Raw genomic sequence first — 111,236 nt, forward strand, 5'->3', positions numbered from 1 at the left:
TCCTGTGTCTATTTCCATTTTCCCCGCGGCCCCCCCCCCCCCCCCACAAAAAAACCCCCCCGCCCCCCCCCCGGGGGGGGCCCGGCTCCGGCCGGGCCCTCGACGTCTGTCCGGGGGTTCCGCTAGAGGTCGCCGACGAGCAGGCCGCGGCGCAGGCGCGCGTACTCCTCGAAGGAGATGCGGCCGTCGCCGTCGGCGTCGGCCCGCTGGAAGGCGGCCGAGAGCCCGTCGTCGCGGTTCCACAACGTGCGGAACTCCGCGGCGGTGAGCTCGCCGTCGCCGTCGTGGTCGGCGAGGTCGAAGGTGGCGCGGAACATGGGGGTCAGCACGCCGTCGAGCGCGCCCGTGCGCACCAGCGCCTGGAAGGACTCGACGTACTCCTCCCTGCTGATCCGGCCGTCGTGGTCGGCGTCGAGGGCGTGGACGTGGACGTCCCAGGTCTCGAGGAACGCCGCCACGACCTTCTTTCCCTCGGGGGTGTCCGGCCGCCCGCCGGCCCGCCGGATGCGGTGGTGGGCCAGCGCGGTGTAGTCGTCCTTGGTCAGGAAGCCGTCGCCGTCGGTGTCGAGGTCGTCGAAGTTGCGTTCCGCGCTGCCGCGCAGGAGCACCGGATCCATCCAAGCCTCCGTTGTCACGGATCGTCATGGTCTCGTGACTCACGGTAACGTGCGGATCGGTGACGGCCAAGGCCCGGTCCCGTTTCGCGCGACCGGGCCCCGTTCGGGTCCGCTCAGGCCAGTGCCTCCTCCAGCGGCGACCACTCCAGGCCGTGCGCCTCGGCCACCGGCCGGCTGGTCAGGCGTCCCTCGTGGGTGCTCACGCCCGCGGCCAGGGCGGCGTCCGTGCGGACCGCCTCGCGCCACCCCTTGCCCGCGACGGCCAGCGCGTACGGCAGCGTCACGTTGGTCAGCGCGAACGTCGAGGTGTGCGGCACCGCCCCCGGCATGTTGGCCACGCAGTAGAAGACCGACTCGTGCACCCGGTACGTCGGCTCGGCGTGCGTGGTCGGCCGCGAGCCCTCGAAGCAGCCGCCCTGGTCGATCGAGATGTCCACCAGCACCGAGCCCGGCTTCATCCGGCTCACCAGGTCGTCGGTGACCAGCATGGGCGCCTTGGCCCCCGGCACCAGCACCGCGCCGATGACCAGGTCGGCCTCCAGCACGGCCTTCTCGATCTCCAGGGTGTTCGACGCGACCGTCTGGCAGTGACCCTGGTAGATCATGTCCGCCTGGCGGAGCTTGTCGATGTTGCGGTCGAGGAGCAGCACCTCGGCCTGCATGCCGAGCGCGATGGCGGCGGCGTTCATGCCGGACACCCCGGCGCCGATCACCACGACGTTCGCCGCCCGCACGCCGGACACGCCGCCCATGAGCACGCCCCTGCCGCCCTGCGAGCGCATCAGGTGGTACGCGCCGACCTGCGGCGCCAGCCGTCCGGCCACCTCCGACATCGGGGCGAGCAGGGGCAGCGAGCCGTCCCTGTTCTGCACGGTCTCGTAGGCGATGGACGTGACGCCCGAGTCGAGCAGGGCCCTGGTCAGGGGGCCCGAGGCGGCCAGGTGGAGATAGGTGAACAGGATCTGGCCCTTGCGCATCCGGTGGTACTCCTCGGCCACCGGTTCCTTCACCTTCATGATCAGGTCGCACGTGGCCCACACCTCGTCGGCGTGCGGCGCGATGACGGCGCCCGCCGCGGCGTAGTCCTCGTCCGGGATGGCCGAGCCGAGGCCCGCCTGCCGCTCGACGTGGACCTGGTGCCCGTGGCGTACCAGTTCGTGGACGCCCGCGGGGGTGAGTGCGACGCGGTATTCGCTGTTCTTGACCTCGCGGGGAACTCCGACCTTCATGGGGTCATCCCTCGTTCGCGTGGAAAGTTGCCGACAACCTGCGTTCTCATTTCCATTTTTCCTCCGATCTCACGGATAGGTGAGGATTTTTCGGCTGATTACCCCGCTGCTGCCCGTCCTCGATAAGCTCACCGGCAGCCCGAACGTCAGGATGGGGTCGTCAACGATGGACAGACCGGTAGAGGCGCCACCCGCGGAGCCGGAAGAGCCGGAGGAGCCGAAGGCCAGCCGCCTCACCACCATCGTGCTGACCGTCTCGCTGGTGCTCGTCGTCGTCGTGGCGGGCGTGCTCGGCACGGTCGCCGTCCTGATGACCAGGAGCCCCGACAGCCCGCTGCTCGGCGGCGCGCCGCCGCAGCGCCTGGCCACGCCCCTCCACTTCGCGCCGGTCAAGGAGACCAAGACCGCGCCCTGCCCGGGCGACCCGGCCGTGCTCGACGAGCAGCAGACCACCTGTTACCTCCTGGAGGACGGCGTCACGGTCGGCGCCGTGCAGCGGATCGAGGCCGTTCGGGGGACCGACAACTCCTACTCGGTGCGCGTCGCGGTCGCGCCCGTCTTCAAGGACCGGCTGGTGCGGCTCATCGACGAGCTCCAGCCCACGCAGCGGCAGGTCGCGATCGTGCTGGCGCCCGAGGGCGAGCAGACGCCGAAGACGGTCCTGGCCGCGCCGGTCGTCACGCAGAGCATGGACGGCGACAGCCTGAGCATCGCGGGCTTCACCAAGGAGGAGGCCGACGCGCTGGTGGTCCGGATGCTCGGCACGCCGCCGTCCCAGCCCTCCCAGCCGTCCCAGCCGGACCCGTCGCAGCCCGCGCAGCCGCAGTCGTCCCAGCCGGGCACCGACCAGCAGCCCACCAACCAGCAGCCCACCAACCAGCAGCCCACCGACCAGCAGCCCGCGGACACCGGCCAGAGCACCGCGACCACCGGCACGACCGCCCCCGCGGGCGTCGCCCGGGTCCCCGACAAGCGGTACGCCAGCTGCAAGGAGGCCCAGGCCGCCGGCGACGGCCCCTACACGCGCGGACGGCATGAGGAGTACTCCTGGTATCCCGACCTCGACCAGAACGGCGTGGCCTGCAACAGCGCTGACATCCGCTAACCGAACAGGGCCCGGAGGGCGTCGATGCCGAAGTAGGCCAGGAAGACCAGCGAGACGGCCCACAACAACCACGGGATCTCCGCGAACCGGCCCCGGGCCGCCTTGATCAGCGTGTAGGAGATCACCCCGGCCCCCACCCCGTTCGTGATCGAGTACGTGAACGGCATCAGCGCGATCGTCAGGAACGCCGGCACGGCCAGCTCGATGTCGGTCCAGGGCACGTTCTTGGACTGCGTCATCATCAGCGCCCCGACCAGCACCAGCGCGGGCGCCGCCGCGGCCGCCGGCACCACCGCGGCGATCGGCGTGAACAGCAGCGTCAGCCCGAGCAGCGCCCCGGTCACGACGCTGGCCAGACCGGTGCGCGCCCCCTCGCCCACACCGGCGGCCGACTCGACGAAGACGGTGTTGGCCGAGGCGCTGACCGAACCGCCGATCATGCCCGCGACGCCGTCGACGGTCAGGATGCGGCCCAGCCGCGGCACCCGTCCCAGCCGGTCCACGAGCCCGGCCTCGTCGCTGACGCCGATGATCGTGCCCATCGCGTCGAAGAAGCCCGACAGCACCAGCGTGAACAGCACCACGGTCGCGGTCAGCGCGCCCGCCCTGGCGAACCCGCCGAACAGGTCGAACTGCCACACCAGCCCGAAACTGGGCGCCGCGACCAGGGACTCGGGCATGTGCGGCACCACCACGCCCCACTCCTTGGGCGGGACCGGCACCAGCGAGTTGACCAGGACGGCCAGGACCGCGGTGACCGCGATGCTGATGAGGATGGCGGCCGGGGTCCTGCGCACGTACAGGACGATCATCAGCAGCAGGCCGAAGCAGAAGAGCGTGACCGGCCAGCCCGTGAGGTGGCCGGTCGCGCCGAGCTGCACGGGGGTGCCGGTGCCCCGGGCGACGAAACCCGCGTCCACCAGGCCGATCAGGGCGATGAACAGGCCGATCCCGACGCTGATCGCGTGCTTGAGCGCCAGCGGGATCGCGTTCATGATCAGGGTGCGCAGGCCGGTGACGGCCAGGACGATGATGACCGCGCCCTCCAGCACGACCAGCCCCATCGCCTGCGGCCACGTCATGTGCGGCGCGGCCTGGTAGGCGACCACCGCGTTCAGCCCGAGCCCGGCGGCCAGCGCGAACGGCGCGTTGCCGACGAACGCCATGAGCAGGGTGGAGAGCGCGGCCGCCAGCGCGGTCGAGGTGGTCAGCTCGGCGATGGACAGCCGGGCCCCGGTGACGTCCTGCGCGCCGGCCAGGATGATCGGGTTGAGCAGGATGATGTAGGCCATCGCCATGAACGTGGTCAGGCCGCCGCGGACCTCGCGTCCGACGGTCGTCCCCCGCCCGGTCAGCTCGAAGAGTCTGTCGAGCACCACACGTCCCCCTCGTCATGACCGAGGGGAGTGCGGGTCACCTACCCGGCGGGGGACATGATCACGCCTTCTCGTGCCGCCCGTGGCCGACCAGGCCGACGAACTCCTCCAGGCCGATCCGGCCGTCGCCGTCGGTGTCGGCGGCCTTGATGAACGCCTCGATCTCCTCCTCGGAGGCGCCGTGGACCCCCAGCGCCTCGTTGGCCTGCCTGATCTCGGCCGCGGTCAGCAGACCGTCGCCGTCGGTGTCGAAGCGACTGAACTCCGCCTCGGCGGCTTCACGACCGCTCGCCATCGGATACCTCCCCGTGATTGGACAAGGCGATATCTTCCGGCCTGATCGGAACGCGAGTCAACCGCAGCCCGGTCGCGGCGCGTACGGCGGCGGCGACGGCCGGGGTGGCGGAGAGCGTGGGCGGCTCACCTGCGCCGCGGAGGCCGTACGGCGCGGACGGGTCCGGATTTTCCAGGATCTTCAGCTGCATGGGCGGCATGTCGAGCATGGTGGGGATCAGGTAATCGGTGAACGACGGGTTCAGCACGCGGCCGTCGCGTACCTGGATCTCCTCCATGAGCGCCAGGCCGAGGCCCTGGGCCGTGCCGCCGTGGATCTGGCCCTCCAGCGCCTGCGGGTTCATGATCTTGCCCACGTCCTGCACCGCGGCCAGCTCCACCACCTTGACCAGCCCCAGCTCGACGTCCACGTCCACCACCGCACGATGCACGCACAGCGCGAGCTGCGTGTGCGAGTCGCCCTGCCCGGTCACCGGGTCCATCGGCTTCGTGGGCCGGTGCCGGTACTCGCGGGTCTCCTCGATCGGCCCGAACCTGGCCAGCGCCTCCCGCGGCGGCAGCCCCCCGAACCGCTCGCGCACCGCCTCGCAGGCCGCCTTGACCGCGCCGCCCGTCACGTAGGACTGCCGCGAGGCCGACGACGAGCCCGCCGAGCCCACGGCGGTGTCGGCGGTCGCCACGGTCACCTCCTCGATGCCCAGCTCGGTGCGCGCGATCTGGGCCTGGACCGTGACCAGGCCCTGCCCCACCTCGGCGGCGGCGGTGTGCACGGTGACCCGCGGCTCGCCGCCGACCAGCTCGGCCCGCACCCGGGCCGTGGAGTAGTCGTCGAAGCCCTCGGAGAAACAGATGTTCTTGATGCCGACGCCGTAGCCGATCCCGCGCCGCACCGACTCGCCGTGCGTGGTCTGGGAGACGCCGCCCGGCAGCACGCGCAGGTCCGCCCCCGTCCGCGGGGCGGGCAGCGGCATGGCCTCCAGCTCGCGCAACATGCCGGCCAGCGGCGCGGGGGAGTCGATCACCTGGCCGGTCGCCAGCGCCGAGCCCTGGGAGACGGCGTTGCGCGCCCTGATCTCGACCGGCGACAGGCCGCACGCCTCGGCCAGCCGGTCCATCTGCGACTCGTAGGCGTAACACGCCTGCACCGCGCCGAACCCGCGCATCGCCCCGCACGGCGGGTTGTTGGTGTAGACGCCCGCGGCGTCGATCCACACGTTCGGCACCTCGTACGGCCCGGCCCCCAGCGAGGCGGCGTTGCCGACGACGGCGGGGGAGGAGGAGCAGTACGCGCCGCCGTCCAGCAGGATGTCGGCCTTGACGTAGACGAGCCGGCCGTCGCGCGTCGCGCCGTGCTCGTAGCGCATCCGGGCCGGATGGCGGTGCACGTGGCCGAAGAACGACTCCTCGCGACCGTAGACGATCTTGACGGGGCGGTTCAGGCGCAGGGCCAGCATGCACGCGTGCACCTGCATCGACAGGTCTTCGCGGGCGCCGAACGCGCCGCCGACGCCCGACAGCGTCAGCCGCACCTTCTCCGGCGGCAGGCCCAGGCAGGGGGCGAGCTGGTCGCGGTCCACGTGCAGCCATTGGGTGGCGATGTACAGGTCCACGCCGCCGTCCTCGGCCGGGACCGCGAGACCCGACTCCGGGCCGAGGAACGCCTGGTCCTGCATGCCGACCTCGTACTCGCCGGTGACGACGACCTCCGCCTCGAACGTGTCGCCCTTGCGCACCGGCTGGCGCCTGACGTACTCCCGCGACTCGCGCGGATCGGTCACCGCCTGGCGCGGCTCGTAGCCGACCACGATGGCCCGCGCGGCCCTGCGCGCGGTCTCCGGATGGTCGGCGGCCACCAGCGCCACCGGCTCGCCCTGGTGGCGGACCTGGTCGATGGCCAGCACGGGCTGGTCCTTGTGGTCGAGGCCGTAGAACTTCTCGCCGGGCACGTCCTCGTGCGTCAGGACGGCCAGCACGCCCGGCATCCGCAGCGCCGGGCCCACGTCGATCGACCGGATCCAGGCCGACGGGTGCGGGCTGCGCAGCGTGACGCCCCACACCATGCCGTCCAGCCACAGGTCGGAGGCGTAGGCGAACTCGCCGGTCACCTTCAGCCTCGCGTCCGGCCGCCGCGCGCTCGTGCCGACCCCCGCGGACCCGCCGACGCCTTCGGACCTGGTGGAGTGGACCGTCTCCGTCATCCTCCGAGTAGAGCACCGGCCCGGCCCGGCCTCCTATGCCCGCGACGTGAAATCCCGGTCATCGCTTGACAGAGCGGGCTTGTATATTCCTCCAAGTGCGCATCAGTGACCTGCTGGCGATCGACGAGCTGGGTCTCAGGCTGCTGGCCGGCGACCCGGAGCGCGAGTTCGGCACGGTCCACATCACCGACCTGCCCGAGCCGGGGCGCTACCTGTCCGGCGGCGAGCTGGTGCTGACCGGGCTGATGTGGCGCCACACCGCCGCCGACTCCGCCCGTTTCGTCACCGCCCTGGTCGAGGGCGGGGTGTCCGCCCTCGGCGCGGGTGCGGCCCGCCTCGGGCACGTGCCCGCCGACCTGGTCTCAGCCTGCGAGCAGGCCGGGCTGCCGCTGGTCGAGGTGCCGGTCGAGGTCTCCTTCCGCACGCTGGCCGAGCTGGTCGCGCCCCGGCTGTCCGGCGACGTGCGCGACGCGCTCGGGCGTCATCGCAGGCTCGTGGCGGCCCTGGCCGAGGGCGCCGACCTGCGCGGGCTGTTCGAGCTGACCGCCGCCGAGCTGGGCGTCACGGGCGCCGTCCTGTCCGCGTCCGGTGAGGTGATCGTCGGTACCGCCGCCGATCCGGCGGAGCTGGCCAGGGCGTACCTGACCGCGCCCCGGCTGCCCGCCCTGGCCGGCGGCGCGACGCTCTTCGCCGTCGGACGCGGCCACCGGGCGGCCGGCTGGGTCCTGGCCTGCGACGGCGACCTGCTGGGCCGCGCCGACCTCGGCTACGAGCTGGCCGCCTGCGTGGCACTCGAACGCGGCCGCCTGGAGGAGGGCCGCCGGGTCGAGCGCCGCCTGGCCGGGCAGCTCGTGGCGGCCGCCCTGGCCGAGTCCGACGTGGCCGAGCTCAACGCCCGGCTGCGCACGTGCGGCATCGACGCGGACGAGCCGTACGCCGTGGCCAGCGCCACCGCGTCACGCCCCGGCGCCGCCGGCGGAGCCGATCCGGGCTCGACGCCCCTTCCCGGCCCGGCCCCCGCCGCCCCTGCCGGCCCCGCCGTCCTCGGTGGCCGGATCCTGGAGGAACTGCTCACCCGCGAGGTCGTCGCCGCCCCCGTCTCCGCCGAACCACCTCAGGGAAGCGGTGGCGGTGGGGCGGTGGCGGTGGTCGCGTTGCGGGGGAGGAGCGCCGGGGAGCTGGCCGCCCGGTTGCGGGCCGGGGCCGCCGTGCTGGCCGCGCTGCCCGGCGTCCGCCTGAGCGTCGGCCTGAGCGGCGAGCTGACCGGCGCCGCCGCGCTCAAGGGCGGCGTGGAGGAGGCCGGGCACGCCAGGCGGCTGGCCGAGGCCCGCGGCGGCGGCGTGGTCACCAGCGACGAGATCTACACCCACGCGCTGCTGCTGGCCACCGTGCCGGGCGACGTGCGCCGCTCCTTCGCCGACCGGCTGCTGTCCCCGCTGCTCGCCTACGACCGCCGCCACCAGTCCGGGCTGGTGCGCACGCTCGGCGTCTTCCTCGACTGCTCGGGCTCGTGGCACGCCTGCGCCGAACGGCTCCACGTGCACGTCAACACGGTCCGCTACCGCATCCGCAGGATCGAGGAGCTGACCGGCAGAGACCTGTCGGCGATGTCCGACCGCGTCGACTTCTTCCTGGCACTCCGCGACACCACCCCGCCCGCCTGACCAGCGGCTCAGCGGCCCTCCTCCGCCTCGAGGGCCTGCCGCTCCGCGGCGGCGCGCTCCAGCCAGGACGCGCTGTCCAGGGCGTGCCCGAGCGACTCGGCCTCACCCAGGCGTTCCCGCGCCGTCGCCCGACGGCCCATCAGCCGGTTGGCACGGGCGAGCAGGATCAGACATTGCAGCTCCAGGAGTCTGGTGCCGGCGGTGACGGCGAGGTCGAGCGCCAGTCCGAGCTGGGCGAGCCCGGCCTCCAGGTCACCGCGGTCGAGCTGGAGGCCGCCGAGTGCGCGACGCATGTGCCCTTCGAGCGCGGCGTCCCCGGCCCGGCCGGCCATGGCCGCCGCCTCCTCCAGAACCGGCGCCGCCTCCTCCAGACGTCCCAGGTGCTGGTAGGCGTTGCCGATCTGCAACAGGGCGTACCGCTCGCCGACCGCCGAGGAGATCTCCCTGGCGATCTCCCGCTGGGCCAGCCCGTGCAGAAGGCTCTGGTCGTACCTCTCGGCCTTCGCGTACGTGGCGGCCAGGCTGCCGTGGGCCCGCTGCTCGTTGAAGCGGTCCCGCAAGCGTCTGGCCAGGGTCAGGTGCCGGTCGAGGTGCTCCAGCGCGGCGGTGAGGTCGCCCTTGAAGTACTCGCCGGCTCCGGCCTGGCTGTGGGCGTGCATGGCGGTCTCGTCGTCGGCGAGGCGTGCGGCCACCGACAGCGCCTGGTTGCCGACGGAGATCAGATCGGCCACGCGGTAGGCCTTCTGCTGGGGCCACAACATGGCCAGGCCGATGGCGGCACCCGTACGGGCGATGTCGTCGTCCGGATCTGCCATGGCCTGGGCCGCGGCGGCCAGCAAGGTGGACTCCTCCTGCTCGATCCAGGCGTTCGCCTCACCGGCGTCCTGGAAGGTGCGGCCGGGACCGGCCACCGGCAGGTGCACCGAGTGGACCCGGTTGGGGTCCCCGATACGGCAGGCCGACCGCAGGCCGGCGGCGTAGTAGTGGAAGATCCGCAGCAGCGGCGCCTTGCGTCCCTCAGCGGGGGCCAGTTCGCCGGCGAAGACCCGTACGAGGTCGTGCAGGTGGTAGCGGCCGCGCGCGTCCCGTTCGAGCAGGTTCGCGTCGCCGAGGCGGTCCAGCGCCTGCCCGGCCTCGCGCTCTGTGACGCCGGCCAGCCTCGCGGCCGCGTCCGCCGGGAGGTCGGGCAGGTGCACGAGCCCGAGCACGGCCAGCATGCGCGCGGCCGCCCGGTCGAGGGCGCGGTCGCTGCGCGTGAGATGGTTCCAGCTCGCCACGAGCCCGGACCGGACCGCGAGATCGCCCGCCTCCAGCTCCTGCAGCCTGGTCCGGGCGTCGGCGAGCCTGCCGGCCAGCTCGCCGACGCTCCAGTCCGGGCAGTCGGAAAGGCGCGCTCCGGCGATGCGCAGCGCCAGCGGCAGCCCGTCGCACAGGCGGATCAGCGACGCGGTACCGGTGGGGTCGGCGCCGACCCGGTCCTCCCCGGCCAGCATGGCCAGCATCGTTCTCGCCTCGGCGGACGAGAGCCGGCCCAGACGGAGCCGGGCGAGATCGTCCTCCGCCTGCAACGTGTCCCTGCTGGTCACGAGGACGGATACGCCGGCCGGCGCCGGCAGCAGCCAGCGGATCTGCTCCAGGTCGGCGGCGTCGTCCAGGAGCACGAGGAGCCTCTTGGACGCGGCCCTGGCCTGCCACAGGGCCGCCGCCTCGTCCAGGCCGGGCGGCACTTCCTCGTTGGGTGTGCCGATCGCGCGCAGGAGCCGGGCGACGATCTCCTGCGGGGTCAGCCGTGGCATGTTCGGAGTCCCGCCGCGGAGGTTGACGAACACCTGCCCGTCCGGGAAGCGGTGCCGTACGCCGTGCGCGACGTGCACGGCCAGCGCGGACTTGCCGGAGCCGGGCGCTCCCGAGATCACGGCCGGCGGCTGCGGCGGATCGACGTCACCGGGCGCGAGCAGGGCCCGCAGCCGGGCGATCTCGTGGGACCTGCCGACGAAGCCGCCGAGGTCGCGCGGCAACTGCCTGGGGACCGGTCCCTCTGCCCCCGTGAGTTCGGCTTCTGCGCCCACCAGCGCGTACGCCTTCCGCAGCTCCTCGCCGGGCCCGACACCCAGCTCGTCGGCCAGGATCCGGCGCGCCTCCTCATAGGCGCGCCGCGCCTCTTGCCGCCGCCCGCACGCGTCGAGCGCCAGCACGAGCAGCTCGTACGGATGCTCGCGCAGCGGATGCCGGGCGACCAGGGCCCTCAGCTCGGGGATGGCCTCGTCTGCGGCGCCGAGCCGGATCCGGGCCGCGGCCCGCCCTTCGACGGCGGTCACGTACAGCTCCTCCAGCCGGGCCCGCTCGGTCTCGGCGAACGGCCCCGGCACGTCGCCGAGCGCCGCCCCCCGCCACAGCCCCAGCGCCCGGTCGTAGCCGCGCAACGCCTCGGCCTGGGCGCCGGCCCCGGCCGATCCGCGGGCCGCCTCCGCCAGCCGGGCGAAGGCGATCGCGTCCACCCGGTCCGGCTCGATGAGTAACCGGTAGCCGCCCGCGGCACCCACGAGCAGGGCCGGCCGCGCGCCGGGGCCCCGGGCCGGTTCGATCGCGCGCCTGAGCCCCGCGATGTAGGTGTAGACGCTCTGCCGGGCGCTCATCGGCGGCTGTCCGCCCCACAGCCCCTCGATGAGCTGGTCCTTGGTGACCACCAGGCCGGGGGAGGCCGCGAGCATCACCAGGACCGCCTGTTGTCGCGGCGGCCCCGGATCGACCTGCTCGCCGTCGAGCACGCACGAGACCGGCCCGAGCAGACGCAGACCGAGCTCCGGCGCGCTCACGAGCCGCCCGCCGCGATCCTCGTCGCCGCCCGCACGGCGGCCTGCTCCTTCTCGGCCCGCTTCTCCCACAGGACGTAACCGAACTCCTTCGTCAGCCGCAGGGCCTGGTCGGCGTAGGACCCGGCGTCGTCGAGCCGGCCGAGGTCGCGGGAGGCCCGTGACATCGAGATGAGGGTGTCCACCTTGAACCGGTGGCCCATCGAGACGAGCACCGACAACGTGGCCCGTAGGTGCTCCAGGGCGAGCTCGGGTTCACCCAGCTCGATCAGGACCTCGCCGAGCACCAGGCGGGCCTGCGCCTGCTGGGTCTCGTCGCCCGCCTCGACGGCCAGATCAAGGGCCTCGCGCAGCGGCTCGTACGCCTCCTGGGGCCGTCCCAGGCCGAGCTGGCCCCTGCCCGTCATGAGGAGGGCGAACCGGATCCCGACCTGGACCCCGGCCTTCCGCGCCACGGCGAGCTGGCGCTCGGCGTAGGCCAGCGCCGGCTCGAACCGCTGTCGGGAGATGCAGAGGTTCGCGAGATTGCCGAGCGCGCGCAGCTCGCCGAAGGAGTCGCCGATCCGCACCGCGATCTCCAGCGCCGCCTCCAGGTGAGGCTCCGCCTGTTCCAGCCGGCCCGTCAGACGCAGGCCGTTGGCGATCTGGTCGTGCGCGGCGAGCGCTGCCCTCTCGTCGCCGAGCCGCTCGCACACTCCGAGTGCCAGGGTGTTGAGGTCGACCATCTCCTGGCCGGCATGCTCCCGCTGCTGTTGCCAGATGAGCGCGAAGGTCAGCGTCACGCCCAGCTCGGCGAGGTCGTCGTCCGGCGATTTCAGGGCCTGGACGGCCGCGGCGTTCAGGACCTGCCGCTCCTCCTCCAGCCAGTCCCGGGCCTGTACGGCGTCGGCGAACCGGCGCGCGGGCCCCTCGACGTGCCGGGCGAGCTGCACCCGGTGCGGGTCGACGGTGACGCTCGCCGACCGCGCCGACGCGGCCAGGTAGGCCAGCGCCCGCGTCAGGGGGCCCTTCGAGTCCGCGGGACGCAGTTCGCCGGCGAAGAGCCTGACGAGGTCGTGCACCTGGTAGCGCCCGCCGTCGGCCGGGTCGAGCAGGTGGGCGTCGGCCAGCCGGTGCAGGGCCCGCTCCGCCTCGTCCGTGGAGGTGCCGAGCAGCATGGCCATCAGGTCGGCCGTCATGTCGGGCACGTGCAGCAGCCCCACGAGCGGCAGGGTCCGCGCGGCCAGCCGGTCGAGCGGGCGCGAGCCGGTGGCCAGGCCGTGGTGGCTGCCCACGAGGCTGGAGCGCACGGCCAGGTCTCCGGCGGCCAGCTCGTGCAGCCGCCCGCGCTCGTCGATGAGCCGGTCGGCGAGCGCACCCACGCTCCACTCGGGATGGTCGGCCAGGCGCGCGCCGGCGATCCGCAGCGCGAGCGGCAGACCCTCGCACAGACTCACCAGGGTGGCGGTGTGCTCGGCGTCGGCCCCCACCCGCTGGGCGCCGGCCAGCCTGGTCAGCATGGCCGCGGCGTCAGAGGAGGACAGGCGGCGGAGCCGGAGCTGCACGCAGTCGTCCCCGGCGCTGAAGGACTCCCTGCTGGTCACGAGCACGGTGACACCCAGCGGCGTGCCCAGGAACGGCCTGATCTGCGCCAGACCGGCCGCGTTGTCCAGGAACACCAGCAGCCTCCTGCCGTGCAGCCTGCTGCGCCACATCGCCGCCGCCTCGTCCAGGTCGGCGGGGATGTCCCTGTTCGACACGCCGATGCCGCGCAGCAGCCGCCCGGCGATCTCGTGGGGCGGCAGCGGGGAGACGCCCGGCGTGCCGCCGCGCAGGCCGACGGCGAGCTGGCCGTCGGCGAACCGCTCCTCGACCCGGTGCGCCACGTGGACGGCCAGCGCCGACTTGCCCACACCGGGTGGCCCCGAGATCACCACGAACGGGTGCGGAGGGCCGTTCTCCGGCGCCAGCAAGGACCTCAGCCAGGCCGCCTCCTCGGATCTGCCGACGAACCCGATGAGATCGCGCGGCAATTGCCGGGGGACGACGGGACGGGCCGGCTCGACCTCGTCCGCGCCGCCGGACAGGACCTGCTTGTGGGCCGCGCTAAGGCCTTCGCCGGGCAGGACGCCGAGCTCCTCGTCCAGGATCCGCCTGGCGTCCTCGAACGCCTGCAGCGCCTCTGCCTGGCGGCCGTCGCCGTGCAGGGCCAGGACGAGCAGTTCGTGCAGGCGCTCGCGCAGCGGGTGGCGGCCGGCCAGCTCCCGCAGCGGGGCCACGGTCTCGCGGGCGCGGCCGAGCCGGACGAGGAGCTCCGCGCGGGCCTCGGAGGCGGTAAGGAACAGCTCGTCCAGGCGGTTGCGCTCGGTCTCGGCGAACGGGCCCGTCAGGCCGCTCAGCGCCACCCCGTGCCACAGGGCCAGCGCCCGGTCGAGCAGGCGCAGGGCGTCGCCGTCGCCTTCGGGCCCGTGGGCGCCGGCCGCCTCCACCAGCTCGGCGAAGACGCAGGAGTCCACCCGGGCCGGATCGACCAGCAGCCGGTACCCGCCCGCCTCGCCGATCAGCACCGTGGACCGCTGGCCGGGTCTGCGGCCGGGGTCGAGCGCGCGCCGCAGCCCGGCAACGTACGTGTAGAGGCTCTGCTCGGCGCTGGGGGGCGGGCCCTCCCCCCACAGCCCCTCCACGAGCTGCCCCATGGTCACGACGCGGTTCGGGGGAGAGGCCAGCATCGCGATGACCGCCCGCTGCCGCGCGGGCCCCAGGTCGATCTCCGCACCGCCGAGCACCCCGGTCACCGGGCCGAGCAGGCGGATGCCGATGCCGTCGATCATGCGAGCCTCGCGCGGGCCTCGTGCACGGCGGCCTGCTCTTCCCTGGCCTCCGTCTCCCACTCCGCCAGCCCGTCCGCGCCGGCCACCGCCTCGGTGACGTGGGCGAGCGCCAGGTCGAGCTTGCCCATGGCCCGGTACGTGCGAGACAGCCCGACCAGGTCGCGCAGCCGTCCCACCCGGTAACCGGCCCGCTCGATCAGCTCCAGGGCGATGAGGTAGTGGGGCAGGGCGTGTTCCGGCTCGCCCAGATCCAGGTGCACCCGGCCGAGCACCGCGCGCAGCTGCGCCTGGTGCGTCTTGTCGCCCACCTGCTCGGCCTCGGTCAGGGCCAGGGCCAGGATCTTGCGGGCCTCCTGCGCCCGGCCGAGGGCCAGGTGGGCCTCGCCGATGATGAGCATGGCGTACCGGGCGCCGACCCGGGCGCCGATCAGGTCGGCGATCGCGAGCTGCTGTTCGGCGAAGACGATCGCCTGCTCGTACTGGTCGCCGTTGAAGTACGCGTTGGCGAGGTTGCCCAACGCGCGCTGCTCGGAGAAGGTGTCGCCGAGCCGCCTGGCGATGGCCAGCTCGGCGCGCAGGTGCTCGACGGCCTCCTCGATACGTCCCCGCATGCGCAGGGCGTTGGCGAGCAGGCCGTGGGCGTGCATGGTGTTCTCCACGTCGCCGAGCCGTTCGCACACCCTCAGGGCCATCGAGCTGAGCTCGGCCATCTCCAGCGTCCGATAGCTGCGCTGGTAGGGCCATTCCAGGGCGAGTGTGAGCGCCACGCCCATCGCCGCGACGTCGTTGTCCCCGGCGGCGAGCGCCTGGCGGGCCGCCGCCGTCAGGACGCCCTCCTCCTCCAGCAGCCAGGCCGTCGCCTCCTCCCGGTCGGTCACCACGTGAGCGGCCGTCCCGGGAGCGGTGCCGCGCTGGACGCGGTGCGGGTCGATGACGCCGCTGGCCAGCCGCGTGGAGGCCGCGTAGTACGCGAGCGCGCGCAGCACCGGCTTCTTGGCGTCGCGCGGCCGCAGCTCGCCCGCGAACAGCCGGACGAGGTCGTGGAGCTGGTAGTGGCCGGTCCGGGAGCGGTCGAGCAGGTGCGCGTCGGTCAGCCGTTCCAGGGCCAGGTCGGCTTCGACGGGGTCGGCGCCGAGCAGCGCCGCGGCGGCCTCGGCGGTGATCTCGGGCACGTGCAGCAGGCCCAGCAGGGACAGCGTGCGGGCGGCCACCCGGTCGAGGGGACGGGGGCTGCGTTCGAGCGCCGTGAAGCTGGCCGCCAGGCTGGAGCGCACGGCCAGGTCCCCGGCCACGAGCTCGTGCAGCCGCCGCCGCTCGTCGCCCAGGCGGCCGGCCATCGCGGCGACGCTCCAGTCGGGGCGGCTGGCCAGGCGGGCCCCTGCGATGCGCAGTGCCAGGGGCAGGCCCTCGCAGAGCCGTACGAGCTCGGCCGTGTCACCGGCGCCGGCCCGCACGCGCTCCTCCCCGGCCAGCCCGGCCAGCATCGCGGCCGACTCGTCGGGGGACATCCGGCCGAGTTCGAGCTGGTAGGAGTCCTCGCCCCAGGGCATGCTCTCGCGGCTGGTGACCAGCAGCGCGGTGCCGAAGGGGGTGGACAGCAGCGGGCGGATCTGCGCCAGGTCAGCGGCGTCGTCCAGCAGGACGAGGACCTTGCGGCCGTGCAGGAGGCTGCGCCACATCGCCGCCGCCTCGTCCGGGTCGGCGGGCACGGCGGCGGCCGCCACGCCCAACCCGCGCAGGAACCGGCCGAGCACGTCGAGCGCGGTCAGCGCGGGCAGCTCCGGTGTCGCGCCGCGGCAGTTCACGAAGAGCTGACCGTCGGGGAAACGGTCCTGGACCAGGTGGGCGACCTGGGCGGCGAGCGTGGACTTCCCGACGCCCGGCGGCCCGGAGACGATCACCAGCGGGGTCGGCGGACGCCCGCCGCCGGGGGACAGCCGCCTTTCCAGCTCGCCCAGCTCGCGCGACCTGCCCACGAACCCCGCCAGGTGGCGCGGGAGCTGGTGCGGCACCTCGGCGCCCCGCCAGGGAGCGGGCCCCCCGCGCAGCACCAGCTCGTGGCACGTGCGCAGCCCCTCGCCCGGCGTCAGGCCGAGCTCCTCCAGGAGCAGCAGCCGGCCCTCCTCGTAGACCTCCAGCGCCTCGGCCTGGCGGCCCGACTGGTAGAGGGCCAGCATGAGCAGCTCGCGGGTGCGTTCGCGCAGCGGGTGGCGGGCGGTCAGGTCGCGCAGGTCCTCGGTGATCTCGTGGTGACGGCCCAGACGCAGCAGGCTCTCCGAGCGCTGCTCCAGGGCCGTCAGCCGTAACAGCTCAAGACGGGAACGTTCCCGCTCGGCGAACGGGCCGGTCAGGCCGCTCAGCGCGGGGCCGCGCCACAGCGCCAGGGCCTCGTCCAGCAGGCGTACGGCCCGGCGGTCGTCGCCGTCGCCCTGGCACGCCCGGGCTTCGTCGAGCCGCGTGGCGAAGCAGAGCGAGTCGACCTGCGCGGGGCCGACGTGTAAGACGTATCCGGCGCCCGTGCCCGATAACAGCCGCGACGGGGCGCGCCGCCCGCGGTCGGGCTCGAAGGCGCGGCGCAGGCCGGCGACGTAGGTGTAGACGCTCTGCTCGGCGTTGCGCGGCGGCTCGTCGCCCCACATGCCGTCGACGAGCTGGCGCACGGAGACGGGCCGGGCGGCGGCCGAGGCGAGGATGGCGAGGGTGGCCCGCTGCCGGGCCGGGCCGGAATCGAGGGGCCGGCTGCCGCGTTCGGCGTGAACGGCGCCGAGAAGGCGAATGTAGATGTCGTCGCTCACGCGTCCTCCCCGGTACGGCCCCGCTTCCCCCTCATCAAGGCAGCGTAGTCAGAATCCGGTGGCGGTGAAGCGGTCCGACGACTGTAGATCGAATGTAGACGGCGGCAGGTACGCTCTGGGCCAGATGTCGGAAGAGGGGGCACATCGACGGGGTTGGGACGCCGTTGTCCCATGCAGTTGGCTTGTGCCTGAAAGGCTTGGGTGCGGTGCAAGTCTCAGAGGCGCGTCATGCACCCCCTCTTGATGAAGTCAGCCGGCTAGCAGCAGTGCGCTTGGTCCTGGCCTGAGTAGATTGCAGACGTTTCGGCACTTGCGGCCGTAACATGGCCTCCAACAGCCACCGCCGCGATGAGCACGGTGGCTAGCGCAGACAGGGCAATACGCATACGCATGGGGGGTTCTCCCTCGCCTATGTGGGGTTGCTCGGACTTCATCATCTCAGGGAGCAACGACTGTGACCACATCTGACCTGGTCGGACTCCGCATCAAGACCGTTCGGCGACAGCGCGGCCTGTCACAGGCACAGCTGGCGCACCCAGAGTTGTCGGACAGCTACGTCTCCTTGATCGAGAGTGGCAAGCGTACCCCTACCCCTGCGGTCTTGGAGCTGCTGGCGCAGAAACTTGACTGTTCGCTGTCCTACCTGATCAACGGCGTGACCGCCGAGCAGATGGAGGACATCGAGCTGGCGCTCGGCTACGCGCGCCTGGCGCTCGAGAACGGTGAAGTCGCCGAGGCCCGCACGCGCTACACCGAGCTGCTGGCGAACAACAACCTGACAGGGTTGACGGCGCTTCGTCAAGACACCGAGTTCGGGCTCGCGCTCGCCACACAGGCCAGCGGCGACCTCGACGGCGCCATCGCCATCCTGCTGCGGCTCCGCGAGGAGGAGCTGTCGACCGAGCGCCGGATCGAGATCGCCATCAACCTGTGCCGCAGCTACCGCGAGAGCGAGCGGCTCACCGAGGCGGTCGAGGTCGCAGAACGGATTCTCAACGCCTCCGTGCGGCCCGTCTGGAACGATCTGCTGGTGGAGCTGGGCGGCAGCCTGCTGGCGGCGTACATGGAGCGCGGCGACCTGCTGCGGGCCCGCCAGTTCGCCGCCGAGCTGCTGAACGCCGCCGACGCCCTCGGCACGCCGCGCTCGATCGTGGCCGCCAACTGGATGGCCTCCAACACCGCGGCGGCCACCGGCCACACCGAGGAGGCGCTGTCCTTCTCCGAGCGGGCCATGGCCGTGCAGCTCGAGCACGGGCAGCCGCGCAGCATCGCGATCATGCGCCTCGCGCTCACGCAGAAGCGGCTCAAGGCCCGCCCGCACGAGGCGGCCGCCGCGCGTGACGTGCTGCGCCAGGCCGTCGTCGAGCACGAGCAGACCTCGACCAGCCCCATCGAGCGCGCCCGCGTCCGGATCGAGCTCGGCGTCGCCGAGGCCATGACCGGCAACCTCGACGAGGCCGTCGAGCAGGCCAAGGCGGGCAAGGACCTGCTGCCGTACGCGGGGTCGGCGCTCGGCGCCGAGGCCGACCTGCTGCTCAGCAGGGTCTACGGCGGGGTCGGCCGGACGGAGGAGGCCCGTGCTCACGTGGTCCCCGTGCGCGACTGGCTGACGCCGCTGCCCGACTCGCGGCGCTCGGCGTCCACCTGGTACGCCACCGCCGAGACGATGGAGCAGCTGGGCGACTCCGAGGGCGCCGTGGACGCCTACCAGCGGGCTCTCGCCTGCGCGGGGCTGTAGCGAGGTCAGGACCGGGCGGTGGCGTCGGTAGCCTTGGTGATGCCATGAAGAGTTCCCCGCTCGCGGCACTCACCGCGATTCTCGCCGCCCTGTTCGTGCTCGGCTCCGCCACGCCGGCGCTGGCCCACGACTCACTCAAGAGCAGCGACCCGGCCAAGGGCGCCGAGGTCGAGGCCCTCGACGAGGTCAGGCTGGAGTTCACCGCCAAGGTGCGCATGCCGTTCGTCATCGTCCGGGGCGCGGGCGAGGCCGTCTTCCAGGAGGGCAAGCCCGAGGTCGACGGCGCGGTGGTGCGGCAGGCGGTCAAGGGGCCGTTGCCGGGCGGGAAGTACACCCTCGCCTACCGGGTCGTCTCCTCCGACGGCCATCCGATCGAGGGCGAGATCCCCTTCACGGTCAAGGCCGCGCCGGCGCCCTCCCCGAGCGCGACGGCCACCGACGCGGCGACGGCCGCGCCCTCCACCGCCGCCCCCGCTCCCTCCACCGCTCCGGCCGCTCCCGCGGCCGAGCAGGTCGCGGCCGAGCAGGGGACCGGCTTCCCGACCTGGCTGGTCATCGTGATCGGCGCGCTGGTCGGCATCGGCATCGGGTTCCTGTTCAGCGCGCGGAAGAAGAAGCCATGAGCAGAACGGCGCGTCTCGCGCTCGCGGGTGCGGTGGCGGCGGTCGCCGCCCTGGTGATCGGCATGATCGCTGGTGGCAGGGCCTTCCCCAGGATCATCCCCGGGCTGCCCGACGCCGGGGCGGTGGTCAGGTGGGGCCTGCCGGTGTCCAAGCTGCTGATGGACGTCACCGGCGTGCTCACCGTCGGCCTGCTGCTCACGGCGGCCCTGCTGCTGCCCAACGACAAGGGCATGCTCGGCAAGCCGGGCCTGCTCTACGTGCGGGCCTCGTCCTGGACGGCGCTCGGGTGGGCCGGCTCGGCGTTCCTGGCCATCGTGTTCACCACGGCCGACTCCTGGGGCCGTACGGTCCCGCAGATCCTCAACAGGGAATACCTGACCAGCACCGCCACCCAGACCACCCAGGGCGTGGCGCTCACGCTGGTGGTGCTGTTCGGGGTGGCCATCGCGCTGTTCTCGCGCGGCGCGATCACCGCCGGAGCCGCGGCCGGCCTGCTGGTGTTCGCGCTGGTGACGATGTTGCCGCCGCCGCTGACCGGCCACACCTCCTCCTCGCCCAACCACGACCTGGCCACCTCGGCGGTCTCGCTGCACCTGCTCGCGCTCGCCCTGTGGGTGGGCGGCCTGGTCGTGCTGGCCGCGCACGCGATGCGCGGGCAGCCGCAGCTCACCGTGGCCGCCGCCCGGTTCTCCGCGATGGCGCTGTGGTGCTTCGTCGCGGTCGGCCTGTCCGGCGTGTTCAGCCTGGTCGCCCGGCTCGGCGCGCTGTCCGACCTGTGGACCACCCAGTACGGCCTGCTGGCCCTTGCCAAGATCGTCGCCTTCGTGCTGCTCGGCTACGTCGGCTACTGGCACCGGCAGCGCACGCTCGTCGACCTGGAGGCGGGCCGGCCCAGGGCGTTCACCCGGCTGGCCGGCGGCGAGACGCTGCTCATGCTGGCCACCGTCGGGCTGGCCGTCGCGCTGTCGCGCACGCCGCCCCCCGAGTTCAGCGTGCCCGCCGACCGGGCCTTCGAGCTGCTCGGCTTCCCCGTCCCGCCGGAGATCACGCTTGCGAACGTGTTCTCGCTGTGGTGGTTCGACCTGTTCTTCGCCGCGGTGGCCGCCGTGCTCGCCGGGCTCTACGGCGCCGGCGTCCACCGGCTGATGCGGCGCGGCGACTCCTGGCCGTGGGGACGCACCGCCGCCTGGTTCATCGGCATCGCGCTGCTGGTGTTCGCCACCCAGAGCGGCCTGGCCCGCTACGCCAAGGTCCTGTTCGACGTGCACATGATCGAGCACATGACGCTGTCCATGATCGTGCCGATCTTCCTGGTCCTCGGCGGCCCGGTCACGCTGGCGCTGCGGGCGCTCAAGCCGGCGGCCAGGCGGGGCGACAGGGGCCCCCGGGAGTGGATCACCACGATCCTGCACAGCCGGGTGGTCAAGGTCATGTCCCATCCGGTCGTGGCGACGGCCATCTTCATCGGCTCCACGTACGCCCTCTACTTCACGCCGCTGTTCGAGTCGGCCATGCAGGAGCATCTGGGGCACATCTGGATGACGCTCCACTTCCTGCTCAGCGGCTCGCTGTTCTTCTGGGTGATCATCGGCGTCGACCCGGGCCCGAGCCGGCTGCCGTACGTCGGCAGGCTGCTGATGCTCTTCGTCACCATGCCCTTCCACGCCTTCTTCGGCATCGCGCTGATGATGACCGGCTCGGTGATCGCCGCCGGCTGGTACGAGCCGCTCGGCCGTACGTGGGGCGACAACCTCCTGCAGACCCAGCAGGACGGCGGGGCCATCGCGTGGGGCTTCGGCGAGATCCCGACGCTGCTCGTGCTGCTGGCCATCGCGGCCCAGTGGTACCGCGACGACGAACGGCAGGCCCGCCGCGCCGACCGCAAGGCCGACCGAGGCGGCGCACGCGACACCGAACTCGACTCCTACAACGACTACCTCGCCCGTCTCAACCGTGCTGACAAGGGCGAGTAGCGGTTCGGCCATGGCACCCTATCCTCCGCTCACAGGTCTCAGGAGCGCCGGGTAGCCTGTCTCACAGGGGAGAAGGGCATAACCTCATCAGCTAGCGTGCGCAGACCTTGAGGGGGGATTGCGCGACGCGTGCGGGGCGTCGGAGTGGGGACCGGCGCGAGCCCGGGGTGCCGAGGAAGGCGAGACCATTGGCGGAAGAGACACGCATGCGCGGGGGGCAGAGCCTGGCCGAGGCGCTCGAAGGCCTCCTGGCGCAATGGTCCGAGCGGACGGGGATCGCCGTCGAGACCTGGGCGCTGCCCGGCACCGACGTGCCCTCGCGGGTGTCGGGCGGTGTCATGGAGACGATGCGCGAGGCGCTGTCCAACGTCGAGCGCCACAGCCGGGCCCGTACGGTCGCGGTGGCGGTGACCACGGGCCCGAGCGGCCTGCGCCTGACGGTCAGCGACGACGGTCACGGTTTCCCCGATGGTGAGACCGGCGGCGGGATCGCGCGGATGCGGGCCGCGTTCGCCGAGCTCGGCGGCAGCCTGTCGGTCAACAGCGTGCCAGGCGAGGGCACGACGGTGAGCGGGGCGATCCCCAGGCGGCGGTGACGGCCGGGGCCGGTCAGGGGAGGGTCAGGATCTCGCTGCCCGTCTCGGTGACCACGATGGTGTGCTCGAACTGGGCCGTGCGCTTGCGGTCCTTGGTCACCGCGGTCCACTTGTCGGGCCAGATGTCGTAGTCGATCGTGCCCAGCGTGAGCATCGGCTCGATGGTGAACGTCATGCCCGGCACCAGCTCCACCCGCAGCGACGGGTCGTCGTAGTGGGGGACCATGAGGCCGGAGTGGAAGCTCGTGCCGATGCCGTGGCCGGTGAAGTCGCGCACGACGCCGTAGCCGAAGCGCTTGGCGTACGCCTCGATGACGCGGCCGACCACGTTGAGCTGGCGGCCGGGGGCGACCGCCCTGATGCCCCGCATCATGGCCTCGCGGGTGCGCTCGACCAGCAGGCGCGACTCCTCGTCGACCTCGCCCACCAGGTAGGTGGCGTCGGTGTCGCCGTGGACGCCGCCGATGTAGGCGGTGATGTCGATGTTGACGATGTCGCCGTCGCGCAGCACGGTGTCGTCGGGGATGCCGTGGCAGATGACCTCGTTGATCGAGGTGCACAGCGACTTGGGATAGCCCTTGTAGCCCAGCGTGCTGGGGTAGGCGCCGTGGTCGATGAGGAACTCGTGGCCGATGCGGTCGAGCTCGTCGGTGGTGACGCCCGGGGCGATGTGCCGGCCGACCTCCTCAAGGGCCTGCGCGGCGATGCGGCCGGCCACGCGCATGCGCTCGATGATCTCGGGGGTCTTCACGTCGGACTCGCCGGTCGTGGGGCGCTTCTTGCCGACGTACTCCGGCCGCTCGATGTGGGCGGGGACCTTCCGGACGGGCGAGACTCGCCCGGGCTGGAGCAGTGTCGTCATGAAACACGAGTCTACGGGGCAGAATTGACCATGTGAGCGAAGGCCAGTGGTGGTTCTGTCTCAAGCACATGCGGGTCGAGCCCGAACAAGGCTGCCCCAACAAGGACCGGATGGGTCCCTACGCCTCGGAGCAGGAGGCGGCGGGCGCGTTGCAGCGCGCCGCCGACCGCAACAAGGCGTGGGACGAGGCCGAGCAGGAGGACGAGTAGCGCCCGCCTACGGCACCACGGCGTAGGCCCGTACGGGAAAGGTGCCCATGCCCGCGATCATCGGGGGCGCGGCATGGAACCTGAACCCCTCCCCGGGCAGCGCCGACAACCCCGTCAGGTGCTCGACGATCGGGATCCCCGCCCTCAGCAGGATCGTGTGGGCGGGGCGTTCGCCGTGCGGCGGGGTGTCGTCGATGTTGAGCGAGTCGATGCCGACCAGCGCCGCGCCCTGCTCGGCCAGCCACGCCGCCGACTCCGGCGCCAGGTACGGGTGGTCGCGGAAGTAGGCGTCGGTGCCGAAGTGGCGGTCGAAGCCCGTGTGGATCAGCACGGCCCGGCCGCGTACGTCGAGCGCGGTGTCGAGCACCACCTCGCGGCCGTCCGCCGAGGCCGGCACGACCAGGCCGGGCAGGTCGGCCAGCCTGCTCAGCGGCACCTGCGCCAGGTCCTGGCCGCCGGCGTAGCGGTGGTGCGGGGTGTCCAGGTAGGTGCCGGTGTTGGCGGCCAGCGTGATCACGCCGATCTCGAACTCGGTGCCCGGGGCGTAGACCTCGCGTGAGTCCGCCCTGCTCAGGTGGGTGCCCAGCGTCGGCCCCGGGACGCCCGGAAAGGTGGTCATGCCCTCGGTGATGCGGTGGCTGAGTTCGACGATCATTTGGCTGCTCCCACCCGGACGAGTCTGACGAGGGCCACCGTGCCGATGGCGGCCCACACGAGGTTCAGCCCGGTCGAGGGCCAGGCGGCGTTGTAGGCGCTGTTGACCATGAGTCCGAGCGCGCCGAACAGGTTGACGAGCTGGTACGCCGCGCCGTCGCCGGACAGCCGCGCGGACGAGACCAGGGCGTACCCGGCCAGCAGCAGGGCGGCTCCGGCCCAGCCGACGGCGTCGAGGAGGAGATCCATGGCCGATATTCTCTGGATTTTTGGCCTTAAAGCACAAATAAAGAAAGCTAAAGGTAGACGTAAGCTGACCTGCATGGATATTGATCCTCGACGCCTGCGTGTCCTGCACGAGGTCGCCCGCCGCGGCGGCGTGATGCGCGCGGCCGAGGCGCTGTTCCTCACCCCCTCCGCGGTCTCCCAGCAGCTCGCCCAGCTCGAACGAGAGGTCGGGCTGGCGCTCATCGACCGTTCGCAGCGCCGCGTCTCGCTCACCCCGGCGGGACGCGTGCTCGCCGGGTACGCCGAGCGGGTCGAGGAGGAGCTGAGCGAGGCCAGGAAGGAGCTGACCAGGTTCACCGAACGCCTGGCCGGGCCGGTGCGGATCGCCGCCTTCCCCACGGCCATCAAGCACATGCTGGTGCCCGCGATGCGCGCACTGGCCGAGCGCCACCCCCGCATCACCCCGGTCATCCACGAGGTCTACGGCCAGCCCGCCCTCCAGGAGCTGCGCCTGGGCGCCGTCGACCTGCTCATCACCGAGCAGGACATGAGCCTGCCGGTCCCGGCGCAGCCGTCGCTGACCGTCCGGCCGCTGCACGTGGACGAGTTCCGGGTCGTGCTGCCGCCGGACTGGCCCGAGCCGGCGTCGACGGCCGACCTGATGCGCCTGCCCTGGGTGGCCGCCGAGCCGGACCAGGCGTGCGGGCAGGCGCTCGACCGGCTCGCCGGGATCCACGGCGTCGAGCCGCGCAGGACGCACGTCGTCACCGACTTCTCGCCGGTGCTCGCGCTGGTGGCCGCCGGGCACGGGGTGGCGATCGTGCCCGCGCTGGCCCTGCTCGACGTGCCGGAGGGCGAGGTGCGGGTGAGCGAGGTGCGGGAGGTGGGGGCGCGCCGGCTGGACGCGGTCACCCGGGTGAGCAGGACGCGGTCGGGCGAGCCGGACCCGGTGCAGGCGGTGGTGATCGGCGCCATCGAGGAGGCCACCGAGAGCCTGCGGGCCGCACTCGGCCCCCGCCTCGCCGCCCAGCCCTGACCCGCGGCCGCACTCGGCTCCCGCCTCGCCGCCCAGCCCTGACCCGCGGCCGCGCCCTACTCCGACAGGCGGGGGCCGCTGACCTTCTCCAGCAGGCGGGCCAGGCGCTCGCGCAGCCCCGCCCGCCGCTCGACCTCGCCGGCCGCCGCGCTGACCAGGTGCTGGGCGCCGTCGAAGGTGATCAGCCCGGTGGCCGGCACGGCGATGGCGTCGTGGGCCAGCCCGCTCAGCTCGGAGTCGGCGCCCTCGATCGCCAGGATGGTCGCCCCGGTGCGGCGGGCGTCGTCGACGCGTTCCAGCAGCGGGACGGGCGCCGCCTGCTCCGACAGCACGAACAGGGTCTCGCCGCGGCCCGCCCTTTGCAGGCGGTCGAGCCCGACGCGCAGGTGGGCGGGGGCGTCGGCGGGCGGCGACCAGCGGATCAGGGTGGGGGCGAGCTGCGGCAGGCCGGAGAACTTCGCCTCGTCGCTGAGGTGGGCGGTGACGTGCCAGGGTTCGTCGTCGGGAGGGCCGACGAGCAGCAGGCCGCCGGGCGAGCGGGTGGTCCGCAGGGCCAGGCCCAGCTCGCGGGTGCGTTCGAGCCAGCCGGTCGTGGCCAGGAGCTCGCGCAGGAATGCCACCGAACCTGAGTCCATGCCTCCATGGTGCACGAGGAGCGTGGCGGAGGTGGCCCGTTCGGGGCCGGGTGCCCGCCCCCGGCCTGCGTCCCGGGCGGCCGGGGCTGGCATGATCGGAGCCATGACAGATGTGAACGGGCTTTCCATCGCGATCCTCGGCGGCACCGGCGACCAGGGGAAGGGGCTGGCGCGGCGGTTCGCGCTGGCCGGGCACACGGTGCTGATCGGCTCGCGCAGCGCCGAGCGGGCCCAGGAGGCGGCCGGGTCGATCGGCTCGGGCGCGCGGGGCGGGGCCAACGCCGACGTGGCGGCCGAGGCCGACGTCGTGATCGTGGCGGTGCCGTACGAGGGGCACAAGGCGCTGCTGGAGTCGTTGCGCGCCGAGCTGGCCGGGAAGATCGTGGTCGACTGCGTCAACCCGCTCGGCTTCGACAAGCAGGGCGCCTACGCGCTGCCGGTGGCGGAGGGCAGCGCCGCCCAGCAGGCCGCCGCGGTGCTCACCGAGAGCCGGGTCGTGGCGGCCTTCCACCACGTGTCGGCCGTGCTGCTGATGGACCCGGCCGTGGAGAAGGTCGACCTCGACGTGCTGGTGCTCGGCGACGACCGCGAGGCCACCGACACCGTGCAGGCGCTGGCCGAGCTGATCCCGGGGGTGCGCGGCGTCTACGGCGGCCGGCTGCGCAACGCCCACCAGGTCGAGGCGCTGACCGCCAACCTCATCTCGATCAACCGGCGCTACAAGGCCCACGCCGGGCTGCGCGTCACCGACGTCTAGAGCCAGCCCGCGTCCTCGGCGACGCGGACGGCGTCGATCTTGTTGCGGGCGCCCGTCTTGGTGATCGCGGCCGTGAGGTAGTTGCGCACCGTGCCCGGCGACAGGTGCAGGCGGGCGGCGATCTCCTCGGCGGTCGCGCCCCTGGCGGCCTGCCGGAGCACGGTCGTCTCGCGGGGGGTGAGCGGGCTCTCGCCGTACTCCATGGCCGAGGAGACCAGCTCGCTCTCCAGCACGCGCAGGCCGGCCGCGGTGCGCCTGATGGCCTCGGCCAGGCGGTCGCCCGGCGCGTCCTTGACCAGGAACGCCTCGATGCCCGCGGCCAGCGCCCGGCGCAGGTGGCCGGGCTGCCCCATGGCCGTGAGCACCAGGATCCGGCAGGACGGGAGCCGTTCGCGCAGCTCGGCGGCGGCGGTGATGCCGTCGGTCACCGGCAGGTCGATGTCCACGACCGCCACGTCGGGCCGGACGTCGAGGGCCACCGGCACGATCTCGTCGCCGCGGACGACCTCCGCCACCACCTCGATGTCCGGCTCCAGCCGGAGCAGGGCGGTGAGCGCGGCGCGGATCATGTGCATGTCCTCGGCCAGCAGCACCCGGATCACGCCGGGACCTCCATGGTCAGCAGGAAGCCGCCGCCGTCCGTGGGGGCGGCGGCGCACGTGCCGCCCGCCTGGGAGGCCCGTTCGGCGAGCCCCGTCAGGCCGCCGCCGTGCTCACCGCTGTGCTCGCCGCCGTGCTCACCGCCGGCCGCGCCGTCGTTGGCCACCTCCAGGCGGACCCGGCCGTCCCGCAGCGACGTGGTGATCGTGCAGGTGGTGGCCCTGCTGTGGCGCAGGACGTTGGTGACCGCCTCGCGCACCCCCCACGCCAGCGCCTCCTCGGCCCGCCTGGGCAGCGGCACGTCGGCCAGGTGCGCCTGGCAGCTCACCCCCGACGACTCCAGCAGCGCGGCCGCGCGGTCGGTCTCGCCGCTCAGCGACATCGCGCGGTAGCCGCGGGCCACGTGGCGGACGTCCTGGGCGGCCTCGCGGGCGACGCGTACCAGCTCGCCCACCTCGCCGCGGGCCGAGGCGGGGTCGCGGTCCATCAGGCGGGCGGCCAGGTCGCCCTTGAGCGCGATGGCGGTGAGGCTGCGGCCCAGGCCGTCGTGCAGGTCGCGGGAGATGCGCAGGCGTTCCCTGAGCACGGCCGCGTCGGCCAGCTCGGCCCTGGCCTCCTCCAGCTCGGCGGCGACGCGGACGAGCCGGACCAGGACGTAGATCATCGAGCCGGTGATGGGGATGGCGATCACGTAGAACAGGGTGACCACGGCGTACTGGGCGCCGATCCACATGGTGGCGCCCTCGTACAGCATCATGAGGACGACCAGCGGCACGGCCCAGCGCAGCGCCAGGAACACCAGCAGGGTCCCGGCCAGCAGCGGGGCGGCGATCGACGACCAGCCGCTCGGCAGCATGTAGTCGCCCGCGTAGGTGACGACGGCCTGCAGCGGCAGCGTGGCCGGGAACAGCGGCGGGCGCCCGCCGCGCAGGGCGGCCCGCATGTTGACGTAGTGGGTGGAGACGACGGCGACCGTCACGGCCGCCGCCAGCAGCCCGATCGCCGGGCCGCCCATGAAGTAGAGCAGCCCGATGAGCGAATAGACGACCGAGACGCCCGTGATGAGCACGCGCGCGAGCCTCTGCGCCGAGGACGAGACCATCACAGCAGCGATTATGTCCGACTCAGGACCGGCGCGGCTCCCAGCGGAACCACAACCCGATCGCCACCACGCCCACCACCGCCCAACCGGCCAGGACGAGCGCCGGCACGAGCGCCTCCCCGGTCTTCACCGCGTGCACCACGGCCGACGTGGGCAGCAGGTCCAGCACCGGACGCAGCCACGAAGGCAGCGGGATCGGCCCCATCGCGCCCGCCGACACCGCGGCGACCAGGAACACCGGCATGGCGAACGCCCCGGCCAGCTCGCTGCGCGGGATCACCGCCGTGTACGCGGCCCCCAGCAGCGCCATGACGGCCGAGCCCGCGGCCGTCATGGCGGCGAACAGCAGCGGGTCGTCCGGCAGCGGCACCCCGGCGGCGAACCGCACGGCCACCGCGCACAGCACGATCACCAGGAAGGTCTGCGTGGCCGTGCCGGCGACCTGGCCGGCCAGGATCTGCGCGTCGGTCAGCAGCCCGGCCCGCAGCCGCTTGAGCACGAGCTGGTCGCGCCGGTTGGTCAGGGCGACCGCGATGTTCATGAACGCGGTCAGCGCCAGCACGATCGCCAGCGAGCTCTGGAACGCCGCGGTGGCGAGGGGCACCCCGCCCGAGGTGACCTGGCGCGTCAGCGCGGGCATGCCCACGGTCAGCCCGACCGGGGTGATCACCGAGGCGGCCAGCATGGCCCTGTCGCGCCAGAACAGGCGGGTGCCGAGACGGTAGGTGGCGGTCAGGCTCATCGGGCGCTCCTGGGCAGGTCGAGGAAGAGGTCTTCGAGGGTGGCCGCGCGGACCTCCAGGCCGGTCAGCCGCAGCCCGCGGCCGGCCGCCCAGGTCAGCAGCGTCTGCGCGGCCAGGTCGGGGTCCTCGGCCCGGCAGACGGCGGTGCCGCCGTCCACGGTGACCGGCAGCGGCAGGTCGTCCGCGGCGACCCCGGCGGGCAGCCGGAACGTCACCCGTCCGCCCCACGCGGCCAGCGTCTCGGCCATCCCGCCCGCCGCGACGATCTCGCCCCTGTCCATGATCACCATGGACGAGGCCAGGCGCTGGGCCTCCTCCAGGTAGTGGGTGGTGAGCAGGATCGTGGTGCCGCGCGCGGCCAGGCCGGCGACGACCTCCCACGTGTTCGCGCGGGCCTCGGGGTCCATGCCGGTCGTGGGCTCGTCCAGGAACAGCACGTCGGGGCGGCCGAGCAGGGCGAGCGCCAGGTCGAGCCGGCGCTTCTCGCCGCCGGACAGCTGGCGCACCCTGGTCCCGGCCTTGTCCGTCAGGCCGGCCAGGTCGAGCGCCTCCCCGGCCGGACGCGGCGCGGGGGTGAAGTCGCGCCAGACCGCGACCGTCTGGGCGACCGTCAGGTCGGGGAAGAACCCGGCCTCCTGGAGCATGATGCCGACGCGCTGCCGTACGGCCGCGCGGTCGGACCAGGGGTCGAGTCCGGCGACCCGTACGGTGCCGCCGTCCGGCCGCTGGAAGCCGGCCAGCACCTCGACCGTGGTGGTCTTGCCCGCGCCGTTGCGGCCGAGGAGGGCGAAGATCTCGCCCTCGCCCACCCGGAACGTCACGCCTCTCACCGCCGCGAATGTCCCGTGGTTCTTCCTGAGCTCGTTCACCTCGATCATGTGTCCGACTATGGCCGGACGGGTCAGGGGGCCGACAGTGAAGAATTCACGACTTCCTGGACAGCTTCAGCAGCGCGTCCGTGACCCCTTCCGGATCGATCACCTGGTGCAGGTGGAGGCCGGGCAGCCGGGTCACCGGCCAGCCGCGCCCGGCCGCGTCGCGGGCCACCTCCTCGTACGGCGGCCCGAACCACAGGCACGAGCACCTGACCGCGTCCCAGCCCGCGGGCACGGGGACGGGCTGCGTGTAGTAGTCGAGGGGCAGCCGCGGCTGCTCGCCCGTCACCAGCACCCGCTGGGCGGGGTCGGGGAGCATGGCCACGATGTCCTCCTCGTCCCACCAGTCGGTCCAGCGCGGCAGCACGCCGTCGGGGCCCGCCAGGCCGCGCAGGAACGGCAGGAAGCCCTCCTCGGCGGTCCTGACCAGCCCCTGGGACGGCGGCACGTGCGCGTCGGCGAACACGCAGGCCACCACCCGGTCGCCCAGCCCCTCCTTGATCACCGGCACGAAGAACCCGGCGTTGCTGTGCGCCACCAGCACGAGCGGCCCGTCGGAGGGGACGGCCGCGCGCACCGCCGCGACCACGCGCGGCCAGTACGGCGCCCCGCCGGCGGACACGCCGGTCAGGTCGGGGACGACGGCCGCCCGGCCGCGCCGCCCCAGCGACTCGGCCACCGGAGCCCACGTCGAGGGCCCGACGGAAGGGCTGTGCACCAGCACGAAGGTCGTTTCCATGGCCCCCACCCTGTCAGACGACGAGGGCGTGCCGGGAGACGGGTTTCCCGGCGCCGTCGTAGGCCGCCCAGGCGGCCGCGAGATCGGACACCGCCCGCGACAGCTCCTCCTCGGGAAACAGGAAGTGCAGGCGCAGATGGCCGGCGTGGCCGCCCAGCGGGTCGAAGGAGCCGCCCGGCGGCACCGCGACGCCGTGCCGGAGCGCCACCTGGGCGAAGGAGCCGGCGTCGCCGCGCGGCAGGCGCACCCAGACGGTCTGGCCGCCCTGGGCCGGCTCGAACGTCCAGGACGGCAGGCGTGCCCGCAGCTCGGCGCACAGGTGGTCGTGCCGCCGGCGCAGGGCGCGTACGCGGGCCTCGCGCACCTCGTCCAGGCGGCGCAGCAGCGCGACGGCGGCGAGCTGGCTGAAGACCTCGCCGCCGAGGTCGTGCACGGCCCGCAGCCTGGACAGCCGCGAGACCAGCGGCGCCGCCGCGCGGATCCAGCCCACCCGCAGCCCGCCCCACACCAGCTTGCTCAGCGAGCCGACGGTGACGACCCGCTCGCCGCCGCCGAAGGCCGCCACCGGCGCCGGCGTCCCGCCCGAGAAGCACAGCTCGGCGCAGACCTCGTCGTCGACCAGCGGCACGTCGTGCCCCGCGGCCAGGGCGGCCAGCCGCCTGCGGCCCGCGTCGTCCATGACCGCGCCGTCGGGGTTGCGCGCGGTGGGCACGCTGTAGACCAGCGCCGGCCGCTCGCGCACCGCCCGCCGCGCCTGGTCGTCGCCCAGGTCGCCGCTGAGATCCACGGGCTTGACGACGGCCGCCGCGTGCCGGAACACCTCCAGCGCCCCCGGGTACGTCGGCGACTCGGTCAGCACGGTGTCGCCCGGCGCCACCAGCAGCCCGGCCAGCAGCGTGAGCGCCTGCTGCGCGCCCGTCGTCACCATGATCTGGTCCGCCGTGGTGGGCAGGCCGCGCGCGCCGTAGTAGCCCGCCAGCGCCTCCCGGAGGGCGGGGTCGCCCGCCGGGTGGTAGCCCAGGTCGCGCAGGCCGGCCAGCCGCGCCCCCGCCTCCTGGTACGCCTCGAACAGCGCCGGCGGCGGGTCGTCCGGTGCCGCGCAGGTCAGCAGCCGCACGCCGTCGGGGTTGTGCAGGAGGTTCAGCATCAGCGGGTTGGCCGCCACGCCGTCGGCCGTCCTGGTGGCCGGCGGGTCGCCCGGCGCGACGCGGGTGCCGCTGCCCTGGCGGCGGGTCACCCGGCCCTCCTGCTGGAGCAGCTCGTAGGCGGCGACCACCGTGCCGCGGCCGACCGCGAGCCGGCCGGCCAGCACCCGGTCGGGCGGCAGTCGTTCGCCGGGCGGCAGCACGCCGTCGTCGACGAGCGCCCGCAGCCGGGCGGCGAGCAGCAGGTAGAGCGGCCCGCGGCCGGAGGCCCACCGGCCCAGCAGGTGGACGAGGTCATCGGGATTGGCCCTATTCATGGACCAATTCTCCGGTATTGGCTCTGCACTCGGGCCCTAATGCGGGGGATATTCGATGACATGAGTGATTTTCGCCCTGAGACGCGTGCCGTACACCTGCCGCAGCCCCCGGTCGAGGGCAGCCGGCCGATCGGCATGCCCATCTACCAGAGCGCCGGGTTCGCCTTCGACGACCCCGAGCTGATGGGCGTGGCGATGACCCGCCCCGACGACGCCTTCGTCTACGGCCGTGACACCAACCCCACCGTGCGCGCCCTGGAGCTGGCGGTGTCCGGCCTGGAGGGCGGCGCCGCCGCGCTGGCCGCCGCCTCCGGCATGGGCGCGATCAACACCGTGCTGCTCACCCTGCTCAAGCCCGGCGACCACCTGATCGCCCAGCGCTCCCTGTACGGCGGCACCGCCACGATGCTCAACGACCTGGCCGGCAGGTTCGGCATCGCCGTCACCCACGTCCCCGAGAACGACCCCGCCGCGCTGCGCGCCGCCGTCCGGCCCGAGACGCGGCTGGTCTACCTGGAGACCATCAGCAACCCGATGGGGCTGGTCGCCGACCTGCCCGCGATGTGCGCCACGGCCCGCGAGCTGGGCGTCCTGTCGGTGGTGGACAACACCTTCGCCACGCCCGTGCTCTGCCGCCCCCTTGAGCACGGCGCCGACGTCGTCGTGCACTCCGCCACCAAGTACCTGTCCGGCCACGGTGACGTGATCGGCGGCATCGCCGTCTTCGCCGACCCCGACCTGTACGGCAGGGTCTGGCACTTCGCCACCGAGCTGGGGGCCGCGGCCGCGCCCTTCACGGCCTGGCTGACGCTGCGCGGGATCCAGACGCTGCCGCTGCGCATGGAACGCCACTGCGCCAACGCCGACCTGCTGGCCCGCCGGATCGCCGAGCACCCAGCCGTGTCGGCCGTCCACTGGCCGGGGCTGCCCGCGCATCCGTCGTACGAGCTGGCTGCCAAGCTGCTGCCCGCCTTCGGCGGCGTCTTCTCCTTCGAGCTGGCCGGCGGCCGGGCGGCGGGGGAGGCGTTCATGCGGTCCGTACGGCTGGCGCGCATCGCCCCCTCGCTCGGCGGCGTCGAGACCCGCGTCATGCAGCCCGCCACCACCTCCCACCGCTTCCTCGGCCCCGAGGACCTGGCCAGGCACGGCGTGAGCGAGGGCATGGTGCGCGTGGCCGTGGGCATCGAGCATCCCGAGGACCTGTGGGCAGACGTGGCGCAGGCGCTCGGATAGCGTCGTCCCATGCCCGCCGATCGCGGGCGCACGACCGAAGGAGAGCCGTGACCACCGTCACTCACCAGGACGTCCTCGACGCGGCCGGCCGGATCGAAGGGCACGTGCTGCGCACGCCCGTCCTGGAGATCTCGCCGGGCCTGTTACTGAAGCTGGAGTTGCTGCAGCACTCGGGCTCCTTCAAGGTGCGGGGGGCGTTCAACCGCATCCTGTCGGCCGGCCCGTTGCCCGCCTCCGGGGTCATCGCGGCCAGCGGCGGCAACCACGGGCTGGCCGTCGCCTACGCCGCCAGGGCGCTCGGCGTGCAGGCCGAGATCTTCGTGCCGGAGGTGACGAGCCCGGTGAAGGTGGCCGGGCTCAAGGCACTCGGCGCGCACACCACCCAGACCGGGGCGATCTACTCCGAGGCCGCGGAAGCCGCCGCCAAGCGCGCCGCCGAGACGGGCGCGCTGGCCGTGCACGCCTACGACCAGGCCGAGGTGCTGGCCGGGCAGGGGACGGCCGGGCTGGAGATCATGGAGCAGACCGGGGGCGTGGACACGGTGGTGGTGGCCGTGGGCGGCGGCGGGCTCGCCGGCGGGATCACCCTGGGGGCCCGTGCCGGAGGCGAGGCGCCGCGGATCGTGGCGGTGGAGCCGTACGCCATCCCCACGCTGCACGAGGCGCTGCGCGCGGGCCGTCCGGTGCCGGTGCCGGTGGGCGGCGTGGCGGCCGACGCGCTCGGCGCCACGCAGCTCGGCCGGCTGGCGTTCGAGGTGTTGTCGGGGGCCGGGGTGGACAGCGTCCTGGTGGACGACGACGCGATCGTCGCGGCCCGGCGGACGTTGTGGGAGCGGCACCGGCTGGTGGCCGAGCCCGCGGGCGCGGCGGCGTACGCGGCCCTGCTGTCGGGGGCCTACCGGCCCGTGGAGGGGGAGCGGGTGGCCGTCGTGGTCTGCGGCTCCAACACCGACCCCGCCACGCTCTCCGGCGCGGCGGGGTGAGCGCGCCCCGGATGTGCGGGGCGCGCGGTCAGCTGTAGGTGTGCTCGGGGGCCGGGAAGGCCCCCGACGTCACCTCGTCGGCGAAGGCCCGCACCGCGCGGTCCATCTCCGAGGCGAGGTCGAAGTAGCGCTTGACGAACTTGGCCGGGCGCGGCGTCAGCCCCATCATGTCCTGCCACACCAGGACCTGCGCGTCCGTCGACGGCCCTGCCCCGATGCCGACCGTGGGGATCGACAGCGACGTGGTCACCCGGTGGGCCAGATCGGCCGGCACGCACTCCAGCACCACCGCGAACGCCCCGGCCCGCTCCAGGTCCTTGGCGTCGGCCATCAGCTCGTCGCCCGACTGGCCGCGCCCCTGCACCCGGTAGCCGCCGAGCGCGTTGACCGACTGCGGCGTGAGCCCGAGGTGGGCCATGACCGGCACGCCCGCCGAGACCAGCGCCTCGACCTGCGGCAGCACCCGCCGGCCGCCCTCCAGCTTGACCGCGTGCGCCCCCGCCTCCTTCATGAACCTGGCCGCCGACTCCAGCGCCTGCTGCGGCGACCCCTGGTACGACCCGAACGGCAGGTCGGCCACCACGAGCGCCCGCGAGGACCCCCGCACCACGGCAGCGGTGAGCGGGACGAGGTGGTCGAGCGTGACCGGAAGAGTGGAGTCGAAGCCGTAGACGACCATGGCCGCGGAGTCGCCGACCAGCAGCACGGGCACGCCCGCCTGGTCGAACACCCTGGCCGTCATCGCGTCGTAGGCGGTGACCATGGGCCACCGCTCCCCGCGCTCCTTGGCCGCCGCGAGGTCGCGGACGGTGACCCGGCGCCCGGACGCGCCGCCGTACAGCGTGGTGGAAGACATGGATACCTCCAGAAACGTCTCGAGGCGTCCCAGTGACGTCCCCGGACTCCTTCGATGATGTCATGACGGGAAAACCGGTGGCGAAACTGTCGGTGCCTCTTGACACAATCGACGCGGAGGTAAACGACACACCATGGCTCTCGACCAATACCGCAGGCTCTTCCGGCTTCCCGGCGTCCGCACTCTGCTCCTGGTGGGGATGCTCGCGCGCGTCCCGGCCACCGCCATGGGAATGGCGCTCACCCTCCACGTGGTCTTCGGGCTGCGCCTCGGCTACGTCGAGGCCGGCGTGGTGACGATGGCCAGCACGGTCGGCATGGCCGTCGGCTCGCCGCTGTCGGGCCGGTTCGTCGACCGCCACGGGGTGCGTCCCGTGCTCGTCGTCACCACCCTGGCCCAGGCGGTGTTCTGGTCGTGCGCGTGGGCGCTGCCGCTGCCCGTCCTCGCCGTCGCGGCGGCCCTTGCGGGCCTGCTCAACCTGCCGGTGTTCAGCGTGACCAGGCAGTCGCTGGCCGCGCTGGTGCCGCCGGAGCAGCGGCGCACCGGGTTCACGCTCGACTCGATGCTGGTCGAGCTGTCGTACATGACCGGTCCCGCGCTCGCCGCGGCCGGCATCACCACGCTGGGCAGCACCACGACGCTGGTCCTCATCGGCGTCGGCATCACGGCCGCGGGCCTCGGCCTGATCGTGTTCAACCCGCCCACCCGGTCGGCCGTCGAGCTGGAGGAGCCGGTGGTGAAGGTGCCGCGGCGGCAGTGGCTCACGCCGGGCTTCGTCGCGCTGCTCGGCACGACGGCGGCGGCCACGTTCATCCTCACCGCGACCGAGCTCGGGCTGGTGGCCACCATCAACACCGCGGGCGAGACGGGGTGGGTGGGCGTCGCCGTGGCCATCTGGTGCCTCTACTCGCTGGTCGGGGGCTTCGTCTACGGCGGGTTGTCGCGCGGCTTCTCGCCCCTGGTGCTCATCGCGGGCATGGGCCTGCTGACCATCCCCGTGGGCCTGGCCGGCGGCGACTGGCGGTGGCTGATCCTGGCGATGCTGCCCGCCGGTCTGCTGTGCGCCCCGGCCCTGTCCTCCACCGTCGACGTGCTCAGCCGCTGGGTGCCCGCCGCGGCCAGGGGCGAGGCGATGGGCCTGCACGGCACGGCCCTGCTCATCGGCGGGGCCGCGTCCTCGCCCATCGCCGGGGCGATCATCGACGGCAGCGGGCCGACGTGGGCGTTCGTGGTGGCCGGGCTGGTCGGGGTGGTCATGGTGGCGGTCGCGCTGCCGCTGTGGCGGCGGCGTCCACCGGTCGCCGGCCCGCCGGTCGAGGTCAAGGAGCACGTGCTGCCTCCGGCGGCGGCCAAGAGCTGATCCGGGGGCGGTTCCAGCCTGCCGGCCGTTCGGGCCGGGGGCCTGTCAGCGGTGTCCGCAGGGCTTTGTGACGGCCTGTGCGGGGGTGAACGGGGTTTCCCGTTTGTTGCCCCGTGCGCACTCCGTCCGTCAGGCGAAAGTTACGAAACGGGACCGTTGCGTATCGGAATGTCTTGCGATACGGTGACGTTGCGAAACTGGGCCGTATCGAAATTAAGGGACGTTCTCATGGATCAGAACACGGGGCATCCACGCAGGTGGGGCATCCTGGGAGTGCTGGTGTTCAGCCTCCTCGCGGTCGTGCTGGACAACACGATCCTCAACGTGGCGATGAAGACCATCGCCGACCCCCATGCCGGATTGGGCGCCACGCAGGGCCAGCTGGAGTGGGCGATCAACTCCTACACGCTGGTGTTCGCCGGGCTGCTGTTCACCTTCGGCGTGATCGGCGACCGCACCGGCCGCAAGCGCATGTTGTTCATCGGCATGGCGCTGTTCGGCCTGGCCTCGCTGGCCAGCGCCTACTCCCAGGATCCGATGCAGCTGATCCTCGCCAGGGCGGCGATGGGCATCGGCGGCGCGGCGATCATGCCGGCCACGCTGGCGATCATCTCCAACGTGTTCCCGCCCGGCGAGCGTGGCAAGGCGATCGGCATCTGGGCCGGCGGCGTGGGGCTCGCGGTGGCGATCGGCCCGATCACCGGCGGCCTGCTCATCGAGCACTTCTGGTGGGGCTCGGTCTTCCTGATCAACGTGCCGATCGTGGTGATCAGCATGTTCCTCATCGGCGCGTTCGTGCCCGAGTCGCGTGACCCGAAGCCGTCCAGGCTCGACCCGGTGGGCGTGCTGCTGTCGATCATCGGTCTGGTCGCGCTGGTCTACGGCATCATCCGCGGCGGCGACATGGGCACCCTGGCGAGCGCCGAGGTGATCGTCCCGACGGTGTTCGGCCTGCTCGTGCTGGGCGTGTTCGTGTGGTGGGAGCGTCGCATCGACAACCCGGTGTTCGACGTGCGCAACTTCAGCAACGTACGGTTCAGCTCGGCCATCGGCATGATGGGCCTCGTCTTCTTCGCGATGATGGGCGGGATGTTCTTCCTGACCTTCTACCTGCAGATCGTGCTGGGCTTCAGCCCGATCCAGGCGGGAGCCCTGATGATCCCGTTCGCCGCCGCGCAGCTCATCTTCGCGCCGCTCAGCCAGCGGGTGAACCAGCTCTTCGGCGCCAAGCTGTCGGCCACGGTCAGCATGCTCGTGGTGACCGCGGCGCTGGGCAGCTACGCGCTGATGGACGTGGACACGCCCGTGGTGCTGATCGAGATCATCTTCTTCGTCCAGGGCGCGGCGATGGCGAACATCATGCCGCCCGCGACCACCGCCATCATGGAGGCGCTGCCCAGGGAGAAGGCCGGTGTGGGCTCGGCCATGAGCAACACCGTCCGCCAGGTCGCCGGTGCGCTCGGCGTGGCCGTGCTCGGCTCGGTCCTGTCCAGCAGCTACCGCGGCGAGATCGCCTCGGCGCTCCCGGCCGGCGCCCCGCACGCCGCCGGTGAGTCGATCATGGCGACGATGGAGTTCGCCGGGACGCTCGGCGAGCGCGGCCAGGCGCTGATCAAGCCCGCCTTCACCGCCTTCGTCGACGGCATGCACGTCACGGCGATGGTGTCGGCCGTGATCGGCCTGGTGGGCGTCGCGGTGGTGGCCAAGTGGATGCCGGGCAAGGCGCGCCCGGTCCAGCAGGCGGAACAGAAGGAACCAGCGGTAGTGTGAGGCCGCGATGACGATCCAGGATTCAGGGACTGCCCGCCCGGCGGGCCGTCCGCGCAGCGAGAAGGCCGAGAAGGCGATCATCGAGGCGACCCTCGACCTGATCGGCGAGGGCATGGGGGTGTCGGAGCTGTCGATCGAGGCCATCGCGTCGCGGGCGGGTGTCGGCAAGACCACGATCTACCGGCGCTGGTCCAACAAGGAGGACCTGGTCGTCGACGCCCTCTCCACGCTGAAGGCGCCGCTCCCGCCGCTGTCCGGCACCTCCGTGCGCGACGACCTGATCTCCCTGCTCGACGCGATGCGCCGGGAGGCGGGCCAGGCCCGCACCCGGTGCGTGATGAACATCGCGATGGGCGAGGCCGATCGTTATCCGCGGCTGATGGAGCGCTTCGTGAAGCGGGCCGTCGAGCCGCGCAGGGAGGCGCTGCGCTCGGTGGTCGAGCGCGGCGTCGCCACCGGCGAGCTCCGCGCCGACCTCGACGTCGACCTGGCGATGGCCCTGTTCTCCGGCACGATGATGTGGCATTCCAAGTGGGGGCCGGCCGGCGACCTCCCGGCCGATCTGGCCGAACGGGTGGTCGACATGGTCCTGCTCGGGCTGGCCGGAGACCGCGCCGAGCCCTGAGCCCGCCCTCACCCGCTGCGGAGGCGCCTCCGGGGGCCTCCGTGCGTCGTTCCGGGGTGGCCTGTTCAGAAGGTGAGCGCTGTTCTACTGTCGCGCCATGCCCCCCATGCGAAGAATCGCGATCCTCGGCGTGCTCACGCTCGGCCTGCTGTTACCCGCCGGCGCCGCGCGGGCCCACGAGGAACGTCCGGTGACGCTGCCGGACGGCACCGGTTCGGTCCCGGTGCTGCGGGCGGGCGAACCCGACCTGCTGGTCTGCAAGACCGACAAAGCCGACTTCGAGCGTCGAATCGCGAAATTTCCGGCGGAGCTGCGACAGCGCAATCTCGACCTTTTCGCGAAATGTCAGCAACAAGGGGTAAGAAACCTGCAAGAGGCGGTCGATCGGGTTCAGCGACCGGGGATGACGATCGCCCTCCTGCCCGGCCTCTACCGCGAGGAGCCCAGCCAGGCCGCCCCCACCGGCGCCTGCGCGAAACTGCCCGCCCGCTGGTCGACCTGGGGCTACCAGATCCTCACCTTCGAGCAGCAACAGCAGTGCCCGCACAACCAGAACCTGGTCGCCATCCTCGGCAAGAAGGACCTGCAGATCGAGGGCACCGGCGCCGGCCCCCTGGACGTCGTCATCGACGCCGAGTACCGCAAGCTCAACGCCGTCCGCGCCGACCGCACCGACCGCACCGACGGCGTCTACTTCAGGAACTTCACGGCCCAGCGCACCACCTTCAACTCCCTGTACGTGCTGGAGACCGACGGCTTCGTCATCGACCGCGTCCTCACCCGCTGGAACGACGAGTACGGCTTCCTCACCTTCGCCGGTGACCACGGCCTCTACACCGACTGCGAGGCGTACGGGAACGGCGACGGCGGCCTGTACCCCGGCAGCGCCTCCAACCTCAACGACGGCCGCGGCCACGACGTGCCGCGCTACGCCATCGAGATCCGCCGCTGCCGGAGCCACGACAACGCGCTCGGCTACTCGGGCACCGCGGGCGACTCGATGTGGGTGCACGACAACGAGTTCTACGACAACATGGTCGGCGCCACGATGGACAGCCTCTGGCCCGGCCACCCCGGCCTGCCGCAGAACCACGCCAGGTTCGAGAACAACCAGATCCACGACAACAACCGCGACTACTACCGCTACACCCGGGACGGCACCTGCGCCCGCCCGCCCGCCGAGCGCGGTTACGAGCGTGGCGTGGTCTGCTCCCAGGTCGGCGTGCCGCCGGGCACCGGGGTCCTGGTCGCGGGCGGCAACTACAACGTCTTCAGGAACAACCGCGTCTGGGGGCACCGGCGGGCGGCGTTCCAGCTGTTCGGCGTGCCGGCGTTCATCAGGGGCGAGAACGACCTGGCCAAGCAGGCCGACACCGCGAACCACAACCGCTACGAGGGCAACGTCTTCGGCGTCGGCCCGGCGGGGGAGCGGCGGCCCAACGGCCTGGACGTGTGGTGGGACGGCCAGGGCACCGGCAACTGCTGGCAGGGCGACGCGGGCCGGTCCACGCCCGCCGCGCTGCCCGTCTGCGCCGCCCGCGCGCCGGAGTTGTCCGGCGGGACGAGCCGCGTCCTGGCCGAGCCCGTCAAGCTCGCCAAGCTGTACCTGTGCGCCGACTTCAGCGCGGCCCAGGCGCGGCTGCCCGCCGGCTGCGACTGGTTCGGCGCGTCCGGGCTCGGCAAGGTCGAGGCCCAGCTCGCCCTGGGCGGGTCGGTGGTGCTCGCGCTGTTCGCGGTGCTGTTCTGGCGGCGCTCGGGCGCCGGCGCCCGGCTGCACAGGGGACGGCGGGGGGCCGGCCCCTCGGCCAACGGGGTGGCCCCCGCGGTGGCCGCGATCAGCACCCGCAGGCACGCGCTCATCGTGGCCGGGACCCTCGGCGGGCTCGCCGGCCTGACCCTGGACGTGGTGGGCGCGGCCGTGGACAGCACCCTGCTGGCCGCCGTCGCGCTGCTGCTCATGGCGGACTGGTGGTTGTGCCTGGGCGTGGCGCTGCGGCCGAGGCGGCCGGCGTTCGGCGGGCTCACGATCGTGCTCGGGGTGCTGGCCTGCGTGGACGCCTTCGACCGGGTGATCCATCCGGTGCCGTTCGTGCCGCTGGGGCCGGGGTGGGTGCGGGGGCTGCTCACCGGGGTGTGGGTGTTGTGCGCGGTGGTCGTGCTGGCGCCGCGGCGCGGCCGTACCGAGGACAGGGCGGTGGCCGGGACGGAGGTGCGCGCGTGAGCAGGGGTGCGGCGCTCCTGACGGTTCTCACGGTCGCGCTCACGGCGGGCTGCGGGCCGCTGTCGGCGACCCACCACGTGCCGGGCAACAGCCACCAGGTGGCCACGGGCGCGCCGGACGGGCGGGCCGACGCCGTGATCACCATCGCGGGCGGCCGGGTGAGCCCGCCGTCCGGCTGGCTGGAGGTCGCGAAGGGGCGGCAGGTCGGCATCACGGTCACCGGCGACGTCGCCGACGAGCTGCACGTGCACGGCTACGACATCGAGGCCGAGCTGCGCCCGGGCGTGCCGGTGACCGTGCGGTTCACGGCGGACCTGACGGGCGTGTTCGAGGTGGAGACCCACCGCGGGCACCTCGTGCTGACCCAGCTGGCGGTGAGATGAAGCACCTGCTCGCCCACGGGGTCGGCGGCCGGGGTGACCTGCCGATCCCGCTGTTCTACGCCTACGCGGGGGCGTTCGCGGCGCTCGTGGTGTCGTTCCTGGCGCTCGGCCTGCTCTGGGCGGACTCGCGCTTCCGCGGGGACCGGGCCGGGGTGGTGATCGCGCTGCGCCTGCCCGCGCGGCCCCCGCGGGTGCTCGCGCTGCTGGGCGCGGCGTACACGGTGGGCCGGCTCGCGGTCGGCCCGGAGGAGGGGAACGCCGGGCCGTACCTGGTCTACGTGCTGTTCTGGGTGGGGCTGGTGCCCGCCTCGCTGCTGTTCGGGCCGGTGTGGCGGGGGCTGAACCCGTTCCGGCTGCTGCCCGACCGGCCGCGCCGCCCGCTCCCGGTGCGGCTCGGCTACCGGCCCGCCGCGGCGGGCCTGCTCGCCTTCACCTGGATGGAGCTGGTCGCCCCCGAGCCCGCCGCCCCCGCCACCCTGCTGGTCTTCCTCGGCCTGTACGCCGCCGTCCAGCTCGCGGGCACCGCCGTGTACGGCCACGCCTGGCTGGAACGCGGCGACCCGTTCGAGGTGTACTCGACCCTGATCGGCCACCTGTCGCCGCTCGGCCGGCGCGCCGACGGCACCCGCGTGCTGCGCAACCCCTTCGACGGCCTGGACGCGGTGGCCCCCGCCCCCGGCCTGGTCGCGACCGTGTGCGTGTTGCTGGGCAGCACCGGCTACGACGGCTTCTCCTCGGCGCCCGCCTGGGTGGAGGCCCTCCAGTCGGGCCCGCTGGGCCGCACCGGCCTGGGCACGATCGGCCTGCTGGCCGCCGTCGCCGGGGTGGCGCTGCTGTACGCCGCCTGCCTCGGCGCCGCCGGGCTGATCGGCGGCGCCCGCGGGCTGGCCCCCCGCTTCGCCCACTCGCTGGTGCCGATCGCGATCGGCTACCTGGTCGCCCACTACTTCTCGCTGCTGGTGGTCGAGGGGCAGCGCACGTTCGTCCTGGCGCTGGGCCTGGACGCGCGGGTGGACCAGAACGCCGTCTCACCGGCGGCCGTCGCCGCCGTGCAGGTGCTGGCCATCGTGATCGGGCACGTCGGCGGGGTGGTGGCCGCCCACGACCGCTCGGTACGGCTGCTACCGCCCGCGCGGGCGGTGGCCGGCCAGCTCCCGCTCTTCGTGCTGATGATCTGCTACACGATCGGCGGGCTGACGCTGCTGTTCGCCGCCTGACCCGCCTGACCTGCCGGGCCGGGGGCGCCGATCAGGGTGAAGGGCACGGTGGCCGCCACGCGGCCGTTGACGATGACGTCGAGCTCGCGCGGGCCGGGCGGCTCGTTGCGGGTGGTGACCGGGCGGAAGGAATGGCTCTTGCGCAGCGTGAACGCCGCCCCCTCGGCGGTGGCCGAGCGTTCGCCCAGGTGGAAGACGCGGCGCGAGCCCGCCCGGCGGACGGCGTACTTGACCACCAGCGGGCCGGGCGCGCCCGCGGTGACCGTGACGGTGAAGGTCAGGCTGCCGCCGACGGCGACCGTGCCGGACTCCAGGGTGAGCGCCCGCGCCGAGCCGCTGCCGGGCGTGGCGCCCAGCAGCGCGAGCGCCTCGGGATGCCCGGAACGCAGCAGCCCGCGCACCGCGTGCCGGACGACCCGCTCGACGTGCGAGCCGCCGCCCGCCCGCCAGCGGGCCAGCACGGCGAGCGCCGCGTCGGGGTGGTCCTTGGCCAGGTCGTTGACGTGGTTGGCGACCGAGCGGCGGACGTATTCGCTCGGGTCGTCGTGCAGCAGGTCGAGCAGGGGCAGGGTGGGGCCGGGCGCCATCAGCCAGCCGACCCGCGGCGCCCACGGCAGGCGCGGCCGGGAGCCTTCGGAGGCCAGGCGGCGCAGGTGCTCGTCGGGGGACTCGGCCCAGCCGTACATGATTTTGAGGGCGTCGTCGCGGTGGCGGTCGAGGTAGGGGCGCACGGCGAACTCGCCCGTCGAGTACGGCGTGAGCGCCGCCAGCGTGGCCATCGCCGCCTCCAGGTGGCCGAGCCCGTGGACGGCGGTGTGGTCGGTGAGCGGCCAGCCGCTCCACAGGTCGAGCTCCCCGCGCGCGGCGCAGGCCCGCACCAGCTCGGCGGCCCGCGGGTAGGGCAGCGGGAGGGCGTCGTGGAGGGCGGCCGAGACGTGCCGGACGCGGCCCTTCAGCTCCAGCGGGCCGAGCCCGGCCAGGGCCTGCTCGGTGAACCGGGCGCGCGGGAACGACGGCCACACGGCGGCCATGCCGCCGGCCAGCACCGAGACGGACCGGGCGTTGATCAGGTCTTTGAGTGGTTGTGCCACGGGCCCACCCTGCCAGCCGCCACCGACAATCCGGCTCCATCCTGATGGCCGCCCCCTCGTGAAGAGGGCGACCGGCCGCGTCAGCCCGTCGTCTCGCGCCACCGGTTGGTGATGGGCAGACGGCGGTCGCGCCCGAAGTTCTTCGGCGTGATCTTGGGGCCCGGCGGGTACTGGCGGCGTTTGTACTCCGCCAGGTCCACCAGCCTGATCACCCGCGTGACCAGCGCCGGGTCGTGCCCGGCCGCGATGAGCTCCTGCGAGCCCATGTCCTTCTCCACGTAGTCGTCCAGCAGCCGGTCCAGCACCTCGTACGGCGGCAGCGAGTCGGTGTCGCGCTGGTCGGGACGGAGTTCGGCGCTGGGCTCCTTGGTGATCGAGTTCTCCGGGATCGGCTGCTCGACGGCCATGAGGAAGCCCTCGCAGGTGTGCGCGTTGCGCCACTTGGCCAGCTCCCACACCATCGTCTTCGGCACGTCCTTGATCGGGGCGAAGCCGCCGGCCGAGTCGCCGTAGAGGGTGGAGTAGCCGGTCGCCAGCTCGCTCTTGTTGCCGGTGGTGAGCACCAGGTGGCCGTGCTGGTTCGACAGGCCCATGAGGATCATGCCGCGCACCCTGGCCTGGAGGTTCTCCGCGGCCAGGCCGGACAGCTCGACCTCCTTCTCGAAGGCCGTGACGATCTCGGCGATCGGCGCGATCCTGGAGTTGATGCCCTGCCTGGCCACCAGGTCCTCGGCGTCGGCCAGCGAGTGGTCGGAGGAGTAGCGCGAGGGCATGAGCACGACGTTCACCCGGGACGGGCCGATCGCGTCGGAGGCGATGGCCGCCGTCAGGGCCGAGTCGATGCCGCCCGACAGGCCCAGGATGACCGACTGGAAGCCGTTCTTGGCCACGTAGTCGCGTACCGCGAGCACCAGGGCCGCGTACACCTCGGCGTGCAGGTCGAGCCGTTCGGCGACGCGGGCGGGCGCCGCCGGGTAGGGCGCCACGGGGTCCTGGGAGAGCACCCGGCGCTCCACGGTGATCGTGGTGCCGTCGAGGGCGTCGTAGGGGAACGTGCCGGGCTCGGCGTCGGCGACCGGCAGGTCGAGGTCCACGACCAGCAGCTCCTCGCGGAACTGGCCGGCCCGCGCGACCAGCTCGCCCGAGCCGTCCACGACGATCGAGTCGCCGTCGAAGACCAGCTCGTCCTGCCCGCCGACCTGGTTGACGTAGGCGAGCGCGCAGCCGGCCTCGCGCGCCCTGCGGGCGCACAGCTCCAGCCGTACGTCGTCCTTCTCCTTCTCGTACGGCGAGGCGTTCGGCACCACCAGCAGCCCGGCGCCCGCCTGGCCGACGACGGACACCGGCCCGCCCTCCTGCCAGAGGTCCTCGCAGACCGCGATCGCCACGTCCACGCCGTGCAGCCGGAAGATCGGCAGCCGGTCGCCGCGCACGAAGTAGCGGTACTCGTCGAACACGCCGTAGTTGGGCAGGTGGTGCTTGGCCGTGCGGGTGACGACCTCGCCCTTGTGCAGCAGCGCGGCCGCGTCCAGCGGCGCGCCCTTGGGCTGGCCCACGCGGGGCGCCAGGCCGGCGCGGTCGACGTAGCCGACGACCACGGGGAGGTCGCCCAGTCCCTCGCGGTCGAGCCTGCGCGCCACCTCCTCCAGGGTCCTGACGCTGGCGTCCACGAAGGACGTGCGCAGCACCAGGTCCTCGACGGGATAGCCGGTGAGGAACATCTCGGTGAAGACGACGAGGTGAGCGCCTCGCTCGGCGGCGTCACGGGTCCACGCGACCAGCCGCTCGCTGTTGGCGGCCAGGTCGCCGACGGTCGGGTTCGTCTGTGCCAGGGCTATGCGCAGTTGTGCCACGTCATTAGCCTAGTACTACCCGATTTTTATCGTCAAAGCGACGAAAAGTGTCCCATGTCGCCAGGGGTGACCAATCCGGACTCGTAGGCCGCCATCACCAGCTGCGCCCGGTCGAACAGCCCGAGGTGGTCCAGCAGCGACTTCACCAGCACCGACACCTCCTCCTCGGGCAGCGCGAGCGTCTGGCCGATCTGCCGGTTCGTCAGCCCGCGCGCGACGAGTTTGAGCACGTCGAGCCGGGCGTCGGAGAGCCCGGCCAGCGCCGGCGGCGAGGCCGGGTCGGTGCGGCCGGCGAACGCCGAGATCAGCCGGGTGGTGACCGCCGGGTCGATGAGCGCGTCCCCGGCGGCGGCCGCCCTGATGGCGGCCAGGAACTGCTCGGGAGCCGAGGTCTTCAGCACGAAGCCGCTCACGCCCGCGCGCAGCGCCGCGTACAGGTTCTCGTCGCTGCCGAACGTCGTCATCATGACGACCTTGGGCGGGCGTTCCCCGGCCAGGATCCGGCGGGCGGCGGCCAGGCCGTCCAGGTGCGGCATCTGGATGTCGAGCAGCACGACGTCGGGCCGGTGCGCGCGCACGCCCGCGATGGCCTCCTCGCCGTTGGCGGCCTCGCCGGCCAGCGCGACGCCGTCCTCGCTGTCGAGCATGGCGCGCAGCCCCGCCCGGACGAGCGCCTGGTCGTCGGCCACCAGCACGCGCAGCACCCGCTCATCGGCGGCGGCCGGAGCCGGCGCGGCGGACGGCGCGGCGGACGGCAGTGGGGGCGGCTCCTCCAGCCGCTGGGCCAGCATGTCGGCCTCCAGCCGGCGCAGCCCGGCCGACAGGTCGAGCCCCAGCTCGTCCCGCCACACCGCGCGGGCCCGGCGCAGCGCGGCCAGCGCGTCACCCTGGCGGCCCATCCGGTACAGCGCGAGGGCCAGCAGCCGCCACGCCTCCTCGCGCAGCGGATGGGCCGAGGCGTGCGCCTCCAGGTCCGCCACCAGGGAGGTGGCCCGGCCGAGCGCGAGACCGGCGTCGGCGCGCCGCTCGACCGCGATCAGCCGCAGCTCCTCCAGCCTGCCCGCCTCGGTCGCCGCCCAGGTCAGCTCGGCGAACTCGGCCAGCGCCGGCCCGCGCCACAACCCGAGCGCGCTCTCCATGGCCGCCCACACCTGCGGCGGTGGCCCCTCGGTCTTCACCAGGCTCTCGAACCGCCACGAGTCCACCTGGTCGGGCGCGGCGCGCAGCGCGTAGCCGGGCGCGGCCGAGACCAGCACCTCGGCCTCCTCGCGCGGCGCGCGGCCGGGTTCGAGCGCGCGCCGCAACCGGGAGACGTAGCCCTGGATGGTGGACAGGGCCTGCGCGGGCGGATCGCCCGGCCACAACTCGTCGATGAGGGTGTGCACGGGCACGGCCCGGCCGCCCGCCACGAGCAGACGGGCGAGCACCGCCCGCTGCCGCTGGCCGCCGAGGTCGAGGGGGACGCCGTCGCTCCAGGCGTGGAACGGTCCCAGTGCGGTGAATGTCAGCATGTCAGGGGTAAGCGTAGAGGGAGAACACGTCCGGGGATATGGCGAATTGTCACAGGGGGAGTTCGGCGTGGACAACCGTGCCGCCTCCCGGTCCCGCTCGTACGGCGCAGGTGCCCCCGAGCTCGGCGGCCCGTTCGCGCATCGAGCCCAGCCCGACGCCGGGCCGCGCGTCCGGCGGCAGGCCGATCCCGTCGTCGCCGACCGTGACGCGCAGCCGGTCGTCGCGGCGCAGCGCCACCGTGATCCGCGAGGCGCAGGCGTGCTTGCGGGCGTTGGTGAGCGCCTCCTGGACGATGCGGTAGGCCGCGACCTCGACCGCGGCGGGCAGGCCGGTCAGCTCGCCCGACGTCTCGATCGGCGTCCCGGCCAGCTCCTCGATCGCGCCGGCCAGGCCCAGCTCGTCCAGGGCGGGCGGGCGCAGGCCGTAGACGAGCTGCCGGATGTCGCCGGTCACGGCGTCCATGCCGGCGCGCAGCCCGGCCAGCAGCCGGTCGGCCTGCTCGGGGGCGCTGTGCATGGTGAGCCGGGCGGCGTTGATCGACATGGCCATGCCGGTGAGCGACTGGCCGAGCCCGTCGTGCAGGTCGCGGCGCAGCCGCCGCCGTTCCTCCTCCCGCGCGGTCAGGATGCGCTCGCGCGAGCGCTGCAACGCCGCCGTCAGCCGTACGGCGTGCGCCGCGTCGGCGATGTACGGCGTGATCGTGGCGATCACCCGCTCGTCGTGGGCCGCGGGGAACCTGCGACGGTCCGTCGGCCCGATCAGCAGCAGCCCGACCGGCTCCCCGTGCCACACCAGCGGGACCGTCCTGGCCGCCGCGCCCACCACGCCGGACGTGGTCACCGCGCCGTCGGCCTCGACCGCCACGCCGGTCACCGACAGGCCCTCGCGCAGCACGTCGAGCGTGGCCAGCAGGCCGTGCACCGGGTCGGTGTGCTGGAGCCGGTGCCGCAGCCGCCGGGCCAGCGTGCCGGGGACGCCGGTGCTGCCGTACAGCAGGCGGTCCACGCCGCGTTGCAGGCCGCGGCGCATCGGCTGGAAGAACGCCCCGGCGAACAGGGCCGCCGGGATCCCGGCGATCCGGTCCACCTCGGACAGGAACAGGCTGAGCGCCGCGCTGACCGCCACGTACACGAGCGTGATCACGATGGCCAGGCCGGTGCCCACCAGCGCCCTGCTGATCAGCGTGTCGATGCCGAACAGCCGGTAGCGCAGCACCGCCACGGCGATGGCCGCCGGGATCAGCGGAATGGCCAGCGAGGCCACCCACCAGACGTCCGCGCCGAGCATCCAGGGCACCAGCAGGCCGGGCAGGGCCACCAGCAGCCACAGGAGCTGCCGCCGCTCGACCGCGTCGCCGCGCCGGAAGCGCACGACCAGCGAGGCGAAGGCCAGCACCATGCTCGCCGAGAGCGTGCCGTGCCCGGCCTCGCGCAGCTCCGGCCGGCCGGTCAGCAGCCCGGCCCAGTCCAGCGCCTGCCCGGCCACGGCCAGCGCGACCACCGGCCGCCAGCGCCGCGACAGCAGCCTGCCCACCGGGTACAGCAGCGGCAGCAGGACGCCGAGGGTCAGCTCGCAGACGTTCCAGGTCAGGTTGACGACCGGCCAGCGCGGCCCCGGCCGGCCGTCGAGCAACTGGTAGAGGTTGGCCGACAGGATGTTGGCCGCCGCGCTCGCCCCGCCCAGACACAGCAGCCAGCCGATGACCAGCCGCGGCCTGCTGTGCACGAGGATCGCGCCGAAGACCGGGAAGGCCGTGCCCGCCATGTCCTCCGGCGCGAACGGCAGCGGCGTGTACGGCGACGGCGGCAACTGGGCGGTCACCCAGATGTCGGCCAGCTCCAGCACGACGGCGAACGTGGCGATCCCGATCGCGACGCGGGGAGTGGCCAGCCTCGTCACCGCCCGGCGCGCCCAGACTGCGTGGCGCATCCCACCATTTCCTTCCGTGATCGGCAGGAAATTATCGGGAAGAAGCCAACATCCGATCAAAATTCTCTCAACGGCGGCGGATTCCGTGGAGCGCCGCCCATGACCTCAGGCCGGGTCAGCGCAGCCGGATCGCCGGGCCGAGGGCCAGCATGCCCGCCGCCGACACCAGCGCGACGCCGCCCACGGCGAACCACAGCGCCTTCGGCCCGGCCGCGAGCAGCGGGCCGCCCATCAGCGGTGCCAGCACCGAGGCCAGCGACCAGGCGAAGCCGAACAGCCCCGAGTACCGCCCCCGCAGGTGCTCGGGGGCCAGCGCGGCCACGATCGTCCCGGAGATGCCCGCGGTGATGATCTCGCCCACGGTCCACACCGCGATCGTGACGGCCAGCCAGAACGTCGTGGTGACGAAGGCCGTCAGCGCGAACCCGGCCCCCATGACGGCCAGCCCGAGCGCGAACGTGCGGGAGGGGTCCCTGCGCCCGAGCCAGCCGGAGACCAGCGGCTGCACGACGACGATCAGCACCCCGTTCAGCGCCATGGCCAGGCCGAACTGCCCCGTGGTCAGCTTCACCACCGACGTCATCGCGACCGGCAGCATGGTCACGGTCTGCAGGTAGACCAGCGCGTTGCCGAGCACGACCAGCGTGAAGGCCACCATCAGCCGGTCGCGCAGCACGACGCCGAACCCGCCGCCCGACCCGCGCGCCGGCGGCCGGGTCTCGGGCACCGCCCGCCACACCAGCGCGGCGAAGAGCAGGCACGAGGCCGCGTCGATCCAGAACAACCAGGCGAACCCGACGCTCGCCAGCCAGCCGCCGGCCGTCATGCCGACCGCGTAACCCAGGTTGATCGCCCAGAACAGCAGCCCGTACGCGCGGGCCCGCTCCGACGGCGACACCAGGTCGGCCACCAGGGCGCTGGACGCCGGCCGGTAGATGTCGATCACCAGCCCGAGCACGAACATGGAGGCGACGATCGCCGGCAGCGAGGTGCTGTAACCGAGCGCCAGCATGGTGGCGGCGGTGGCCAGCATGCCGCCCGACAACGTGACCCGGCGCCCGATCCGGTCGGTGAGCACGCCGGCGAGGATCTGCGACAGCAGCGAGCCCGCGCCGTAGACGCCCATGACCAGGCCCACGGCGGTCACCGACATGCCGCGCGAGTGGGTCAGGTACACGCCGGTGAACGGCATGACCAGGGTGCCCAGGCGGTTGACGAGGGTGCCGCTCCACAGGGCCCAGAAGGGCCGCGGCAGTCCGCCGATCTGGGAGCGGAGGAAGGAAGGCTTTTCGACAGCGGTGCTAGACACGGATAAAGGGTCAGGTCTGGGTGGCCGAGGTGCCATCGATTTAGTGCACACTAAAACCATGGCCGTCACCTGGGACCTCAAGCCGGAGGACGTCGCGCGCATCCGGTTCGCGTTCTCGCCCATGTGGGAGCTGGTCGCGAGCCTGCGCACCCTCCAGGACCCCTCCAGGCAGTCGATCCACCTGCCCTGGATCAAGGCCGTGCGCCCCCGGCTGGCCGGGCTCGACCTCGACGAGCTGTTCGCGCTGGTCCCGCCGTCCGGCTACCTGGCCGACTTCATCACCCCGCCCCCGCAGACGCCGCTGCCCGACTTCGCCGCCGAGCTGGCGCAGGTCCGCGGCACGCCGCCGGAACGCGCCCGCACGGAGGCCGCGACCATCGCGGGCAGCGACCGGGCGCGGCTCGACCGGTTCATGGCGGACCCGGCGGCCGGCGTCGCCCGGGTGGCCGGGGCACTGGAGACGTACTGGCGGGCCTGCTTCGAGGAGTTCTGGCCGCGCGTCTACGGGCTGCTCGAACGCGACGTGCTGCGCCGCTCCCGCCAGCTCACCCAGGGCGGGGCCAGGGAGCTGTTCGCCGGGCTCGGCCCCGCCGTGGAGTGGACGGGGGAGCAGCTGCTCATCGACCGGCCCTGGTGCCACGCGGGCGGCCTGCACGGCGACGGGCTGCTGCTGGTGCCGAGCGCGTTCTACTGGCCGTCGGTGGCCGTGATGTCGGCTCCGTACCAGTCGATGCTCGTCTATCCGGTGCTCGGCGTCGGCACGCTGTGGGAGCAGGGCCCGCCGCCCGCCCCCGGCGCGCTGGCCGCGCTCATCGGCCGCAGCCGGGCGCAGATCCTGCTCGCGCTGGCCGAGCCGAGCACCACCTCGGCGCTGGCCGCCCGGATGTCGCTCACCCCGGGCGCGGTCAGCCAGCACCTCGGGGTGCTCAGCGACGGCGGGCTGGCGGTGGGCCTGCGCCTCGGCAAGCAGGTCGTCTACCGCCGGACGGCGGCCGGCGACATGCTCGCCGGCGCCTCCCTCTGACCGGCTCCCGCTGACCGGCCTCAGGCGTACCGGGACGACTCCAGCAGCCAGTCCAGGTGGGCGCGCGGCGCGGCCAGGTAGGCGCAGGCGACCTTGCTGACGTCCCTGGCCGCCTTGGGCGGCAGGTCGTCGAGCGGCAGCCGCCTGGCCGCCCGGTTCATGTCCTGGCAGCGCCCGGCGATCCGGTCGAGCACCCACGCCACGGCCTCGCGCTCGCCCAGCCCGAGCTGCCGGACCGCCAGCACGACCAGGTTGTGCACGTCGCCGCGCTCCTTGGGCCGCGAGGCGACGTCGTTGCACCAGGCCGTGACGTCGCTGCAGGCGTCCACCAGCTCCCGCCAGGGCTCGCACTGGACCATCCAGGCCGGCACCTCGACCCGCAGGCACGGCTCCACCAGGTCGTACAGGTAGGGGCCCACGGTGCCCCTGCGCAGGGCCGGGTACTCCTCCAGCGTCGGCATGCGCCCGGCGGCCCGGTTGTCGGCCTCGGTGCGGCACGCGTCGGCCTGGCGGCGCAGGTTGACCGCGAAGCGGGCCCGCCACTGGTCGCTCATCCGCGCGCTGGTCACCCGCCACAGGTCGGCGAAGGCCGCCTCCAGCGGATGCCGGGCCGCGCCCTTGAGCATGCCGCCGAAGATGTCCAGCGGGCACGACCCCTCGTCCAGCTCGTCGTCGAGGTGGAACAGCCAGGTCAGCCACTGGGCGAACAGCGCCGCCGCGGCCGCGTCGAACTCGGCGAACGCGCGCCCGGCCATCCGGTGGAAGCCCACCCCGGCGTCGGCGCGCAGGCCCGTCCGCCTGGCCCAGTCGATGACCGCGGCCTCGATGGCGTACACGGCCGGGTGCATCCGGCAGGGCGCCCCCATCGCCGGTACCCGCTCGACGAGCGGCAGCAGCGCCAGCGCGGGCGAGCCGCCCTTGCGCGGCAGCGGCAACATCGGCTTCCAGTGCAGGACCGAGCGGAGCGCGGTGCGCACCGTGGCGAACACGGTGGTGCTCACGGCCGTGTTCACAGCGGACCGTAAAGCCAGTTGCCCGCGGCGTTCGGGTCTGAGCTGCGGTAGTAGTCCTCGGCCGCGCGGATCAGCTCCTCTACGGTGAGCGCGCCTCTGCCCTCGCGGTCGAGCCGGTCGAACGCCTCGTCCACGTCGTCGTAGGCGGTGCCGAACGCGCTCAGCATCGTACGGAACTCGCCCGGCCGGATCAGGCCGTCGCCGTCGCCGTCGCAGAGCTGGGCCACCGCCACCGTCGCCGGCCGGAAGACCGGCCCGTACCGGTCGCCGGTGACGAACGCCGCCGTCATCCCGCCGCGGAAGTCCGTACGCGCGATGCCGGATTCGCCGTCGCGGTCGAGCGCCCGCGACAACGTCGACCAGATGCCGTCGAAGCTGCCGACGAGCCGGTTGCCGGTGACCGAGGTGGGGGACTCCCCGAAACCCACCAGCAGGCGCGCGCCCAGCCCCAGCAGGTCCTCCCGCTCGACGACGCCGTTGCCGTTCGCGTCGATGTGGTCGAACGCCCGATCGAGCTTGTGATTGAGCAGGTCGATAGCCACCAATGCCTCCCCCGAGACTAACTGCGTGATCACAGTAGATCTGGGCGGCCCCTTTGTCAGTGAGGCTCGCACCGGCGCCCCCCGTAACGTGTGCGAAACACGGGCACGGCATGCTGATACAAGACCCGCACTGTCTTCAACGAGGGGACGCCTTGGACCGCCAGCAGGAGTTCGTGCTCCGCACGCTAGAGGAACGCGACATCCGGTTCATCCGGCTCTGGTTCACCGACGTCCTCGGCTTCCTCAAGTCCGTCGCGATCGCGCCCGCCGAGCTGGAAGGCGCCTTCTCCGAGGGCATCGGCTTCGACGGCTCGGCGATCGAGGGCTTCGCCCGCGTCTACGAGTCCGACATGCTGGCCAAGCCCGACCCCTCGACGTTCCAGATCCTGCCCTGGCGCAGCGAGACGCCGGGCGCGGCGCGCATCTTCTGCGACATCCTGATGCCCGACGGCACCCCGTCGCACGCCGACCCGCGCTGGGTGCTCAAGCGCACGCTCGCCAAGTGCGCCGACATGGGGTTCACCTTCTACACCCACCCCGAGATCGAGTTCTTCCTGCTGAAGAACCGTCCCGAGGCCGGGCAGCGGCCCGAGCCGATCGACTCCGGCGGCTACTTCGACCACACGCCCCACAGCTCCGGCCACGACTTCCGGCGCCAGGCGATCATGATGCTGGAGTCGATGGGCATCTCCGTCGAGTTCAGCCACCACGAGGGCGCCCCCGGCCAGCAGGAGATCGACCTGCGCTACGCCGACGCGCTCACCACGGCCGACAACATCATGACGTTCCGGCTGATCATGAAGGAGGTCGCCCTGGAGCAGGGCATCTGGGCCTCGTTCATGCCCAAGCCGTTCACCGAGCACCCGGGCTCGGGCATGCACACGCACATGTCGCTGTTCGAGGGCGACCGCAACGCCTTCCACGAGGCGGGCACCGACTACCGGCTGTCGAAGATCGGGCGCTCGTTCATCGCGGGCCTGCTGCGGCACGCCGCCGAGATCACCGCCATCACCAACCAGTGGGTCAACTCCTACAAGCGGCTGTGGGGCGGCGCCGAGGCCATCGCGGGGCAGGGCGGCGAGGCCCCCTCCTACGTGTGCTGGGGGCACAACAACCGCTCGGCGCTGGTCCGGGTGCCCATGTACAAGCCGCACAAGGGCGGCTCGACCCGCATCGAGTTCCGCTCACTCGACTCGGCGTGCAACCCGTACCTGGCCTTCGCGCTGGTGCTGGCCGCCGGGCTCAAGGGCATCGAGGAGGGCTACGAGCTGCCGCCGGCCGCCGAGGACAACGTCTGGACCCTGACCAGCGCCGAGCGCCGGGCCTTGGGCATCCAGCCGCTGCCCGGCTCGCTCGACGAGGCCATCGCCGTCATGGAGCGCAGCGAGCTGGTGGCCGAGACGCTGGGCGAGCACGTCTTCGACTTCTTCCTGCGCAACAAGCGGGCCGAGTGGCGCGAGTACCGCCGTACGGTCACCGAGTTCGAGCTGGGCCGCTACCTGCCGGTGTTGTGAGGCCGGGCGGGGAGACCCGCCCGGTTCAGCCCTTGAACTCGCGCACCTCGACCGGCAGCACGCCCACGGCGCGCGCGAGCCGGCGCCCCCACTCCAGCGCGCCGTCCAGGTCGGGGGCCCGGATGACGGTGAACCCGCCGACGTGCTCCTTGCCCTCGGTGTAGGGGCCGTCGGTGGTGAACGTCTCGTCCGCGCGCATCCGGATCACCGACGCCTGCTCGGCCGGGGCCAGGCCGCCGGAGAAGACCCACACGCCGGCCGCGCGCATCTCCGCCTCGACCGCGCCGATGTCACGCATGATCGGCTCCAGGACCGCGGGCTCGGGCGGCGGGCCGTCGGGCTCGAACAGGGTGAGCAGGTACTGCTTCATGGCGGGGTCCTTCCTCGTGCGTCCATGTTCCCCTCGGGACGCCGTCAGTCGGCGGGGGCGCGGTCGGCGCTGTCGAAGACGATGTGCGTCAGCAGGTCGGCCTCGGCGCGGGTGAGCACGTGCGCGCTGACGGCCGGGGCCGGGTCGCCGCCGGTCACCCGTGCCAGCAGGCTCTCCCAGCGGCGGCGGTGGCGGGCGAACGTGCGGGGCGCGACCACCCGGCCCCTGGCGTGCTGCCCGGCGACCGCCGCCTCCGGCGGCGCGTCGAGCAGCAGCAGGTGGAAGCTCGCCCGCTGCCTGCGGGCCAGCCAGGCGAACCCCTTCAGCACGTACGTGGCGCAGCCCCGGTTGTGAGCGAGGACCGCCCGCCCGCCGGCCAGCGCCCGGCTGATGCGGCTCAGGTGGGTGGCGAACACCACGGCGCGGCGCACCGGACGGGGGGCCCAGGGAATGCGGCCGTCCCAGCGCAGGCGGGACTGCCCCGAGTCGATCACCACGACCGCGTCGGCGGCGACGGGCGCGCTCTCGGCGCCGTGGAGGCCGTAGAGGCGGCGCAGCAGCGTGGTCTTGCCGGCGCCGGGCAGCCCGGTCAGGATGACCAGCGACCCGGGCGGAAAGCGTAACGTCGCCCGCTGCACAGACCCACCCCGCCCGATCGGATTCGCTTCGACCCCTGTGCGCGCCAGCATAGGGCGCGGCGGCACACGGCGGGCGGGCCCGGCCGCCGGAACGGTCCGACGGGATTCACCGGGAATGGGCCCGGGGCGGGGAAATCACGGGATAAGGTACTGCCGACGCCTTGATCGGTCTCACCCCGGATACAGATACGGCTCCGGGTTGGGGCCGATTTTCGTTGTTCCTCACCCCCGAGTCACATCCGTGCCATGGACGGCGCCGACCCTGGGAGGGGACGGCAGGGGGCGGCCGGGGAAGTTTCGGCCACGCCTGTGGCGTTATGGCATGAGTCGGCCGTCGTTCAGGGACCCCCAGCATCGTGGTAATCCGGGAGTCCAGTAAAATCGGCCTACTCTTTACGATATTTCCGGACTTCTCGCCTTGTGGGGCGATATTGGAGGGTGTGGCATGACGACGGCTGCCCTGCAGACCGTGTTGACCGTTCCCGAGCGTTTCCGGGGCCCGGTGGGAGTCGCCAACGGCGGCTGGATCGCGGGCACCATGGCAGAGGCGCTGAACGGCGGCCGATCAGCGGTCGAGGTCACGCTGCACGCGCCCACGCCCCTGGAGACCGAGCTGCGCCTGGAGCACGTCGCCAACAGCGTCTCGCTGTCCGACGGCGACAAGGTCCTGGTCGAGGCCATCCCCGTCGCCGAGACCCTGGCCGGGCCCGGGTTCGTGCCGTTCACCGACGCCGCCCGCGCCGAGGCCGGGTTCGTCGGCCTGCAGGCTCACCCGTTCGCCGAGTGCTTCGCCTGCGGCCTGCGCGAGCCGGGCGACGGCCTGCGCATCTTCCCCGGCCCGGTGGAGGGCTCCGACCTGGTCGCCGCCGGGTGGCGGGTGCCGTTCACGGTGAGCGGTGAGGACGGCGTGCCCGCCTCGATCGTGGGCGCGGTGCTCGACTGCATCACCGGCTGGGCGCACTTCGGCCCCGGTGAGTCGGCCCTGCTCGGCCGCCTGGTCGTGCAGATCAACGGCCCGGTGCTGCCGGGTGGCCGCTACTCCGTGGTGGCCCGTCCGACCGGCCGCGACGGCCGCAAGATGTACGGCGAGAGCGGCATCTACGAGGACGACGGGACCCTGGTGGCCGCCGCCCGCGCCACGTGGATCGCTCCACGCTGACCTGCTCAGAACAACGGCCCCCGAGCTCGGCTCGGGGGCCGTTGTCATGTCCAGGGTCAGGGCCCGGTGATCCGTTCCAGGACGGTCGTCACCGGCTGCTCGTCGAACAGGATCGTGTAGTGGTTGCAGTCGGGCACGACCTCGTCGCGCAGGCCGGGCACGCGGGCCGTCCAGGTCCGGGCGACCTCGTCGGGGAGCATGCCGGTGTCCTGGTTCAGCAGGCCGCGCGGGGCCCGGAGCAGGTAGGTCGGCGCCTTGATCTCGGCCAGCGCGGCGCCGATCCCGGCGGTCTCGGTACGCATCCAGCGCCCGTCCGCCATCACGGCCTCACCGACCGCTCGTGAGCGCATCGCGCCCTCGGGACCGGCCAGGTCGTAACGCACGTACGCCTCCACGTCGGGGCTCCAGTGGCCGACGAAGGCCGGATGGGCCTTGAAGAAGTCCACGTACTCCTCCGGGGAGGCGAACGTCTGACGCAACCGGGCGAGCGCGGGGCCGAGCGTGGCCGCCAGCGCGGCGTCGGGGTCCTCGCCCTCGGGCAGGGGGAGCGGGAGGCCGCCGTCCACCAGGACGACCCGTTCGAAGGCGCGCTCGGCCCCGGCCAGCACGGCCACGTACGCGCCCATCGAATGGCCGGTCAGCACCGCGTCCGGGCCCGCGCCGACGTGCTCGGCGACGCGCAGGACGTCCTCGGCGTGCCGGGGCAGCCCGTACGGGCCGGGCAGGGAGGCGCTGTGACCGCGGCCGCGCAGGTCCATCGCGATCAGCGACCACTCCTCGGGCAGCCGCCGCCCGACCGCGCCCCAGGCCATCAGCGAGGCGCTGATGCCGTGGACCGCGATGACCTTGCGGGGGCCGGTGCCGAACGTGGCGACGCGGAGCCCGCCCACTTCGTCGAATCTCATAGCCGGATCCTAGGGATGCCGTCCGGGGCCGGGCGTCACCGCCCGTGCGCGGGCACTTCGCATGACGGACGTAAGGGCGCTTTCACCAAAAAATGCGGATAAATTACCCGCTATGCGCATCACCGTGATCGAGCACGAGGCCGGCGCCGGGCTCGGCTACCTGGCGGACTGGCTGGGCCTGACCTGCGACGTCGTCCGGCCGTACCGGGGCGAGCCGGTGCCGGGACGGGCCGCCGACGGCCTGATCGTACTCGGCGGCGCCGCGGCCGCCTGGGAGGACGAGCGCAGCCCCTGGCAGCCCGCCACCCGAGCCCTGCTGCGCCGTGCCGTGGAGGAGGGCACGCCCACGCTCGGCATCTGCCTGGGCGCCCAGCTTCTCACCCTGGCACTCGGCGGCACGGTCGAGCGCGGCGGGAACGGCCTGGAGGTGGGGGCGTGCGAGGTGGTCGCGCTGCCCGCCGCCGCCTCCGACCGGCTGCTGTCCGGCGTCCCGGCCAGGGCCACCGCCGTCCAGTACCACCAGGACGCCATGACGCGGCTGCCGGCGGGCGCGGTGCCGCTGATGACCGGCGTCCAGTACCCGAACCAGGCCTACCGGGTCGGCGAGCGCGCCTGGGCGGTGCAGTTCCACCCCGAGGCCACCCCGGAGATCTTCACCTCCTGGACGGAGGAGTCGGACCTGGAGTCGGCCGAAGACCTGAACGCCGCCGTCAGGGCCGCCGCGCCCGCCCTGGTCGCGACCTGGCGCCCGGTCGCCGAGGCGTTCGCCCAGGTGGTCGAAGCCTCCCACCCGGCCTGACGCCCGCCCACGAACCTCCCGCCCGGCCTGACCGCTCAGCTCGGCTCGGGGGCCGGGGGGGAGATGTCGGTGCGGGTCAGAACCAGCGGTCGCGGCCGAGGCCGTCCGTGGCCGAGGACTCGGCGGCCCGCTCGTGGCGGCGGGTGAGCAGGTGGGCGGCCGCGTGCACGCCCCCCACCGTCAGCGGCAGCGCCGCGAGCCCGAACGCGGTCGACCGCCCCGGCGCCGCCACCACCCCCGCCCGCCGCAACCGCCGCCACGCCCACGCCGAGAACGGGATCACCACCAGCGGCGCCGTCACCACCCCCGGCGTGTACCCCCGCGTGGCGACCGCCTGCGCCAGGTGGACGACCCCGTGCAGCCCGAACCCGGCCAACACCGCTTGGAACACCGGGCTGCGCCCGCCGCTGCGCGCCCCCAGCGCCGCGGCGCCCGCCACCACGCCGCCCATCAGCCCGATCGCCACGTTCACCCGCGCCTGCGACACCTCCAGCCGCTCCCACGGCACCCCCGGGTACATCCGCTCCAGCCGGGGACGGGCCCGCCGCGCCCATCCCGCCATGGTCGCCAGCTCCTCGGCGTCGTGCACGGCCCAGGCCGCCAGCAATCCCCAGGTCACCGCCGCGGGCATCCGGCTCATGTCGTCCCCTCCTCAGCAAAACGCAACGCTACGTTGCGTTGTACTCTACGGCTTTCCGGACGTCACCTGTCAAGATGAGCAGGTGCCCAGGATCGAATCGACCGCCGCACGCCTCGCCAAGCTCGGCTTCGCCGACGGTGCCAGAGCCGCGCAGCTGCTCGACCGCACCCCGGCCGATCTCGACGACCTCCTGGAGTTCCTGGTCGCCGTGGCCGATCCCGACCTGGCCCTGGTCTCGCTGATCCGCCTGGCCGAGCGCGAGCCGGCCGTCCTGGCCGCGGTGCGCGCGGACGAGCGGCTCAGGGCGCGCCTGTTCGCCGTGCTCGGCGTCAGCGCCGCGCTCGGCGAGCACCTGGTCCGCCACCCCGGTCAGGCGGCCCTGCTGGCCGAGCCCGAGCTGGGCGAGGCGCGCGCCGCGCTGCTGCACGCCGTCGGCGCCGAGCCCGGCGAGCCCGAGCCGCGCGCCGGCGCCCCCGACCCGCTGGTGGCGCTGCGGGTGGCCTACCGGGGCCGGCTCATGCACCTGGCCGCCCGCGACCTCACCGGGCAGGCCACGCTCCCGGAGGTCATGGCCGAGCTGTCCGACCTGGCCGGCGCGGCGCTGGAGGCCGCCCTCGCCATCGCCCGCGCCGAGGTCGACGACTCCGAGGCGCGCCTGGCGGTCATCGGCATGGGCAAGTGCGGCGCGCGTGAGCTCAACTACATCAGCGACGTCGACGTGATCTTCGTCGCCGAGCCGCGCGAGGGCGCCGACGAGACCAAGGCGCTGCGTTCGGCGACCAGGCTGGCCCAGGCCATGATGCGGGCCTGCACGGCGGCCACCCAGGAGGGCTCGCTGTGGGAGGTCGACGCCGGCCTGCGCCCCGAGGGGCGGTCCGGCCCGCTGGTCCGCACGCTGGCCAGCCACCTGGCCTACTACCGCCGCTGGGCCAAGACCTGGGAGTTCCAGGCGCTGCTCAAGGCCCGGCCGGTGGCGGGCGACCAGGAGCTCGGCGAGTCCTACGTCCAGGCGGTCAACGACCTGGTCTGGACGGCCGCCACCCGCGAGCACTTCGTGGAGGACGTGCAGGCCATGCGCCGCCGCGTCGAGTCGCACGTGCGCGCCGAGGGGGAGCGGCAGCTCAAGCTGGGGCCCGGCGGGCTGCGCGACATCGAGTTCGCCGTCCAGCTCCTGCAACTCGTGCACGGCAGGCTCGACCCGCTGCTGCGCCGCCGGGGCACCCTCCCGGCCCTGGCCGCCCTCTCGCGCGGCGGCTACGTCGGCCGCGACGACTCGCGCGGGCTCGCCGAGGCGTACGCGTTCCTGCGCCAGGTCGAGCACCTGCTGCAGCTCCACCGGCTGCGGCGGACGCACCTGCTGCCCACCGACGAGGCCGACCTGCGCAGACTCGGCCGCGCCCTCGGCATGCAGGCCGACCCGGTGGGGGAGTTCACCGCCCGGTGGCGGCGGCACGCCATGGAGGCGCGCCGGCTGCACGAGAAGCTGTTCTACCGGCCGCTGCTCCAGGCGGTGGCCCGGCTGCCGGAGTCGGAGGCGCGGCTGTCCACGGCCGCGGCGGCGGCCCGGCTGGAGGCGCTCGGCTACGTCGATCCCAACGGCGCGCTGCGGCACATCGCGGCGCTGTCCACGGGCGTGTCCAGGCGCGCGGCCATCCAGCGCACGCTGCTGCCCGTCATGCTCGGCTGGTTCGCCGACACGCCCGACCCCGACGCGGCGCTGCTCGGCTTCCGCCAGGTCAGCGACAAGCTCGGCAGCACCCCCTGGTACCTGCGGCTGCTGCGCGACGAGACGGCGGTGGCCGCCCGGATGGCGCGGGTGCTCGGCACCGGCCGCTACGCCACCGGCCTGCTCATGCACGCCCCCGACGCGGTCGCGATGCTCGGCTCCGACGCGGAGCTGGCCGTGCGCCCGCCCGAGTCGCTGCGCGGCGAGGCGTCGGCCGCGGTGTCCCGGCACGCCGGCGACCCGGAGACCGCGGTGGCGGCCGTGCGGGGGCTGCGCCGCAGGGAGCTGTTCCGCACGGCCGTCGCCGACATCTCGGGGCTCCTCGACATCGAGACCGTCGGCACGGCCCTGTCGTCGCTCACCGACGTGACCCTCCAGGCCGCGCTCGACGCCGCGCTGGCCAAGGCCCCGGACGTGACCAGGTTCGCGGTCATCGCCATGGGCCGGCTCGGCGGCATGGAGTGCTCGTACGCCAGCGACGCCGACGTGATGTTCGTGCACTCGCCGCTGCCCGGCGTCGAGGAGCGGGAGGCCGCCGACGCCGCCTTCGCCGTGGCCAACGAGCTGCGCCGGCTGCTGTCGCTGCCCGCGCCCGACCCGCCGCTGCTCATCGACCCCGACCTGCGCCCCGAGGGCCGCCAGGGGCCGCTGGTGCGCACGCTGGCCTCCTACCGCGCCTACTACGCCCGCTGGTCGTCGCCGTGGGAGTCGCAGGCGCTGCTGCGCGCCCGCTTCTCGGCCGGCGACACCGCCCTCGGCGACGCGTTCACCTCGATGATCGACGAGCTGCGCCACCCGGCCGGCGGGCTGGGCGAGGACGCGATCAGGGAGATCAGGCGGCTCAAGGCGCGCATGGAGGCCGAGCGGCTGCCGCGCGGCGCCGACCCCGCCCTGCACACCAAGCTCGGCCCCGGCGGGCTGTCGGACGTGGAGTGGGTGGCCCAGCTGCTCCAGCTCTGCCACGCGGGCGAAGTGCCGGCCCTGCGCACCACCCGTACCATCGCGGCGCTGCGCGCGGCGGCGGCCGAGGGGCTGCTCGATCCGGACGACGAGCGCGTGCTGGCCGAGGCGTGGCGGTTCGCCTCCAGGGTCCGTGACGCGATCATGCTGGTCCGGGGCAGGCCGGGGGACAGCGTGCCGGCCGAGGCGGGGGAGCGCAGGCTCATCGCCCGTACGCTCGGCTACCCGCCGGACGGCTCGGAGGACTTCCTCGACGACTACCGCCGTGTCACCCGCCGCGCCCGCCAGGTCGTCGAGCGCGTCTTCTACGGGGGTTGATCCCGGTTCACGCGGGGGTGTATCAAGGCGCAGGTGTTATCCGTTTACGTGGACCTGGCCCTCGGCCTGGTCGTGTCGTTCCTGCTGCTCTCACTGCTGGTGAGCGGGGTCAACGAGGCGTTCGTGCGCCTGCTCGCCATCCGCAGCAAGTTCCTGTGGGCGTACCTCAGGGACACCCTCGACGGCGCCGACGCGCAGGGCAGGTCGTGGCTGCCCGCCAAGGTGCGCGACGTGTTCGCCGCGCTGCCGTTCTCCCGCGATCCCCGGCCCGCCCACAGCGACCAGCCCGCGCCCGCCGAGCCCGGCACGCTGCCGGTCGCCGAGCCCAAGGCGCAGGACGCCATGGTCCGGCTGCTGTACGAACGCGTCCAGGAGATCGACCACCCGACGAAGGGCCGGACGAGCATCGCCAACATCCCGCCGGGGCGCTTCGCCGTCGCCCTGATGGAGATGGCGGCCGCCGAGCCCGGGGGCGTCGAGGGCTTCCTGGCCAAGCTCAAGGAGATGGGCAGCCCCCTGTACGGCCACCTGCGCGGCGTCTGGGAGACCGCGCAGCGCGACCTCGACCGGTTCAGGCAGGGCGTCGAGACCTGGTTCGACGGCGAGATGGAACGCCTGTCGATGTTGTACAAGCGCTACGTCAAATGGGTGGTGGCCGTCCTCGGCCTGCTGGTCACGCTGCTGTTCACCATGGACGGCCTGGAGTACGGCAAGACGCTGCTGCGCGACAACGCCTTCCGCGCCTCGGTGACCGCCGTGGCCGAGGCGGGCCCGGCGGCCTACGACGAGCTCAAGGCCCGGTGCGGCCAGTCCGACCCCGTGCCGTGCATCACCGAGACGCTCAGCGAGCCCGCGATGGTCCAGATGCTCCAGCACGCGCTGGTCAGCATCGCCATCCCGGCCGAGGGCGACCCCACGCTCCACTGGAACGGCGCCACCTGGTGGAGCCGGCTCACCACCCCCAGCCACTGGCCCGGCTACCTGCTGACGTACGTGGCCCTGCTCTTCGGCGCCCCCTTCTGGTGGGACGTGTTCCGCCGCATCACCGGCATCAAGGCCCGGCGCAAGGACCAGTGAGCGGGCCGCCGGGTCAGGCGCTCATGGCGTACAGCACGTCCCGCAGCGACTCCTCGCGCCCGCGCAGCCAGACCAGGCGCAGGGCCAGCGCGGGCGCCCGGCAGTCGAGCGCGACCAGCGCGCCGGAGTCGAGGTCGGCGCCCAGCGCGAAGTCCGGCAGCAGGGCCTGCCCGAAGCCCTGCCTGGCCCACTCGCGGGCGGTGGCGATGCTGGTCAGCTCCCTGCGCGGCACGTCCGGGCCGAACGTCTGGTCGGCCGCGAGCCGGATCGAGCAGCCGGGCGGGCTCACCAGCAGCGGCTCCCGCTCGCCGTCGGGCGCGGCGACCAGCGACAGCACGACCTCGCCGACGTCGAGGAAGTCCATGCCGGGCGGCGGGGTGAACCCGAGGCCGCCGATCCGCGGGCCGAGGTCGAGCAGGAGCGCCGCGTCCAGGTCGCCGGCGGCCACCTGGGCCAGCAGGTCCTGCCGCATCAGGGAGCGTACGTCCACGTCCAGGTCGGGGCGGCGGTCGGACAGGCGACGCAGCACGGCGGGCAGCCGGGCGGCGGCCAGCATCTCCAGCGCGCCGACGCGCACCCGGCGGCGCCGGCCGGTGACCGCGCGGCGCACCTCCTCGGCGTGGTCGAGCAGGCCCTGCGCGCGGCCGAGCAGCGCGGCGCCGGCCTCGGTCAGCCGCATGCCCTGGGGCGTGCGCTCGAACAGCGGCACGCCGAGGCTGTCCTCCAGCCTGCGCACCTGCTCCGACACCGACGCCGGGGCCAGGCCGAGCACGTTGGCCGCGCCGGTGACGGTGCCCGCCCCCGCGACGGCGACGAAGCCCCTCAACTGCCGCAAGTCCATATACAGCAGCATAAGGTTTTCCCGAATGCCCCGTACGGCGACGCCTGTTGAGGGGAAAAGCGGCGTTTGAGCAGGCTGTGGGCATGCGAATGTTCGGTTTCTCCCTCGCCTACTTCCTGGTGATCCTCGACACGACCGTGCTGACGATCGCGCTGCCGGACCTGCGTGCCTCCCTCGGCGGCTCGCTGGCCGGGCAGCAGTGGGCGGTCAACGCCTACACCGTCGCCTTCGCCGCGTCGCTGCTCACCGCCGGCGCCGTGGCCGACCGGTTCGGCGCGGCCCGCGTCTTCAAGGCCGGGGTGGCGTTGTTCGGCGCGCTGTCGCTGCTCAGCGCGGCGGCGCCGGACCTCGGCGCACTGGTCGCGCTGCGCGCGCTGCTCGGCGTGGCCGCGGCGCTGTGCACGGGCGGCTCGCTCGGGCTGCTCGCCGAGATGTTCCCGGCGCCCGCGGCCCGCGCCCGCGCCACCGGCCTGTGGGCGGCGCTCACCGGCTCGGCGCTGGCCGCCGGCCCCCTGCTCGGCGGCCTCCTGGTCGGCCTGTCCGGCTGGCGCGCCGTCTTCCTGGTCAACGTGCCCTTCGCCGTGGCCAGCCTGCTGATCATGCGGAACGTCGCCTCCCCGCGCGGCTCGCGGCGCATCGACTGGCAGGTCCAGGCCCTGGCCTGCGTGCTGCTCGGCCTGGTCGCCGAGGCCCTGATCGACACCTCCACGCTCGCCGCCGCGCTGGCCGTGGCCGCCCTGGTGGCGCTGGTGCTGGTGGAGCGCCGCAGCCACGCCCCCGCCCTGCCCGGCGGCCTGCTCGCCGCCACCTGGCCGGAGCTGCTGGCCGGGACGGTCGCCAACTTCGCCTTCTCCGGCGCGCTGTTCGTGCTCACCCTCCTTCTCCAGGACACCCGCCACCTGTCCCCGGTCGCCGCCGGGCTCGCCTTCCTGCCGCTCACGCTGCCCATGACGGTGAACCCGCTGCTCACCGGCCGCCTGGTGGCCCGCTACGGCCCCCGTCCGCCGATCCTGGGGGGTCTCGCCCTCCTCGCGACCGGGCTGGCGGGGGTGGCGTTCACCGACGTGCTGGCCCCCTGGCTGGTGGTCATGGGGTTCGGGCTGTCGTTCGTGTTCCCGGCGCTGATGGCGGGCATGGTGAACGCCGCCCCCGCAGGCACGGCGGGCACCGCGGGCGGCGTGCTGAACGCCTCCCGCCAGGTCGGTGCCACCCTCGGCGTGGCGGTGCTGGGCGTCGTCGGGCGGCCCCTGCTCGCCGCGGCCGTCCTGACGGCGGTGATGTTCGGCTGTTACGCCCTGGTCGCCGCCCGCGCCTGGCAGGCCGCGCGGGGACGACAGGAGGCCGCCGCAGTATCGTGAGGCGCACGAGAGAGACGACCGGCGAGGTGACAGTGCGTTTCCAGCATTCCGCGGACATCTGGCGGGACTTCCCCGACCTGGTGCCCTTCGCGCTCCACGTGGCGGGCGTCGACGCCGCCGCCCGCGTCGACGACCAGGTGGCCCGCTACTGCGACCTGGCCGCCCGGCGGGCCGCCCCCGAGAGCGAGCTGCCCGAGATCCAGGCGTGGCGGCGGGCGTTCACCCGGATGGGGCTCAAGCCGACGCAGTACCGGTGCGCGTCGGAGTCGCTGCTGCGCCGATTCAGGAAGGAGGGCGCACTGCCGCGCCTGCATCCCCTGATCGACCTGTGCAACGCGGTCTCGATCGCCTTCGCCGTGCCGGTGGCGGTGTTCGACGTCTCCCGGGTCTCCGGCTTCGTCGAGGTGCGGTACGCCTCGGGCGAGGAGACGTACCTGACCTTCTCCGGCGAGACGGAGCACCCGGCCGCCGGAGAAGTGATCTTCGCCGACGCGGACGGCCGGGCGCACGCGCGCCGCTGGACCAACCGGCAGAGCGGCCTGTCGGCGGTCCGCGACACCACCACTGACGTGCTCATCGTGGCCGAGGCCCTGCACGAGACGGCCCGCGCGGACGTCGAACGCCTGGCCACGGCCCTCTACGACGAGCTGACCGCCCTGTGGCCGGTGTCGCCGAAGTCGGAGATCCTCACCGCGTCGGCGCCCCGCTTCGACTTCTGACCACGGGACGGTCCCCGCTCATGGCTCAGCAGGGCGTGAAGTAGACCTTCTGGGTGCCCGACAGGATGCCCCACTCGCCGGCGGGCTGGCCGCAGCCGAACCAGCGCTGGCCGACGAGCTGGTCGCCGTTGAAGTAGGCGAAGACGACGAGGAGGTCGCCGCCGGGGGGCGGCGGCGGGATGGCGTGAGCCGGGGTCGAACCGAGACAGAGCGCGCCGGCGGCCAGCACCGCGGCTAACAGCCCTCGTCTGATCCTCATGACGGTCCTCCAGATCCTTCGGGCGCGTTCGGCCGATGGCCGGTTGCGTGATCTGGGATCAAGGTAACCGCGTTCGGCGAAGCCCGCCAGATCCCTCGGAACCGGCCGTTGCGGGGGAGCGGAACGGGTGCCACGCTCTCCCCATGAGCCGGCTGCTTGCCCAGTTGCCCGCGCTGCTGGGCGTCGTCGTCGGCGCCCTGGCGACGCTGGCCACGACCCGAGCGGCCGACAGGGCTCGATGGAACCGGGAGATGCGCACACGATGGGACGCCCAGCGTCTCGACGCCTACAGGCAGTACGCCGGCACGCTCAAGGACCTGTCGGTCCTGGCGCACAGGGCGACCGCGAGGAAGCGGCCGGGCGCGCGCAGCGAGCCGATCGACGCCGAGGAGGTCGGCCGGCTCTACGCGGCGGCTCCGTCCCGCAGGAGTGAGCGAAAAGGGGCCCGGTGCCGCCATCGGCGCCGGGCCCCCTCCGTTCCGCGTTCTCCCGTGGAAGAACCGCGGGCTCACACGTCGTAGTACAGCTCGAACTCGTGCGGGTGCGGCCGCAGGCGGATCGGGTCGACCTCGTTCTCCCGCTTGTACGACACCCACGTCTCGATCAGGTCGGGCGTGAACACGCCGCCTTCGAGCAGGTAGTCGTGGTCGGCCTCCAGCGCGTCGAGCACCTCGGGCAGCGAGCCCGGCACCTGCGGCACCTGGCGGGCCTCCTCCGGCGGCAGCTCGTAGAGGTCCTTGTCGACCGGCTCCGGCGGCTCGATCTTGTTGCGGATGCCGTCGAGCCCCGCCATCAGCATCGCCGAGAAGGCGAAGTACGGGTTGCACGACGGGTCGGGCACGCGGAACTCGATGCGCTTGGCCTTCGGGTTGGAGCCCGTGATCGGGATGCGCACGCAGGCCGAGCGGTTGCGCTGCGAGTAGACCAGGTTGACCGGGGCCTCGTAGCCCGGCACCAGGCGGTGGTAGGAGTTGACCGTCGGGTTGGTGAAGGCCAGCAGCGACGGCGCGTGCCGCAGCAGGCCGCCGATGTAGTAGCGGGCGGTGTCGGACAGGCCCGCGTAGCCGACCTCGTCGTAGAACAGCGGCGAGCCGTCCTTCCACAGCGACTGGTGGCAGTGCATGCCGGAGCCGTTGTCACCGAAGATCGGCTTGGGCATGAACGTGACGGTGTGGCCGTACTCCAGGGCGGTGCTCTTGATGACGTACTTGTAGAGCATCAGGTTGTCGGCCGTCTTGAGCAGCGTGCCGAACCTGAAGTCGATCTCCGCCTGGCCCGCCGTGCCGACCTCGTGGTGCTGCATCTCGACGTCGATGCCGCACTCGATGAGGTTGCGCACCATCTCCGAGCGCAGGTCGGTGAAGTGGTCCATCGGCGGGACCGGGAAGTAGCCGCCCTTGTAGCGCGGCTTGTAGCCCAGGTTGCCGCCCTCGGCCCGCTTGCCGGTGTTCCAGGCGCCCTCGATGGAGTCGATGTAGTAGTAGCCGGCGTTCGCCTTCGTCTCGAAGCGCACGTCGTCGAAGATGTAGAACTCGGCCTCGGGGCCGAAGTAGGCGGTGTCGGCGATGCCGGTGCCCTTGAGGTACTCCTCGGCTTTGCGCGCCACGTTGCGCGGGTCGCGGCTGTAGGCCTCGCCGGTCAGCGGGTCGTGCACGAAGAAGTTGAGGTTGAGCGTCTTGTGCTGGCGGAACGGGTCGAGCACCGCGCTGGACGGGTCGGGCAGCAGCAGCATGTCCGACTCGTGGATCGCCTGGAAGCCGCGGATGGACGAGCCGTCGAACATGAGCCCGTCGGTGAAGACGTTCGCGCCGAAGTTCTCGACCGGGAAGGTGAAGTGGTGCGTCGTCCCCGGCAGGTCGGTGAACCTGACATCGACGAACTGCACCCCTTCGTCACTGATGAACTTCAGGACGTCGTCGGCGGAGTTGAACACTCTCGAACCTCCCTGAGGGACTGGCCATCATGCCGACGCTAGGTCGCGGCCGTTTCCGTACGGTGTCTCGATTGTTTCGCATGTGTTACGCAGGGTCACGTCCCCTGGGACGTGTCGCAGCCTCCGTCGAAAACCGGCCGGTCGTCCAGGTCGTAGGGGTCGTGGGCCGGGCCTGTCGGCGCGACCGTACCGGGCGCGTCGTCCTCGTAGACGGGGTGGACGAACCCGTCGTCGATGTCGCAATCGGCCGGGGTGCTGCTCATGCCCCAGTCCACGTACAGGGCCGGCTTGCCTTCCGAGCGGTAGAGCTGCACCTCGCCGGTGAGCTGCGAGACCAGCCGCATGGTGGTGGCCGGCACGCCGGGGCGGCGCACGGCGTAGACGGCCAGGTAGTTCACCTCGACCTTGACGCCGTGCAGCCCGTCCTCCCGGAAGGTGCCGAGGCGGGCGGTGCCGTTGATCTTGACCACGTCGCTGGCGAGCTCGGCGCTGCCGGGGGCGAAGCTGTTGACCATCTGGCGGCTGTCGTACTTCTTGCCGCCCAGCTCCTTGGAGAACTCCTCGCGCTGGTCGTCGTCGAGCAGCCCGGCGAAGGCCTTGGGCCTGCCGCCCAGCAGCGTCTCGCGGTCGAGCAGGGCGGCCGCCAGCAGGGCGCGGGTGCGCTCCAGGCCCTTGGCCACGTCCGCCTTCGACAGGCCGCCCAGCGCCTTCGCCGCCGGCATCACGAGGCCCGCGGCGCCGTCGGCGTAGTGCTCGGCGGGCGAGCCGGCGAAGGGATCGTCCGCGGCCACGGGGTTCGCGGGCACGGACAGGGCCTCCAGGCCCGGGTTCGCGCCCAGCAGGTCGGGACGGTAGGTGATCACGACCCCCGCGGCGCCCACGATCGCGCACAACGCGATCAGCGCGACCGACATGCGCCCGAGCCGGCGCGGACGATGGTCGACCGGCATGTGGCCGGCGGGTAAGCGGTCCCGCCGCGGCGGGCGTGGCGCGCGTTGCCGCGGCACACCTTCCCTGGCCCCCTTGGCGGCGGACGAGCGCATCCTGCGGCGCTCGCTCTCGTCGATCTGCGCGACCACCTCGTTGAAGCGCGCGTCAAGGTCATCCCCGTGTGGCATGGCGACCATGATGGCGAGGGCAGAGCGCGGTTGGGTCACGATGCCGACCGGCCCGGGGGCCGGATACCGTTGACGGCATGAGCAGCAACGAGCCTCGGTGGACGCAGACCTGGCTGGGCGGCATCCGGTCCGCCGGGATCGACCTCGGATACCCGGGTGAGCGTCTCGGGCTGCCCGAGGAGGGCAGCGGATCGGTCGCCGGGTGGGGGCGCAGGATCGCCGCGCTCGTGATCGACTGGATGATCTGCACCTGGGTCGTCGTGCAGCTGCTGCTCAGGATGAACCCGGCCGAGTCGCCGTGGGCGCCCGTGGCGGTGTTCGCGCTCCAGTACCTGCTGCTCGTCGGCTTCATGGGCCAGACGTTCGGCCACCGGCTCGCCGGCGTCCGCGTCGCCGCCATGGACGGCGGCGCCCCGCGCCTGCTGCCCGTGCTGGTGCGCACCGTCCTGCTCGGCCTGGCCCTGCCGGCCCTGATCTGGGACCGTGACCACCGCGGGGTGCACGACCGCGTGTCCAACACCATGGTCGTCCGGATGTGACGACCGGCCGGGACGGGGCGGGCCGCTGGTTCGGCCCGCTCATGGTGGCGGCGGTGTGCGTGCAGGCGGCGACGTTCGCGGCCCGTCCGATGGTCAGCTACCGGGCCATCGAGATCGGCGCGGGCAACCTCGGCATCGGGCTCATCACCGCCGGGTTCTCGGTGCTCCCGCTCTTCGCGGCCGTCTCGGTGGGCCGCTGGGTGGACGCCTCCGGCGAGCGCGGCGCGGCCCTGCTGGGCGCCGCGCTGATCACCGGCAGCGCCCTGGCCCTGGCCGAGGCCCGCTCGTTGTGGGCGCTGGTGCTGCTCAACGCGCTGTTCGGGCTCGGGCATCTGCTGTCCGTCGTCGCCCAGCAGGCCGTCATCGCCAACCGGGTGGCCGCCGGGGGCCACGACCGCGCCTACGCGCGCTTCACCGTGTTCACCTCGCTCGGCCAGCTCGCCGGGCCGTCCGCAGCGGCCCTGGTGGCCGGCGGCACGCTCGCCACCAGCGGCAACGCAGGCGGTGCTGCCGGCGTCGGGCCCGCCCTCGTCGTGGCGGCCGGGTTCGGGCTGGTGGCGGGGCTGGCGAGCCTGTGGACCGACGGGCCGGGCCCGGCGCGTGCGCGGGCCGCCGTGCGGCGTTTCCCGCTGCGGGGCACGCTCGGCCAGGAGGGCATGTGGCAGGCCCTGGTCACGAGCCTGGCCACCGTGTCCACGATCGACCTGGTGCTGGCGTACCTGCCGGCCTGGGGGCAGAGCCGCGGCGCCGGGGTGGTCGCGGTCGGCGCGCTGCTGGCGCTGCGGGCCGCCACCACCATGGCGAGCAGGCTCGCCATGGAACGCCTGGTCCTGCGGTACGGCCGCCGCGCCGTCCTGGTGACCAGCACCGTCGTCGCCGCGGTCACCGTCGCCGCGCTGCCGCTGTGCGGTACGGCCGCCGCGGTGCCGGTCGTCGCGCTGATGGGGTTCGCGCTGGGGCTGGGCCAGCCGCTGACGCTGTCGTGGGTGGCCGGTCGCGCGCGGGCGGGCGAGCGCGGCACGGCGCTCGCGCTGCGCCTGACCGGCAACCGGCTGGGACAGGTGCTGGTGCCCGCCGTGGCGGGCGTGGTGGCGGGGGCGACCGGCGTGCTCGGCGTCTTCGCGCTCAGCGCCGCCATGCTCGCCGCCACCGCCGGTCTGGCCGCCCGCGCGCCGATGAGCGCCGCGGAATAATTTCCGTACCGGGTTTGAATTCTTACCCGGTACGGTTATCGTGGAGTCATGATGGCGGGGCTCAGGGAGCGCAAGAAGGAGCAGACCCGGCGGCGCATCGCGGAGACGGCCCTGCGGCTGTTCGCCGAGCGCGGCTACGACGCGGTGACGGTCAACGAGATCGCCGAGGCGGCCGGGGTCGCGAAGGTCACGCTGTTCGCGTACTTCCCCAGCAAGGAGTGCCTGGCCCTCGACGGCGTCGCGGAGGACACCGCCGCCATCGTGGCGGGCCGCGCGCCGGGCGCCTCGCCGCTCGGCGCGCTGCGCGAGCACTACCGGTCGATGGCCGCCCGGGGCGCGCGGGAGGTGGACGTGGAGGGGCTGCTGACCCGCGTCCGGGTGATCGCGGCCGCCCCGGCGCTGCTGGCGGCCGTCCAGCAGACCCACGCGGGGGAGCGGCACGCGCTGGCCGCGGCGCTGGCCGAGGCCGTGGGCGCGCCCGCGGGCGACCTGACCGCCCAGCTCATGGCGGCCCAGATCACCGCCGCGATCACCACGCTGCAGGAGACGTTCTTCCACCGGCTCTCCTCGGGGGGCTCGCTGGAGGAGGCGGGCCGGCTGCTGGCGGACGACGTCGAGACGGCCTTCGATCTCCTCGAAAACGGCTTCTCATCCATAAAGGGGGAAAACAGTGAAAAAAGGGATTAACTACGACACTGGGTTTTTGAACGGCCCGCAGCTCACCCGCCGGACCTTCGACCCCGACGTCGTCGCCCGCGAGATGCGGGTGATCGCCGACGAGCTCCACTGCACGGCCGTCCGCGTCTCCGGCGGCGATCCCGGCCGGCTCTCCGTCGCGGCCGAGCGGGCGGCCGCGGCCGGTCTGGAGGTGTGGTTCGCGCCCTTCCCCGTGGACGCCACCGCCGAGCAGGCCGTCGCCCTCTACGCCGACTGCGCCGCCCGCGCCGAGTCCCTGCGCCGCGCCGGCGCCGAGGTGGTGCTGGTCGCCGGGTGCGAGTCCAGCGCGTTCTGCCACGGCTTCATCCCCGGCGCCACGTACGGCGAGCGCCTGGCGGCCATGACGACGGCCGACCTCGCCTGGTGGCAGTCGACGGCCGCCGACGTCGCGCCCCGCTTCAACGCCTTCCTGGCCGAGGCCGCCACGGCGGTCAGGGCCCGGTTCGGCGGCCGGCTCACGTACGCGTCGGGCCCCTGGGAGCTGATCGACTGGACGCCCTTCGACATCGTCGGCGTCGACGCCTACCGCGCCGCCTACAACGCCGCGGACTTCCCGGCGGAACTGCGGGCCCACCTCACCCACGGCAAGCCGGTGGCCGTCACCGAGTTCGGCACCTGCGCCTACAAGGGCGCGGGGGAGCGGGGCGGCTCGGCGTACGTGGTGCCCGAGGGGGCCGTGCCCGACGAGGGGGAGCAGGTCCGCTACCTGGAGGAGCTGCTCGACGTCTTCGAGGCCGAGAGCCTGGAGGCCGCGTTCTGGTTCACCTTCGCCGCCTACAACCGGCGCGGCGCCGACGACCTCGGCTCCTACGGCGTGGTCAGGATGCTCGACGAGACCCGCTGGGAGCCCAAGGAGGTCTTCGCCGCGCTGGCGGCTAGGTATTCGCGCAGGTGAAGATGGCCGTGCCGGGGATGTGCCGGCCGCGCAGCGGGCTCCAGCCGCCCCACGCCCGCTCGTGCCCCTGCGGCCACTCCGGCTCCAGCAGGCCGGTGAGGGTCAGTCCGGAGGCGGCCAGCAGGCCGATCCAGTCGCCCATCGTGCGGTGGTGCTCGACGTAGGAGGGGGCGCCGTCGTCGTCCCGCTCGACGTAGGGCGAGCGGTCGAAGTAGGAGCGGTCGGAGGTGAGCCCGCGCGGGCCGGGATCGTCGGGGAAGGCCCACCGGATCGGGTGGCTCACCGAGAACACGAATCGGCCGCCCGGCCGCAGCACCCTGCGCACCTCGCGGAAGACCGCCAGCGGGTCGGCCACGAACGGCAGCGCCCCGTACGCCGAGCACGCCAGGTCGAAGGCGCCGGACGCGTACGGCAGCGACTCGGCGTCGGCCTGCGCCACGGGAACGCGCAGGCCGGTGTCGAGGTCGATGCGCTGGGAGTGGCGCAACTGCCGGTGGGAGATGTCGAAGGCGGCCACCTGGGCCCCCTGCGTCACCAGCCACCGCGCGCACTGCGCCGCGCCGCAGCCGATCTCCAGCACCCGCCGGCCGCGCACCTCGCCCAGCAGGTGCGCCTCGGCCTCGTCGACGCCCTCGGGGCACCAGACGAACCCGGTGTCCCGCAGGAAGCCGCCGTGCTCGACCTGGTAGTCGTCGGCGTTGCCGTCCCACCAGTGGCGGTTGGCCCGCGAGGAGACCGACAGCACTAGCGCATCTTCGGGCCGCGCGGCATGCGGGCCCCCTTGGGCATCGGGCCCTTCGGCATCGGCAGGTTCTTCGGCAGCGAGCGCAGCCGGTCCTTGACCTCGTTGACCGAGGGCTTCTTCAGGTTGCGCGGCAGCTTCATGATGTGCCGCTGGAGCTTGGCGATCGGCACCTGGCCCTCGCCGTCGCCGCACTGGATGTCGTAGATCTCGACGCCCAGCACCACGCGCGCGACGCGCTTCTTCTCGGCCGCGAGCATCTTGGCCACCCGGTTGCCCGGCCCCTCGGAGACCAGCACGACCCCCGGGAAGCCGACGACGAGGTGGACCAGGTCCTGGTCGCGGTTGACGGCGATGGCCGGGGTGACCTGCCAGTTGCCCCGCATGCCCTGCAGGACCGCGGCGGCGGCGCCGGTCTGGCCGTGCAGGATCGAGTACTGGGCCTTCTGGGCGAGCTGGCCGAAGACGACCAGCCCGACGGTGAGCGCGGCCAGGACGCCGATGAACACCGAATACCACAGGTAGTCCGTGACCAGGCCGATCACGACGACCACAGCCAGCGTGCCCACCGCCGAGAGGAAGACGATCGGCATCCCCTTGGGATTGGCCTGCTTGATGATCTGCGCGATCATGCGGAGCTGCTTGATGCGCCCCGGCTTCTCTGGATCCTCGGACTTTGCCATGCTCAGAAGGATACAAACCAACTGGTGCACTATGGAAAACGCGACCGGCCTTTGTCGCTAGATCTTCACCGTGATCGACAGCCTCGGGTCCGCGACATGGTGCGACGCCTGGAGCGTGTACTCGCCCTCGACCGTGCGCCAGCCGTCCTCCCACACCTGGAAGGCGCTCTCGGGCAGGAAGACGGTCGTGATCACGGTCTCTCCCGGCTCAGCCTCGACCACGTCGAACCCGGCCAGGCGGCGCTCGGCGCCCTGACAGAGGTAGATCTGCACGACCTCGCGGCCGAAGCGGTCGCCGGTGTTGGTCAGCGCGACGGTCACGGTGGCGCCCTCGGCGGCGATGGAGTCGTAGCTCCACGTCGTGTAGCCGAGGCCGTGGCCGAACCAGAAGGCCGGAACCCGCCCCGACCGCTCCCAGGCCCGGTACCCGATGTACGTGCCCTCGTCGTAGGCCACAGCGCCGTCCACGGGGGTGACGTCCGTGACCGGGGCGTCCGCGAGCGTCGCGGGCCACGTGGTGGGCAGGCGGCCGCCGGGCTCGGCGCGGCCCGACAGCACGTCGGCCAGCGCGGCCCCGGCCTCCTGCCCGGGGAACCAGGTCAGCAGCACGGCCGCGACCTCTCCCGCCCACGGCATCTCCACCGGCGAGCCCGCGTTGACCACGACCACCGTGCGCGGGTTGGCCGCGGCCACGGCGCGGATCAGCTCGTCCTGGCGGCCGGGGAGCGCCAGGGTCTCGCGGTCGAAGCCCTCGCTCTCGACCTCCGGCGTGGTCGAGGCCACGACCACCGCCACGTCGCTGTCCGCCGCGACCCGCACGGCCTCGGCGATCAGCTCGTCCGGCCCCGGCGCCGGGTCGGCGTGGCCCAGCGTGTACGCCACGAACGCCATGCCCCCGAAGGCCCCCGCCGGATGCGTCACGGTCAGCTCGTACGGCCGGCCCGCGGTCATCTCGACGGCGAAGCGCCGCTCCGGCGGCGACAGGAACGCGGCCGCCGGGTCGCCGCCTTCCGGCTCGATCGCCGCGTCGAAGACGGTCTCGCCGTTCACCGTGACGGTGAAGGCGCCCACGCCCGCCACCGACAGCTCGTGCCGGCCCGACCTGACCGGCGTGTACGCCGCCCGCAGCCGCACGGCCCCGAGCCGCTCGCCGTCCACGTCCGGCGGCAACTGGCCGACCCACCGCGCCTCGGCCGCCGCCAGCGGATGCTCGGCCAGCAGGCCGCCGCCCGCGTCGAGGAACTGCGCCACGACCGGGCAGGCCAGCGGCGCCAAGCGGATCCGCGGATCGGTCCCGACGGCGTGGCGGACCTCGACGCCCTCCAGCGCGCTCAGCCCGGCCAGCGGGGAGACGATCCGGTCGGGGAAGACCTGGGCGCTGCCGCCGCCCATGACCCGGGCCTCGCCGGCGGCCGAGCCGATGAGCGCCAGCGTGCGCACGTCCCGCAGCGGCAGCACGCCGTCGTTGGTGAGCAGGGTGAACCCGCGCGCGGCCACCTCGCGGGCCAGCGCGACGCCGTCGACGGGAACGGGGGCGGGACGGTCCCCGCCGCCGCCGAGCGCGCCCGTGCGCCTGGCCAGCCGCAGGACGCGCCGGACCTTGTCGTCGACGACCGACTCGGGCACCCGCCCCTCCCTGACGGCGGCCTCCAGCTTGTCCCCCCACGGGCCGAACGGGCCGGGCATGGCCACGTCGGTGCCGCCCAGGGCGGCGGCCTCGGTGCTGCGCACGGCCGTCCAGTCGGACACGACGAGCCCGTCGAACCCCCACTCGTCCTTCAGCACGCCGTTGACCAGCGCGGAGTGCTCGGTCATGGTGGTGCCGCCGACCGAGTTGTAGGCCGTCATCAGCCCCCACGCGCCGGCCCGCACCACCCGCTCGAACGGCCGCAGGTAGACCTCGCGCAGCGTCTTCTCATCGACCCGCACGTCCACGGTGAAGCGGTCGGTCTCGAAGTCGTTGGCCACGAAGTGCTTGGGCGTGGTGGCCACGCCGCCCTCCTGCACGCCCTCGACGTAGGCCGCGCCGATCTCGCCGGTCAGGTACGGGTCCTCCGAGAAGCACTCGAAGTGCCGGCCGCCGAGCGGGGAGCGGTGCAGGTTGATCGTGGGCGCGAGCAGCACGTGCACGCCCTTGCGCCGGGCCTCCTGGGCCAGCAGCGCGCCGGCCCGCCGGACGAGCTCCACGTCCCAGGTGGCCGCGAGCGCGGTCGGGCTGGGCAGCGCGATCGACGGGTCCGCGGAGGTCCACTGCTCGCCGCGGACGCCGATCGGGCCGTCGCTCATCACGAGCCGGTCGAGCCCGATCTCGGGGATCGGCGGAAGGGACCACATACCGGCCCCGGTGAGCAGGCGGATCTTGGTGGCGAGGTCGAGCCGGGCGATCAGTTCGTCGAGTTCCACGGCATCAGTGTTCACCAGAAAACCGAGCACTCGATAGGTTTGTGACCTTTACGTTACGCAAAGCCTGTCATCGGGCGAAGAACTCCAGCAACTCGGGCACCAGCGCCTCCGGCGTCACGGCGTGGGACTGCTCCTCCAGCACCCGGTGCCGCGCCCCCGGCACGCCCGCCGCGACCGCCAGCGCCGCGGCCGCCATCCACCGGGGGCTCCGCTCCCCGCTCAGCACCAGCAGCGGTTGTGCGATCGCGGCCAGCGTGGCGGCCGGCAGCCGGCTGCCCGGCCCGAGGACGGCGGCCTCGTAGGCCAGCGTGCGGGCCACGCCCTTGAGGTGCGCCCACGACGCGTCGGCCCGCATCGCGGCCACGGCCTCGACCGGCACCTCGGCCGCCTCCACCATGAACCGCTCGACCGCCTCCTCCCAGCGGCCCGCGTCGACCAGCGCGTCGAGCTGCGCGGCGAAGTCGTCCGGCAGCGGGGGAGCGTCGTCGTCCACGTGGTACGGCGGCTCCCACACCGCCACCCTGGTGATGCCGAGGCCCCGGGCGGCGGCCTCCAGCACGAGCGCCGCGCCGGACGAGCCCCCGAACACCATGGCCGTCCCGCCCGCCGCGCCGATCACCGCCGCCAGGTCCTCGATCTCCCGCTCGACCGCGTACGGCCGGGTGTCGCCGCTGCCGCCCCGGCCCCTGCGGTCGTAGTTGACGACCGTGAACCAGGGCGCCAGCGCGGCGGCCACGCCCGCCAGCGTGGGGTGCGCCCGGTCGCCGAACGCGCCGTTGACCAGCACGACCGCGGGCCCGGCGCCGTAGCTGTCGAAGGCCAGCACGGTGCCGTCCGCCGAGGTGGCCCGGCCGTTCACGCGGGCTGGACCAAGCAGAGGGCCTCCCAGTGGTGCCCGTCGAGGTCGGCGAAGCCGCGCTGGTAGCGGAACCCGGCCTCCTGCGGCACGCCGGCCGGGGTGGCGCCGAGCGCGAGCGCCTTGTCCACCAGCTCGTCGACCTGGGCCGGGTTCTCCATGCCCAGCACCAGGATGGCCTCGGTGCTGGTGGCGGCGTCGGCGATCTCCTTGGTGACGTACGTGGAGAACGTCGGCTCGGTGAGCAGCATGACCTGCGTCTGCTCGTTGACGAGCATCGAGGCCATGCCCTCGGCCATGCCGTACATCGTGAAGCCGAGCTCGGTGAAGAACTTCTGCGACCGGTCCAGGTCCTTGACCGGGAGGTTGAGGAAGAGCTGCATGTCGTGCTCCTTGGCATCTGAGGTGTTTTGCGACACCTTCAGTCTGCTCACCACGACCCCGCGCGTCTTGGATCCCCGTGCCAGGACGGTTGACGATCAGCGCACGGGGTTGGCGCGCCGGAACTCGGCCGGCGGCAGCCCGTACGCCCGCTTGAACAGCCTGCTGAAGTGCGCCGAGTCGGGCAGCCCCCACCGCGCCCCGACCTCGCCGACCGGCAGGTGGCGGGCGCTCAGCAGGTCGGCGCGGCAGCGCTCCAGCCGCCGGTGCCTGATCCAGGCGGCCACCGTCGTGTTCTCGGACTCGAACAGCCGGTGCAGGTAACGCACCGAGACGTGGTGCGCCTCGGCCACCATCGCCGGGTCGAGGTCGGACCAGCCCAGGCGCTGGTCGATGAAGGCGCGCACGCGCAGCAGCAGGGCGCGGCGGCGGGCGTCCTCGGGCACCGCGGCGGCCTGCTCGGCCCGCTCGGCCAGGGCCGTGGTGACCAGGTCCATCACCACCGTCGCCAGCCTGGCCGCGCTGGCCGGGGTGTAGTCGTCGTAGTCCTGGGTGACCCGGCGCAGCAGCGGCACGGCCAGCGCGCCGGTGCCCTCGCGCGCCGAGACGGGCACCGCGGTCAGCCGCGCCACGTCGTCGTAGGGCAGCGGCAGCAGCTCGTGCGGGAAGCTGAACACCGCCAGCTGCACGGCCGAGTCGTAGGCCACCTCGTAGGGCCGGGTGAAGTCGTAGATGGCGAACTCGCCCTGGCCGAGGCGGATCTCGCGGCCGTCCTGGCGCAGCACCGGGTTGCCCGAGACGGCCAGCACGGCCCGGTAGAGCTCGGGGTTGTCGCGGTGGATCAACTTCGCCGTGCGGTGGACGCTGTGCGGCGTGGACGTGCGCACCCGGCCCACGCCCACGGGGCCTAATTGCCCCAGCTCGATCTCGCCCCGCAGCGGCGCGCCGGAATCGATGCGCAGGTCGAGCGGCCCGAGCGTGTCGCAGACGATGCCGCGCCAGGCCTCGTGACGGCTGCGCGCGGGCAGGTCGCTGGTGCGGATCACGGTCGCCATCGCCTCGCCCCTCACTCGGCAGCCCTGCCATGCTAAGGACGCGAAAAGCCCCGGGCAAACGGCCCGGGGCTCCGCTCAAGCGGGATCAAGCGGGAACAAGCAGGATCAGGCGGGATCAGGTGGTCTGGCGGGCCGCGATGGCCTGCTGGTAGAGCCTGCCCGCGCGGTAGGAGGAGCGCACCAGCGGCCCCGACAGCACCCCGGCGAACCCGATCGCCTCGGCCTCGGCCTGCAGCTCGACGAACTCCTCCGGCTTGACCCAGCGCTCCACCGGGTGGTGGCGCGGCGTCGGCCGCAGGTATTGGGTGATCGTCAGCAGGTCGGTGCCGGCGGAGTGGAGGTCGCGCATCGCCTCGACGACCTCTTCGCGGGTCTCGCCCATGCCCAGGATCAGGTTGGACTTGGTGACCAGCCCGGCCTCGCGGGCCGTCGTGATCACCCCGAGCGAACGTTCGTAGCGGAAGGCGGGGCGGATGCGCTTGAAGATGCGCGGCACCGTCTCGACGTTGTGGGCGAACACCTCGGGCTTGCTGGAGAAGACCTCCTCCAGCTGGTCGCGGTTGCCGTTGAAGTCGGGCACCAGCAGCTCGACGCCGCAGCCCGGCAGCAGGGCGTGGATCTGCCGCGCGGTCTCGGCGTAGAGCCAGGCGCCGCCGTCGGGCAGGTCGTCGCGGGCCACGCCGGTCACGGTCGCGTAGCGCAGGCCCATCTGCTGGACGGACTCGGCGACCCGGCGCGGCTCGTCGCGGTCGTATTCCTTGGGCTTGCCCGTGTCGATCTGGCAGAAGTCGCACCGGCGGGTGCACTGGTCGCCGCCGATGAGGAAGGTCGCCTCGCGGTCTTCCCAGCACTCGTAGATGTTGGGACAGCCCGCCTCTTCACAGACCGTGTGCAGGCCCTCCCGGCGCACGAGCGATTTCAGCTCGGTGTATTCGGGGCCCGTCTTCAGCTTGGTCTTGATCCACGGGGGCTTGCGCTCGATAGGGGTCTCGGCGTTGCGCACCTCCAGGCGGAGGAGCTTTCGGCCATCAGGAGCAACGGTCACCCGTCCAGCTTACGTCCGCCGCCGAACCGGACCGGTCGAGGGTCAGGTGATGAGCCCGAAGCCGCGGATCGCCCTGGTGTAGTGGCGCAGCAGCTCCTCGTCGATCAGCGCGGACCCGGCGGTGCCCAGCAGCTCCGAGTGCGGCGCCGAGGTCAGCACGCCGTCGTCGGTGAGCCGGTGGCGGGCCAGCGCGCCCTGCCTGATCGCCGTGACGCTCTCGCCGCGCAGCGCCGCGGCCTGCATAGGCGCCAGGTAGCCGCCGGCGGCCAGGCCGCGCAGCTCGTCCAGCTCGGACTCGGACACCACCCGCCGCGCGATCGCCTCCCGCCGCTCCTCGGTACGGGCGTGCCCGGCGCGGGCCAGCGCCGTCAGCGCGTACTCGGCCAGCAGCACCGGCCCGCCCAGCACCCGTCCGATCAGCCGGCCGATGGCCCCCGCCGCCTCGTACGTCGTGCCGGTCTGGTCGATCGGGCCCAGCGAGGACCGGGCGATCGCGGCCTGGGCCTCCTCCCTGATCTTCAGCGGAGCGCTCGACCCGAGCAGCGCGTCGTGCCAGGCGGCCAGTGTGAACAGGGCGCCGTCCACGATCAGCTCCTCGCCGGCAGGGATCCGCGCGTACGCGGTGGCCAGCAGCGCCACCCGCTGCCGCGGCGTCAGGGCCAGCCACAACGGCAGCCCGATGACCAGCACCGGCGTGCGCAGCACGCCCACATGGTCGTAGACGGTCTCGGTGGCCAGGTCCATGACCGCGACCCTGCGCGGCCTCTTGACGCGGGCCCGGTCGGCCACGCGGTCGGCCAGCGCGTACAGCTCGCCGGCCGCGGCGCGGTCGAGCACCTCGGCGTCGGCCGGCAGGCGGGGGAGGCGGGGCCGCAATGCCCATCCCACGGCCAGGCTCACGCCGCCGACCAGCCACGCGACGAGGGAGTCGAGATGCGCCAGCACGGCCCACGCGCCCAGCGCGAGGAAGGCCAGCGTGAGCAGGTGGACCAGCAGCGCGAGGACGAGAGCGGCAGAACGCTTCACACCGGCGATGGTAGGCCGGAAAGATCCGGATTCAACCGCTGTTCGATGCCGATTCGGTCACCTGCGCAGCAGATCCTCCTCGTGCAGGTCGAACGGCTCCTTGCCGAGCGCCTCGGCCAGCCGCTTCTCGGCGATCGGGATGACCTCCTCGACCACGATCCGGCGGCCGGTCTCCGCCGACAACGAGGAGACCCCCGCGTCGGGCAGCCCGCACGGCGTGATCCGGTTGAACCACCTGGGGTCGTTGGCGCAGTTGAGCGCGAACCCGTGCATCGTCACGCCGCGCGCGACGCGGATGCCGACCGCGCCGAGCTGCCGGTCGGGCAGCCCCAGGGCGACGTCGCCGGCCGCCCACACCCCCGGACGCCCCGGCACCCGCCGGCCGGTGACGCCGAAGTCGGCGCACACCTGGATCATCGTCTCCTCCAGGGCGCAGACGTAACGGGTCACGTCGGCGACGGCGACGACGGGGTAGGCGACGAGCTGGCCGGGGCCGTGCCAGGTGACCCGGCCGCCCCGGTCGGCGTCGATGACGGGGGTGCCGTCGGAGGGACGGTCGCCGGGCAGGGTGCGCCTGCCCGCGGTGTAGACGGGCGCGTGCTCCAGGATCAGGACCGCGTCGCCCAGCTCGCCGGCGACCCGCTTGCCGTGCATCCAGCGCTGCAACGACCAGGCTTGCTCGTAGGGGACGTCCACACCAAGGCGGACGACGGCCAGCGCGTGGGGATCGTCCCCGTGGATGGGGCGCATGAGCCTATTGTGCCGTTCCCTCACCCTGTCCGGGTAATCAGGGGGTCAACAGGCGTGGCTCGATCCTGAACTCCTTGACGCCGTTGGAGCCGTCGTACTCCAGCCGGTACGCGTAGGCGCGCGGGTCGACGGTGACCGCCTGGATGAACTCGGTGCCCACGTAGTGCAGGGCGACGCCCTCGTCGGCGGCGTACCCGCCGGGCAGCTCGCCGGAGGCGACCGACTCCTGCAGCAGCGGGCGGCGCTGCGGCTCGGCGTTGTAGTGGACCCCGCACGAGTACGGCAGCAGCGCGAGCCCGTCGGCCCACGGACGCAGCGCCGGGCCGAAGGAGTCGGTGTTGCCGCCCACGTGCCAGCACAGGGCGCCCGCGCTCTGCCCGGACAGCACCACGCCGGCCCGCCAGGCCTCCTCGAAGACCTCGTCGAGGCCGTGCAGCCGCCACAACGCCATCAGGTTGGCCACGCTGCCGCCGCTGACGTAGATCATGTCCTGTTCGAGCGCCCAGGCCCGCGCGTCCTCGACGTTGGGCATGGGGAAGACGGTCAGGTGGCTCAGCTCGACGTCCCAGCCTGAGAAGGCGCCGTACATCTTCAGCAGCCAGTCGGAGGAGTCGCCGAGGGCGGTGGCGACCAGGCCGAGCTTGGGGCGGTCCTGGCCGGTCAGGTCGAGGCCGTAGCGCAGCAACCCGCTCGCCTCGATGAAATTGTGGCGCTCGCTCTGGCGGAACGACCCGCCCCCGATGGCCAGAATGTGCGACTGCCCGGACCTGCTCATGTCGGATCTCCTGCGTGCTGAAGGACGAACGGCACCCTACAGTACGGCGCGCAGCGCCTCGTCGAGACGGGTATGCGTGAAGCCGTAGCCGCTGTCAAGCAGTTTCCGCGGGATCATGCGATGGCTCGGCAGCAGCCCCGCGCGGGCGAATTCGCCCACCCCGATGGACAGCGCAAACGCCGGTACGGGCATGGGGACCGTGCCTTTACGCAGGCATTTACCCAGAGTGCGGGTGAATTCTTCGTTGGTGACCGGAGAAGGGGATCCGAGATTAACCGGCCCCTCGATATCCCGATTTTTCAGGATATGCAGTGCGGCGGCCACCCAATCGTCCAAGGAGATCCACGACCAGTACTGCCGGCCCGTCCCCAGCGGCGCGCCCAGCCCGACGCGGAAGATCGGCAACATGCGCCCGAGCGCCCCGCCGTGCCGGCTCAGCACCATCGCCGTGCGCAGCCGCGCGACCCGGCACCCGGCCTCGGCGGCCCGCTCGGCCTCCCGCTCCCAGCGCTCGCACAGCTCGGCCAGGAACCCCCGGCCCCTGCCCTGGCTCTCGTCGATCTCCCGGCTGCCCGTGTCGCCGTAGAAGTCGACCCCGGACGCCGACAGCAGCACCTCGGGCGGCCTGCCGAGCGCGCGCAGGGCGTCGACCAGCAGCCGGGTGCCCTCGACGCGGCTGCGCACCAGCTCGCGCTTGTAGGCGGTGGTCCAGCGCCGGTCGCCGACCGAGGCCCCGGCCAGGTGCACCACGCCCTCGGCCCCTTCGAGCGCGGCCCGGTCGATCACCCCCGCGGACGGGTCCCAGAAGGCCTCTCCCGGCCCCGCGGGCTCCCGCCGGACCAGGCGGACGACCTCCCGCCCCTCGTCGCGCAGCGCCCCGACCAGCGCCGTACCGATCAGGCCGGACGCCCCGGTCACGATGATCGCCATGGTCCCCACAGTACGCCAAAGGCCGGGCGGCCCCCCGAAGGAGCCACCCGGCCTTTCACGGGTGATGACTACGCGAGCCCGAGCTGGGCCTCGAAGCGGCCCTCCTCCAGGCGACGCTTGATCGTCGTCAGGAAGCGGGCGGCGTCGGCGCCGTCGACCAGGCGGTGGTCGTAGGTCAGCGCCAGGTAGACCATCGAACGCACCGCGATGACCTCGCCCTCGGGCGTGTCGAGCACGACGGGCCGCTTGACGACCGCGCCGGTGCCGAGCATGCCCACCTGCGGCTGGTTGAGGATCGGCGTGTCGAACAGCGCGCCACGGCTGCCGGTGTTGGTCAGCGTGAACGTGCCGCCGGTGACCTCGTCGGGCGTCACCTGGTTGTTGCGGGTGCGCTCGGCCAGGTCGGTGACCTTGCGGGCGAGGCCGGCGAGGTTGAGGTCGCCGGCGTTCTTGACAACCGCCGCGAGCAGGCCGCGCTCGGTGTCGACCGCGACGCCCAGGTTCTCCACGTCGAAGTACGTGACCTCGTTGGTCTCGTTGTTGATCGTGGCGTTGAGCTTCGGGTGCTGCTTGAGCGCCTCGACGGTGGCCATCGCGAAGAACGGGGTGAAGGTCAGCTTCACGCCCTCGCGGCGGAAGAAGTCGTCCTTCGCCCGCGCCCGGAGCTGGGCGATCTTCGTGACGTCGACCTCGACGACCGACGTGAGCTGCGCCGCGGTCTGCAGCGACTCGACCATGCGCTTGGCGATGGTCTGACGCAGCCGCGTCATCTTCTCCGTACGGCCGCGCAGCGTGGTGTCGACCTCGACCGGCTCGGGCGCCGCGGCGACCGGGGCCTGGGCGGCGGCCGGGGCCGGCGCGGCGGCGGCCGGCTGGGCGGCCGGAGCCGCGGCCGGGGCGGCGGCCTGCTCGCGCTGGGACTTGGCGGCCTCCAGCACGTCCTGCTTGCGGATGCGGCCGCCGACGCCGGTGCCGTTGATCGAGTCGAGGTCGACGCCGTGCTCGTTGGCGAGCTTGCGCACCAGCGGCGTCACGTAGGGGCTGTCGCCCGAGGACGGCAGCGGCGTGGGCTCGGCGGCGGGCTGCTGCGGAGCCGGAGCCTGCGGGGCCGGAGCCGGAGCGGCCTGCTGCGGGGCCGGGGCCTGCGGGGCCGGAGCCGGGGCGGCCTGCTGGGGAGCGGGCTGGGCCGGGGCCGGCTGCGGGATGGAGGAGGCCGGGGGAGCCGGGGCGGGCTCGGGCTCCGGTTCGGGCTCGGGAGCGGCCTGCGGGGCCGGGGCGGCGGCGCCCGGCTGGGCGTTCTCGTCGATGATGGCGAGCTCGGCGCCGACCTCGACCGTCTCGTCCTCAGCCACGACGATCTTGGTGAGGACACCCGCGGAAGGCGACGGGATCTCGGTGTCGACCTTGTCGGTCGAGACCTCGAGGAGCGGCTCGTCGGCCTCGACGCGCTCGCCCTCCTTCTTCAGCCAACGGGTTACCGTGCCCTCGGTCACGCTCTCGCCGAGCTGGGGCATCTGTACGGAGACCGGCATCGTTATTCTTCTCTCGCGTTCTGATCTCGAGGGCTGGACTAGTTGTGTACGTGCAACGGCTTGCCGGCCAGGGCCAGCATCGCCTCACCGACTGCCTCGGACTGGGTCGGATGTGCGTGGATGAGCTGGGCGACCTCTGCGGGCAGCGCCTCCCAGTTGTAGATCAGCTGGCCTTCCGTGACGAGCTCGCCGATGCGCCGGCCCACCATGTGGACGCCGACGACCGGGCCGTCCTTCTGGGCGATGACCTTCACCGCTCCGGAGGTGCCGAGGATCTGGCTCTTGGGGTTGCCGGCCAGGTCGTAGACCTGCTCGACGATCTCGATGCCGCGCTCGGCGGCCTGCGCCGACGTGATGCCGACCGAGGCGACCTCGGGGTCGGAGTAGGTGATGCGGGGCACGCCCGCGTAGTCGATCGGCGGCGGGTTGAGGCCGGCGATGTGCTCGGCCACCAGGATGCCCTCGGCGAACCCGGCGTGGGCCAGCTGCAGCGTGGGGATCAGGTCGCCGATGGCGTAGACGCCGGGGACCGAGGTCTGGCAGTGCTCGTCGACCACGACGGCGCCGCGCTCGACCGTGACGCCCTGCTCCTCGAAGCCCATGCCGGACGACACCGCGCCGCGGCCGACCGCGACGAGCAGGAGCTCGGCGTCGAGGGTCTTGCCGTTGGCCAGGGTGACGACGACGCCCGTCTCGGTGGTCTTGGCGGAGTCGAAGAAGACGCCCAGCTCGTACTTGATGCCGCGGCGGCGGAAGGCCCGCTCCAGCAGCTTGGAGCTGGACTCCTCCTCGGTCGGCAGCAGGTGCGGCAGCGCCTCGACGATGGTGACCTCGGCGCCGAAGGAGCGGTAGACGCTGGCCAGCTCGACGCCGATCACGCCGCCGCCCAGGACGATCACCGACGACGGCACGCGGTCCATCTTCAGGGTGTGCTCGCTGGTGATGATCCGCTCGCCGTCGATCTCCAGGCCGGGCAGCGTGCGGGGGGCCGAGCCGGTGGCCAGCACGAGGTTGGCGCCCTCGTAGACCTCCGAGCCCACCTGCACGCTGCGCGGGCCCACCAGACGGCCCTCGCCCTCGACCACCGTCACGCCCGCGCCCTTGAGCAGGCCCTGGACGCCCTTCCAGGCACGCGTGACGATCTTGTCCTTGAACGCGTGCACGCCCTGGACGTCGATGCCCTCGAAGCTCGCCTTGACGCCGAAGGACGCGCTCTCGCGGGTCTCGTCGGCGACCTCGGCCGAGTGCAGCAGGGCCTTCGTGGGGATGCATCCCCTGTGGAGGCAGGTGCCGCCGATCTTGTCCTTTTCGATGAGGACGACCGACTTGCCCAGCTCGGCCGCCCGAAGCGCGCAGGCGTAACCGCCGCTGCCGCCACCTAGGACGACGATGTCATAGGCCACAGGAAGGCTCCTTGTCGGGGTGTTCGTGATGCCGTCATCTTTTCATTTGTTTCAGATGCTCGCGTGCCGCTCTGCGAGTCCGATGAGGGTGCGGGTGATGGCGCCGGTGCCGCCCTTGGGGGTGTAGCCGTACGGCTCGCCCTTGTTGTAGGCCGGTCCGGCCATGTCGATGTGCGCCCAGCGCACCCCGTCGGGCACGAACTCCTTGAGGAAGATGGCGGCGGTGAGCATGCCGCCGAAGCGCTCGGGGTGGAGGTTGGCGATGTCGGCGACCGGCGAGTCGAGGCCCTTGCGCAGCTCCTCCGGCAGCGGCATGCCCCAGGCGCCCTCGCCCGCGGCGGTGGCGGCCTCGACGACCAGCTCACGGACGGCGTCGTCGTTGGCCATGACGCCCGCGGTGCGCCAGCCGAGCGCGACGATCTGCGCGCCGGTCAGCGTGGCGATGTCGACGATCAGGTCGGGGTCGTCCTCGGCGGCGCGCGCGATGCCGTCCATGAGCACCAGGCGGCCCTCGGCGTCGGTGTCGAGCACCTCGACGGTCTTGCCGCTGTAGCTGTGGATGACGTCGGAGGGGCGCTGGGCGGTGCCGCTCGGCAGGTTCTCGGCCAGGCAGAGGTAGCCGACGACGTTGACCGGCAGGCCGAGCCTGGCGATGCCGACCAGCGCGCCGAGCACGGCGCCCGCGCCGCCCATGTCGGACTTCATCCAGTCCATGGCGGCAGCCGGCTTGAGCGACAGGCCGCCGGAGTCGAACGTGATGCCCTTGCCCACGAACGCCAGCGTCTTGGCCGCGTCGGGGTGGCTGTAGGCGACGCGGACCAGGCGCGGCGGGTTGACCGAGCCCTGGCCGACGCCGACCAGGCCGCCGTAGCCGCCGTCCTTGAGCTGCTTCTCGTCGAGCACCTCGACGGTCAGCCCGTGCTTGGCGCCCTCCTGCTCGGCGATCTCGGCGAACTTGGCCGGCCACAGGTCGGACGGCGGCGTGTTGACCAGGTCGCGGACGAGCGAGACCGACTCGGCCAGCACGCCGGCCCGCTCGGCGGCGGACTCGCCCCGGCCGGACAGGACGGTGATCTCGGAGACGGGCGCCTTCGGGGCCTCGCCCGTGCGGTAGCGGTCGAAGCCGTACGCGCCGAGCAGCGCGCCCAGGGCGACGGCCTCGGCCTGGGCGTCGTCGTCGGAGGGCAGGGCCAGCGCGGCGCGCGCGGTGCCGGCCAGCGACCGCACGGCGGCGCCGGCGGCGCGGCGAAGGGACTCGTGGTCGGAGGAGTCGCCCAGGCCGACGGCGACGAGCACCGGGGCCTGGACGGCGCCGAACGTGGGCAGCTTGGCCAGCTCTCCGGGTTTGCCGGAGAAGCCGAGCGAGCTGAGGGAGGTGGCGAGGTTGCCGCCGAAAGCCGCGTCGAGGGACTCAGCGCCCGTGGCCGGGCGGGGGCCGTCCTGGCCGGGCCGGAAGCCGACGATCAGGGCGTCGGTGTCGACAGAGACTGGGTCTGCTGAGTTCAGCCGCACAGTGGTCACGTAAACCGATGCTATCCACGGTTTCTGCGTACTCACAAACAGGGGTTCATCCTACAAATGCTGGTCGGGCGCATTACGTTTCATGGTGCTAGTGTCATTAGCATCATGTTGCTCGCGCTCGATCTCAACGACGCACGGCCCCTCCACGAACAGGTGGCCGGCGCCATCCGCCGCGCCATCGGCGAGGGCTCCTACACGCCCGGTGACCGCCTTCCGCCGGCCCGCGACCTCGCCAGGGCGCTCGGCATCAACCCCAACACCGTGCTGCGCGCACTGCGCGACCTGCGCGACGAGGGGCTGCTGGAGTTCAGGCGGGGGCGCGGGGTCAGCGTCGCGGGCCAGGCCGACGGGCGCGCGCTGCTCGTGCAACGCGCCCGGGAGCTGCTGGAGGAGGCCGAGAGGCACGGCTACCGCCGTGAGGACCTCATCACCATCCTGGAGGATCTGCCATGAACCCCCGAATCCCCGCGGCGGCGTGGGGCGCGGCCGTCACGGCGGCCCTGGTCCTGGCCCCCATGGGCCTGCGCGACCGGCTGCCCGACCCGCTGGCCACCCACTGGGGGGCGGCGGGCGTCGACGGCTCGGCGTCCTTCCAGGCCCACGTGCTGACGGTGGCGGCGGTGTGGACCGTGGTGTGGGTCGCGTTCCTGGCCGTCGCCGTGCGGGGCTGGGCGCTGCGGCACCGCAATGGGCGGGCGCTGTGGTGGGGCGGCCTGTTCGGCGGCGGCGTCCTGGTGCTGGGCACGCAGGCCGCCACGTTGTCGGCCAACCTCGACGCGCCCGACTGGACGGCCGCGGGCCTTTCCGGCTGGCAGGTCCCGCTGGTCGTCGTCGGCTCACTCGGCGTGGGCGTGCTCGCGGGTTACCTCGGCAGGGGCGGGCCCGACCCGGTCGAGGCCGTGCAGCCGCCCCCGGCGCTGAAGCTGCGGCCCGGTCGCCGTACGGTCTGGGTCAGCCGGCTGGTCAACCCGTGGCTGGTCGGGCTGACGCTGGTGGCCGCGGCGGCGATCGTCGTGCTGTGCGGGCTGCGCCTGGCCGGCGTCCTGTCGCCGGCGACCATGGCCTCCGCCCTGCCCGGCGCCGTGATCGTGCTGGTCGCGGGGCTGGCGACGGCGTCGCTGTCCGTACGGGTCGGCGACGACGCGCTCGTCATCGGCTTCGGGCCGCTCGGCGTCCCGGCACGCCGGATCCCACTGTCGCGCATCGACCGGGCCTGGACGGAGGTCCGCAGGCCGAGCGAGGTCGGCGGCTGGGGCTTCCGCGGCCTGCCCGGCATGGCCACCATCATGCTGCGCGGCGGCGAGTGCCTGGTCGTCGGCTACCGCTCCGGGGGGCGGCTGGCGATCAGCATCGACGACGCCGAGCGCGGCGCGTCCCTCATCAACGCCCTCGTCGCGGAGCGTGCCCGGTCATGAGAAAACAGCTTCCCGTCTTCCTCGTCCTCGCCTTCGGGCTGTCCTGGCTGGTGGCCCTGCCCATCTGGCTCGGCGCGGGCCTGAGCTCGCCCGCGGCCAAGGGGCTGGCCGCGGTCATGATGTTCACGCCGACCGCCGGGGTGCTCGGGGTGTGGGCGCTGTCGCGCGCGCCCTGGCGGCGCTGGGCCGCCGAGACCGGCCTGGCTCTGGGGGAGAGCAAGGGCCGCACCGGCCGGTACGTGCTGGCCGCCTGGCTGGGCGTGCCGCTGCTGATCGCCGTCTGCGCCGGGCTCAGCACCGCCGTCGGGCTGTTCCCGCTCGACCTCGACCGGTTCAGCCTGTACCGGGCCCAGCTCACGGCCGCGGGCGTGCAGCCGCCGGCCGACCCGGGCCCGGCGCTCTACCTGCAGATCGCCATCGGCGTGCTGGTCGGCCCGGTGCTGAACGCGATCCCGGCGCTGGGCGAGGAGTGGGGCTGGCGCGGCTGGCTGCTGCCCCGGCTGTCCGCCACGTACGGCCCGCTCGGCGGCCTGGCGCTGTCCGGCGCGATCTGGGGGCTGTGGCACGCCCCGCTCACCCTGCTCGGCTACAACTACCCGAGCCTCGGGTCGTGGGCGGCGCTGCAGTTCATCGGCTTCTGCGTGCTGGCCGGGATCGCGATCGGCTGGCTGCGCCTGCGTACGGGCAGCGTGTGGCCCTGCGTGGTCGCGCACGGCTCGCTGAACGCGGTGCTGCCCGCCGTGCTGCTGCTCGGGGACGCCGCCGCGCCGCCCGACACCGCGGTGTCCGGGCTCACCGGGCTGGTCGGCTGGGTCCCGCTCGCCCTGCTCTGCGTGGTCCTCGCCCGCCGCCTGCCGGCCCGCGCCAAGCAGCCGGTCGCCTGACACCGCGTCCGCCGGGAGCCCGGCGCGGCGAGCGCGTCGCCGCTCAGCCCAGGACCGCGCACACCACCAGCGCGGCCGCCGTCCCGGTCTCCACCAGCGCGCCGAGCACGTCCCCCGTGATGCCGCCGAGCCGCCGCCGGGCGTGCCGGAGCAGCAGCAGCGCCGCCCCGAGCCCGGCCGCCAGCGCGATCGGCGGCGCCCACGTCCCGGCCGCCAGCCCCAGCCCGGCGGTCACGGCGAGGGCGGCCGTCGTGGCCAGCCACGCCGCCGGATCGCTCACGGTGCCCGCCACCATCGCCCCGAGTCCGCCGGGCCGCGCGGCGGGCACGCTCGCCCGGCACGCCCAGGTGAGCGCCAGCCGCCCGGCCACGCAGGCGGTCACCAGGGCGGGGTAGCCGGCCCCGGTCAGCGCCGCAGCCTGGACGAGCAGCGTGATGACCAGCGTCATCACCCCGAACGGCCCGATGTCAGACTTTCTCATGATGTCGAGGGCGTCGTTCGCGGGCCGGCCGCTGCCCAGGCCGTCGGCGAGGTCGGCCAGCCCGTCCAGATGCAGGCCGCGGGTGAGCCCGGCCAGCAACCCGAGCGCGAGCGCCGCGCCCAGCAGCGGCGGCCCCGGCAGCAGCAGCGCCAGGCCCGCCACCGCGCCGAGCCCCAGCCCGACCGCGGGGGCCGCCACCATGGCCGGCCCGGCGACCTCCCGATCGACCCTGTCGACCCGCACCGGAACGGCGCTGAGCATGCCGATCGCGAAGCGAAGCCCGTGGGTCAGCTCAGCAAGCGGCATAACGACCGATCCTAGGGCCGACTAATGTGGCGGGAATGCACGTGCTTGAACTCGAAGGTGTAGCTGTCCGGGTTGTCGGCAAAACGCTGCTCGACGGCATTGACTGGCAGGTGGCGTACGGCGACCACTGGGTGATCCTCGGCCCCAACGGCGCGGGCAAGACCACCCTGCTCTCCCTGGCCGGGGCGGTGCGCCACCCGAGCGAGGGCGCGGTCAGCGTGCTCGGCCACCGGCTCGGCCGGGTCGATCTGCGGGAGCTGCGCCGCCACATCGGCCTGGTCGCGGCCAGCCAGCGGCTGATCGACGAGGACCTGCTGGAGGAGGAGGGCGCCACCGCCCACACGGTGGTCCTGACCGGCCACACCGGCACGAGCGTCCCGCTGTGGGACAAGTACGGCGACAACGAGCGCGAGCGCGCCGCCCGCCTGCTGGCCGACCTGGGCTGCAAGGACCTGGTCGAGCGCCCGTTCCGGGTGTGCTCGCAAGGGGAGCGGGCCCGGATCAGGGTGGCCAGGGCGCTCATGGCCGAGCCCGCCGTGCTGCTGCTCGACGAGCCGTTCGCCGGGCTCGACCTGCCGGCGCGCGAGGACCTCATCACCGCGGTCGAGCAGCTGGCCGCCACCCGGCCGGTCCTGACCACCGTCACGGTGACCCACCACCTGGAGGAGGTGCCCGCGACCACCACGCACGCGCTGCTCATGCGCGACTCGCGGCTGCTGGCCGCCGGGCCGGTGTCGGAGGTGCTCACCCCCGACCTGCTGTCCGAGTGCTTCGGCCGCCCGCTGCACGTGGACCGCCTCGACGGCCGCTGGTACGCCAGAGCCGTGCGCCCGTAGCCCCGGCCCGCGACCCCGAGGTCCGTGGGGTCACAGTTCCAGAGGGCGTCCCGCGACTACCAGGGCGACGTACTCGGACTCGGCGGCGAGCCGTTCGTTGAGCTTGCCGAGCGCGTCCCTGAAGGCCCGGCCGGCGGACGTGGCGGGCACCACGCCCATCCCCACCTCGTCCGAGACCGCCACGAGCGGCACCGGCGTGCCGCGCCACGCCTCGACCAGCTCCGCGCAGCGCCGGACGACCGGCGTTCGGTCGCCGTCCCAGGCCCCGTGCTCGTCGAACACCGCCGCCAGCCACGTGCCCAGCCCGTCGATCAGCAGGGGCGTGCCCGCCGCCGCGATGACCGCCACCAGGTCCGTGGTCTCGGCCGTGTCCCAGTGAGCGGGCCGCCGTTCCCGGTGCGCCCGTACCCGCGCCGCCCATTCGCCGTCCGCCGCGCCGTCGCCGCCGGTGGCGACATAGGTGACGTACGGCTCGGCCGCCAGCCGCAGCTCGGCCTCGGCCGACTTGCCGGACCTGGACCCGCCGAGCAGCAACGCCCGCCGCGGCGGCGTCTCGCGTACCGTTCCGCCGCTCTCCAGGACCGTCCCGTCCGGCACGGCCACCGCCCCCCACAACCGCAGCCGCCTGGCCAGCTCCTCCTCCGACCTGATCCGGTGGTCCAGCCACGCGGCCACCACGGTCGTCCGGTCGTCGGCCAGCCCGGCGCGGCGCAGTTCGCCGAGCCGCTGCGGGCGCTCCAGCAGGTCCAGCACGACGACGTCGTAGCGGGCGGGACCGTCGGAGGGGGACTCCCGGCCCGGCGGCAGGCACAACACCGCCTCGCCGTCGGCCGCCACCAGCCCGAGCCCGCCGCCGAACGCGCCGCCGCCGGTGAAGGGGAACCGCGCGGCGTCGTCCACGACCAGCTCGAAGGGGCGGTGACGGCCCTGGGGGAGCCGGGCGCACGAGGCGCACGGGCACCCGTCCGCCGGCCAGCCCGCGGCACCGCCGGTTCCGGAGAGAAGAAGCTTCACCGCCCAGAGGCTACCGACCGGAGCGACCGGGCCGATCGGGCCGACCGGGCCGACCGGGGCGACCGGGGCGGCGGCGGGCGGCCAGGGCCGCGCCCCCGCCGATCAGCAACAGCGCCCCCGCGCCGCCCGTGATCAGCAGCGCCGGAGACCCGCCGGGCGCGCTCGCGGGCGCGGCGGCCCGCCCGGCGGCGTCCGTCTCCTGGGACGGGACGGTCCCCGCGCCCTGGGACGGGTAGCCGCTGACCGACACGACCTCGCCGCGCCCGTTCACGCCGACCCTGGCCGCGGAGGCCAGGAGCTGGGCGGCGGTCGCGTCCTCGGCGCCCGTCACGCAGCGCAGCAGCGGATGCGCCGGCGGCCGGTCGCCGGGCGGGACGTCGCCCTCCCCGTCCCCGAAGTCCACCGCGACCGCCACCCGCTTGTGCCCCGAGCCGGCCGCGTCCTGGACGCACACCGCCGGGAACGACGGCAGCTCACCGCCCGGCGGCTCGCCCGCCGACCCGTCGGCCGAGACCGTGAAGCGCCACCCGACGACCGAGCCGTCCGCCGGCTCGTACGCGGCCGTGGACGCCAGCCACGCCGTGCCGTCGCTCCGCCAGACCCCCCACAGCCGCACGGCCCCCGGCTCCGCGGCGGTTCCCGGCACGGGACCGCCGGGCCGCGAGGAGGGTGAGCCGAGCGCGGAGGAGGGGAGAAGAAGTACGGCGGCCGCCCCCAGGACGGCCGCCGCGGCAACACGGCCCGCGCGCAGCATCGATGGACCTCCGAGCTCGGGAGTAGGGTTCCAGTGCCGTCGGAGGGAAGGCGCCGGCGAACCCGCGGAGAAGGAGCGTATGGCATGACATGGCGGTGGCGTTATGAAGATGCAAATGGTGGTGAGGTGACGGACCGCCCTTTGCCGCGAGAGGTTTTCCCGAGTCAGGCCGATGCGGAGTCCTGGCTCGGGGAGAACTGGCGTGAGCTGCTCGAATCCGGCGTCGAGCAGGTGGCGCTGCTCGACGAGGACCGCGTCGAATACACGGGAATGTCATTGCGTCCGGAGTGATCCGCGAAAAAAGGAAAACCCCTTGAGCGCATTGTGGCTCAAGGGGTTTTTCGTTTTCCGGGTCACGGACGGATGGCGGGGCTCACCGTCTTTGCCGGGTCGCGCTCCACGACCGTGCCGAGCACGTCGTCGATGCGCTTGAGCACGTCGTCCTCCAGCTTGACGCCGGCCGCCTTGACGTTGTCGCGCACCTGCTCGGGGCGGGTTGCGCCGACGATGGCGCTGGAGACGTTCGGGTTCTGCAGCACCCAGGCCACGGCGAGCTGGGCCATGGTCAGGCCGAGGTCGTCGGCGATCGGCCGCAGCTCCTGCACGCGGGTGAGCACGTCGTCGTTCATGTACCGCGCGATCATGGCGCTGCCGCTCGCGTCGGTCGCCCGCGAGCCCTGCGGAGGCTGCCGGCCGGGCAGGTACTTGCCGGTGAGCACGCCCTGCGCGATCGGCGACCAGACGATCTGGCCGAGGCCCTCGCGCTCGCTCAGCGGCACGACCTCCTCCTCGATGACCCGCCACAACATCGAGTACTGCGGCTGGTTCGACACGATCCGGTCGAAGCCCATCTCGTCGGCGATCTTCAGCGCCCGGCCGATCTGCTCGGCCGTCCACTCGCTGACGCCGACGTAGAGCACCTTGCCCTGGCGGACGAGGTCGTCGAACGTCTTGAGGGTCTCCTCGAGGGGCGTCTCGTTGTCGAAACGGTGGGCCTGGTACAGGTCGACGTAGTCGGTCTGGAGGCGGCGCAGCGAGGCGTTGATCGACTCGGTGATGTGCTTGCGGGACAGCCCGCGGTCGTTCTTGCCGGGGCCGGTGGGCCAGTAGACCTTGGTGAAGATCTCCAGCGACTCCCTGCGGACGCCCTTGAGCGCCCGGCCGAGCACCTCCTCGGCTTTCGTCCCCGCGTAGACGTCGGCGGTGTCGAAGGTGGTGATGCCCTCGTCGAGCGCCGCCTGCACGCACAGCTTGGCGGCGTCCTCCTCGACCTGGGAGCCGTGGGTGAGCCAGTTGCCGTAGCTGATCTCGCTGACCATGAGACCGCTGCGGCCGAGGTGTCGGAATTCCATACGTTCGACCTTAGAGCGTCACATGAGCCGATTCGATTCGGGATAGGGTGCGCGACGTGCTCAAGCTCGTCCGCCAGGCTCTCACCGCGGCCGTCCTGATCGCCCTCGCGGTGCGGTTGCGCCGCCGGGCCCGCCTGCCGCGGGCCGAGCCGCCGCCGTCCGTACCGGCTGCCGTCCGGCGGCCGCGGGGCGCCCGGACGGCCCTGCTGTGGCTGGCCATCGGGGTCGTCGTGACCCTGACGCTGGCGTTCGCCCTGATGGGCACGTCGGCGCAGCGCGACGCCCAGGCCCTCATGCGCGCCGTCGCCGAGCAGCAGGCGCCCCCGGACGGGGCCGAGCCCCTGGAGCCCCCCGTCGGCGAGCCCGTGACGCCCGTGGAGCCGCCGGCCGACCCCGTGGCGACCGCGCTGCCCACGCCCGCCGCCTCCGCCGCCCAGGCGCCCAACTGCGCGCCCCGGCGCCGGCCGATCGACCCGCGCAGGGTCGCGCCCGACGTCAAGCGGGCCGTGGACGCCCAGTGGCGGCGTATCGAACGCTGGCTCAGGAGCAACGCCCCCCGCACGTACCGCACGCTCGGGGCCCCGGTCAGGGCGCGCACGATCGCCGTGGCCGAGTCGCAGATGGGCGTGGACTTCCCCGACGCCCTGCGCGCCTCCCTGCTGCGCCACAACGGCGCGCGCGGGGCGGGTGTCCTGGGCTTCCGCCCCGGGGCCCGCGACCACCTCACCGTCCGCGGCATCAGGGACGCCTGGCGCGAGATGTGCGCCCGCCGCCCGGCCGGGTCATGGGACGGCCTGCTGATCCCGATCCTGTCCTACACCGCCGTCGACGGCGCCACGGCGTACGCCACCGTGAGCTCGGCCGACGGGACGGTGGCCGGGGTCACGGGCAGGCGGCTGCGGTCGTCGTACACGCTGCTGCGGACCGTCGCCGACGCCCTCGAACGGGGCGGCGCGATCGACGGCCGCCGCCCCGTGGTCACCGGCGGCGTCCTGCGCTGGAAGCCGGCCCGCTGAGCGGGCGAGACGCGGGAAGGCAGGAAGCACGAGTGCCCACCACCGGACGGTGATGGGCACGCGGGCGTCGCCGATAAGCCGCTTTCCCGAAAAATCGGGAGAACGGGGCTACTTCTTGGGCGGCGCGGGCCGACCGCCCGGCAGCACCGTGGGCGGCGGGAAGCGTAGCTTGCGGATCTGCAAAGCGCGCATCGCCGCGTAGAAGCCGACGCCCTTCACGCTCTCGTTCGGGAGCTTGGCCGCGACCTCCTTCTTCACCTTCCACGCCACGTAGAGGGAGGTGGCCAGGACGCCGATCATCATGATCGGCCAGCCGACCGCGATCACGATGTTGAGCACCTTGGCGCGGATCTCGATCGGCCACGGGATCCAGGTCGCCAGCAGGATCAGTAGCGAGAACGGCAGGAAGTACTGGCTGGGCAGGCGCCGCGAGTCGACCCAGTCGCGCGCGAACTTGCGCGCCGGGCCCTTGTCGCGAACCGGAAGATAACGCTCGTCACCTGCGAGCATGCCCTTGCGAGCCCGGTCGCGCTCGGCGGCCTGCTTGGCGCGCATCTGCCGATAGGCCTCCTTGCGGTCCTTCGGCGCGGAGACCGGCTGGCGTCGTCTGCCCTCGGCATCCCGGCGCTTGGGTGTGGGACGACCTTTACCCTGGGGCTTAGGATCGTCAACGGGGACGGGGGTGTCGTCCACGGAGGTTTGGGATCGGCGTCGCAACACACGTCAACCCTACCTGGACTGCAACTTAGTGACGCCCCCGTGCGTTATGCGTAGGGTAATCCCAAGGCGGCTGCGCTGCATTGGGTGAACACCAGCACGACCTAGAAGGGGACGGCCGACGCGCATGAGCGTGATGAAGAGACTTTCGATGATCTTCAAGTCCAAGGCCAACAAGGCCCTGGACAAGATGGAGGATCCGCGCGAGACGCTTGACTACTCCTATCAGCGGCAGCTCGAGTTGCTGCAGAAGGTGCGTCGAGGGGTGGCCGACGTGGCGACCTCGCGCAAGCGGGTAGAACTGCAGATCAACGGCCTGGAGGCCCAGGCCAGGCGCTACGAGGAGCAGGGCCGCAAGGCGCTGTCCGTCGGGCGTGAGGACCTTGCGCGCGAGGCCCTGCAGCGGCGGTCCAATCTGCAGGGGCAGATGGCCGACCTCAAGGTCCAGCACGACAACCTGCAGGCCGAGGAGGAGAAGCTGACCACGGCTTCCCAGCGGCTGCAGGCCAAGGTCGACTCCTTCCGCACGAAGAAGGAGACGATCAAGGCGACCTACACCGCCGCCGAGGCCCAGACGCGCATCAACGAGGCGTTCTCCGGCATCTCCGAGGAGATGGGCGACGTCGGCCTGGCGATCCAGCGCGCCGAGGACAAGACGGCGCAGATGCAGGCCCGCGCGGGCGCGATCGACGAGCTGCTGGCCAGTGGCGCGCTCGACGACTTCAGCGGCACCCGCGGCGACGACATCCAGGCCGAGCTCGACCGCATGGGCGGCGGCATGGACGTCGAGCTGGAGCTGGCCCGGATGAAGGCCGAGCTGGGCCAGGGCCCGGCGCCGAAGAGCGCCATCGAGCAGGGCCAGCCGCAGCAGCAGCCCCAGCCGCAGCAGGGTCACACCCAGCAGCTGCGTCAGCCCGGGGAGGGCGCATGATCGTCAGAATCATGGGCGAGGGCCAGGTGGAGATCTCGCCGGACGACATCGCGGTGCTCAACGAGCTCGACAGCGAGCTGGAGGCCGCCATCGAGACCGGTGACGAAGGGGCCTTCCGCGTCAAGCTGCACGCGTTGCTCGACAAGGTGCGCCATGTGGGCAAGGCGCTTCCCGACGACAGCCTTGAGCCGTCAGAGCTGATCCTTCCCCCCGCGGACGCCTCGATCGAGGAGGTCCGGGAGATGCTGGGCGACCAAGGCCTCATCCCGGGCTGAGCCCCGTGGGCACGCGGTTCGCGTCCGACAGCGGCCTGACCCGCCGCATGGTCGTGACGATGTTCCTGCTGGGGTTGCTCTACGTGGCGTTCGTCGGCGTGCTGATCGCCCTCGGCGTGCGCGCGCTGACCGTGCTGGTGCTCGCCGGGGGGCTGCTGTTGGTGCAGTACTTCCTGTCCGACCGCATCGCCCTGTTCGCGATGCACGGGCGGGAGGTCTCCCCACAGGAGGCCCCCGAGCTCCACGGCCTGATCGACCGGCTGTGCGCGCTGGCGGACATGCCCAAGCCGCGGGTGGCGATCGCCGACTCCGACGTCCCCAACGCCTTCGCCACCGGCCGTAACCAGAAGCGGGCCGTCGTCTGCGTGACGACGGGCATCCTGCGCCGCCTGGAGCCTCAGGAGCTCGAAGGCGTCCTGGCGCACGAGCTGTCGCACGTCGCCCATCGCGACGTCGCGGTCATGACGATCGCCTCGTTCCTCGGCATCGTCGCCGGGCTGATGACGAGGTTCGCCCTGTACGCCGGCTTCGGCGGGCGCCGGGACAACGGCCAGGGCGGCGTGCCGGTCGGGCTGATCATCATGTTCGTCTCGATCGTCGTGTACGCCGTCAGCTTCCTGCTCACCAGAGCCCTGTCGCGTTACCGCGAGCTGGCCGCCGACCGGGCCGGAGCCCTGCTCACGCAGCGTCCCTCGGCCCTGGCCAGCGCGCTGACCAAGGTCACCGGCGACATGGCCCGGATCCCGACCACCGACCTGCGCGAGGCGGCGCCGTTCAACGCCTTCTACTTCGCCCCGGCCCTGGCCAGGGGGGAGACGCTGGCGAACCTGTTCTCCACGCATCCGCCGCTGGAGCGCCGGCTCGAACTCCTCGCGTCCGTCTCCAAGCAGCTCGGAAGGGGCTGAGGCCGTATGGGCTGGCTCGACTCGTTGCTGGGCCGGTCCAAGCCGGTCAAGCCCGATCTCGACGCGCTGTTCGCGCTGCCGTCCGCCGCCGTGACGCTCCAGGCCGCGACCGGTCTCGTCCCCACCGGTCTCGGCTCGGTGTCGTTCAGGGCCGCGGAGGGCGGCGCGTTCGCGACGGTGGAGAGCGACGTCAAGGCGCTGCTCGGCGGGCGCGTCGAGGAGTCCGACGACGGCTACGGCTACACCTGGCTGCTCGTCCGCCGCGCGCCGGACGACGTCGGCGACCTGGTCACCGAGCTGCACGCGGTCAACTCCTCGCTGGAGTCGGCCGGGTTCGGGCCCTCGCTGCTGTGCTCGCTGGTGTCGTTCGCCGATCCGGCGGGCAGACGGCTGGCGGTCGTCTATCTGTACAAGCGCGGGACGTTCTACCCGTTCGCGCCGCTGCCCGGGAACAGGCGCGACAACGCCCTCGAACTGCAGGCCAGAGGCGTCCTGGACGGCGAGCTGCCGCTGGAGGCCGACCTCGGCCGATGGTTCCCGGTATGGGGTGCTCCGGGCCTTTGACCACGGATGGTGTTCTAATCATCACGTGGAGCGAAGGTTGTTCGTCGCCGTGGCCTCGGCGCTCATCGTGGCGGCCGTGCTGTACAGCGCCTGGATCACGGGGCAGTTCACCACGCCCGCCGTCGACCGGACCGACGGCTATGTGAGCGAGCTGGCCGCCCGTGACCAGCCATGGACGCGCCTGTTCCGGGTCAGCGACGTGCTGTCCGGGCTGGCCTGCCTGGCCGCCGTGGCGACGCTGCCCAGGGTGGCGCGCGAGTGGGCCGGCTGGCTGGCGCTGGCCGCCTTCGGGCTGCTGACGGCCGTCTCCGGCCTGGTCCCGCTCGACTGCGCCGTGCTCAGCGACCCGACCTGCCGCGGCGAGGGTGTCTCGCACCGGCTCCACATGGTGGCCGGCGCGCTGGCCACGACGGCCGTGCTGACCGCCATGGTGGTGCTCTCCGCGCGCTGGCGCTCGTGGGTGTCGTGGTTGTTCACCGGCCTGAACGTGGGGGCCACCGGGCTCATGCTGGCCGCCCTGGCCGCCGGGCGGCTGGCCGGCGTCGCCCACCGGATCCAGCTCACGATGGTCGCCGTCTGGGTCGTGTACGTGGCGCTCAGGCTGCTCGTCCACGACGACGACGAGGCCCCCTGCGGCCCTCCGCACGTCCTCGACCAGGGCGCGGGCCCCGGCGTGCTCATCACGGCGGGCCTCGGCGGCGCCTGGTTCCACTGGGACGCCGTGGCCGCCGGTCTGGCCGCCTGCCACCGGGTCGTCCGCTTCGACCGTCCGGGGCTCGGCCTCAGCCCGCCCGCGACCGACCGGCCCACCCTGTACGGCGAGGTGGCCCGGCTGGCCGCGCTGGCCCCCGCGCAACCGTCCCAGATCACCCTGGTCGCGCACGGCCTGTCCTGCTGGCACGCCGAGGCGTTCGCCCGGTTGCACCCGCTCTGCGTGGCCAAGCTCGTCCTGGTGGACCCCAGCCCGACGCCCGTGCGCCGGCCGCTCGCGCTCGCCACCGCCCTGGGCGAGTGGCTGCCCGCGCTCGGCGGCACGTGGGGCGCGAACGTGCTGGCCCGCCTGACCGGGCCGCCGGCGCACCGCCTGGTCACGGGCATGGGCGACCCCTTCGGGGTGTACCGGATGGGCAAGGTGCCCGCGGCGGTGGCGGGGGAGTGGCTGGCCCGCCGCGACATGGCCGCCGACCTCCGGGACATCCGGGCCGGTCATCCCTTTCCCGACATCCCGGTCACCGTGCTCGGCGCGGGCGTCCGGGACGCCCGCAGGCAGAGCCTGGCGGCCTGCCTCGACGCCAAGCTGATCCTGCTGCCCGGCTCGGGGCACCAGGTCGAGCTGGACGATCCGGGCGCGATCGTCGACGCCGTGTGAACCGGCCGTGGGCGGGGGCAGGACACGCCCGTAGGATCGAGGCGAACCCAGTCTTAGGGGGCAGGCGTGGACATCTCCGTCGTCGGTGAGGGCAGCGTGCAGGCCGCGCCCGACGTCCTGCGGTTGCTGGCGGGCGTCGAGGTGCGCAGGGCGTCGGCGTCCGAGGCGTTCACGGCGGTCAGGGCCGCCGCGGCCCGGCTGGCCGACGCGCTGGCCGGGGCCGGCGTCGCGGCCCACGACGTGCGCACGGTCGAGCTCTCGCTCGGCCCCGAGTACGAGGTCTACCCGAAGGTCTCCGCCTACCGGGCGGCCCAGGGCGTCGAGGTGGTCGTCAGGGACCTGACGCGGGCCGACGCCGTCATCGACACGGTCGCCGGCGTGGGCGAGGAGGCCCGGCTCAACGGCGTGGCCTTCGAGCTGTCCGACCCGGCGTCGGTGCTCGGCGAGGCCAGGACGAGGGCGTTCAGGGACGCCGCGGCCAAGGCCGCCCACTACGCCGAGCTGGCCGGCCGCCCGCTCGGCCCGGTCGTGTCGATCTCCGAGGAGGTCAGGGGCGGCCCGCAGCCGCTGGTCACGATGGCCGCGGCGGCCGAGAGCGCGTCCTCGGTCAGCCCCGGCCGCCAGACGCTGACCGTCGGCGTCCGCGTCGGCTACGACTTCGCCTAGCAGCGCCGACACTGTGCCGGGCCCGCGGCGAGGGCGGGCGCTCCTCGCCGCGGGAGCCTTCTTACGGGAGCGCCAGCATGCGGTCCAGGGCGACCCTGGCCCAGTGGGCGGTGTCCTCGTCCACCGTGATGCGGTTGACGACGTCGCCCAGCACCAGCGACTCCAGCGCCCACACCAGGTGCGGCAGGTCGATCCGGTTCATCGTGGAGCAGTAGCAGACCGTCCGGTCCAGGAACGACACGTTCTTGTCGGGGAACATCGCGGCCAGCCGCTTGACCAGGTTCAGCTCGGTGCCGACGGCCCAGCTCGACCCGGCGGGAGCGGCCTGGAGGGTCTTGATGATGTGCTCGGTCGAGCCCACGTGGTCGGCCTTGAGCACCACCTCGTGCCGGCACTCGGGGTGGACCAGCACGTTCACGCCGGGGATGCGCGCGCGCACGTCGTCGACGGACTCGGCGGTGAAGCGGCCGTGCACCGAGCAGTGGCCCTTCCACAGGATCATCCGCGCCCGGTCGAGCTGCTCGCGGGTCAGCCCGCCGCCGGGGCGGTGGGGGTTCCAGACCACGCAGTCCTCCAGGGACATGCCCATCTCCAGCACCGCGGTGTTGCGCCCGAGGTGCTGGTCGGGCAGGAACAGCACCTTGCGGCCCTGCTCGAACGCCCAGTCGAGGGCCCTCCTGGCGTTGGAGGAGGTGCACACCACGCCGCCGTTGCGCCCGCAGAACGCCTTGATGTCGGCGCTGGAGTTCATGTACGTGACGGGGACCACCTCGCCGGCCAGACCGGCGTCCTCAAGGGCCTCCCAGCACTCCTCCACCTGGTCGAACGTGGCCATGTCGGCCATGGAGCACCCGGCGGCGAGGTCGGGCAGCACCACCTTCTGGGCCTCGCCGGTGAGGATGTCGGCGGACTCGGCCATGAAGTGCACGCCGCAGAAGACGATGAACTCCGCCTCGGGCCGCGCGGCGGCCTGCTGGGCGAGCTTGAAGGAGTCGCCGGTCACGTCGGCGAACTGGATGACCTCGTCGCGCTGGTAGTGGTGGCCCAGCACGAACAGGCGGTCGCCCAGCGCCTCCTTGGCTTTGCGGGCGCGTTCGACCAGGTCAGGGTCGGACGCGGGCGGCAGTTCGCCAGGGCAGTCGACGCCCTTCTCGCTGTGCGGATCGGCGCCCTGCCCGAGGACGAAGAGCGGCAGCCCAGTCTGGGTGGCCATCGCCATACCCCCTTATCGTCGTTTTGACGATACTCACTATGACACATGGACGAACGTGGTTATTCCGGGGGTAGGGGGACCCGGGAATGTGTGGCATGGGCGAGGTGTTGGTAGCGTCATCAGTAGGACGTCGGAAACAGACAGCCGGGTTAGGGAGTCAGCAGATGACGGTTGAGAGCAGCGAGACCACGACGCAGGGCCTGATCCTGACTGACGCGGCCGCCGCGAAGGTCAAGAGCCTGCTGGAGCAGCAGGGTGAGGAAGGTCTGCAGCTGAGGGTCGCCGTGCAGCCGGGTGGTTGCTCCGGCCTGCGCTACCAGCTCTTCTTCGACGACCGTTCCATGGACGGTGACGTGGTGACGGACTTCGGCGGTGTCAGTGTGGTCACCGACCGCATGAGCGCCCCCTACCTGCTGGGCGCCAGCATCGACTTCGTCGACACGATCGAGAAGCAGGGCTTCACCATCGACAACCCCAACGCCACCGGCTCCTGCGCCTGTGGCGACTCGTTCAACTAAGGGGTCACGGCTTCGGCCTGTGGGGTCCCGCCCGCCTTTGTGCGAGCGGGACCTTCGCGTATTCTCGTGGGGCTCATTGGCCTGCTGACAACGAGGAAGAAGAATCCCGTGCGCATCGCCGTAACCGGCTCCATCGCGACAGACCACCTGATGACGTTCCCAGGAAGCTTCGGCGATCAGCTCATCGCCGAGCAGCTCGACCGGGTGTCGCTCTCGTTCCTGGTCGACGACCTTCAGATCCGTCGCGGCGGTTGCGCGGCCAACATCGCCTTCGGCATGGGCTGCCTCGGCCTCAAGCCGATCCTGGTGGGCGCCGTCGGCAACGACTTCGCCGACTACCGCTCCTGGCTGGAGCGCCACGGCGTCGACTGCGAGTCCGTGCACATCTCCGAGACGCAGCACACCGCGCGCTTCCTGTGCACCACCGACGAGCACCACAACCAGATCGCCTCCTTCTACACCGGGGCGATGGCCGAGGCGCGGCTGATCGAGCTGCAGCCGGTCTCCGCCCGGGTCGGCGGCCTCGACCTGGTGCTGATCAGCCCCAACGACCCCGACGCGATGCTGCGGCACACCGACGAGTGCCGCCAGCGCGGCATCCCCTTCGCCGCCGACATCTCCCAGCAGCTCGCGCGCATGGAGGACGAGCAGATCAGGCAGCTCGTCGACGGCGCCGCCTACCTGTTCTCCAACGACTACGAGAAGGGGCTCATCGAGCAGAAGACCGGCTGGTCCGACGAGGAGATCCTCGACCGGGTCGGCGTCCGCGTCACCACGCTCGGCCCCAAGGGCGCCGTCATCGACCGCAAGGGCGAGCCGTCCATCCAGGTCGCCCCGGCCCCCGAGCGCGGCAAGGCCGACCCCACGGGCGTCGGCGACGCCTTCCGCGCCGGCTTCCTGTCCGGTCTGGCCTGGGGTCTGCCGCTGGAGCGCTGCGGCCAGATCGGCAACCTCACGGCCACGCACGTGCTGGAGCGCGTCGGCGGCCAGGAGTACGAGCTGGGACAGAAGGTCTTCCTGGAGCGCTTCACGGCCGCCTACGGCGCCGAGGCCGCGGCCGACATCGCCGACCACGTGCGCTGCTACCACCCCTGACAGCCGTACGCCCCGCCCGCCGCAGGCGTGGCGGGGCGATCCCCGTCGGGTGTCAGCGCTTGGCGTACACCCGGTGCACGAACTCGGCGAGCTGGTCGTCCGGCAGGCACCGGGCGAGGTCGGCCTCGCTGATCATGCCGACGATGCGCTCGTTCTCCAGCACCGGCAGCCGCTTGATCTGGTTCTGCTCCATGCGCGACAGCGCCTCCTGCACGGTGGCGTCCGCCGTCACCCAGACCAGGCCGGTCGCCAGCTCGCCCGCCGTCACCTGCGCGGGGTCGTGACCGGCCGCGATGCACTTGATCACGATGTCGCGGTCGGTGATGATGCCGGTCACCCGGTCGTCGGGCCCGCACACGGGCAGCGCGCCCACGTCGTTGTTGCGCATCATCTGAGCCGCCCGGTCGAGCGTCTCGTGCGTGGCGATGCACTCCGCGCCTGTGCTCATCACGTCACGGGCGGTCTCGTTCCCCTTGGCCATGGTCTCCCCCGAATGGTCGATGTGCCGTCAGGGGAGGGCCCTACCCACAAACCGTCAGTAGTTGCGCATCACGTGGATCGCCCAGCCGCCCTCGGGCAGCTCGTACGAGGCCACGTGGCGGTGGGACTTCAGCCGGCACCACGCCGGCACGTCGGTGTAGGCCGCCGGATCGTCGGCCAGCACCGCCACCACGGCGTTGAGCGGCACGTGGTTGATCTGCTCGGCGAGCATGATGATCGGGATCGGGCACTTCTTCCCGAGCGCGTCGATCGTCAATGACGGCTGAGTTACCTCGGTCATGCGACTCCTGCGTCGTGCCGGATGCGGCGCACCAGGTCGGGCAGCACGGCCAGGAACCGGTCGACCTCGGCCGCGGACGTGCCCCTGGGCAGCGACACCCGGACATTCCCATGCGTCAGCACGCCCATCGCTTCGAGGACGTGCGATGGACGAAGCGTACTAGCGGTGCACGAGCTTCCGGACGATACGGCGAAACCGGCCTTGTCCAGCTCGGTGAGCAGCGCCTCGCCGTCGACGTAGAGACACGAGAAGGTCACGATGTGGGGCGCCCGGCCGACGGGGTCGCCGATGACCTCGACGTCCGGCACGACCTTCGGCACGGTCTCCCTGATCCTGGCGACGAGCGTGGACAGCCGGGCCTGCTCCTGCGCCGCCTCGGCGCTCATCGCGCGCAGCGCCGCCGCCGCGGCCACGATGCCCGGCACGTTCTCGAAGCCGGGGACGCGCCGCCGCTCGCGTTCGTCCTCGGGCAGGAACGAGCGGAACCGGGTGCCCTTGCGCACCGCCAGCACGCCCACCCCGGCCGGGCCGCCCCACTTGTGCGCGCTCGCGGTCAGCACCGACCAGCCGGGCGGGATCGGCATGCGGCCGGCCGTCTGGGCGGCGTCGACCAGCAGCGGCACCCCGTGGGCCCGGCACGCGGCGGCGGCCTCGGCGACCGGCTGCACCGTGCCCACCTCGTGGTTGGCCGTCTGCAGGCAGGCCAGCGCCGTGCCGGGAGCCGCGACAGCCCGCGCGAACGCGTCGAGGTCGACCCGGCCTTCGAGATTCACGCCCACCGTCTCGACCGTGCCGCCGTCGCGCTCGTGCACGCCGGCCGCGTGCAGCACGCTGGAGTGCTCGACCGCGCCGGTGACCAGATGACGCCCGACCCTGCGCCTGCCGTGTAGGGTGCCGAGCACGCCGAGATGCGCGGCCTGCGTGCCGGACGAGGTGAACGACACCTCGTCAGGGCGCGCGCCGAGCGCCTCGGCCACCTCCGTGCGGGCCTGCTCCAGCAGCAGGTGAGCGCGGCGGGCCTGGGTGTACAGTCTCGCGGGGTCGGCCCAGCCGACGTCGATCGCCGCCAGCAGCGCCTCGCGTGCCTGAGGGTGCAGCGGCTCGCTCGAGGCCGCGTCGAAATACGCCACGAGACCCATCGTCCCACTTGCGGCGCCATCGAGGGGTCGCGCGGTAGGGCGGGACACCTGCACGCTAATGTGTCTGCAATCAGCTGTGCATTTGGAAATACGAGCACCCAAGGGAAAGACTCTTGGGCTTCATCTGTGGGGTAGGCGATCCGTGAGTCCGACTCGCCGTACGACGCGGCGTTCGTTGGCCCGGCGCAGGGTGCCGCGCGCCGCCGCTTTGGCGTTGCTGCTGGCCACTGCTACGGCGTGTGCTAATGACGTTCCCAAGGTCGACTGGTCCACCGGCCTGCTGCCCGAGGGCGTGACCGAGCAGGCCAAGGTCGTTCAGTCTCTGTGGAACGGGGCCTGGATCGCCGCACTCGCCACGGGCGTCGTCGTCATCGTCCTGATCGTCTGGGCCGCGATCTTCCACCGCAAGCGCAAGGGGAAGGCCGAGCTGCCGCCCCAGGTGCGCTACAACCTGCCGATCGAGATCCTCTACACCGTGGTCCCGCTCGTCATGGTTTCGGTGTTCTTCTTCTTCACCGCCCGCGACAGCAAGGCCCTCACGGACGTCGCCGGCGACGCGCCCGTCAAGGTCAAGGTCGAGGCGTACCAGTGGAGCTGGCGCTTCACCACGACCTACAACGGCAAGACGACGAAGCCTGTGGCCGGCATGCCGGTGCACGACTACCAACAGGGCCCTCAGCTGGTCCTGCCGACGAACACCAAGGTCGAGTTCGACCTCTCGACCGACGACGTGATCCACTCGTTCTGGGTGCCCGAGTTCCTGTTCAAGCGGGACATCATCCCCGGCATCCCGGAGGGCAACCCGGGGCGCAAGTTCGAGATCAAGACGCTCGGCGACAACCGCGTGGGCGTCTACGCCGGCCGGTGCGCCGAGCTGTGCGGCGTCGACCACAGCCGGATGCTGTTCTCGGTGAAGCTCGTCAAGCAGGCTGAGTTCGACCAGTACATCGCGACCCAGGCTGGGAGTGCCCAGTGACCGCCATCCAAGAACCGCTTCGCGCACCGGTCCGGCCCGTCACCAAGGGCCAGATCATCGCCAAGTGGATGTCCTCGACTGATCACAAGATCATCGGGCACATGTACCTGATCACGTCGTTCGCCTTCTTCCTGATCGGCGGCGTCATGGCGCTGATCATGCGGGCCGAGCTGGCGCAGCCGGGGCTGCAGATCACCAGCAACGAGCAGTTCAACCAGCTGTTCACCATGCACGGCACGATCATGCTGCTGATGTTCGCGACGCCGCTGTTCGCCGGCTTCGCCAACGAGCTGATGCCGCTCCAGATCGGCGCCCCCGACGTGGCGTTCCCGCGCCTGAACATGGTCAGCTACTGGCTCTACCTGTTCGGCAGCGTCATCGCCGTGTCCGGCTTCCTCACGCCGGGCGGCGCGGCCTCCTTCGGCTGGTTCGCCTACACGCCGCTGTCGAACGCGATCCACTCGCCCGGCATCGGCGGCGACCTGTGGATCATGGGTCTGGCCCTGTCGGGCCTCGGCACGATCCTCGGCGCGGTGAACTTCATCACCACGATCATCTGCATGCGCGCCCCCGGCATGACCATGTTCCGCATGCCGATCTTCACCTGGAACGTCCTGCTGACCAGCATGCTCGTGCTGATGGCCTTCCCCGTGCTGGCCGCCGCGCTGCTGGCCCTGGAGGCCGACCGCAAGCTCGGCACCCACATCTTCGACCCGGCCAACGGCGGGCCGATCCTGTGGCAGCACCTGTTCTGGTTCTTCGGCCATCCCGAGGTGTACATCATCGCGTTGCCGTTCTTCGGCATCGTGACCGAGATCCTGCCGGTCTTCAGCCGTAAGCCGATCTTCGGCTACATCGGCCTGGTCGGCGCCACCATCGCGATCGCCGGTCTGTCCATCACGGTCTGGGCGCACCACATGTTCCCGACCGGGCAGGTCCTGCTGCCGTTCTTCTCGTTCATGACGTTCCTCATCGCGGTGCCGACGGGCGTGAAGTTCTTCAACTGGATCGGCACGATGTGGCGGGGCCACCTGTCGTTCGAGTCGCCGATGTTGTTCTCCGTCGGCTTCCTGATCACCTTCCTGCTCGGTGGCCTGACCGGCGTCATCCTGGCCTCGCCGCCGCTCGACTTCCAGATCAGCGACACCTACTTCGTCGTCGCCCACTTCCACTACGTGGTCTTCGGCACGGTCGTGTTCGCCATGTTCGCCGGCTTCTACTTCTGGTGGCCCAAGTTCACCGGCAAGATGCTCGACGACAAGCTGGGCAAGGTGCACTTCTGGCTGCTGTTCATCGGCTTCCACACCACCTTCCTCGTCCAGCACTGGCTGGGCATGGTCGGCTTCCCCCGCCGGTACGCCGACTACAGCGCGGCCGACGGCTTCACCGACCTGAACATGATCTCGTCGGTCGGCGCGTTCATCCTGGGCGCCTCGACGCTGCCGTTCTTCTACAACGTCTGGAAGACCTGGCGTTCGGGGACCAAGGTCACCGTCGACGACCCCTGGGGCTACGGCGGCTCGCTCGAATGGGCGACCTCCTGCCCGCCGCCGCGGCACAACTTCACCTCGCTGCCGCGCATCCGGTCCGAGCGCCCGGCGTTCGACCTGCACTACCCGCACATGTCCGCCAAGTCCGCCCAGGAGGTGGAGGCCTGATGAAGGTCCAGGGTTGGCTGTTCCTGCTGTGCGGCCTGTTCTTCGCCGGTGTCGACGTCGGCTACTGGTTCTGGACCAAGGCCGCGACCGGCCAGGGTGAGCCCGTGGGCACCACCGCCATGGCGATCTCGGTCGGGTTCGCGTTCATGGTGGGCTACTACCTGATGTTCACCGCGCGGCGCATCGGCGCCCAGCCGGAGGACGACAAGCAGGCCGACATCAGCGACGGCGCCGGCGAGATCGGCTTCTTCAGCCCGAGCAGCTGGTGGCCGCTGTTCCTGTGCCTGGCGGCGGCCTTCGCCTTCGCCGGGTTCGTGATCGGCTTCTGGATGTTCCTCATCGGCGTGTTCCTGATCATCATGGCCATGATCGGGTTCGTGTTCCAGTACTACCGGGGCAACTTCTCGCACTGACAAGCGGCTCGAAGCGGGCGTCCTTCCCATAGGGGAGGACGCCCGCTTTTTCGTGTTCTTTACCAGGTCACGGATGTCGTGAATAGATCACTCAGGGTAATAAGGGGGGAGAAGGTTGGATCTTGGGCGAGGGGGTCACTCGTGAGACGCGTGGCGAATGGATCGGCCGGCCTGCTGGCCCTGGCGCTGCTCACGGCGTGCTCGCTGAGCGGCGCGGCGAACGAGACGAAGGAGCTGACCGCGGTCGCGCGGCAGCCGGCGGTGGGGGTCACGCCGCAGGACAAGGCCGCGAACGTGGCCACCGACCAGCCCGTGGTGGTGTCCGCGCACGGCGGCACGATCAAGAGCGTCCGGGTGGACGGCGGCAAGGCGGGCCGGCTGAAGGGCGTACTGAGCGGTGACGGCACCCGCTGGCGCAGCACGACCACCGCCCGGCCGAGCGCCGGCTACACGGTCACCGTCGTCAGCGTGGACGCCGCGGGCAAGCAGAGCGAGACCTCCAGCACGTTCACCACGGTCAAGGGCGACAAGACGTTCGACATCCAGACGATCACTCCCAACCGGGACGACACCGGGCTGACGGTCGGCATCGGCATGCCCGTCATGATCGCCTTCGACAAGCCGGTGAGCGACCGGGTGGCCGTCGAGCGCAACCTCACCATCCGCAGCTCCAAGCCGGTGGACGGCGCCTGGCACTGGTTCGACGACAGCCATGTGGACTTCCGGCCGGAGGAGTACTGGCCGGCGTACACGAAGGTGCGGCTGGAGGCGAAGCTGGCCGGGGTGCGCGGCGGCCCCGGCCTGTACGGCAAGCGCGACGTCACCCTCGACTTCAAGATCGGCCGCTCGCAGATCACCAAGGGCACCACCGACGAGCACGTGCTGACGGTCCGCCGGGACGGCAAGCGCATCCGCACCATGCCGATGAGCGCCGGGCAGGGCGGCCAGTGGAAGTACTACACCACCTCGGGCGTGCACCTGGCGATGTCGCGCGAGCCGGTGACCGTCATGACCTCGCCCGGCATCGGCCCGGGACAGTCGGGCTACTACCAGCTCACCGTCTACAACACCGTGCGCATCTCCAACAGCGGCGAGTACGTGCACAGCGCGCCCTGGTCGGTGGGCTCCCAGGGCAACTCCAACGTCAGCCACGGCTGCGTGAACGTCAGCCCGGAGAACGCGGCCTGGTTCATCAAGAACACCCTGATCGGGGACCCGATCATCATCACGGGCTCGCCGCGGAAGCTGGAGCCCACCAACGGGTGGGGCCACTGGCAGGAGAACTGGAAGGAGTGGCTCAAGTGGAGCACGCTCAAGGACGGCCCCAGCATCACCTTCTGAGCGACTGACCGTCACCCGGCCCTGAGCAGGCCCTGGACGCACTGCCAGGGCCCTGGGGCATACGTACCACCGATGGACGTGAGCGCGCCTCAGGGGCGCGCTCACGGTCACGACGGGCGGTAGGAGCTGCTGACCTCGACCCAGCGGCGCAGCGTGTCGGCGGCCAGGCCGGAGTCGATCGCCTGCGTGGCGCGCTCGTAGCCCTTGATCATCGCCGTGTCGAGGTCGTCGCCGGCGCCGTCGTGGGCGACCAGCGCCGCCGCGGTGTTGAGCAGGACGGCGTCACGCACCGGCCCCTTCTTGCCGCCCACCACGTCGTGCACGGCCTGGGCGTTGAACTGCACGTCGCCACCGCGCAGCGCGTCCGCGTCGGCCCGGGGGATGCCCAGGACCGCGGGGTCGAACCTGGCCTCGGTGGCCGTGCCGTCGCGGACCACCCACACCGTGGAGGTGCCGGTGATGGTCAGCTCGTCGAGCCCGTCGTCGCCGCGGAAGACCAGGGCGGACACGCCGCGCTCGGCGAAGACGCCGGCGATGACCGGCAGCATGCGGGCGTCGTAGACGCCGATGGCCTGGGCGCTGGGCCGGGCCGGGTTGGTCAGCGGGCCCAGGAAGTTGAAGACCGTCGGGACGCCGATCTCCTTGCGCGCCGGGCCGGCGAAGCGCAGCGCCGGGTGGTAGACGGGCGCGAAGCAGAAGGCGATGCCCGCCTCGCGCGCCACCCGCGCGGTCTGCTCGGGCGTCAGGTCGAGCCTGATGCCCATGTGCTCCAGGACGTCGGCGGCCCCGCACAGCGAGGAGGCCGAGCGGTTGCCGTGCTTGACGACCCTGGCGCCCGCCGCGGCGGCCACGATGGCGGCCATGGTGGAGACGTTGACGGTGTGGGCGCGGTCGCCGCCCGTGCCGACGACGTCGAGGACGGGCCCCTCGACGGTGAGCGGCGTGGAGAACTCCAGCATCGTCCGGGCCAGGCCCACCACCTCGGCCACCGTCTCGCCCTTGGCGCGCAGGGCCAGCGCGAAGCCCGCGATCTGGGCGGAGGTGGCGTTGCCCGAGAAGATCTCCCGCATCGCCCAGGCCGTCTCGTCGGCCGACAGGTGCTCGCCGGAAAGGAGCGCGGAGAACAGGGCAGGCCAGGTCGTCCGGGAGTCCATGGGCACCTACTTCGCGTTGAGTCGGGTGGC

Annotated in this window: 107 protein-coding genes (1 of these 107 running past the window's edge); 48 read left to right on the top strand and 59 right to left on the bottom strand. The window is 72.8% G+C overall.

The genetic code is table 11. The annotated features are described in order from the left end of the window. Window positions 1–122 precede the first annotated feature (122 nt). Both ABZ459_RS08250 and ald read right to left on the bottom strand, forming a co-directional pair. Window positions 123–617 (bottom strand): EF-hand domain-containing protein, encoded by a 495-nt coding sequence (locus ABZ459_RS08250; RefSeq protein ID WP_357967469.1) that lies wholly within the window; start codon window positions 615–617, stop codon window positions 123–125. A 113-nt stretch (window positions 618–730) separates the two neighbouring features. After that, on the bottom strand, window positions 731–1,846 hold the full coding sequence (gene ald, locus ABZ459_RS08255; RefSeq protein ID WP_357967470.1) for an alanine dehydrogenase: 1,116 nt from the start codon (window positions 1,844–1,846) through the stop codon (window positions 731–733). 166 nt (window positions 1,847–2,012) lie between these two features. Between ald and ABZ459_RS08260 the strand changes: the two genes are divergently transcribed. Then, window positions 2,013–2,951: an excalibur calcium-binding domain-containing protein gene (locus tag ABZ459_RS08260; protein ID WP_357967472.1), complete on the top strand. Its 939-nt coding sequence runs from the start codon at window positions 2,013–2,015 to the stop codon at window positions 2,949–2,951. On the opposite strand, the gene ABZ459_RS08265 is transcribed toward ABZ459_RS08260, so the two are convergent. From ABZ459_RS08265 to ABZ459_RS08275, 3 genes are all read right to left on the bottom strand, one after another. Then, on the bottom strand, window positions 2,948–4,327 hold the full coding sequence (locus ABZ459_RS08265) for an NCS2 family permease (RefSeq protein ID WP_357967475.1): 1,380 nt from the start codon (window positions 4,325–4,327) through the stop codon (window positions 2,948–2,950). The genes ABZ459_RS08260 and ABZ459_RS08265 overlap by 4 nt on opposite strands. A gap of 61 nt (window positions 4,328–4,388) precedes the next feature. Continuing rightward, window positions 4,389–4,622: an EF-hand domain-containing protein gene (locus ABZ459_RS08270; protein WP_357700825.1), complete on the bottom strand. Its 234-nt coding sequence runs from the start codon at window positions 4,620–4,622 to the stop codon at window positions 4,389–4,391. Then, the gene (locus tag ABZ459_RS08275) at window positions 4,606–6,819 is read right to left on the bottom strand and encodes a molybdopterin cofactor-binding domain-containing protein (RefSeq protein WP_357967477.1); all 2,214 of its coding nucleotides are present in this window, start codon (window positions 6,817–6,819) and stop codon (window positions 4,606–4,608) included. The genes ABZ459_RS08270 and ABZ459_RS08275 overlap by 17 nt, the downstream gene beginning before the upstream one ends. A 95-nt stretch (window positions 6,820–6,914) precedes the next feature. Here ABZ459_RS08275 and ABZ459_RS08280 point away from each other — a divergent pair, with 95 nt between their 5' ends. After that, window positions 6,915–8,483 carry a helix-turn-helix domain-containing protein gene (locus tag ABZ459_RS08280; RefSeq protein ID WP_357967480.1) on the top strand — a complete coding sequence of 523 codons (1,569 nt, stop codon included), beginning with the start codon at window positions 6,915–6,917 and terminating at the stop codon, window positions 8,481–8,483. 8 nt (window positions 8,484–8,491) lie between these two features. On the opposite strand, the gene ABZ459_RS08285 is transcribed toward ABZ459_RS08280, so the two are convergent. The 3 genes from ABZ459_RS08285 to ABZ459_RS08295 are packed head-to-tail and all read right to left on the bottom strand — an operon-like array spanning window position 8,492 to window position 16,901. Continuing rightward, window positions 8,492–11,299 (bottom strand): BTAD domain-containing putative transcriptional regulator, encoded by a 2,808-nt coding sequence (locus ABZ459_RS08285; protein ID WP_357967483.1) that lies wholly within the window; start codon window positions 11,297–11,299, stop codon window positions 8,492–8,494. Further along, window positions 11,296–14,106: a BTAD domain-containing putative transcriptional regulator gene (locus tag ABZ459_RS08290; RefSeq protein ID WP_357967486.1), complete on the bottom strand. Its 2,811-nt coding sequence runs from the start codon at window positions 14,104–14,106 to the stop codon at window positions 11,296–11,298. The genes ABZ459_RS08285 and ABZ459_RS08290 overlap by 4 nt, the downstream gene beginning before the upstream one ends. Beyond that, on the bottom strand, window positions 14,103–16,901 hold the full coding sequence (locus ABZ459_RS08295) for a BTAD domain-containing putative transcriptional regulator (protein ID WP_357967489.1): 2,799 nt from the start codon (window positions 16,899–16,901) through the stop codon (window positions 14,103–14,105). Before ABZ459_RS08295 ends, ABZ459_RS08290 begins: the two co-directional genes overlap by 4 nt. 454 nt (window positions 16,902–17,355) lie before the next feature. Between ABZ459_RS08295 and ABZ459_RS08300 the strand changes: the two genes are divergently transcribed. From ABZ459_RS08300 to ABZ459_RS08315, 4 genes are all read left to right on the top strand, one after another. Then, window positions 17,356–18,639 carry a helix-turn-helix domain-containing protein gene (locus ABZ459_RS08300; protein ID WP_357967491.1) on the top strand — a complete coding sequence of 428 codons (1,284 nt, stop codon included), beginning with the start codon at window positions 17,356–17,358 and terminating at the stop codon, window positions 18,637–18,639. 44 nt (window positions 18,640–18,683) lie between these two features. Then, window positions 18,684–19,262 carry a copper resistance CopC family protein gene (locus ABZ459_RS08305; protein WP_357967494.1) on the top strand — a complete coding sequence of 193 codons (579 nt, stop codon included), beginning with the start codon at window positions 18,684–18,686 and terminating at the stop codon, window positions 19,260–19,262. After that, window positions 19,259–21,235 carry a cytochrome c oxidase assembly protein gene (locus ABZ459_RS08310; protein WP_357967497.1) on the top strand — a complete coding sequence of 659 codons (1,977 nt, stop codon included), beginning with the start codon at window positions 19,259–19,261 and terminating at the stop codon, window positions 21,233–21,235. The genes ABZ459_RS08305 and ABZ459_RS08310 overlap by 4 nt, the downstream gene beginning before the upstream one ends. A gap of 206 nt (window positions 21,236–21,441) precedes the next feature. Further along, window positions 21,442–21,831, top strand: a complete 390-nt coding sequence (locus ABZ459_RS08315; protein WP_357967499.1) for an ATP-binding protein — start codon at window positions 21,442–21,444, stop codon at window positions 21,829–21,831. Window positions 21,832–21,844: 13 nt separating this feature from the next. Here the strand turns inward: ABZ459_RS08315 and map are convergent, their stop codons facing one another. Further along, complete coding sequence (gene map / locus ABZ459_RS08320; RefSeq protein ID WP_357967502.1) at window positions 21,845–22,693, bottom strand: type I methionyl aminopeptidase; 849 nt, start codon at window positions 22,691–22,693, stop codon at window positions 21,845–21,847. 32 nt (window positions 22,694–22,725) lie between these two features. Here map and ABZ459_RS08325 point away from each other — a divergent pair, with 32 nt between their 5' ends. Next, window positions 22,726–22,902 (top strand): hypothetical protein, encoded by a 177-nt coding sequence (locus tag ABZ459_RS08325; protein ID WP_357700991.1) that lies wholly within the window; start codon window positions 22,726–22,728, stop codon window positions 22,900–22,902. Between the two features lie 7 nt (window positions 22,903–22,909). On the opposite strand, the gene ABZ459_RS08330 is transcribed toward ABZ459_RS08325, so the two are convergent. Both ABZ459_RS08330 and ABZ459_RS08335 read right to left on the bottom strand, forming a co-directional pair. Then, entirely contained in the window at window positions 22,910–23,557 is a 648-nt protein-coding gene (locus tag ABZ459_RS08330; protein WP_357967504.1) for a cyclase family protein, read from the bottom strand. Next, window positions 23,554–23,805: a hypothetical protein gene (locus tag ABZ459_RS08335; protein ID WP_357967506.1), complete on the bottom strand. Its 252-nt coding sequence runs from the start codon at window positions 23,803–23,805 to the stop codon at window positions 23,554–23,556. The genes ABZ459_RS08330 and ABZ459_RS08335 overlap by 4 nt, the downstream gene beginning before the upstream one ends. A gap of 73 nt (window positions 23,806–23,878) precedes the next feature. Between ABZ459_RS08335 and ABZ459_RS08340 the strand changes: the two genes are divergently transcribed. Then, window positions 23,879–24,820: a LysR family transcriptional regulator gene (locus tag ABZ459_RS08340; RefSeq protein WP_357967508.1), complete on the top strand. Its 942-nt coding sequence runs from the start codon at window positions 23,879–23,881 to the stop codon at window positions 24,818–24,820. Between the two features lie 56 nt (window positions 24,821–24,876). Here ABZ459_RS08340 and ABZ459_RS08345 read toward each other — a convergent pair whose 3' ends face one another. Then, window positions 24,877–25,455 (bottom strand): hypothetical protein, encoded by a 579-nt coding sequence (locus ABZ459_RS08345; protein ID WP_357967510.1) that lies wholly within the window; start codon window positions 25,453–25,455, stop codon window positions 24,877–24,879. 103 nt (window positions 25,456–25,558) lie between these two features. On the opposite strand from ABZ459_RS08345, the gene npdG reads away from it, so the two are divergent. Next, window positions 25,559–26,212 carry an NADPH-dependent F420 reductase gene (gene npdG / locus ABZ459_RS08350; RefSeq protein WP_357967513.1) on the top strand — a complete coding sequence of 218 codons (654 nt, stop codon included), beginning with the start codon at window positions 25,559–25,561 and terminating at the stop codon, window positions 26,210–26,212. Here the strand turns inward: npdG and ABZ459_RS08355 are convergent. The 6 genes from ABZ459_RS08355 to ABZ459_RS08380 are packed head-to-tail and all read right to left on the bottom strand — an operon-like array spanning window position 26,209 to window position 31,732. Further along, on the bottom strand, window positions 26,209–26,814 hold the full coding sequence (locus ABZ459_RS08355) for a response regulator transcription factor (RefSeq protein ID WP_357967516.1): 606 nt from the start codon (window positions 26,812–26,814) through the stop codon (window positions 26,209–26,211). The genes npdG and ABZ459_RS08355 overlap by 4 nt on opposite strands. Then, the gene (locus tag ABZ459_RS08360; protein WP_357968480.1) at window positions 26,811–27,914 is read right to left on the bottom strand and encodes a histidine kinase; all 1,104 of its coding nucleotides are present in this window, start codon (window positions 27,912–27,914) and stop codon (window positions 26,811–26,813) included. Before ABZ459_RS08360 ends, ABZ459_RS08355 begins: the two co-directional genes overlap by 4 nt. A 22-nt stretch (window positions 27,915–27,936) precedes the next feature. Continuing rightward, on the bottom strand, window positions 27,937–28,656 hold the full coding sequence (locus ABZ459_RS08365) for an ABC transporter permease (protein WP_357967519.1): 720 nt from the start codon (window positions 28,654–28,656) through the stop codon (window positions 27,937–27,939). Then, window positions 28,653–29,534 (bottom strand): ABC transporter ATP-binding protein, encoded by an 882-nt coding sequence (locus ABZ459_RS08370; RefSeq protein WP_357967522.1) that lies wholly within the window; start codon window positions 29,532–29,534, stop codon window positions 28,653–28,655. Before ABZ459_RS08370 ends, ABZ459_RS08365 begins: the two co-directional genes overlap by 4 nt. Before the next feature lie 46 nt (window positions 29,535–29,580). After that, window positions 29,581–30,270 (bottom strand): alpha/beta hydrolase, encoded by a 690-nt coding sequence (locus ABZ459_RS08375; RefSeq protein ID WP_357967525.1) that lies wholly within the window; start codon window positions 30,268–30,270, stop codon window positions 29,581–29,583. A gap of 13 nt (window positions 30,271–30,283) precedes the next feature. Continuing rightward, a complete protein-coding gene (locus tag ABZ459_RS08380) occupies window positions 30,284–31,732 on the bottom strand; it encodes a PLP-dependent aminotransferase family protein (protein WP_357967528.1) in 1,449 nt (482 codons plus the stop codon). 60 nt (window positions 31,733–31,792) lie between these two features. Between ABZ459_RS08380 and ABZ459_RS08385 the strand changes: the two genes are divergently transcribed. Both ABZ459_RS08385 and ABZ459_RS08390 read left to right on the top strand, forming a co-directional pair. Continuing rightward, the gene (locus ABZ459_RS08385; RefSeq protein ID WP_357967530.1) at window positions 31,793–32,965 is read left to right on the top strand and encodes an aminotransferase class I/II-fold pyridoxal phosphate-dependent enzyme; all 1,173 of its coding nucleotides are present in this window, start codon (window positions 31,793–31,795) and stop codon (window positions 32,963–32,965) included. 47 nt (window positions 32,966–33,012) lie between these two features. After that, window positions 33,013–33,948: a serine/threonine dehydratase gene (locus ABZ459_RS08390; RefSeq protein ID WP_357967533.1), complete on the top strand. Its 936-nt coding sequence runs from the start codon at window positions 33,013–33,015 to the stop codon at window positions 33,946–33,948. A 28-nt stretch (window positions 33,949–33,976) separates the two neighbouring features. On the opposite strand, the gene panB is transcribed toward ABZ459_RS08390, so the two are convergent. Beyond that, the gene (gene panB, locus ABZ459_RS08395; protein ID WP_357967536.1) at window positions 33,977–34,804 is read right to left on the bottom strand and encodes a 3-methyl-2-oxobutanoate hydroxymethyltransferase; all 828 of its coding nucleotides are present in this window, start codon (window positions 34,802–34,804) and stop codon (window positions 33,977–33,979) included. A gap of 133 nt (window positions 34,805–34,937) precedes the next feature. On the opposite strand from panB, the gene ABZ459_RS08400 reads away from it, so the two are divergent. From ABZ459_RS08400 to ABZ459_RS08425, 6 genes are all read left to right on the top strand, one after another. Beyond that, window positions 34,938–36,164: an MFS transporter gene (locus ABZ459_RS08400; protein ID WP_357967539.1), complete on the top strand. Its 1,227-nt coding sequence runs from the start codon at window positions 34,938–34,940 to the stop codon at window positions 36,162–36,164. A gap of 228 nt (window positions 36,165–36,392) precedes the next feature. Further along, window positions 36,393–37,934: an MFS transporter gene (locus ABZ459_RS08405; protein ID WP_357967541.1), complete on the top strand. Its 1,542-nt coding sequence runs from the start codon at window positions 36,393–36,395 to the stop codon at window positions 37,932–37,934. Between the two features lie 7 nt (window positions 37,935–37,941). Further along, window positions 37,942–38,559, top strand: coding sequence for a TetR/AcrR family transcriptional regulator (locus tag ABZ459_RS08410; protein ID WP_357967544.1), 618 nt, complete (start codon window positions 37,942–37,944; stop codon window positions 38,557–38,559). 106 nt (window positions 38,560–38,665) lie between these two features. Then, entirely contained in the window at window positions 38,666–40,780 is a 2,115-nt protein-coding gene (locus ABZ459_RS08415; protein WP_357967546.1) for a right-handed parallel beta-helix repeat-containing protein, read from the top strand. Beyond that, window positions 40,777–41,163, top strand: a complete 387-nt coding sequence (locus ABZ459_RS08420; protein ID WP_357967549.1) for a hypothetical protein — start codon at window positions 40,777–40,779, stop codon at window positions 41,161–41,163. The genes ABZ459_RS08415 and ABZ459_RS08420 overlap by 4 nt, the downstream gene beginning before the upstream one ends. Then, window positions 41,160–42,380, top strand: coding sequence for a hypothetical protein (locus ABZ459_RS08425; RefSeq protein WP_357967551.1), 1,221 nt, complete (start codon window positions 41,160–41,162; stop codon window positions 42,378–42,380). The genes ABZ459_RS08420 and ABZ459_RS08425 overlap by 4 nt, the downstream gene beginning before the upstream one ends. On the opposite strand, the gene ABZ459_RS08430 is transcribed toward ABZ459_RS08425, so the two are convergent. From ABZ459_RS08430 to ABZ459_RS08450, 5 genes are all read right to left on the bottom strand, one after another. Continuing rightward, window positions 42,341–43,471, bottom strand: coding sequence for a DNA alkylation repair protein (locus ABZ459_RS08430; RefSeq protein ID WP_357967553.1), 1,131 nt, complete (start codon window positions 43,469–43,471; stop codon window positions 42,341–42,343). The genes ABZ459_RS08425 and ABZ459_RS08430 overlap by 40 nt on opposite strands. 80 nt (window positions 43,472–43,551) lie before the next feature. After that, the gene (locus ABZ459_RS08435; protein ID WP_357967555.1) at window positions 43,552–45,324 is read right to left on the bottom strand and encodes an NAD+ synthase; all 1,773 of its coding nucleotides are present in this window, start codon (window positions 45,322–45,324) and stop codon (window positions 43,552–43,554) included. Window positions 45,325–45,356: 32 nt separating this feature from the next. Beyond that, complete coding sequence (locus ABZ459_RS08440) at window positions 45,357–46,835, bottom strand: BTAD domain-containing putative transcriptional regulator (RefSeq protein WP_357967558.1); 1,479 nt, start codon at window positions 46,833–46,835, stop codon at window positions 45,357–45,359. A gap of 49 nt (window positions 46,836–46,884) precedes the next feature. After that, window positions 46,885–48,765 (bottom strand): sensor histidine kinase, encoded by a 1,881-nt coding sequence (locus ABZ459_RS08445; protein ID WP_357967561.1) that lies wholly within the window; start codon window positions 48,763–48,765, stop codon window positions 46,885–46,887. A gap of 115 nt (window positions 48,766–48,880) precedes the next feature. Continuing rightward, window positions 48,881–50,074, bottom strand: a complete 1,194-nt coding sequence (locus tag ABZ459_RS08450; protein ID WP_357967563.1) for an MFS transporter — start codon at window positions 50,072–50,074, stop codon at window positions 48,881–48,883. Between the two features lie 58 nt (window positions 50,075–50,132). Here ABZ459_RS08450 and ABZ459_RS08455 point away from each other — a divergent pair, with 58 nt between their 5' ends. Further along, window positions 50,133–51,098 carry a DUF5937 family protein gene (locus ABZ459_RS08455; RefSeq protein WP_357967565.1) on the top strand — a complete coding sequence of 322 codons (966 nt, stop codon included), beginning with the start codon at window positions 50,133–50,135 and terminating at the stop codon, window positions 51,096–51,098. 20 nt (window positions 51,099–51,118) lie between these two features. Here ABZ459_RS08455 and ABZ459_RS08460 read toward each other — a convergent pair whose 3' ends face one another. After that, on the bottom strand, window positions 51,119–52,099 hold the full coding sequence (locus ABZ459_RS08460; RefSeq protein WP_357967567.1) for a terpene synthase family protein: 981 nt from the start codon (window positions 52,097–52,099) through the stop codon (window positions 51,119–51,121). An 8-nt stretch (window positions 52,100–52,107) separates the two neighbouring features. Further along, entirely contained in the window at window positions 52,108–52,653 is a 546-nt protein-coding gene (locus ABZ459_RS08465) for an EF-hand domain-containing protein (protein ID WP_357967570.1), read from the bottom strand. Between the two features lie 152 nt (window positions 52,654–52,805). Between ABZ459_RS08465 and glnA (ABZ459_RS08470) the strand changes: the two genes are divergently transcribed. Further along, window positions 52,806–54,167 carry a type I glutamate--ammonia ligase gene (gene glnA, locus ABZ459_RS08470; RefSeq protein ID WP_357967573.1) on the top strand — a complete coding sequence of 454 codons (1,362 nt, stop codon included), beginning with the start codon at window positions 52,806–52,808 and terminating at the stop codon, window positions 54,165–54,167. Between the two features lie 25 nt (window positions 54,168–54,192). On the opposite strand, the gene ABZ459_RS08475 is transcribed toward glnA (ABZ459_RS08470), so the two are convergent. Together ABZ459_RS08475 and ABZ459_RS08480 are read right to left on the bottom strand one after the other, a co-directional pair. After that, complete coding sequence (locus tag ABZ459_RS08475; RefSeq protein ID WP_357967576.1) at window positions 54,193–54,537, bottom strand: YciI family protein; 345 nt, start codon at window positions 54,535–54,537, stop codon at window positions 54,193–54,195. A 44-nt stretch (window positions 54,538–54,581) separates the two neighbouring features. Beyond that, the gene (locus ABZ459_RS08480; RefSeq protein ID WP_357967578.1) at window positions 54,582–55,175 is read right to left on the bottom strand and encodes an AAA family ATPase; all 594 of its coding nucleotides are present in this window, start codon (window positions 55,173–55,175) and stop codon (window positions 54,582–54,584) included. Between the two features lie 445 nt (window positions 55,176–55,620). On the opposite strand from ABZ459_RS08480, the gene ABZ459_RS08485 reads away from it, so the two are divergent. Beyond that, window positions 55,621–56,334 carry a hotdog fold domain-containing protein gene (locus ABZ459_RS08485; RefSeq protein ID WP_357967580.1) on the top strand — a complete coding sequence of 238 codons (714 nt, stop codon included), beginning with the start codon at window positions 55,621–55,623 and terminating at the stop codon, window positions 56,332–56,334. 56 nt (window positions 56,335–56,390) lie between these two features. On the opposite strand, the gene ABZ459_RS08490 is transcribed toward ABZ459_RS08485, so the two are convergent. Further along, a complete protein-coding gene (locus ABZ459_RS08490) occupies window positions 56,391–57,239 on the bottom strand; it encodes an alpha/beta hydrolase (RefSeq protein WP_357967583.1) in 849 nt (282 codons plus the stop codon). Window positions 57,240–57,351: 112 nt separating this feature from the next. Between ABZ459_RS08490 and ABZ459_RS08495 the strand changes: the two genes are divergently transcribed. After that, window positions 57,352–58,038 carry a type 1 glutamine amidotransferase gene (locus ABZ459_RS08495; protein ID WP_357967585.1) on the top strand — a complete coding sequence of 229 codons (687 nt, stop codon included), beginning with the start codon at window positions 57,352–57,354 and terminating at the stop codon, window positions 58,036–58,038. Window positions 58,039–58,114: 76 nt separating this feature from the next. On the opposite strand, the gene ABZ459_RS08500 is transcribed toward ABZ459_RS08495, so the two are convergent. Beyond that, entirely contained in the window at window positions 58,115–58,678 is a 564-nt protein-coding gene (locus ABZ459_RS08500; RefSeq protein WP_357967587.1) for an HXXEE domain-containing protein, read from the bottom strand. 82 nt (window positions 58,679–58,760) lie between these two features. On the opposite strand from ABZ459_RS08500, the gene ABZ459_RS08505 reads away from it, so the two are divergent. Together ABZ459_RS08505 and ABZ459_RS08510 are read left to right on the top strand one after the other, a co-directional pair. After that, window positions 58,761–61,682 carry a bifunctional [glutamine synthetase] adenylyltransferase/[glutamine synthetase]-adenylyl-L-tyrosine phosphorylase gene (locus ABZ459_RS08505; RefSeq protein ID WP_357967589.1) on the top strand — a complete coding sequence of 974 codons (2,922 nt, stop codon included), beginning with the start codon at window positions 58,761–58,763 and terminating at the stop codon, window positions 61,680–61,682. A 33-nt stretch (window positions 61,683–61,715) separates the two neighbouring features. Continuing rightward, the gene (locus ABZ459_RS08510) at window positions 61,716–62,759 is read left to right on the top strand and encodes a hypothetical protein (protein ID WP_357967592.1); all 1,044 of its coding nucleotides are present in this window, start codon (window positions 61,716–61,718) and stop codon (window positions 62,757–62,759) included. A gap of 13 nt (window positions 62,760–62,772) precedes the next feature. Here the strand turns inward: ABZ459_RS08510 and ABZ459_RS08515 are convergent, their stop codons facing one another. Continuing rightward, window positions 62,773–63,600, bottom strand: coding sequence for a LysR family transcriptional regulator (locus ABZ459_RS08515; RefSeq protein WP_357967594.1), 828 nt, complete (start codon window positions 63,598–63,600; stop codon window positions 62,773–62,775). Window positions 63,601–63,683: 83 nt separating this feature from the next. On the opposite strand from ABZ459_RS08515, the gene ABZ459_RS08520 reads away from it, so the two are divergent. Both ABZ459_RS08520 and ABZ459_RS08525 read left to right on the top strand, forming a co-directional pair. After that, window positions 63,684–64,958, top strand: a complete 1,275-nt coding sequence (locus ABZ459_RS08520) for an MFS transporter (RefSeq protein WP_357967597.1) — start codon at window positions 63,684–63,686, stop codon at window positions 64,956–64,958. After that, a complete protein-coding gene (locus tag ABZ459_RS08525) occupies window positions 64,955–65,677 on the top strand; it encodes a phenylalanine--tRNA ligase beta subunit-related protein (protein ID WP_357967599.1) in 723 nt (240 codons plus the stop codon). Before ABZ459_RS08520 ends, ABZ459_RS08525 begins: the two co-directional genes overlap by 4 nt. A 25-nt stretch (window positions 65,678–65,702) precedes the next feature. Here ABZ459_RS08525 and ABZ459_RS08530 read toward each other — a convergent pair whose 3' ends face one another. Then, complete coding sequence (locus tag ABZ459_RS08530) at window positions 65,703–65,936, bottom strand: hypothetical protein (RefSeq protein ID WP_357967601.1); 234 nt, start codon at window positions 65,934–65,936, stop codon at window positions 65,703–65,705. A 143-nt stretch (window positions 65,937–66,079) separates the two neighbouring features. Between ABZ459_RS08530 and ABZ459_RS08535 the strand changes: the two genes are divergently transcribed. Then, complete coding sequence (locus tag ABZ459_RS08535; RefSeq protein WP_357967603.1) at window positions 66,080–66,457, top strand: hypothetical protein; 378 nt, start codon at window positions 66,080–66,082, stop codon at window positions 66,455–66,457. Here ABZ459_RS08535 and glnA (ABZ459_RS08540) read toward each other — a convergent pair. Both glnA (ABZ459_RS08540) and ABZ459_RS08545 read right to left on the bottom strand, forming a co-directional pair. After that, on the bottom strand, window positions 66,445–67,869 hold the full coding sequence (gene glnA / locus ABZ459_RS08540) for a type I glutamate--ammonia ligase (protein ID WP_357967604.1): 1,425 nt from the start codon (window positions 67,867–67,869) through the stop codon (window positions 66,445–66,447). The two genes, ABZ459_RS08535 and glnA (ABZ459_RS08540), sit on opposite strands and share 13 nt — an antisense overlap. Window positions 67,870–67,964: 95 nt before the next feature. After that, on the bottom strand, window positions 67,965–68,987 hold the full coding sequence (locus ABZ459_RS08545; RefSeq protein ID WP_357967606.1) for a hypothetical protein: 1,023 nt from the start codon (window positions 68,985–68,987) through the stop codon (window positions 67,965–67,967). Window positions 68,988–69,064: 77 nt separating this feature from the next. On the opposite strand from ABZ459_RS08545, the gene ABZ459_RS08550 reads away from it, so the two are divergent. From ABZ459_RS08550 to ABZ459_RS08565, 4 genes are read left to right on the top strand one after another with little or no spacing between them, the layout of a single operon-like run. Then, the gene (locus tag ABZ459_RS08550) at window positions 69,065–69,526 is read left to right on the top strand and encodes an RDD family protein (RefSeq protein ID WP_357967607.1); all 462 of its coding nucleotides are present in this window, start codon (window positions 69,065–69,067) and stop codon (window positions 69,524–69,526) included. Continuing rightward, window positions 69,523–70,719, top strand: coding sequence for an MFS transporter (locus ABZ459_RS08555; RefSeq protein WP_357967609.1), 1,197 nt, complete (start codon window positions 69,523–69,525; stop codon window positions 70,717–70,719). The genes ABZ459_RS08550 and ABZ459_RS08555 overlap by 4 nt, the downstream gene beginning before the upstream one ends. A gap of 48 nt (window positions 70,720–70,767) precedes the next feature. Next, window positions 70,768–71,406, top strand: a complete 639-nt coding sequence (locus ABZ459_RS08560) for a helix-turn-helix domain-containing protein (RefSeq protein ID WP_357967611.1) — start codon at window positions 70,768–70,770, stop codon at window positions 71,404–71,406. A 16-nt stretch (window positions 71,407–71,422) separates the two neighbouring features. After that, window positions 71,423–72,331 carry a hypothetical protein gene (locus ABZ459_RS08565; protein ID WP_357967613.1) on the top strand — a complete coding sequence of 303 codons (909 nt, stop codon included), beginning with the start codon at window positions 71,423–71,425 and terminating at the stop codon, window positions 72,329–72,331. On the opposite strand, the gene ABZ459_RS08570 is transcribed toward ABZ459_RS08565, so the two are convergent. From ABZ459_RS08570 to ABZ459_RS08635, 14 genes are all read right to left on the bottom strand, one after another. After that, window positions 72,312–73,076 carry a class I SAM-dependent methyltransferase gene (locus ABZ459_RS08570; RefSeq protein WP_357967615.1) on the bottom strand — a complete coding sequence of 255 codons (765 nt, stop codon included), beginning with the start codon at window positions 73,074–73,076 and terminating at the stop codon, window positions 72,312–72,314. The genes ABZ459_RS08565 and ABZ459_RS08570 overlap by 20 nt on opposite strands. Continuing rightward, window positions 73,076–73,756, bottom strand: a complete 681-nt coding sequence (locus ABZ459_RS08575; RefSeq protein ID WP_352323051.1) for a DUF4191 domain-containing protein — start codon at window positions 73,754–73,756, stop codon at window positions 73,076–73,078. Before ABZ459_RS08575 ends, ABZ459_RS08570 begins: the two co-directional genes overlap by 1 nt. A gap of 57 nt (window positions 73,757–73,813) precedes the next feature. Next, window positions 73,814–76,159 (bottom strand): glycoside hydrolase family 3 C-terminal domain-containing protein, encoded by a 2,346-nt coding sequence (locus tag ABZ459_RS08580; RefSeq protein ID WP_357967618.1) that lies wholly within the window; start codon window positions 76,157–76,159, stop codon window positions 73,814–73,816. 67 nt (window positions 76,160–76,226) lie between these two features. Then, window positions 76,227–77,018 (bottom strand): alpha/beta fold hydrolase, encoded by a 792-nt coding sequence (locus ABZ459_RS08585; RefSeq protein ID WP_357967620.1) that lies wholly within the window; start codon window positions 77,016–77,018, stop codon window positions 76,227–76,229. Further along, entirely contained in the window at window positions 77,015–77,398 is a 384-nt protein-coding gene (locus ABZ459_RS08590; RefSeq protein WP_357967623.1) for a VOC family protein, read from the bottom strand. Before ABZ459_RS08590 ends, ABZ459_RS08585 begins: the two co-directional genes overlap by 4 nt. 96 nt (window positions 77,399–77,494) lie before the next feature. Then, window positions 77,495–78,451, bottom strand: a complete 957-nt coding sequence (locus ABZ459_RS08595) for a helix-turn-helix domain-containing protein (RefSeq protein WP_357967626.1) — start codon at window positions 78,449–78,451, stop codon at window positions 77,495–77,497. A gap of 115 nt (window positions 78,452–78,566) precedes the next feature. Continuing rightward, entirely contained in the window at window positions 78,567–79,496 is a 930-nt protein-coding gene (lipA, locus tag ABZ459_RS08600; protein ID WP_357967628.1) for a lipoyl synthase, read from the bottom strand. Between the two features lie 42 nt (window positions 79,497–79,538). Further along, window positions 79,539–80,522, bottom strand: coding sequence for a M48 family metallopeptidase (locus tag ABZ459_RS08605; RefSeq protein ID WP_357967631.1), 984 nt, complete (start codon window positions 80,520–80,522; stop codon window positions 79,539–79,541). A 57-nt stretch (window positions 80,523–80,579) separates the two neighbouring features. Then, window positions 80,580–81,272, bottom strand: a complete 693-nt coding sequence (gene lipB, locus ABZ459_RS08610; RefSeq protein WP_357967633.1) for a lipoyl(octanoyl) transferase LipB — start codon at window positions 81,270–81,272, stop codon at window positions 80,580–80,582. Window positions 81,273–81,309: 37 nt separating this feature from the next. Then, window positions 81,310–82,047, bottom strand: coding sequence for a peptidase E (locus ABZ459_RS08615; protein ID WP_357967634.1), 738 nt, complete (start codon window positions 82,045–82,047; stop codon window positions 81,310–81,312). Between the two features lie 36 nt (window positions 82,048–82,083). Beyond that, window positions 82,084–82,977 carry a TIGR01777 family oxidoreductase gene (locus ABZ459_RS08620; protein WP_357967636.1) on the bottom strand — a complete coding sequence of 298 codons (894 nt, stop codon included), beginning with the start codon at window positions 82,975–82,977 and terminating at the stop codon, window positions 82,084–82,086. Between the two features lie 68 nt (window positions 82,978–83,045). Then, a complete protein-coding gene (gene sucB / locus ABZ459_RS08625) occupies window positions 83,046–84,509 on the bottom strand; it encodes a 2-oxoglutarate dehydrogenase, E2 component, dihydrolipoamide succinyltransferase (RefSeq protein ID WP_357967638.1) in 1,464 nt (487 codons plus the stop codon). 38 nt (window positions 84,510–84,547) lie between these two features. Continuing rightward, on the bottom strand, window positions 84,548–85,912 hold the full coding sequence (gene lpdA, locus ABZ459_RS08630) for a dihydrolipoyl dehydrogenase (protein WP_357700698.1): 1,365 nt from the start codon (window positions 85,910–85,912) through the stop codon (window positions 84,548–84,550). 51 nt (window positions 85,913–85,963) lie between these two features. Further along, the gene (locus tag ABZ459_RS08635; protein ID WP_357967641.1) at window positions 85,964–87,433 is read right to left on the bottom strand and encodes a leucyl aminopeptidase; all 1,470 of its coding nucleotides are present in this window, start codon (window positions 87,431–87,433) and stop codon (window positions 85,964–85,966) included. Between the two features lie 105 nt (window positions 87,434–87,538). On the opposite strand from ABZ459_RS08635, the gene ABZ459_RS08640 reads away from it, so the two are divergent. From ABZ459_RS08640 to ABZ459_RS08650, 3 genes are read left to right on the top strand one after another with little or no spacing between them, the layout of a single operon-like run. Beyond that, the gene (locus tag ABZ459_RS08640) at window positions 87,539–87,886 is read left to right on the top strand and encodes a GntR family transcriptional regulator (RefSeq protein ID WP_352353377.1); all 348 of its coding nucleotides are present in this window, start codon (window positions 87,539–87,541) and stop codon (window positions 87,884–87,886) included. Further along, a complete protein-coding gene (locus tag ABZ459_RS08645; RefSeq protein WP_357967644.1) occupies window positions 87,883–88,848 on the top strand; it encodes a hypothetical protein in 966 nt (321 codons plus the stop codon). The genes ABZ459_RS08640 and ABZ459_RS08645 overlap by 4 nt, the downstream gene beginning before the upstream one ends. Further along, complete coding sequence (locus ABZ459_RS08650) at window positions 88,845–89,732, top strand: CPBP family intramembrane glutamic endopeptidase (RefSeq protein ID WP_357967647.1); 888 nt, start codon at window positions 88,845–88,847, stop codon at window positions 89,730–89,732. The genes ABZ459_RS08645 and ABZ459_RS08650 overlap by 4 nt, the downstream gene beginning before the upstream one ends. A 43-nt stretch (window positions 89,733–89,775) precedes the next feature. Here ABZ459_RS08650 and ABZ459_RS08655 read toward each other — a convergent pair whose 3' ends face one another. Then, window positions 89,776–90,519 (bottom strand): adenosylcobinamide-GDP ribazoletransferase, encoded by a 744-nt coding sequence (locus tag ABZ459_RS08655; protein WP_357967648.1) that lies wholly within the window; start codon window positions 90,517–90,519, stop codon window positions 89,776–89,778. A 35-nt stretch (window positions 90,520–90,554) separates the two neighbouring features. Between ABZ459_RS08655 and ABZ459_RS08660 the strand changes: the two genes are divergently transcribed. Continuing rightward, entirely contained in the window at window positions 90,555–91,355 is an 801-nt protein-coding gene (locus ABZ459_RS08660) for an ATP-binding cassette domain-containing protein (protein ID WP_357967650.1), read from the top strand. 30 nt (window positions 91,356–91,385) lie between these two features. On the opposite strand, the gene ABZ459_RS08665 is transcribed toward ABZ459_RS08660, so the two are convergent. Next, entirely contained in the window at window positions 91,386–92,369 is a 984-nt protein-coding gene (locus tag ABZ459_RS08665; protein ID WP_357967652.1) for a bifunctional adenosylcobinamide kinase/adenosylcobinamide-phosphate guanylyltransferase, read from the bottom strand. A 10-nt stretch (window positions 92,370–92,379) separates the two neighbouring features. After that, window positions 92,380–93,123, bottom strand: a complete 744-nt coding sequence (locus ABZ459_RS08670; RefSeq protein WP_357967654.1) for an SCO2322 family protein — start codon at window positions 93,121–93,123, stop codon at window positions 92,380–92,382. An 84-nt stretch (window positions 93,124–93,207) separates the two neighbouring features. Here ABZ459_RS08670 and ABZ459_RS08675 point away from each other — a divergent pair, with 84 nt between their 5' ends. Next, a complete protein-coding gene (locus ABZ459_RS08675; RefSeq protein WP_357967657.1) occupies window positions 93,208–93,414 on the top strand; it encodes a hypothetical protein in 207 nt (68 codons plus the stop codon). Between the two features lie 62 nt (window positions 93,415–93,476). On the opposite strand, the gene ABZ459_RS08680 is transcribed toward ABZ459_RS08675, so the two are convergent. Beyond that, on the bottom strand, window positions 93,477–94,475 hold the full coding sequence (locus ABZ459_RS08680; RefSeq protein WP_357967659.1) for an aldo/keto reductase family protein: 999 nt from the start codon (window positions 94,473–94,475) through the stop codon (window positions 93,477–93,479). A gap of 56 nt (window positions 94,476–94,531) precedes the next feature. Here ABZ459_RS08680 and ABZ459_RS08685 point away from each other — a divergent pair, with 56 nt between their 5' ends. Next, complete coding sequence (locus tag ABZ459_RS08685) at window positions 94,532–95,491, top strand: hypothetical protein (RefSeq protein ID WP_357967661.1); 960 nt, start codon at window positions 94,532–94,534, stop codon at window positions 95,489–95,491. A gap of 108 nt (window positions 95,492–95,599) precedes the next feature. Here the strand turns inward: ABZ459_RS08685 and ABZ459_RS08690 are convergent, their stop codons facing one another. Beyond that, the gene (locus ABZ459_RS08690) at window positions 95,600–96,184 is read right to left on the bottom strand and encodes a DUF3043 domain-containing protein (RefSeq protein ID WP_357967663.1); all 585 of its coding nucleotides are present in this window, start codon (window positions 96,182–96,184) and stop codon (window positions 95,600–95,602) included. A 151-nt stretch (window positions 96,185–96,335) separates the two neighbouring features. Here ABZ459_RS08690 and ABZ459_RS08695 point away from each other — a divergent pair, with 151 nt between their 5' ends. The 6 genes from ABZ459_RS08695 to ABZ459_RS08720 all read left to right on the top strand — a co-directional run bounded on the left by ABZ459_RS08695 (window position 96,336) and on the right by ABZ459_RS08720 (window position 100,918). Then, a complete protein-coding gene (locus ABZ459_RS08695) occupies window positions 96,336–97,139 on the top strand; it encodes a PspA/IM30 family protein (protein ID WP_357967665.1) in 804 nt (267 codons plus the stop codon). Beyond that, window positions 97,136–97,414 (top strand): hypothetical protein, encoded by a 279-nt coding sequence (locus tag ABZ459_RS08700; protein WP_352323076.1) that lies wholly within the window; start codon window positions 97,136–97,138, stop codon window positions 97,412–97,414. Before ABZ459_RS08695 ends, ABZ459_RS08700 begins: the two co-directional genes overlap by 4 nt. A 5-nt stretch (window positions 97,415–97,419) precedes the next feature. Beyond that, complete coding sequence (gene htpX / locus ABZ459_RS08705) at window positions 97,420–98,319, top strand: zinc metalloprotease HtpX (protein ID WP_357967667.1); 900 nt, start codon at window positions 97,420–97,422, stop codon at window positions 98,317–98,319. A gap of 6 nt (window positions 98,320–98,325) precedes the next feature. Next, on the top strand, window positions 98,326–98,883 hold the full coding sequence (locus ABZ459_RS08710) for a hypothetical protein (RefSeq protein ID WP_357967669.1): 558 nt from the start codon (window positions 98,326–98,328) through the stop codon (window positions 98,881–98,883). A gap of 25 nt (window positions 98,884–98,908) precedes the next feature. Then, window positions 98,909–100,252 (top strand): alpha/beta fold hydrolase, encoded by a 1,344-nt coding sequence (locus ABZ459_RS08715; protein WP_357967672.1) that lies wholly within the window; start codon window positions 98,909–98,911, stop codon window positions 100,250–100,252. 66 nt (window positions 100,253–100,318) lie between these two features. Continuing rightward, on the top strand, window positions 100,319–100,918 hold the full coding sequence (locus ABZ459_RS08720) for an SIMPL domain-containing protein (RefSeq protein WP_357967674.1): 600 nt from the start codon (window positions 100,319–100,321) through the stop codon (window positions 100,916–100,918). 61 nt (window positions 100,919–100,979) lie between these two features. On the opposite strand, the gene nadA is transcribed toward ABZ459_RS08720, so the two are convergent. Then, window positions 100,980–102,137, bottom strand: coding sequence for a quinolinate synthase NadA (nadA, locus tag ABZ459_RS08725; protein ID WP_357967676.1), 1,158 nt, complete (start codon window positions 102,135–102,137; stop codon window positions 100,980–100,982). Window positions 102,138–102,295: 158 nt separating this feature from the next. On the opposite strand from nadA, the gene erpA reads away from it, so the two are divergent. Both erpA and ABZ459_RS08735 read left to right on the top strand, forming a co-directional pair. Continuing rightward, entirely contained in the window at window positions 102,296–102,649 is a 354-nt protein-coding gene (gene erpA / locus ABZ459_RS08730) for an iron-sulfur cluster insertion protein ErpA (protein WP_125630793.1), read from the top strand. 108 nt (window positions 102,650–102,757) lie between these two features. Then, entirely contained in the window at window positions 102,758–103,744 is a 987-nt protein-coding gene (locus tag ABZ459_RS08735; protein WP_357967678.1) for a carbohydrate kinase family protein, read from the top strand. Between the two features lie 52 nt (window positions 103,745–103,796). Here ABZ459_RS08735 and ABZ459_RS08740 read toward each other — a convergent pair whose 3' ends face one another. The 3 genes from ABZ459_RS08740 to ABZ459_RS08750 are packed head-to-tail and all read right to left on the bottom strand — an operon-like array spanning window position 103,797 to window position 105,664. After that, the gene (locus tag ABZ459_RS08740; protein WP_357967681.1) at window positions 103,797–104,225 is read right to left on the bottom strand and encodes a CBS domain-containing protein; all 429 of its coding nucleotides are present in this window, start codon (window positions 104,223–104,225) and stop codon (window positions 103,797–103,799) included. Window positions 104,226–104,279: 54 nt separating this feature from the next. Next, window positions 104,280–104,525 (bottom strand): sulfurtransferase TusA family protein, encoded by a 246-nt coding sequence (locus ABZ459_RS08745; protein WP_352353344.1) that lies wholly within the window; start codon window positions 104,523–104,525, stop codon window positions 104,280–104,282. Next, the gene (locus ABZ459_RS08750; RefSeq protein WP_357967684.1) at window positions 104,522–105,664 is read right to left on the bottom strand and encodes an aminotransferase class V-fold PLP-dependent enzyme; all 1,143 of its coding nucleotides are present in this window, start codon (window positions 105,662–105,664) and stop codon (window positions 104,522–104,524) included. The genes ABZ459_RS08745 and ABZ459_RS08750 overlap by 4 nt, the downstream gene beginning before the upstream one ends. 142 nt (window positions 105,665–105,806) lie before the next feature. On the opposite strand from ABZ459_RS08750, the gene ABZ459_RS08755 reads away from it, so the two are divergent. The 4 genes from ABZ459_RS08755 (at window position 105,807) to ABZ459_RS08770 (ending at window position 110,052) form a co-directional block, all read left to right on the top strand. Then, window positions 105,807–106,640 (top strand): cytochrome c oxidase subunit II, encoded by an 834-nt coding sequence (locus ABZ459_RS08755; RefSeq protein ID WP_357967686.1) that lies wholly within the window; start codon window positions 105,807–105,809, stop codon window positions 106,638–106,640. Next, on the top strand, window positions 106,637–108,298 hold the full coding sequence (gene ctaD / locus ABZ459_RS08760) for a cytochrome c oxidase subunit I (RefSeq protein ID WP_357967688.1): 1,662 nt from the start codon (window positions 106,637–106,639) through the stop codon (window positions 108,296–108,298). The genes ABZ459_RS08755 and ctaD overlap by 4 nt, the downstream gene beginning before the upstream one ends. Then, window positions 108,298–108,711, top strand: coding sequence for a cytochrome c oxidase subunit 4 (locus tag ABZ459_RS08765; RefSeq protein ID WP_357967690.1), 414 nt, complete (start codon window positions 108,298–108,300; stop codon window positions 108,709–108,711). The genes ctaD and ABZ459_RS08765 overlap by 1 nt, the downstream gene beginning before the upstream one ends. A 141-nt stretch (window positions 108,712–108,852) precedes the next feature. Next, a complete protein-coding gene (locus ABZ459_RS08770; protein ID WP_357967693.1) occupies window positions 108,853–110,052 on the top strand; it encodes an Ig-like domain-containing protein in 1,200 nt (399 codons plus the stop codon). 107 nt (window positions 110,053–110,159) lie between these two features. On the opposite strand, the gene trpD is transcribed toward ABZ459_RS08770, so the two are convergent. Beyond that, window positions 110,160–111,206 (bottom strand): anthranilate phosphoribosyltransferase, encoded by a 1,047-nt coding sequence (trpD, locus tag ABZ459_RS08775; protein WP_357967695.1) that lies wholly within the window; start codon window positions 111,204–111,206, stop codon window positions 110,160–110,162. Between the two features lie 6 nt (window positions 111,207–111,212). Beyond that, window positions 111,213–111,236 carry the 3' end of a hypothetical protein gene (locus tag ABZ459_RS08780; RefSeq protein ID WP_357967698.1) on the bottom strand. It continues 375 nt past the right edge of the window, so the window shows 24 of its 399 coding nt (coding positions 376–399); its start codon lies beyond the right edge, outside the window; it ends in the stop codon at window positions 111,213–111,215.

The sequence above is a fragment of the Nonomuraea sp. NPDC005692 genome, from assembly GCF_040631115.1.
GTDB lineage: Bacteria > Actinomycetota > Actinomycetes > Streptosporangiales > Streptosporangiaceae > Nonomuraea.

Excerpts from the sequence above, each read along its gene's own strand:
- ABZ459_RS08250 (WP_357967469.1), bottom strand. The coding sequence starts at position 617 with ATGGATCCGGTGCTCCTGCGCGGCAGCGCGGAACGCAACTTCGACGAC.
- ald (WP_357967470.1), bottom strand. The coding sequence starts at position 1,846 with ATGAAGGTCGGAGTTCCCCGCGAGGTCAAGAACAGCGAATACCGCGTC.
- ABZ459_RS08260 (WP_357967472.1), top strand. The coding sequence starts at position 2,013 with ATGGACAGACCGGTAGAGGCGCCACCCGCGGAGCCGGAAGAGCCGGAG.
- ABZ459_RS08270 (WP_357700825.1), bottom strand. The coding sequence starts at position 4,622 with ATGGCGAGCGGTCGTGAAGCCGCCGAGGCGGAGTTCAGTCGCTTCGAC.
- ABZ459_RS08275 (WP_357967477.1), bottom strand. The coding sequence starts at position 6,819 with ATGACGGAGACGGTCCACTCCACCAGGTCCGAAGGCGTCGGCGGGTCC.
- ABZ459_RS08290 (WP_357967486.1), bottom strand. The coding sequence starts at position 14,106 with ATGATCGACGGCATCGGCATCCGCCTGCTCGGCCCGGTGACCGGGGTG.
- ABZ459_RS08305 (WP_357967494.1), top strand. The coding sequence starts at position 18,684 with ATGAAGAGTTCCCCGCTCGCGGCACTCACCGCGATTCTCGCCGCCCTG.
- ABZ459_RS08310 (WP_357967497.1), top strand. The coding sequence starts at position 19,259 with ATGAGCAGAACGGCGCGTCTCGCGCTCGCGGGTGCGGTGGCGGCGGTC.
- ABZ459_RS08315 (WP_357967499.1), top strand. The coding sequence starts at position 21,442 with ATGCGCGGGGGGCAGAGCCTGGCCGAGGCGCTCGAAGGCCTCCTGGCG.
- map (WP_357967502.1), bottom strand. The coding sequence starts at position 22,693 with ATGACGACACTGCTCCAGCCCGGGCGAGTCTCGCCCGTCCGGAAGGTC.
- ABZ459_RS08330 (WP_357967504.1), bottom strand. The coding sequence starts at position 23,557 with ATGATCGTCGAACTCAGCCACCGCATCACCGAGGGCATGACCACCTTT.
- ABZ459_RS08335 (WP_357967506.1), bottom strand. The coding sequence starts at position 23,805 with ATGGATCTCCTCCTCGACGCCGTCGGCTGGGCCGGAGCCGCCCTGCTG.
- ABZ459_RS08340 (WP_357967508.1), top strand. The coding sequence starts at position 23,879 with ATGGATATTGATCCTCGACGCCTGCGTGTCCTGCACGAGGTCGCCCGC.
- ABZ459_RS08345 (WP_357967510.1), bottom strand. The coding sequence starts at position 25,455 with ATGGACTCAGGTTCGGTGGCATTCCTGCGCGAGCTCCTGGCCACGACC.
- npdG (WP_357967513.1), top strand. The coding sequence starts at position 25,559 with ATGACAGATGTGAACGGGCTTTCCATCGCGATCCTCGGCGGCACCGGC.
- ABZ459_RS08360 (WP_357968480.1), bottom strand. The coding sequence starts at position 27,914 with ATGGTCTCGTCCTCGGCGCAGAGGCTCGCGCGCGTGCTCATCACGGGC.
- ABZ459_RS08365 (WP_357967519.1), bottom strand. The coding sequence starts at position 28,656 with ATGAGCCTGACCGCCACCTACCGTCTCGGCACCCGCCTGTTCTGGCGC.
- ABZ459_RS08370 (WP_357967522.1), bottom strand. The coding sequence starts at position 29,534 with ATGATCGAGGTGAACGAGCTCAGGAAGAACCACGGGACATTCGCGGCG.
- ABZ459_RS08375 (WP_357967525.1), bottom strand. The coding sequence starts at position 30,270 with ATGGAAACGACCTTCGTGCTGGTGCACAGCCCTTCCGTCGGGCCCTCG.
- ABZ459_RS08380 (WP_357967528.1), bottom strand. The coding sequence starts at position 31,732 with ATGAATAGGGCCAATCCCGATGACCTCGTCCACCTGCTGGGCCGGTGG.
- ABZ459_RS08385 (WP_357967530.1), top strand. The coding sequence starts at position 31,793 with ATGAGTGATTTTCGCCCTGAGACGCGTGCCGTACACCTGCCGCAGCCC.
- panB (WP_357967536.1), bottom strand. The coding sequence starts at position 34,804 with ATGTCTTCCACCACGCTGTACGGCGGCGCGTCCGGGCGCCGGGTCACC.
- ABZ459_RS08400 (WP_357967539.1), top strand. The coding sequence starts at position 34,938 with ATGGCTCTCGACCAATACCGCAGGCTCTTCCGGCTTCCCGGCGTCCGC.
- ABZ459_RS08405 (WP_357967541.1), top strand. The coding sequence starts at position 36,393 with ATGGATCAGAACACGGGGCATCCACGCAGGTGGGGCATCCTGGGAGTG.
- ABZ459_RS08410 (WP_357967544.1), top strand. The coding sequence starts at position 37,942 with ATGACGATCCAGGATTCAGGGACTGCCCGCCCGGCGGGCCGTCCGCGC.
- ABZ459_RS08415 (WP_357967546.1), top strand. The coding sequence starts at position 38,666 with ATGCGAAGAATCGCGATCCTCGGCGTGCTCACGCTCGGCCTGCTGTTA.
- ABZ459_RS08425 (WP_357967551.1), top strand. The coding sequence starts at position 41,160 with ATGAAGCACCTGCTCGCCCACGGGGTCGGCGGCCGGGGTGACCTGCCG.
- ABZ459_RS08440 (WP_357967558.1), bottom strand. The coding sequence starts at position 46,835 with ATGCTGACATTCACCGCACTGGGACCGTTCCACGCCTGGAGCGACGGC.
- ABZ459_RS08445 (WP_357967561.1), bottom strand. The coding sequence starts at position 48,765 with ATGCGCCACGCAGTCTGGGCGCGCCGGGCGGTGACGAGGCTGGCCACT.
- ABZ459_RS08455 (WP_357967565.1), top strand. The coding sequence starts at position 50,133 with ATGGCCGTCACCTGGGACCTCAAGCCGGAGGACGTCGCGCGCATCCGG.
- ABZ459_RS08475 (WP_357967576.1), bottom strand. The coding sequence starts at position 54,537 with ATGAAGCAGTACCTGCTCACCCTGTTCGAGCCCGACGGCCCGCCGCCC.
- ABZ459_RS08485 (WP_357967580.1), top strand. The coding sequence starts at position 55,621 with ATGACGACGGCTGCCCTGCAGACCGTGTTGACCGTTCCCGAGCGTTTC.
- ABZ459_RS08490 (WP_357967583.1), bottom strand. The coding sequence starts at position 57,239 with ATGAGATTCGACGAAGTGGGCGGGCTCCGCGTCGCCACGTTCGGCACC.
- ABZ459_RS08495 (WP_357967585.1), top strand. The coding sequence starts at position 57,352 with ATGCGCATCACCGTGATCGAGCACGAGGCCGGCGCCGGGCTCGGCTAC.
- ABZ459_RS08500 (WP_357967587.1), bottom strand. The coding sequence starts at position 58,678 with ATGAGCCGGATGCCCGCGGCGGTGACCTGGGGATTGCTGGCGGCCTGG.
- ABZ459_RS08515 (WP_357967594.1), bottom strand. The coding sequence starts at position 63,600 with ATGGACTTGCGGCAGTTGAGGGGCTTCGTCGCCGTCGCGGGGGCGGGC.
- ABZ459_RS08520 (WP_357967597.1), top strand. The coding sequence starts at position 63,684 with ATGCGAATGTTCGGTTTCTCCCTCGCCTACTTCCTGGTGATCCTCGAC.
- ABZ459_RS08530 (WP_357967601.1), bottom strand. The coding sequence starts at position 65,936 with ATGAGGATCAGACGAGGGCTGTTAGCCGCGGTGCTGGCCGCCGGCGCG.
- ABZ459_RS08535 (WP_357967603.1), top strand. The coding sequence starts at position 66,080 with ATGAGCCGGCTGCTTGCCCAGTTGCCCGCGCTGCTGGGCGTCGTCGTC.
- ABZ459_RS08545 (WP_357967606.1), bottom strand. The coding sequence starts at position 68,987 with ATGCCACACGGGGATGACCTTGACGCGCGCTTCAACGAGGTGGTCGCG.
- ABZ459_RS08550 (WP_357967607.1), top strand. The coding sequence starts at position 69,065 with ATGAGCAGCAACGAGCCTCGGTGGACGCAGACCTGGCTGGGCGGCATC.
- ABZ459_RS08560 (WP_357967611.1), top strand. The coding sequence starts at position 70,768 with ATGATGGCGGGGCTCAGGGAGCGCAAGAAGGAGCAGACCCGGCGGCGC.
- ABZ459_RS08575 (WP_352323051.1), bottom strand. The coding sequence starts at position 73,756 with ATGGCAAAGTCCGAGGATCCAGAGAAGCCGGGGCGCATCAAGCAGCTC.
- ABZ459_RS08590 (WP_357967623.1), bottom strand. The coding sequence starts at position 77,398 with ATGCAGCTCTTCCTCAACCTCCCGGTCAAGGACCTGGACCGGTCGCAG.
- ABZ459_RS08595 (WP_357967626.1), bottom strand. The coding sequence starts at position 78,451 with ATGGCGACCGTGATCCGCACCAGCGACCTGCCCGCGCGCAGCCGTCAC.
- lipB (WP_357967633.1), bottom strand. The coding sequence starts at position 81,272 with ATGCGCCCCATCCACGGGGACGATCCCCACGCGCTGGCCGTCGTCCGC.
- ABZ459_RS08615 (WP_357967634.1), bottom strand. The coding sequence starts at position 82,047 with ATGAGCAGGTCCGGGCAGTCGCACATTCTGGCCATCGGGGGCGGGTCG.
- ABZ459_RS08620 (WP_357967636.1), bottom strand. The coding sequence starts at position 82,977 with ATGGCGATCATCGTGACCGGGGCGTCCGGCCTGATCGGTACGGCGCTG.
- sucB (WP_357967638.1), bottom strand. The coding sequence starts at position 84,509 with ATGCCGGTCTCCGTACAGATGCCCCAGCTCGGCGAGAGCGTGACCGAG.
- ABZ459_RS08640 (WP_352353377.1), top strand. The coding sequence starts at position 87,539 with ATGTTGCTCGCGCTCGATCTCAACGACGCACGGCCCCTCCACGAACAG.
- ABZ459_RS08645 (WP_357967644.1), top strand. The coding sequence starts at position 87,883 with ATGAACCCCCGAATCCCCGCGGCGGCGTGGGGCGCGGCCGTCACGGCG.
- ABZ459_RS08650 (WP_357967647.1), top strand. The coding sequence starts at position 88,845 with ATGAGAAAACAGCTTCCCGTCTTCCTCGTCCTCGCCTTCGGGCTGTCC.
- ABZ459_RS08655 (WP_357967648.1), bottom strand. The coding sequence starts at position 90,519 with ATGCCGCTTGCTGAGCTGACCCACGGGCTTCGCTTCGCGATCGGCATG.
- ABZ459_RS08660 (WP_357967650.1), top strand. The coding sequence starts at position 90,555 with ATGCACGTGCTTGAACTCGAAGGTGTAGCTGTCCGGGTTGTCGGCAAA.
- ABZ459_RS08670 (WP_357967654.1), bottom strand. The coding sequence starts at position 93,123 with ATGCTGCGCGCGGGCCGTGTTGCCGCGGCGGCCGTCCTGGGGGCGGCC.
- ABZ459_RS08675 (WP_357967657.1), top strand. The coding sequence starts at position 93,208 with ATGACATGGCGGTGGCGTTATGAAGATGCAAATGGTGGTGAGGTGACG.
- ABZ459_RS08680 (WP_357967659.1), bottom strand. The coding sequence starts at position 94,475 with ATGGAATTCCGACACCTCGGCCGCAGCGGTCTCATGGTCAGCGAGATC.
- ABZ459_RS08695 (WP_357967665.1), top strand. The coding sequence starts at position 96,336 with ATGAGCGTGATGAAGAGACTTTCGATGATCTTCAAGTCCAAGGCCAAC.
- ABZ459_RS08700 (WP_352323076.1), top strand. The coding sequence starts at position 97,136 with ATGATCGTCAGAATCATGGGCGAGGGCCAGGTGGAGATCTCGCCGGAC.
- ABZ459_RS08710 (WP_357967669.1), top strand. The coding sequence starts at position 98,326 with ATGGGCTGGCTCGACTCGTTGCTGGGCCGGTCCAAGCCGGTCAAGCCC.
- nadA (WP_357967676.1), bottom strand. The coding sequence starts at position 102,137 with ATGGCGATGGCCACCCAGACTGGGCTGCCGCTCTTCGTCCTCGGGCAG.
- erpA (WP_125630793.1), top strand. The coding sequence starts at position 102,296 with ATGACGGTTGAGAGCAGCGAGACCACGACGCAGGGCCTGATCCTGACT.
- ABZ459_RS08740 (WP_357967681.1), bottom strand. The coding sequence starts at position 104,225 with ATGGCCAAGGGGAACGAGACCGCCCGTGACGTGATGAGCACAGGCGCG.
- ABZ459_RS08745 (WP_352353344.1), bottom strand. The coding sequence starts at position 104,525 with ATGACCGAGGTAACTCAGCCGTCATTGACGATCGACGCGCTCGGGAAG.
- ABZ459_RS08750 (WP_357967684.1), bottom strand. The coding sequence starts at position 105,664 with ATGGGTCTCGTGGCGTATTTCGACGCGGCCTCGAGCGAGCCGCTGCAC.
- ABZ459_RS08765 (WP_357967690.1), top strand. The coding sequence starts at position 108,298 with ATGAAGGTCCAGGGTTGGCTGTTCCTGCTGTGCGGCCTGTTCTTCGCC.
- trpD (WP_357967695.1), bottom strand. The coding sequence starts at position 111,206 with ATGGACTCCCGGACGACCTGGCCTGCCCTGTTCTCCGCGCTCCTTTCC.